Origin of the sequence: Bradyrhizobium sp. LTSPM299, from assembly GCF_000938235.1 — a bacterium.
In the GTDB taxonomy this organism is placed as follows: domain Bacteria; phylum Pseudomonadota; class Alphaproteobacteria; order Rhizobiales; family Xanthobacteraceae; genus Bradyrhizobium.
On the sequence record NZ_JYMU01000052.1, the window covers coordinates 55,161 to 147,061 of the forward strand.

81 protein-coding genes and 1 pseudogene (1 of these 82 only partly in view) are annotated in these 91,901 nt (G+C 64.0%); 36 read left to right on the top strand and 46 right to left on the bottom strand.

Translation table 11 applies throughout. The features are described 5' to 3' along the window. On the top strand, positions 1-403 hold the 3' portion of the coding sequence (locus tag UP10_RS27665; RefSeq protein ID WP_044590389.1) for an acyl-CoA synthetase. Its footprint begins 1,136 nt before the window's first position; only the last 403 of its 1,539 coding nucleotides appear in the window; its start codon lies off the left edge, out of view; its stop codon occupies positions 401-403. 14 nt (positions 404-417) lie between these two features. Here UP10_RS27665 and UP10_RS27670 read toward each other — a convergent pair whose 3' ends face one another. Beyond that, positions 418-924, bottom strand: a complete 507-nt coding sequence (locus UP10_RS27670; protein WP_044590390.1) for a hypothetical protein — start codon at positions 922-924, stop codon at positions 418-420. A gap of 138 nt (positions 925-1,062) precedes the next feature. Here UP10_RS27670 and UP10_RS27675 point away from each other — a divergent pair, with 138 nt between their 5' ends. Both UP10_RS27675 and UP10_RS27680 read left to right on the top strand, forming a co-directional pair. Continuing rightward, positions 1,063-2,211: an alpha/beta hydrolase gene (locus tag UP10_RS27675; RefSeq protein WP_044590391.1), complete on the top strand. Its 1,149-nt coding sequence runs from the start codon at positions 1,063-1,065 to the stop codon at positions 2,209-2,211. Between the two features lie 94 nt (positions 2,212-2,305). Next, positions 2,306-2,641 carry a hypothetical protein gene (locus UP10_RS27680; RefSeq protein ID WP_044590392.1) on the top strand — a complete coding sequence of 112 codons (336 nt, stop codon included), beginning with the start codon at positions 2,306-2,308 and terminating at the stop codon, positions 2,639-2,641. A gap of 80 nt (positions 2,642-2,721) precedes the next feature. On the opposite strand, the gene UP10_RS27685 is transcribed toward UP10_RS27680, so the two are convergent. Next, complete coding sequence (locus tag UP10_RS27685) at positions 2,722-3,444, bottom strand: hypothetical protein (RefSeq protein ID WP_044590393.1); 723 nt, start codon at positions 3,442-3,444, stop codon at positions 2,722-2,724. Positions 3,445-3,609: 165 nt separating this feature from the next. Between UP10_RS27685 and mbfA the strand changes: the two genes are divergently transcribed. From mbfA to UP10_RS27705, 4 genes are all read left to right on the top strand, one after another. Beyond that, positions 3,610-4,581, top strand: a complete 972-nt coding sequence (gene mbfA / locus UP10_RS27690; RefSeq protein ID WP_044590394.1) for an iron exporter MbfA — start codon at positions 3,610-3,612, stop codon at positions 4,579-4,581. A gap of 18 nt (positions 4,582-4,599) precedes the next feature. Then, a complete protein-coding gene (locus UP10_RS27695) occupies positions 4,600-5,466 on the top strand; it encodes a hypothetical protein (RefSeq protein ID WP_245321894.1) in 867 nt (288 codons plus the stop codon). Between the two features lie 37 nt (positions 5,467-5,503). Next, positions 5,504-6,034 (top strand): cytochrome b, encoded by a 531-nt coding sequence (locus tag UP10_RS27700; protein WP_044590395.1) that lies wholly within the window; start codon positions 5,504-5,506, stop codon positions 6,032-6,034. Positions 6,035-6,118: 84 nt separating this feature from the next. Further along, on the top strand, positions 6,119-7,591 hold the full coding sequence (locus tag UP10_RS27705; protein WP_044590465.1) for an amidase: 1,473 nt from the start codon (positions 6,119-6,121) through the stop codon (positions 7,589-7,591). A gap of 305 nt (positions 7,592-7,896) precedes the next feature. Here the strand turns inward: UP10_RS27705 and UP10_RS44605 are convergent, their stop codons facing one another. The 3 genes from UP10_RS44605 to UP10_RS27715 are packed head-to-tail and all read right to left on the bottom strand — an operon-like array spanning position 7,897 to position 11,008. Next, positions 7,897-8,052, bottom strand: coding sequence for a hypothetical protein (locus tag UP10_RS44605; RefSeq protein WP_156180292.1), 156 nt, complete (start codon positions 8,050-8,052; stop codon positions 7,897-7,899). A 33-nt stretch (positions 8,053-8,085) separates the two neighbouring features. Beyond that, a complete protein-coding gene (locus UP10_RS27710; RefSeq protein WP_044590396.1) occupies positions 8,086-9,174 on the bottom strand; it encodes a Zn-dependent alcohol dehydrogenase in 1,089 nt (362 codons plus the stop codon). A gap of 52 nt (positions 9,175-9,226) precedes the next feature. Continuing rightward, positions 9,227-11,008, bottom strand: coding sequence for an acyl-CoA dehydrogenase family protein (locus UP10_RS27715; protein WP_044590397.1), 1,782 nt, complete (start codon positions 11,006-11,008; stop codon positions 9,227-9,229). Positions 11,009-11,079: 71 nt separating this feature from the next. Between UP10_RS27715 and UP10_RS27720 the strand changes: the two genes are divergently transcribed. Next, positions 11,080-11,781 (top strand): SDR family NAD(P)-dependent oxidoreductase, encoded by a 702-nt coding sequence (locus tag UP10_RS27720; RefSeq protein WP_044590398.1) that lies wholly within the window; start codon positions 11,080-11,082, stop codon positions 11,779-11,781. Between the two features lie 137 nt (positions 11,782-11,918). Then, the gene (locus tag UP10_RS27725; RefSeq protein WP_044590399.1) at positions 11,919-12,749 is read left to right on the top strand and encodes an enoyl-CoA hydratase; all 831 of its coding nucleotides are present in this window, start codon (positions 11,919-11,921) and stop codon (positions 12,747-12,749) included. 211 nt (positions 12,750-12,960) lie between these two features. On the opposite strand, the gene UP10_RS27730 is transcribed toward UP10_RS27725, so the two are convergent. After that, on the bottom strand, positions 12,961-13,851 hold the full coding sequence (locus UP10_RS27730) for a LysR family transcriptional regulator (RefSeq protein WP_044590400.1): 891 nt from the start codon (positions 13,849-13,851) through the stop codon (positions 12,961-12,963). A 120-nt stretch (positions 13,852-13,971) separates the two neighbouring features. On the opposite strand from UP10_RS27730, the gene UP10_RS27735 reads away from it, so the two are divergent. Next, positions 13,972-14,802: an oxidoreductase gene (locus tag UP10_RS27735; RefSeq protein WP_044590401.1), complete on the top strand. Its 831-nt coding sequence runs from the start codon at positions 13,972-13,974 to the stop codon at positions 14,800-14,802. 51 nt (positions 14,803-14,853) lie between these two features. On the opposite strand, the gene UP10_RS27740 is transcribed toward UP10_RS27735, so the two are convergent. Both UP10_RS27740 and UP10_RS27745 read right to left on the bottom strand, forming a co-directional pair. Beyond that, positions 14,854-15,474, bottom strand: coding sequence for a GNAT family N-acetyltransferase (locus UP10_RS27740; protein ID WP_044590402.1), 621 nt, complete (start codon positions 15,472-15,474; stop codon positions 14,854-14,856). A gap of 69 nt (positions 15,475-15,543) precedes the next feature. Beyond that, entirely contained in the window at positions 15,544-15,747 is a 204-nt protein-coding gene (locus UP10_RS27745) for a DUF1127 domain-containing protein (RefSeq protein WP_044542797.1), read from the bottom strand. 118 nt (positions 15,748-15,865) lie between these two features. On the opposite strand from UP10_RS27745, the gene UP10_RS27750 reads away from it, so the two are divergent. The 5 genes from UP10_RS27750 (at position 15,866) to tcuB (ending at position 21,930) form a co-directional block, all read left to right on the top strand. Next, entirely contained in the window at positions 15,866-16,765 is a 900-nt protein-coding gene (locus tag UP10_RS27750; RefSeq protein ID WP_044590403.1) for a transcriptional regulator GcvA, read from the top strand. A 177-nt stretch (positions 16,766-16,942) separates the two neighbouring features. After that, positions 16,943-18,253, top strand: a complete 1,311-nt coding sequence (locus UP10_RS27755; RefSeq protein WP_044590404.1) for an MFS transporter — start codon at positions 16,943-16,945, stop codon at positions 18,251-18,253. A gap of 78 nt (positions 18,254-18,331) precedes the next feature. Next, a complete protein-coding gene (tcuA, locus tag UP10_RS27760; RefSeq protein ID WP_197086906.1) occupies positions 18,332-19,732 on the top strand; it encodes an FAD-dependent tricarballylate dehydrogenase TcuA in 1,401 nt (466 codons plus the stop codon). Positions 19,733-19,763: 31 nt separating this feature from the next. Continuing rightward, on the top strand, positions 19,764-20,798 hold the full coding sequence (locus tag UP10_RS27765; RefSeq protein WP_044590405.1) for an alpha/beta hydrolase: 1,035 nt from the start codon (positions 19,764-19,766) through the stop codon (positions 20,796-20,798). Between the two features lie 16 nt (positions 20,799-20,814). Next, entirely contained in the window at positions 20,815-21,930 is a 1,116-nt protein-coding gene (tcuB, locus tag UP10_RS27770) for a tricarballylate utilization 4Fe-4S protein TcuB (RefSeq protein WP_044590406.1), read from the top strand. A gap of 58 nt (positions 21,931-21,988) precedes the next feature. Here tcuB and UP10_RS27775 read toward each other — a convergent pair whose 3' ends face one another. The 3 genes from UP10_RS27775 to UP10_RS27785 are packed head-to-tail and all read right to left on the bottom strand — an operon-like array spanning position 21,989 to position 24,591. Further along, on the bottom strand, positions 21,989-22,402 hold the full coding sequence (locus tag UP10_RS27775; RefSeq protein WP_044590407.1) for a Rieske (2Fe-2S) protein: 414 nt from the start codon (positions 22,400-22,402) through the stop codon (positions 21,989-21,991). Continuing rightward, entirely contained in the window at positions 22,403-23,512 is a 1,110-nt protein-coding gene (locus UP10_RS27780) for an amidohydrolase family protein (RefSeq protein ID WP_044590408.1), read from the bottom strand. Next, complete coding sequence (locus tag UP10_RS27785; protein ID WP_044590409.1) at positions 23,509-24,591, bottom strand: amidohydrolase family protein; 1,083 nt, start codon at positions 24,589-24,591, stop codon at positions 23,509-23,511. The genes UP10_RS27780 and UP10_RS27785 overlap by 4 nt, the downstream gene beginning before the upstream one ends. Before the next feature lie 218 nt (positions 24,592-24,809). Here UP10_RS27785 and UP10_RS27790 point away from each other — a divergent pair, with 218 nt between their 5' ends. Beyond that, positions 24,810-25,292: a CinA family protein gene (locus tag UP10_RS27790; RefSeq protein WP_044590410.1), complete on the top strand. Its 483-nt coding sequence runs from the start codon at positions 24,810-24,812 to the stop codon at positions 25,290-25,292. A 117-nt stretch (positions 25,293-25,409) separates the two neighbouring features. Here UP10_RS27790 and UP10_RS27795 read toward each other — a convergent pair whose 3' ends face one another. From UP10_RS27795 to UP10_RS27805, 3 genes are all read right to left on the bottom strand, one after another. Further along, positions 25,410-26,717 (bottom strand): HlyD family type I secretion periplasmic adaptor subunit, encoded by a 1,308-nt coding sequence (locus UP10_RS27795; RefSeq protein WP_044590411.1) that lies wholly within the window; start codon positions 26,715-26,717, stop codon positions 25,410-25,412. After that, a complete protein-coding gene (locus UP10_RS27800; RefSeq protein ID WP_044590412.1) occupies positions 26,714-28,459 on the bottom strand; it encodes a type I secretion system permease/ATPase in 1,746 nt (581 codons plus the stop codon). The genes UP10_RS27795 and UP10_RS27800 overlap by 4 nt, the downstream gene beginning before the upstream one ends. A gap of 166 nt (positions 28,460-28,625) precedes the next feature. Next, positions 28,626-29,396, bottom strand: a complete 771-nt coding sequence (locus tag UP10_RS27805) for an acyl-CoA thioesterase domain-containing protein (RefSeq protein ID WP_044590413.1) — start codon at positions 29,394-29,396, stop codon at positions 28,626-28,628. 144 nt (positions 29,397-29,540) lie between these two features. Between UP10_RS27805 and UP10_RS27810 the strand changes: the two genes are divergently transcribed. Further along, the gene (locus UP10_RS27810) at positions 29,541-30,416 is read left to right on the top strand and encodes a LysR substrate-binding domain-containing protein (protein ID WP_245321896.1); all 876 of its coding nucleotides are present in this window, start codon (positions 29,541-29,543) and stop codon (positions 30,414-30,416) included. Position 30,417: 1 nt separating this feature from the next. Here UP10_RS27810 and UP10_RS27815 read toward each other — a convergent pair whose 3' ends face one another. The 8 genes from UP10_RS27815 to UP10_RS27850 all read right to left on the bottom strand — a co-directional run bounded on the left by UP10_RS27815 (position 30,418) and on the right by UP10_RS27850 (position 38,203). Continuing rightward, positions 30,418-30,675 (bottom strand): GlsB/YeaQ/YmgE family stress response membrane protein, encoded by a 258-nt coding sequence (locus UP10_RS27815; RefSeq protein ID WP_044542785.1) that lies wholly within the window; start codon positions 30,673-30,675, stop codon positions 30,418-30,420. A 93-nt stretch (positions 30,676-30,768) separates the two neighbouring features. Beyond that, positions 30,769-31,746, bottom strand: a complete 978-nt coding sequence (locus tag UP10_RS27820) for an ABC transporter ATP-binding protein (RefSeq protein ID WP_044590414.1) — start codon at positions 31,744-31,746, stop codon at positions 30,769-30,771. Beyond that, complete coding sequence (locus UP10_RS27825; protein ID WP_044590415.1) at positions 31,743-33,155, bottom strand: Asp-tRNA(Asn)/Glu-tRNA(Gln) amidotransferase GatCAB subunit A; 1,413 nt, start codon at positions 33,153-33,155, stop codon at positions 31,743-31,745. Before UP10_RS27825 ends, UP10_RS27820 begins: the two co-directional genes overlap by 4 nt. Beyond that, a complete protein-coding gene (locus tag UP10_RS27830; RefSeq protein ID WP_044590416.1) occupies positions 33,152-33,361 on the bottom strand; it encodes a hypothetical protein in 210 nt (69 codons plus the stop codon). Before UP10_RS27830 ends, UP10_RS27825 begins: the two co-directional genes overlap by 4 nt. Next, on the bottom strand, positions 33,358-34,431 hold the full coding sequence (locus tag UP10_RS27835) for an ABC transporter ATP-binding protein (RefSeq protein ID WP_044590417.1): 1,074 nt from the start codon (positions 34,429-34,431) through the stop codon (positions 33,358-33,360). Before UP10_RS27835 ends, UP10_RS27830 begins: the two co-directional genes overlap by 4 nt. 4 nt (positions 34,432-34,435) lie before the next feature. After that, the gene (locus UP10_RS27840) at positions 34,436-35,323 is read right to left on the bottom strand and encodes an ABC transporter permease (protein WP_156180294.1); all 888 of its coding nucleotides are present in this window, start codon (positions 35,321-35,323) and stop codon (positions 34,436-34,438) included. Between the two features lie 65 nt (positions 35,324-35,388). Beyond that, positions 35,389-36,342 (bottom strand): ABC transporter permease, encoded by a 954-nt coding sequence (locus tag UP10_RS27845; RefSeq protein WP_044590418.1) that lies wholly within the window; start codon positions 36,340-36,342, stop codon positions 35,389-35,391. Between the two features lie 202 nt (positions 36,343-36,544). Further along, positions 36,545-38,203 carry an ABC transporter substrate-binding protein gene (locus UP10_RS27850; RefSeq protein WP_044590419.1) on the bottom strand — a complete coding sequence of 553 codons (1,659 nt, stop codon included), beginning with the start codon at positions 38,201-38,203 and terminating at the stop codon, positions 36,545-36,547. A 215-nt stretch (positions 38,204-38,418) separates the two neighbouring features. Here UP10_RS27850 and UP10_RS27855 point away from each other — a divergent pair, with 215 nt between their 5' ends. Next, on the top strand, positions 38,419-40,026 hold the full coding sequence (locus UP10_RS27855; protein WP_044590420.1) for an ABC transporter substrate-binding protein: 1,608 nt from the start codon (positions 38,419-38,421) through the stop codon (positions 40,024-40,026). A 131-nt stretch (positions 40,027-40,157) separates the two neighbouring features. Here the strand turns inward: UP10_RS27855 and UP10_RS27860 are convergent, their stop codons facing one another. Together UP10_RS27860 and UP10_RS27865 are read right to left on the bottom strand one after the other, a co-directional pair. Next, on the bottom strand, positions 40,158-42,392 hold the full coding sequence (locus tag UP10_RS27860) for a CHASE2 domain-containing protein (RefSeq protein ID WP_044590421.1): 2,235 nt from the start codon (positions 42,390-42,392) through the stop codon (positions 40,158-40,160). Positions 42,393-42,476: 84 nt separating this feature from the next. After that, positions 42,477-49,511: a cadherin-like domain-containing protein gene (locus UP10_RS27865; protein WP_156180296.1), complete on the bottom strand. Its 7,035-nt coding sequence runs from the start codon at positions 49,509-49,511 to the stop codon at positions 42,477-42,479. Positions 49,512-50,167: 656 nt separating this feature from the next. Between UP10_RS27865 and UP10_RS27870 the strand changes: the two genes are divergently transcribed. After that, complete coding sequence (locus UP10_RS27870) at positions 50,168-50,908, top strand: transglutaminase-like cysteine peptidase (RefSeq protein ID WP_044590423.1); 741 nt, start codon at positions 50,168-50,170, stop codon at positions 50,906-50,908. Between the two features lie 150 nt (positions 50,909-51,058). On the opposite strand, the gene UP10_RS27875 is transcribed toward UP10_RS27870, so the two are convergent. From UP10_RS27875 to UP10_RS27900, 6 genes are all read right to left on the bottom strand, one after another. Beyond that, positions 51,059-52,258: an ABC transporter substrate-binding protein gene (locus UP10_RS27875; RefSeq protein WP_044590424.1), complete on the bottom strand. Its 1,200-nt coding sequence runs from the start codon at positions 52,256-52,258 to the stop codon at positions 51,059-51,061. A gap of 81 nt (positions 52,259-52,339) precedes the next feature. Next, positions 52,340-54,178: an AMP-dependent synthetase/ligase gene (locus UP10_RS27880; protein WP_044590425.1), complete on the bottom strand. Its 1,839-nt coding sequence runs from the start codon at positions 54,176-54,178 to the stop codon at positions 52,340-52,342. Positions 54,179-54,273: 95 nt separating this feature from the next. Next, the gene (locus UP10_RS27885; RefSeq protein WP_044590426.1) at positions 54,274-55,053 is read right to left on the bottom strand and encodes an ABC transporter ATP-binding protein; all 780 of its coding nucleotides are present in this window, start codon (positions 55,051-55,053) and stop codon (positions 54,274-54,276) included. Positions 55,054-55,063: 10 nt separating this feature from the next. Then, positions 55,064-55,822: an ABC transporter ATP-binding protein gene (locus tag UP10_RS27890; protein WP_044537809.1), complete on the bottom strand. Its 759-nt coding sequence runs from the start codon at positions 55,820-55,822 to the stop codon at positions 55,064-55,066. Continuing rightward, on the bottom strand, positions 55,819-56,970 hold the full coding sequence (locus UP10_RS27895; RefSeq protein WP_044590427.1) for a branched-chain amino acid ABC transporter permease: 1,152 nt from the start codon (positions 56,968-56,970) through the stop codon (positions 55,819-55,821). Before UP10_RS27895 ends, UP10_RS27890 begins: the two co-directional genes overlap by 4 nt. A gap of 9 nt (positions 56,971-56,979) precedes the next feature. After that, positions 56,980-57,855, bottom strand: a complete 876-nt coding sequence (locus tag UP10_RS27900; RefSeq protein WP_044590428.1) for a branched-chain amino acid ABC transporter permease — start codon at positions 57,853-57,855, stop codon at positions 56,980-56,982. 294 nt (positions 57,856-58,149) lie between these two features. On the opposite strand from UP10_RS27900, the gene UP10_RS27905 reads away from it, so the two are divergent. Then, a complete protein-coding gene (locus tag UP10_RS27905; protein ID WP_044590429.1) occupies positions 58,150-58,902 on the top strand; it encodes an ABC transporter ATP-binding protein in 753 nt (250 codons plus the stop codon). Further along, a complete protein-coding gene (locus UP10_RS27910; protein WP_044590430.1) occupies positions 58,899-60,419 on the top strand; it encodes a hypothetical protein in 1,521 nt (506 codons plus the stop codon). The genes UP10_RS27905 and UP10_RS27910 overlap by 4 nt, the downstream gene beginning before the upstream one ends. Before the next feature lie 7 nt (positions 60,420-60,426). Here the strand turns inward: UP10_RS27910 and UP10_RS27915 are convergent, their stop codons facing one another. Next, on the bottom strand, positions 60,427-61,443 hold the full coding sequence (locus UP10_RS27915; protein ID WP_082077282.1) for an alpha/beta fold hydrolase: 1,017 nt from the start codon (positions 61,441-61,443) through the stop codon (positions 60,427-60,429). 4 nt (positions 61,444-61,447) lie between these two features. Beyond that, entirely contained in the window at positions 61,448-62,386 is a 939-nt protein-coding gene (locus UP10_RS27920; protein ID WP_044590431.1) for an alpha/beta fold hydrolase, read from the bottom strand. A gap of 159 nt (positions 62,387-62,545) precedes the next feature. On the opposite strand from UP10_RS27920, the gene UP10_RS27925 reads away from it, so the two are divergent. The 6 genes from UP10_RS27925 to UP10_RS27950 all read left to right on the top strand — a co-directional run bounded on the left by UP10_RS27925 (position 62,546) and on the right by UP10_RS27950 (position 68,436). Further along, positions 62,546-63,358 carry an MBL fold metallo-hydrolase gene (locus tag UP10_RS27925; protein ID WP_044590432.1) on the top strand — a complete coding sequence of 271 codons (813 nt, stop codon included), beginning with the start codon at positions 62,546-62,548 and terminating at the stop codon, positions 63,356-63,358. Between the two features lie 121 nt (positions 63,359-63,479). Beyond that, a complete protein-coding gene (locus UP10_RS27930; protein ID WP_044590433.1) occupies positions 63,480-64,475 on the top strand; it encodes an aldo/keto reductase in 996 nt (331 codons plus the stop codon). Then, complete coding sequence (locus tag UP10_RS27935; protein WP_197086907.1) at positions 64,475-64,942, top strand: MerR family transcriptional regulator; 468 nt, start codon at positions 64,475-64,477, stop codon at positions 64,940-64,942. Before UP10_RS27930 ends, UP10_RS27935 begins: the two co-directional genes overlap by 1 nt. 25 nt (positions 64,943-64,967) lie before the next feature. Continuing rightward, complete coding sequence (locus UP10_RS27940) at positions 64,968-66,359, top strand: MFS transporter (RefSeq protein ID WP_044590435.1); 1,392 nt, start codon at positions 64,968-64,970, stop codon at positions 66,357-66,359. Between the two features lie 83 nt (positions 66,360-66,442). After that, complete coding sequence (locus tag UP10_RS27945) at positions 66,443-67,492, top strand: amidohydrolase family protein (protein WP_044590436.1); 1,050 nt, start codon at positions 66,443-66,445, stop codon at positions 67,490-67,492. A gap of 11 nt (positions 67,493-67,503) precedes the next feature. Further along, complete coding sequence (locus tag UP10_RS27950; protein ID WP_044590437.1) at positions 67,504-68,436, top strand: GNAT family N-acetyltransferase; 933 nt, start codon at positions 67,504-67,506, stop codon at positions 68,434-68,436. 3 nt (positions 68,437-68,439) lie between these two features. Here the strand turns inward: UP10_RS27950 and UP10_RS27955 are convergent, their stop codons facing one another. The 3 genes from UP10_RS27955 to UP10_RS27965 all read right to left on the bottom strand — a co-directional run bounded on the left by UP10_RS27955 (position 68,440) and on the right by UP10_RS27965 (position 71,622). Then, positions 68,440-69,696, bottom strand: a complete 1,257-nt coding sequence (locus UP10_RS27955; RefSeq protein WP_044590470.1) for an aminopeptidase — start codon at positions 69,694-69,696, stop codon at positions 68,440-68,442. Between the two features lie 113 nt (positions 69,697-69,809). Beyond that, positions 69,810-71,171 (bottom strand): 3-carboxy-cis,cis-muconate cycloisomerase, encoded by a 1,362-nt coding sequence (gene pcaB / locus UP10_RS27960; RefSeq protein ID WP_044590438.1) that lies wholly within the window; start codon positions 71,169-71,171, stop codon positions 69,810-69,812. Between the two features lie 61 nt (positions 71,172-71,232). Continuing rightward, positions 71,233-71,622, bottom strand: a complete 390-nt coding sequence (locus UP10_RS27965) for a carboxymuconolactone decarboxylase family protein (protein ID WP_050043827.1) — start codon at positions 71,620-71,622, stop codon at positions 71,233-71,235. 137 nt (positions 71,623-71,759) lie between these two features. Here UP10_RS27965 and UP10_RS27970 point away from each other — a divergent pair, with 137 nt between their 5' ends. From UP10_RS27970 to UP10_RS27985, 4 genes and pseudogenes are all read left to right on the top strand, one after another. Next, positions 71,760-72,719 (top strand): Bug family tripartite tricarboxylate transporter substrate binding protein, encoded by a 960-nt coding sequence (locus tag UP10_RS27970; protein WP_044590472.1) that lies wholly within the window; start codon positions 71,760-71,762, stop codon positions 72,717-72,719. A gap of 13 nt (positions 72,720-72,732) precedes the next feature. Further along, positions 72,733-73,629: pseudogene (locus tag UP10_RS27975) on the top strand (NAD(P)-dependent oxidoreductase); the annotation flags it as partial. Then, positions 73,626-74,594, top strand: a complete 969-nt coding sequence (locus UP10_RS27980) for a Gfo/Idh/MocA family protein (RefSeq protein ID WP_044590440.1) — start codon at positions 73,626-73,628, stop codon at positions 74,592-74,594. The pseudogene UP10_RS27975 and the gene UP10_RS27980, both read left to right, overlap by 4 nt. Positions 74,595-74,600: 6 nt before the next feature. Next, on the top strand, positions 74,601-75,356 hold the full coding sequence (locus tag UP10_RS27985; protein WP_044590441.1) for a GntR family transcriptional regulator: 756 nt from the start codon (positions 74,601-74,603) through the stop codon (positions 75,354-75,356). Between the two features lie 98 nt (positions 75,357-75,454). Here UP10_RS27985 and UP10_RS46390 read toward each other — a convergent pair whose 3' ends face one another. After that, on the bottom strand, positions 75,455-75,583 hold the full coding sequence (locus UP10_RS46390; protein WP_283806000.1) for a hypothetical protein: 129 nt from the start codon (positions 75,581-75,583) through the stop codon (positions 75,455-75,457). 887 nt (positions 75,584-76,470) lie between these two features. Between UP10_RS46390 and UP10_RS27990 the strand changes: the two genes are divergently transcribed. Further along, positions 76,471-78,150, top strand: coding sequence for a methyl-accepting chemotaxis protein (locus tag UP10_RS27990; RefSeq protein WP_044590442.1), 1,680 nt, complete (start codon positions 76,471-76,473; stop codon positions 78,148-78,150). A 107-nt stretch (positions 78,151-78,257) separates the two neighbouring features. Here the strand turns inward: UP10_RS27990 and UP10_RS27995 are convergent, their stop codons facing one another. The 8 genes from UP10_RS27995 to UP10_RS28030 all read right to left on the bottom strand — a co-directional run bounded on the left by UP10_RS27995 (position 78,258) and on the right by UP10_RS28030 (position 84,935). Next, positions 78,258-79,553 carry an RNA polymerase sigma factor gene (locus UP10_RS27995; protein ID WP_044590473.1) on the bottom strand — a complete coding sequence of 432 codons (1,296 nt, stop codon included), beginning with the start codon at positions 79,551-79,553 and terminating at the stop codon, positions 78,258-78,260. 16 nt (positions 79,554-79,569) lie between these two features. Continuing rightward, positions 79,570-79,914 (bottom strand): YciI family protein, encoded by a 345-nt coding sequence (locus UP10_RS28000; protein ID WP_044590443.1) that lies wholly within the window; start codon positions 79,912-79,914, stop codon positions 79,570-79,572. 16 nt (positions 79,915-79,930) lie between these two features. Beyond that, complete coding sequence (locus UP10_RS28005) at positions 79,931-80,302, bottom strand: YciI family protein (protein WP_044590444.1); 372 nt, start codon at positions 80,300-80,302, stop codon at positions 79,931-79,933. A 289-nt stretch (positions 80,303-80,591) separates the two neighbouring features. Continuing rightward, positions 80,592-81,287, bottom strand: coding sequence for an AprI/Inh family metalloprotease inhibitor (locus UP10_RS28010; protein ID WP_044590445.1), 696 nt, complete (start codon positions 81,285-81,287; stop codon positions 80,592-80,594). Then, a complete protein-coding gene (locus UP10_RS28015) occupies positions 81,287-82,270 on the bottom strand; it encodes a 2-hydroxyacid dehydrogenase (protein ID WP_044590446.1) in 984 nt (327 codons plus the stop codon). Before UP10_RS28015 ends, UP10_RS28010 begins: the two co-directional genes overlap by 1 nt. Further along, entirely contained in the window at positions 82,270-83,058 is a 789-nt protein-coding gene (locus UP10_RS28020) for an ABC transporter permease (protein WP_044590447.1), read from the bottom strand. The genes UP10_RS28015 and UP10_RS28020 overlap by 1 nt, the downstream gene beginning before the upstream one ends. Beyond that, positions 83,055-83,867, bottom strand: coding sequence for an ABC transporter ATP-binding protein (locus tag UP10_RS28025; RefSeq protein ID WP_044590448.1), 813 nt, complete (start codon positions 83,865-83,867; stop codon positions 83,055-83,057). Before UP10_RS28025 ends, UP10_RS28020 begins: the two co-directional genes overlap by 4 nt. 15 nt (positions 83,868-83,882) lie before the next feature. Beyond that, on the bottom strand, positions 83,883-84,935 hold the full coding sequence (locus tag UP10_RS28030; RefSeq protein ID WP_044590449.1) for an ABC transporter substrate-binding protein: 1,053 nt from the start codon (positions 84,933-84,935) through the stop codon (positions 83,883-83,885). Between the two features lie 127 nt (positions 84,936-85,062). Between UP10_RS28030 and UP10_RS28035 the strand changes: the two genes are divergently transcribed. Then, positions 85,063-85,884 carry a creatininase family protein gene (locus tag UP10_RS28035; RefSeq protein ID WP_044590450.1) on the top strand — a complete coding sequence of 274 codons (822 nt, stop codon included), beginning with the start codon at positions 85,063-85,065 and terminating at the stop codon, positions 85,882-85,884. 147 nt (positions 85,885-86,031) lie between these two features. Beyond that, positions 86,032-86,307 (top strand): hypothetical protein, encoded by a 276-nt coding sequence (locus UP10_RS28040; RefSeq protein WP_044590474.1) that lies wholly within the window; start codon positions 86,032-86,034, stop codon positions 86,305-86,307. A gap of 177 nt (positions 86,308-86,484) precedes the next feature. Here the strand turns inward: UP10_RS28040 and UP10_RS28045 are convergent, their stop codons facing one another. Beyond that, positions 86,485-86,754 carry a metal-sensing transcriptional repressor gene (locus UP10_RS28045; RefSeq protein WP_044590451.1) on the bottom strand — a complete coding sequence of 90 codons (270 nt, stop codon included), beginning with the start codon at positions 86,752-86,754 and terminating at the stop codon, positions 86,485-86,487. A gap of 1,012 nt (positions 86,755-87,766) precedes the next feature. On the opposite strand from UP10_RS28045, the gene UP10_RS28050 reads away from it, so the two are divergent. Further along, positions 87,767-89,755, top strand: coding sequence for a carbohydrate porin (locus tag UP10_RS28050; protein WP_044590452.1), 1,989 nt, complete (start codon positions 87,767-87,769; stop codon positions 89,753-89,755). Positions 89,756-90,070: 315 nt separating this feature from the next. Further along, on the top strand, positions 90,071-91,534 hold the full coding sequence (locus UP10_RS28055) for an FAD-dependent monooxygenase (RefSeq protein ID WP_044590453.1): 1,464 nt from the start codon (positions 90,071-90,073) through the stop codon (positions 91,532-91,534). A gap of 103 nt (positions 91,535-91,637) precedes the next feature. Here the strand turns inward: UP10_RS28055 and UP10_RS28060 are convergent. Next, positions 91,638-91,901 (bottom strand): transposase (locus UP10_RS28060; protein ID WP_197086908.1); only part of this gene is annotated, 264 nt, incomplete at its 5' end.

Sequence of the window (91,901 nt, forward strand, 5' to 3'; positions counted from 1 at the left end):
CAGGGGCTGGTCCACGCTCGGCGACGTCGGCTATCTCGACGACGAAGGCTTCCTCTACCTCACCGACCGCAAGAGCTACATGATCATCTCCGGCGGCGTGAACATCTATCCGCAGGAAACCGAGGACGTGCTGATCACGCACCCCTCCGTCGCCGACGTCGCGGTGTTCGGCGTACCGAACGAGGAGATGGGCGAAGAGGTCAAGGCCGTGGTGCAGCCGCACGACATGGCCAAGGCTGGCAAGGAGCTCGAGGCCGAGCTGATTTTATTTTGCCGCAAGCATTTGTCGCCGATCAAATGCCCGAAGAGCGTCGATTTCGAAGCTGAGTTGCCAAGGACGCCCACGGGCAAGCTGGTGAAGCGGCATCTGCGCGATCGCTATTGGCCGAAGGCGAAGGCGTAATCTGACCTGCGGACCTACAGCGAAGCTGCTGGCTCGCAGGCGGCGGATGACGTGGCGCGCAGATGCAATTGCCCGCGCTGCCCGGAGGCCGTGGTGGTCCATTGCGCATCGATCCGCTGCAGGTCGTCCGACAGCTTTCCGCGATGACTGCCATCGGTCTCGAACGAACCGCTACCTTCAGGCGACCGCTCAAAGATCTCGATCTGCAGGTCGGACAATCTGACGAACATCCGAACTCTTATCTTGGTCACCTTGCGGCCGGCCTCATATGAACCGCAGCCGAGCGCTTCGGCATTTTGCTCGTTCAAGGCACGCACCGAGTCGAAGGTGATGACGAGGTTTTGTACCGTCTTGTCGCCGTCCCACTGGAACTCGCCGATATAGGCGCGCGGCAGCTTGTCAGTTAGGTCCTTGATGTCAGCCGCACGGACGACCGAAGACAACAGCAGGCTTCCGGCCACGATCGTCGCACCAAGGCAGGAAACCCAGCCCGGCAGCTTTGCGATTCCTGCGCGACGCATGCGACATGCATCCTTTGAACAATGTTGCTATCGTTCGATCAAGCATAGGTAGCATCCGGCGGCCGCCTGCGTACAGTCAAGTGCGCGGCATCTGCGGCGACCTTGATTTAGGTAACTTGGATTCAGGTAACTTGCACGATGGAAGCCCTCCCCGACGTCCCGCTCCCCGCCACCATCCGCTCGCGCTATGTCGACGGTATCAACGGCCTGCGCATGCATGTGCTGGAGGCGGGCTTCGAAACGCCTGGCCGGCCCTGCGTGTTGCTGCTGCACGGGTTTCCCGAGCTGGCATTCTCCTGGCGCAAGGTGATGCCGGCGTTGGCCGCGGCGGGCTATCACGTGATCGCACCGGACCAGCGCGGCTATGGCCGCACCACCGGATGGAGCGCCGATTACGACTGCGATCTCGCGCCGTTCCGGCTGCCGAACATGGTCCGCGACGCGCTCGGGCTGGTGGCGGCGTTCGGCTACAAGCACGTCGATGCGGTGATCGGGCATGATGCCGGCTCGTCGGTCGCGACGTGGTGCGCGTTGATCCGGCCCGAAATGTTCCGTGCGGTCGTGATGATGAGCGCGCCGTTCGCGGGACCGCCATCGCTGCCGTTCAACATTGCGAATGCGCCGGCAAAGCCCGTGACCGAGGATCCCGTTCATCGCGAACTGGCGGCGCTGCCGCGGCCGCGCAAGCATTATCAATGGTACTATTCGACGCGCGAGGCCAATGGCGACATGCATCACGCGCCGCAGGGCGTGCACGATTTCCTGCGCGGCTACTACCACCACAAGAGCGCCGACTGGACGGACAACAAGCCGTATCCGCTGCAATCATGGTCGGCGGGAGAGCTGGCAAAGCTGCCGACCTACTACGTCATGGACTTTGCGAAAGACATGGCGGCAACCGTTGCCGAGGAGATGCCGTCGCGCGAGGCGATCGCCGCCAATACATGGCTGCCGGATCGCGATCTCGCCTATTACAGCGCAGAGTACCAACGCACCGGATTCCAGGGCGGGCTGCAATGGTATCGCTGCGGCACCTCGGGCGCGTTCGTGCCGGAGATGCAGACCTGGAGCGGCCGGACCATCGACCAGCCCTCCGCCTTCATCTCGGGCAAGCAGGACTGGGGCACCTATCAGCGGCCCGGCGTCTTCGAGGCGATGCAGACCAAGGCCTGCACCAACATGATCGGCTGCCATCTGGTCGACGGCGCCGGCCACTGGATACAGCAGGAGCAGCCGGAGCAAGTCAGCCGCCTGCTGCTTCAGTTCCTTACGCGCACGGCACAATAGGTTCCGACCCTGGCGGTTTCGGGAACCTTCGGCACGACCTTGCGTTGCGGTCAGCCGGTCCTTCGTCCGGCGAGCTGATCAAGGAGGAGTGACCATGGAAAAGAAGATTGCCGGATTGCTGGGGGCGGTGGCATCGCTCGGGGCGTTCAGCGCCGCGCAAGCTGCGCCGGCGCCAACCGATGTTCTGCAGGCGAATTCCTACGCCGAACTGCTGCAGCCGATCTCGGACGCCTCGGCAAAGTTGCAGGCCCTGGACGAGGCCCCGCCGCCGACCATGACCCGCGAGAATGTGCAGCTTGCACAATACCATCATCACCATCATCACCACCACCATCACGCCTACCAACGCCGCTATGTGCCCCGCGTCGTCGTGGTGCCGCGCTATCGGCGCCACCATCATCACCACCATCATCATCACAACATGTACTGAACGCCGGCCACGCGCTCACGGTTCGACAACGGGGCCCTCTTGGGCCCCGTTGCTTTGCCGGCAATGATGCGGTCGCGGGCTCAGTCCTGGCGCGCCTTCTCCTTTGCGGCGCGGTGCAGATGGCGGTAGGTGCCGTCGAACACGGTGTCGGTCGACGACGTCCACTCAGTTCCGGCGGCCAGTTTGGACCGGTTGCTGTAGATCCGCCGCGCCTGCAATTCGCGTTCGGCAGCCTCCTCCTCCCCCATCCGCTCGAGCTGAAAATTCGCCTCCTCCGGAATCACGATGATCTGAGCGAACGGTTCGTTCGGCCGGAAGATATGGGTGCGGCCTTCCGCCGGCGCCTTGAACACCGTGAAGAACAGCATCGGCCACCAGTTGCGCACCAGCGCCGGAACCGCGATCGGCACCGTGTCGGTGCGATCGGTGTAGAAGCGCGGATGCGGCTCGGTGCGGATCGCCATGCCGCGCTCGACCTTGAGATCCAGCAGGATCTGGTAGGTGTAGAACGTGTCGCCGAAATTCCGGAATGGCGGCCACTGCACCCCGCCGTCCGGCGGCTCGCCCCAATCGCCATCGAGCTGCAACTTTCCGTCTTTCGTGGTGACGTGCAGCTCGAAATCATAGGGATAGAACAGCTCGATCCCGTACTGCGCGCCTTCCGAGAACGGCACGCAATGCCAAACCTGCTCCCGCGAGCCGTCGACGCGCGGCGCGCGGTCGCCGGCCCAGCCTGGAATCTCGAGTTTCGTCCGCCGCGGCGCCAGTCGTGGGTCGTTCAGGCGGTATTTAATTGTGTCCATGGAAATCCCCCAGGCGTGAGCCACAGGAACTCGAACGAGCGGGAGGCCAGCCCGGTTCCATCGCCGATCACGTTCGGAAAGGCTGCGGCATATCCAGTTGACCGGGCCACCACCCAAGCATATTAGAATTATTCTAATTCTAAACTGGGTAAAGAAGGCGCCGCCGTGAAGAATTTCGCTGACCTGACCGAGCGCGAGGTGCTGGCCGTCGCGATCGCCTCCGAGGAGGAAGACAGCCGCATCTATATGAGCTTCGCGGAGGATTTGTCCGAACGCTATCCGGATACCGCAAAGATCTTCGAGGAAATGGCCGAGGAGGAGCGCGGCCATCGCCATCGGCTGCTCGAAACCTACGAACAGCGCTTCGGCGCGCATCTTCCGCCAATCCGGCGCGAGGACGTCAGAGGTTTTCTGCGCCGCCGCCCGGTCTGGCTGACCAAAAACCTGCCGCTCGACACCATCCGCAAGGAAGTCGAGACCATGGAGCTGGAGGCCGAGCGCTTCTACGTCAAGGCGGCCGAGAAGGCCGAGGATGTCGGCGTGCGCCGGCTGCTCGGCGATCTCGCCGAGGAAGAGAAGGGCCACGAGAAGCTCGCGGTCCGATTGACCGGCGACATCCTCAAGCCGGATGTGCGCGCCGAGGAAGACCGCACGCGCCGGCGAATGTTCGTGCTGCAATATGTCCAGCCGGGGCTCGCCGGATTGATGGACGGCTCGGTCTCGACATTGGCGCCACTGTTCGCGGCCGCCTTCGCCACACATCACAACTGGCAGACCTTCCTGGTCGGCCTCGCCGCATCGATCGGCGCCGGCATCAGCATGGGCTTCGCCGAAGCGCTGTCCGACGACGGCTCGCTGACCGGCCGCGGCTCGCCCTGGCTGCGCGGTGTGACCTGCGGACTGATGACGACGCTCGGCGGATTGGGCCACACCATTCCCTATCTGGTGCCCGATGCGTGGGCCAACGCCTTCTGGATCGCGACCGCAATCGCCGGGATCGTCGTGTTCTTCGAATTGTGGGCGATCGCCTTCATCCGCTCGCGCTACATGGACACGCCGTTCCTGCAGGCGGTGTTCCAGATCGTGCTCGGCGGCGCGATCGTGCTCGCCGTCGGGATCTTGATCGGCGCAGCATAGAGCGGATCGAGCACCGAGATGCGAAGCCACCGCCAACATCGATACCTGACCGGTGCAGCATTGATCGTGCTGGCTACGCTCGGACGCAGCGGTGGCGCGAAGGCCACCGATGAGATCCAGGTCTACAATGCCAGCATTGCCGAACCTGGCCAGTTCACCATCCAGCAGCACCTCAACTACGTCGGCATCGGGCAGAAGGATCCGCCGTTTCCCGGCGGCTTTCCCTCCAACCACAGCCTCAACGGCACGCCGGAATTTGCCTATGGCATGACCGATTGGTGGGAGCTCGGGCTCTATCTGCCGTTTGCCGTGCAGGACAACCAGTTCCTGTCTGACGCATTCAAGCTGCGCACGCTGTTCGTCTCGCCGAACGCCGACAAGCGCAATCTGTTCTACGGCATCAATTTCGAGCTCAGCTACGAGATGCCGAAATTCGCGCAGACCCGCTGGGGTCTCGAGATCCGGCCGATCATCGGCGTGCGTAATGCGGACTATGAATTCATCGTCAACCCGATCGTCGACGTCGGCTTCGGCAAATATGGCGAAGCGGATTTCGCACCAGCCGTGCGCGTGGCGCGCAGGCTGAAGGACAATCTGTTCGTCGGCCTCGAATATTACGCCGACTTCGGCAAGATCGGCGACTTCAGCCCGCTCGCGCAGCAGCAGCACACGCTGTTCGCGGTGACCGATTTCAAGCTCGGCGAATTCGACGTCAATTTCGGCGTCGGCTACGGCCTGACGCCGGCGTCCGACCGGCTGGTCGTCAAGACGATCATCGGCTATGCATTTCCGGTGCCGGGCAGCAAGGAGAGCACGGAGCGCGCCAGCGCGAACGGCGCCGTCAACCCGATGGCGCATCTGTCGGCACGAAGCACGCCTTACTAGACTAGCGCGAAAACCCTCAAAATCGGCCCGAGAGTCCATGCCCGGTCAGTTGCACTACGGCGCTACCGCAAAGCTGCTGCATTGGGTGATCGTCGCCCTGCTGGCGGTGCAATACCCGATCGGCTGGCTGATGCCGGATATTCACCCCGGCCAGGCGCCCGGTGCAGCGATGACGTTCCACATCTCGTTCGGCATCGTCATCCTTGTTCTCATCGTGGTGCGGTTGATCTGGCGGCTGACGCATCCGGTTGCGTCGGAGAGCTCGCTTCCGCCATGGCAGCGCCTCAGCTCGGAAGCCGTGCACTGGATGCTCTATGTCCTCGTGCTGGCGACGACCGTGAGCGGCTGGGTGTTCGCGTCGTTCCGTGGCTGGGCGGTGTCATTCTTCTACATGATGCCGCTTCCGATGCTGGCCTCGGACAACGCAGCGGCGGGCAAGGCGATCGACGGCCTGCACCAGGCTGCGGAATGGTCGCTCCTGGTGCTGATTTGCCTTCACGTTGCCGTGGCGCTGGCCCACCTTTTCATCTACCGCGACCACGTCATGCAGCGCATGCTTCCGAAATAGGGTCGCCCACGCAATCGCGATCAAGCCAGCCTTGCCCGCCCGCTCCATTCTGAGCATGATCAAGCCCAAACAATGGAGCAAGCCGTGGCCAAATCACAATGGAGTTTCAAGACCGCCGTCGAACTGTCGGCGGCGCTGAAGGCAAAGCAGGTCTCGGCGGTCGAACTGGCCGAGGACGTGATCGGCCGCATCGAACGTCACGACAGCAAGATCAACGCGGTTTGCGTGCGCGATTTCGAGCGCGGCCTGACTGCTGCACGCGCCGCTGATGCCGCGATCGCGCGCGGCGAGCACAAGCCGCTGCTCGGCATCCCGATGACCGTGAAGGAATCCTTCAATGTCGCGGGGCTGCCGACGACCTGGGGCAATCCGTCCCAAAGGGATTTCACGCCGGCAGAGGACGCGCTCTCGATCGCGCGGGTCAAGGACGCGGGCGGCATCATCCTCGGCAAGGCCAACGTGCCGCTCAACCTCGCCGACTGGCAGAGCTATAACGACGTCTACGGCACCACCAATAATCCCTACGATCTCGGCCGCACCCCGGGCGGCTCCTCCGGCGGATCGTCGGCAGCACTCGCGGCGGGTTTTGGCGCGCTGTCGCTCGGCTCCGACATCGGCGGTTCGCTGCGCGTGCCGGCGTTTCATTGCGGCGTCTACGCTCACAAGCCGACCTTCGCGCTGTTGCCGTCGCGCGGCCACACGCCGCCGCCATTGCCGCCATTGCCGCTCGACCGCGATCTCGCGGTGATCGGCCCGATGGCCCGCGGCGCCGCCGATCTCTCGCTGCTGCTCGACGTGATGGCTGGCCCCGATCCGCTGGAAGCCGGCAAGGCCTACAAGCTCGAGCTGCCGGCGGCGCGCCACACGAGCTTGAAGGATTTCAGGGTCCTCGTCATCGACACCGATCCGGTGCTGCCGACCGACAAGGCAGTCCGCGGCACCATCGACAAGCTCGCCAGCAATCTCGACAAGGCCGGCGCCAAGGTGTCGCGCGCGAGCCCGTTGCTGCCGGATTTTGCGGTGTCTTCGCGGCTCTATATGCGGCTGCTGCTATCGTTCCTCGGCGCGACCTTCCCGCCGGAGGTCTATGCCGGCGCATGCGCGGCGGCGGCGGCACTGCCGGCCAGCGACACCAGCCTGCACGCCGAGCGGCTGCGCGGCATCGCGCTCAGCCATCGTGACTGGGTGATCGCCGATGGCGGCCGCGCCCGGCTCCGCGCGCAATGGCGCGAGCTGTTCAAATCGTTCGACGCGGTGATCTGCCCAATCATGCCGACCCCGGCCTATCCGCAGGACCAGTCACCCGACCAGGAGCAGCGGCGGATCCTGATCGATGGCGAACCGCACGTCTACACCGACCAGCTCGTCTGGCCCGGCATCGCGACCTTGCCCGGCCTGCCCGCAACCGCGATCCCGACGGGCTTTGCGCCGGACGGATTGCCGGTCGGCGTGCAGATCGTCGGTCCCTGGCTGGAAGACCGCACGCCGCTGAAGCTCGCCGAGCTGATCGAGCGCGAATTCGGCGGGTTCGTGCCGCCGAAGATGTTTGATGATTGAGATTGGTGTTGATCGACCGTCGTAACGTCCTTTAGAGCCGATGAAAGGCTCCCCTGCCCGGCCTCAGGCCGGGCAGGCCGACAGCGACACGGCGCCAAATGGCCGCCGGACCCGTCCTCCCATGAGAAACTCGGCCGCCGGCCTGGAACTGGCCACGGCACGCACTGAGGTTGTGCCGCCGCCCTATTTGCACGCACTGCGTCATTCGGCTAGCATCAGGTTGTAGTTTATTTTATTTTCAATCTTTCAGCGACAGCGGCGCGAAAGGTTGCAATTGATAGGAGAGGCTGACGGCCGAAGCGGGGTCAATGATCGCGCAGGTTCTCAACCGTGACTTCGTGCTCCAGCAGCTGCAAGACATCGAAAAGAGTCTGCGCAGCGATGTCGACGCGAAGCGGGAAGGCGGCGGGGACGGCGCCGCAGACCTTACCAAAGCCGACTATGAGGCCGCCCACGATCATGTGGCGGTCGTGCTGGCGCCGGGACGACGTAGCCTAGCTATCGAACATGATCACGCTGCGCAGCGTCTTGCCGGCCTTCATGTTGGCAAAACCCTCGTTGATCTCCGACAGCTTCAGCTTGGCCGAGATCCAGTCCTCCAGGTGCAGCTTGCCGCGCATGTAGAAGTCGATGAGGCGGGGCATGTCGACGCGGAAATGATTCGAACCCATCGACGAGCCCTGAATGCGCTTCTCGCGCAGGAAGTCGAAACCGTGCAGTTCGATCTTCTGGCCGAACGGGATCATGCCGACGATGGTCGCGGTGCCGCCGGGTGCGAGCATGCCGAACGCCTGCTCGGCGGTTTCCTTGCGGCCGAGCACCTCGAAGGAATGCTGCACGCCGCCGCCGGTGAGCTCGCGCACCTGCTGGACGACATCACCGCGCGCGGGATCGACGATGTCGGTGGCGCCGAGTTTCGTGGCGAGCTGCAGCTTGGCTGGATTGGTGTCGATCGCGATGATGCGGCCGGCGCCGGCGATCTGCGCGCCGTTGATCGCGGCCATGCCGACGCCGCCGCAGCCGATCACGGCCACGGTTTCGCCGGCGGTCACTTTCGCCGTGTTCACCACGGCACCATAGCCGGTGATGACGCCGCAGCCGATCAGCGCGGCGAGATCGAGCGGCATCTCCTTCTTGATCTTCACGATGGCGTTCTCGTGCACCAGCATCTGTTCGGCGAACGACGAGAGGTTGAGGAACTGGTGGAGCTTCTCCGACCGATTCCAGGACAGCCGGTTGGAAGCGCCGGGCAACATCTTCACCGTGGTATCGGTGCACAGCACGGTGCGCCCGGTGGTGCAATTGTCGCAGGTGCCGCAGAACACCGAGAGACACGTGACGACGTGGTCGCCGGGCTTCACATAGTTGACGTCGGAGCCGACCTTCTCGACCACGCCGGCCGATTCATGGCCGAGCACAGCCGGCAGCGGGTGCGGATAGAGCCCCTCCATGAAGTGCAGGTCGGAATGGCAGAGACCCGCGACCGCAGTGCGGATCAGGACCTCGCGTGGCCCCGGATTGGGCACGCTGACATCTTCGATCACCAGCGGCTTGTTGACTTCATGCAGGACGGCGGCCTTCATCGGGATCTCCCTTGGTGTTTTTTGATTTTTGAGTACGTGCTCGGTCAGCAGCCTACGCTGCTGATAGCAATTCGCCAACCTCAGCCATGTCGACGGCGCGATCGCCGAGCAGATGCTCCGTCATCGTGCGCTGGACGGTATTTTCCGTCAGCCGGAACGGATCGCCCGGCATCACGCGATGGTCGATCACCATCCGTGACAGCAACAGCCGGCGCGCATCGCCGCGCATCTCATGGATGCGCCCGCCTTCCCATGCCAGCGCGACTGCGCTTGCGACATGATAGAGGAGGCTGGTGGCGCGGCGCGCATCGCCCTCATTGTCCGTGCGGCTTGCGACCTCGCGCGCAAATGCGATCGCACGGTCGCTGAGATCGCGCAGGCGGTTGCGCCAGGCCTGCGGCACATTGGCGCTGTCATCGAGCCGCGCATGCAGATCAGCCGCGAGCGCGATGTCCGCGCCATGGCGGCCAACCGCACGTTTCAGCGCATCGATCGCGACGATGTTGCCGGTGCCTTCCCAGATCGAGCCGAGATGCGCGTCGCGCAGCAGCCGCGGCGTGACGAATTCCTCGATGTAGCCGATGCCGCCCCGCATCTCCATCGCATCGCCGCAGACCTTTCGGGCATCGCGGGTGGCACGGAATTTCAGGGTCGGCGTCAGGATCCGCAGCAGCGCCGCGGCATCCTGGCTGCCGGCCTCGGCGCGATCGAGTGCGTCGGCCGTCAAAAAACTCATCGACAGCGCCTGCTCGGTCGGCAGCATGATCTTCATGAGCTGCCGCCGCGCCAATGGCAGATCGATGATGCGCTGGCCGAAAACCACGCGACCCTTCGCCACCGTGATGGCGTCGTGCCAGGCGCGGCGCATCAGCGCGGTCGACTTGACGCCGTTACTGAGCCGCGAGGAGTTCACCATCTCGGCCATCTGCACGAAGCCACGGTCGAGCTTGCCGACCGCATAGGCGATCGCGCCATCGAGCTTGATCTCGCCCGAGGCCATCGAGCGAGTGCCGAGCTTGTCCTTCAGACGAACGATCCGGTAGTGGTTCTGCGTGCCGTCATCGAGGAACCGCGGCATCAGGAACAGGCCGACGCCGCGCGTGCCTGGCCCCGCGCCCTCGGGGCGCGCCAGCAGCATCACCACCTTGGCGTCGGCATTAGAGCAGAACCATTTCTCGCCATGGAGCCGCCAGTGGTCGCCCTCCTGCACGGCCGTGGTCGTCAAGGTGCCGACGTCGGAGCCGCCCTCCTTCTCCGTCATGAACTGGCCGCCCTGGGTCAGCTCGCTCATGTCGGTCTGGGTCAGGCCGTCGAGATATTTTGCCTTCAACGCTTCGCTGCCGAAATTCGCGAGTAGTTTGGCGCAGCCGTCGGTGACGTTGATCGGGCAGCCCATGCCGAATTCGGTCTGGTTGAACAAAAATGTGAAGGCATGTTTTGCCACCACAGGATATTTGTCCGGCCAACCCATGATGCCCTTGCGGATCGACAGCGCGTGAATGCCGAACTCGCCGAACGCGACCTTCTCGATCTCGCGATAGGCCGGGTGGTATTCGATATGCTGCACGTCGCGGCCGAATCTGTCGCGCGGGTGCAGCACCGGCGTATGCTTGTCGGCAAGCCGCGCGTAGTCGTCGAGAGCGCCGCCGGCGAGGCCCCCGAGCCGGTCGAGATGCGGCTCGATATGGCGAAACAGCGCCTCAGGCAAATGCAGCTTCAAAAGGTCTGTGAGCGCCGGATCGGCCCGGTAGAAGTTCATTCCCGTGGTGTCGGGCGCCAAGAGGCCCGGCCGGGCGGCGGATGACGGTGTAGAATCTTGCTTGAGCGGCTGCATTGAATTCCCAGCTTCGTTCCTCATCTGTTTAGACGAGACTATCCTCCTCCGGCACTGCAAAGGAAAGCCCGATGGACATCCCGAAATACAAGATCGCCCTGATCGTCGGCGCCGGCGAGGGCATCAGCGCCTCGCTGACGCGGATATTTTCGCGGGAGGGAATTCGCGTGGCGCTGGGCGCCCGCAGCATCGAGAAACTCGGCGCGCTCTGCACCGAAACCGGCGCACGCGCCTATGCCTGCGATGCCACCAAGGCCGAGGATGTGGAACGGCTGTTCGGCCTCGTGGAACGCGAGATCGGGACGCCCGATGTCGTGGTCTACAACGCGAGCGGCCGCTCGCGCGGGCCGTTCGTCGAGCTGGTGACCTCCGAGGTCGAGCAGGCGATTGCGGTCTCGGCCTTCGGCGGCTTCCTGGTGGCGCAGGAAGCGGCCAAGCGCATGCTGCCCAACAAGAAGGGCGCGATCCTGTTCACCGGAGCCTCCGCCAGCGTGAAGGGCTATGCGCAATCGGCGCCGTTCGCGATGGGCAAATTCGCGCTGCGCGGCCTGGCACAGAGCATGGCGCGGGAATTGTCGCCGCAAGGCATCCATGTCGCGCATTTCGTAATCGACGGCGGCATCCGCAGCAAGGCCCGCACCGAACCTGCCGATCGGCCGGATTCGATGCTCGATCCCGACGCGATCGCGCTGAGCTACTGGAACGTGCTGCAGCAGCCGCGCAGCGCCTGGAGCTGGGAGCTCGAATTGCGGCCATGGGTGGAGAAGTTTTAGTAGTCGCCGTCATTCCGGGACACGCGTAGCGTGGACCACAGGTGCGCAATTGCGCACCGGGGAATCTCGAGATTCCGGGTTCGATGCTTCGCATCGCCCCGGAATGACGGAGCAAGACAACAAACACAGGGAGCACCATGACCACCGACATCAAGATCGACACCGGCACCGACGAACTGCTCTGCGTGATCCGCGACCGCGTCGCCATCATCACGCTGAACCGCCCCGAAGTGCGCAACGCGATGTCGGATACGCTGACGCCGGCGCTGCGCACGATGATCCGGACCTGTGGCGAGAATCCCGAGGTCGGCGTGCTTCTTATCACTGGCGCCGGCACGGCGTTCTGCGCCGGCGGCAACGTCAAGGGCATGGGCGCCAATCGCGACCAGAAGAAGCTCGACATGTCCTACGAGGAGAAGGTTGCCGATTTGCAGGAGCGCCAGCGCCTGCTCACCGGCGCGCTGACCTCGGTACGCAAGCCGACCATTGCCGCGCTGCCCGGCCCCGCGGTCGGTGCCGGGCTCGCGCTCGCGATGGCCTGCGACATCCGCATCGCCGCGCAGTCGGCCTTCGTCTCGACCGGTTATCTGCGCGTGGCGTTGAGCGGCGATTACGGTATCGCCTGGTTGCTGACGCGCCTGGTCGGCACCGCGCGCGCCCGCGAGCTGATGTTCACCGCCGAGAAGGTCGACGCCGCCAGATGCGAGCAGATTGGCCTCGTCAACCGCGTGGTGTCGGACGAGACGCTTCAGGAGCAAGCTTTTGCACTTGCCAAATCGATGGCCGAAGGCCCGACCTTGGCGCTTCGCTACATGAAGGACAATCTGGACGAGGCACTGCTGTTCGACTTCGGCACCGCGCGTGACCACGAAGCCGAGCGGCTGATCCGCCTGACCACGACGGCCGATCACAAGGAAGCGGTGCAGGCTTTCATCGAGAAGCGGAAACCGGTGTTTCGAGGAAATTGAGCGCGCAGCGCCTTTGAAGTCACCTCTCCCCTTGTGGGAGAGGCCGCAGCGCATGCAGCGAAGCGGAATGCGATGCGGGTGAGGGGTACAGGTCCCTCAAGGGACTTCAATTCGCCGACAGACCTAAACCCCTCACCCGGATTGCATCTTCGATGCAATCCGACCTCTCCCACAAGGGGAGAGGCGAAGAAAGAGTGTGGCTCCATCCGGGCTATAAGGGTGAAGCGCGCGCAAAATCCACGAATGCCCGCAGTGCGGCCGGCAATTGCCGACGGCTCGGGTAATAGAGAAAGAATCCGGGATAGGCCGGGCACCAATCGGCGAGCACGCACACCAGCTTACGCTTGGCGATCAGCGCTTCGACCTGAGCCTCGAACACGTAGGCCAGCCCTGCCCCGTCGAGCGCTGCGTCAACCATGAGGTCCTGGTCATTCAACGTCAGCGGTCCCGCGACGTCGATATCGACCTCGATGCCGCCACGCTCGAATTCCCAGCGATAGATCACTCCGCTGCTGAAGCGGTAGCGGATGCAGGCCAGGCCCTTCAGCTCATGCGGCGTGGCCGGAGGCTTGTGCGTCTTAAAATATGCTGACGAACCCACGACGGCAAATCGATGCCGCGGACCGATCGGGACTGCGATCATGTCGGCGGCGATGGTCTCACCGAAGCGCACGCCCGCGTCGAAGCCGGCCGCGACCATGTCGATCAGCGCATCGTTGATCATGACCTCCACGTTAACGTCGGGAAAGGCTTTCAGGAACCGGGTGACAATAGGCAGCAGCACGAGCTGCGCGGACTGGCGCGCCGCGGTGAAGCGCAGCGTGCCCGCCGGCTTACCGCGAAAGTTATTGAGGTCCTCCAGCGCATCGTCGATGTCGCGAAACGCCGGGCTGATGCGCGCGAACAGCCTTTGGCCGGCCTCCGTCAGCGCGACGCTGCGGGTGGTTCGGTTGATCAGCCGGAGATCGAGCCGCTCCTCGATGTTGCGCAAGGCATGCGACAGAGCCGATGCGGAGACGCCAAGCTCGGTCGCCGCCGCGCGAAAGCTCCGGTGGCGGGCGATGGCGAGAAAGGTTGCAAGGTCGGACGGGTCGATCCGCATTGGTGAGAATTTCTCAGTAGCTTGACGAAAATATAGCGGATTATCTCATCTATAGCGAGGCGCTATCCGTTTGCCATCAGGTTCGGCAACGCCGCCGGCCACTCGGGAAAGGGCAACACCATGCGCGTCTGGTTCATCACAGGAGCTTCCCGGGGCTTTGGCGCCCTGATCGCCGAAGCGGCACTCAAGGCGGGCGATAAGGTGGTTGCCACAGCCCGAGACCCCAAGACCGTCACCGCGCGGCTCGGCCAGCATAAGCGGTTGTTGGCCACGCGGCTCGACGTCACCAGCGAGGCCGAGGCCCATGCCGCGGCCGGCGAAGCGGTCAAGACGTTCGGCCGCATCGATATCCTGGTCAACAATGCCGGCTACGGCCTGCTCGGCGCGATCGAGGAGGCCTGCGCGGCCGAGACCCAGCGGCTGTTCGAAACCAATGTGTTCGGCCTGCTCGGCGTCACGCGCGCGGTGCTGCCGCACATGCGCCGGCAGCGCTCGGGCCACATCATCAACATCTCGTCCGTCGGCGGCTACACCGGCTATCCCGGCTGGGGCGTCTACGGCGCCACCAAGTTCGCCGTCGAAGGCATCAGCGAGGCACTGGCCGGCGAAGTGGCGCCGCTCGGCATCAAGGTGACGGTGGTCGAGCCCGGCTTCTTCCGCACCGACTTCCTCGATGAGAGCTCGCTGTCGCGCACTGCGCAGCAGATCGAGGATTATCATGCCAGCGTCGGCAAGACCCGCGCAGTTGCCACCGACTTCAACCACGGCCAGCGCGGCGACCCGCGCAAGCTCGCCGGCGCGTTCGTTCAGCTGGCGAATGCCGCAAACCCGCCGCTGCGGCTGCCGCTCGGCAGCGACACGGTCGAGCGGATCGAGGCGAAGAACGCGTTCGTCGCGAAGGAGCTTGCGGAATGGCGGACGGTAGCGACGTCGACGGATTTTACGGAGTGAGAAAAGAAAAGTGGCCCGGTTCTGGAGGGGCCAGAACCGGGCCTAGTCTCGTCAAACTGCAAGCGAGGACATCGCGGCCATGCGGGAGGCGGCGAGCCGCCAGCTGGCACAGGGAATGTCTTGCGGTTCGACGTGGATCTCTTTCTCGAAGCGCACCAGCTTCCAATCGCCGGGGCTGGCGATGAAGGCGTAACCGGTCTTGCGGGCGAGGCCGATCATCGATGCGTTGGATCGAAGCGTGTCGCCGAAAATGCGCTCTGCTCCAAAGGACGCCGCGCGGCATTCGAGGTTCTTCAGCAGCGCCTTGCCGATGCCGTGCCCCTGCCACCGGTCGTCGATCGACAGGCCAAATTCGACCCTCGACGTATCGGCATGGAAGGCGTAGCGGGCTTCGCCGACGATGGTTTCAAAGCCATCGACCACCATCGTCGCGACCACCGTGAACCGGTCGGCCTCGCCGATGTGGATGAAACGTTCGAGCTCCAGCTTCGGCAGCTCCCTCATGGCCCCCAGGAAACGGTTGTAGCGGGACCCCGTCGAGAGCGAACGGATGTAGTTCTGCAGCTCCTCACGGTCGCGCGGCTCGACGAAACGCACCTTGATCTCGCTGCCGTTCTTCGCCCGCAGCACATCGGAATATTGCTTGAGATCATCGAGACGCGGCGCAGTCATGACACGCTCCTCGGGGTGGAAAGTTGGCCGGCGCCCCTCTATGGAGGCGGCGCCGGCGATAGCGGCCGTTCAGGCCCGCCAGAACGGTTTGTCGATCTCGAATACGATGTCGCTGCGTGACATGCCGATGTCGTGCAGGTCGCGATCCGACCAGTGCGCCAGCTCGCGGCGGCGCTCGTAACGATCCCACCAGACATGCAGGGTCTCGCCGACTTGATTCAAAACGCCTGAGGCATGATGATTTGTCATCGATTCATGGGTAAAAATGGACATTTGCGGCTCCTATCGGTAACCTGTTGACCGTAATATCGGCGCCAGCAGGCCTCTTCACAAACGACACTTTGTACCGCTTCGCATGATATAACGTCATGTATTTGGGAGCAGCGAGACGATGACCAGCCGCCTGCCTTCGCTGAACGGCCTGCGCGCGTTCGAGGCCGCCGCACGGCACATGAGTTTCACGGTCGCGGCGTCCGAATTGAACGTCACGCAGACCGCGATCAGCCATCAGATCCGGCGGCTGGAGGAGGAACTCGGCGTGCGTCTGTTCGTCCGCCAGAACCGCTCGCTCAGCCTGACGCCGGAGGCCGCCGAATACCTCCCGGGCGTCCGTGCCGCCTTCAACGACCTGCGGATGGCAACGGATCGCCTGCTGCGCAAGGACGACGATCACGTGTTGACCGTCTCCACCCTGGCATCGTTCGCTGCCAAATGGCTGCTGCCGCGGCTCGCGGCCTTCCAGGAAGCGCATCCCGGTATCGATGTCCGCATCACCAGCTCGACCAGCCTGGTCGACTTCCAGCGCGACAAGGTCGACGCCGCGATCCGCTATGGCCGTGGCCAATGGAGCGGCCTGCGAGCCGACTGGCTCACAGCGGATGAATTGTTCCCGGTCTGCAGCCCGTCACTGATGCAGGGAAGCAAGCCGCTGAATTGCCCCGAAGACCTCCGGGATCATGTGCTGCTGCACACATCCAACACCAACAGCGACGACTGGCGCCTGTGGCTGACCGCGGCCGGCCTGCCCACCGACATTTCCAAGCAGCCGGGCGCTACCTTCGACCTGGTGTTCGTGACGATCCAGGCGGCGATCGACGGGATGGGCGTCGCGATGGGCCGAACCTCCTATGTGCAGGACGACATCACCAAGGGCCGCCTCGTGGTGCCTTTCAAGATCGCGTTGCCGGCGGATGCCGGCTTCTATCTCGTCTCGCCACAGGGGCGCGCGGATTCGCCGAAGCTGGCGGTATTCCGGAACTGGGTCACTGCATCGGCGCACGCGTCGTCTTGATGCAGCGCACGCTGCGTCAAGCCATTTTGTCTACGGCTATTTTCCCATGGCCTCCGGCGCGTTTTCGGGTTGGTCGCACCGAACAGGCGTGCCAAATTGCCGCATAAGGCAGGCTAACTGCCTTGGCTGGCGTGGTTCTTTTCGCCAGCCCTTATACCACGGGGAGGAGAGGGCGTTATGCCGCAGTCGAGTTCATCGCAAGTACCGCAAATCAAATCGCGCCTCGGCGCCATCCTGCGCGCGACCAGCGGCAATTTCCTCGAGCAATTCGACTTCTTCCTGTTCGGCTTCTATGCCCCGTACATCGCCAAGGCATTCTTCCCCTCGCAGAACGAGACCGCAGCACTGCTCAACACCTTCGGCGTGTTCTGGCTCGGCGCGCTGATGCGCCCGGTCGGTGCGATTGTGCTCGGCGCCTATATCGACCGGATCGGCCGTCGCAAGGGCCTGATCGTAACGCTGGCGATCATGGCGTTGGGCACCGTCATCATCACGATTTGCCCGAGCTACGCCAGTATCGGTGTTGCGGCCCCAATTCTGGTTCTGATTGGCCGATTGGTGCAGGGATTCTCCGCTGGAGTCGAACTGGGCGGCGTCTCGGTCTATCTCGCGGAGATTGCAACCCCTGGCAACAGGGGTTTCTACACCTCGTTCCAGTCCTCTAGCCAGCAGGTCGCCATCTTCGTCGCTTCACTGCTTGGTCTCACACTCAGTGCCGTGATGCCCGACACAGAGATCATGGCGTGGGGCTGGCGCATTCCGTTCTTCATCGGCTGCCTGATCATTCCTGTTATTTTCATCCTGCGCCGGACATTGGAGGAAACCCCGGAGTTCCTGGCGATGAAGAAGCATCCCACCGCAAACGAGGTGTTTGCGTCAGCGCTCGCGAACTGGCGCATCGTGCTTCTTGGAATGATGCTGGCGGTCATGACCACCGTGACGTTTTATTTCGTCACCGTCTATACGCCCTCGTTCGTTGAAAAGGTGCTGCTGCTTCCGAAGAAGGAGGCCCTGCAAGTCACCATGATGGTCGCGGTCACCAACTTCATCTGGAACCCGATCGGTGGCGCTCTGTCTGACCGCATCGGCCGCAAGCCGGTACTGTTGGCCATTACCGCGCTCTCCTTGGTCACAGCCTATCCTGCCTTGGCATGGCTTACGGCGGATCCGACTTTCGGCAAACTGATTGTCGTCGGGATGATGTTCTCGATGTACTTCGGCGTGTACAGCGGGACGATGCTGGGCGCGCTAGTCGAGATCGTGCCCAGTCATGTACGGACGACCTGCTTCTCGTTGGCATTTGCTCTGGCCGCCGGACTGTTTGGCACGTTCACGCCCTTCGCTGCGACGGGACTGGTCGCATTAACCGGCAACAAGGCCTCCCCCGGGCTCTGGCTGATGTGCGCCGCAGCCTGCAGCATGGCTGGTGCCCTCATGATCTATCGCGGCGGCCGCACCATCGAGACGCGCGAAGCCGTCGCCGCGTAAGTCCCGAAATTGCCGGCCGGGTATGCGCCTGGCCGGCTCCTGCTTTGCTTTCCATGCCAACAACGATAACAAGAGCGCATGGTCGATTTGACGCGCAGGTTCGACGTGCTGGTGATCGGCGGCGGCAACGCCGCGCTTTGTGCCGCGATCAGCGCAAGGCGTGCGGGCGCCTCCGTGCTGGTGCTGGAAGGCGCGCCAAAGTTCTACCGCGGCGGCAACACCCGCCACACGCGCAACATGCGCTGCGCCCATGACGAGGCGACCGAGATCCTCACAGGCCCCTACACCGAGGAGGAGTTCTGGAAGGATTTGCTGCTGGTGACCGGCGGCCAGACCGACGAGGAACTGGCCCGCTTCATGATCCGCGAGTCCAAGGACATCCTGAACTGGATCGTCGAACAGGGCGTGCGCTGGCAACCGTCGCTCGGGGGCACGTTGAGCCTCGGCCGCACCAACTCGTTCTTCCTCGGCGGCGGCCGCGCGATGCTGAATGCGCTCTATCGCACGGCCGAGGAGCTCGGTGTCGACGTCCTCTATGATGCCGAGGTGATCGATCTCAAGATCGAGGCCGGCATGTTCCTCTCGGCTCAGCTGAAGCAGCCAGTCAACGGCAAGACCGAGGTGCGCGCTTCCACGCTGGTCGCGGCCGCCGGCGGCTTCGAGGCCAATATCGAATGGCTGAAGGAATATTGGGGCGAGGCCGCCGACAATTTCCTGATCCGCGGCACACCCTATAACCGCGGCGCGATCCTGAAGATGCTGCTGGCCAGGGGCGTGCAGCAGATCGGCGATCCGACGCAATGCCACGCGGTGGCAATCGACGCCCGTGCGCCGAAATTCGATGGCGGCATCATCACCCGTCATGACTCTGTCGTGTTCGGCATCGTCGTCAACAAGCATGCCGAGCGCTTCTATGACGAGGGCGAGGACATCTGGCCGAAGCGCTACGCAATCTGGGGCCGGCTGGTCGCGGCGCAACCCGACCAGATCGCCTACATCATCTTCGACTCCACCGTCGTGACCAGCTTCATGCCGACGCTGTTTCCGCCGATCGCGGGCGCAACCATCGCCCAGCTCGCCGGCAAGCTCGAGCTCGATCCGGGCGCGCTGGAAAAAACCATCACCGAATTCAACGCCGCGGTGCAGCCGGGCACCTTCGATCACACCATCCTCGACGATTGCCGCACCGAAGGCATCGCGCCGCCGAAGACGCATTGGGCGCGCAAGATCGAGACACCGCCCTACCTCGCCTATCCGGTGCGGCCCGGCATCACCTTCACCTATCTCGGCACCCGCGTGAACAAGCAGTCGCGGATGCTGATGGCGGACGGCAAGCCGTCCGCCAACATGTTCGCCGCCGGCGAGATCATGGCCGGCAACGTGCTCGGCAAGGGCTATGCCGCCGGCATGGGCATGACCATCGGCAGCGTGTTCGGCCGCGTCGCCGGACGGGAAGCGGCGAAGAATGCGCGGAACTGATGCGCGGAACTGAGAACAACGAGAGGGAAGCATGCCCCGGATTGCACTTGCCGCCGCAGCCGCGGCTTTGATGGTTTCAACAGCAGCCCATGCCGCCGAGCCGCTTGCGCTGCGCGACATGGGCTCGTTCCATGTCGGCGGGCGCCTCGTCGAAATCTCAGGCAAACCGGTGAAGGACGTTACCTTCACGCCGGGCGGCGTCCCGGCCAAGGTCGATCCGAACGGCACCTATCAGGTCGAGCAGATGTACGTGCAGTACTTCCTGCCGCAGAACGAAAAAGGCGCCTATCCGTTGCTGCTGTGGCATGGCGGCGGATTGACCGGTGTGACCTACGAGACGACGCCTGACGGCCGTGAAGGCTGGCTGAACTATTTCCTGCGCAAGGGCTGGAGCGTCTACAATTCGGACGCAGTCGAGCGCGGCCGCGCCGGCTGGGCGCAATACCCTGACATCTTCAAGGGTGAGCCGGTGTTCCTCACCACCTCCAATCCGTTCGAGCGGTTTCGCATCGGCGACGGTCCCGGCTCCTACGATCCCGATCCGGCCAAGCGCAAGCTGATGCCGGGCAGCCAGTTCCCGAACGAGGGCTACGAGAACTTCGTCAAGCAGAACGTGCCGCGCTGGACCACGACCGATGATGCGACGGTCGCGGCCTATATCGCCGAGATCGACCGCGTCGGCCCCTGCATCATCCTGTTCCACAGCCAGGCCGGCACCTTCGGCTTCAAGGTCGCCCAGGCGCGACCCGACAAGGTGAAGGCGCTGATCGCGATCGAGCCGGCCGGCGTCGGCGATCTCGCCAAGGTCGACGCACTCAAGAACATCCCGACACTGATGGTCTATGGCGACTACATCGAGCGCGACTCGCGCTGGCCGAAGATCCGCGTCACCGGCGGCGCGTTCGCCGACGCGATCAGGGCTGCCGGCGGCAGCGTCGATGTCGTCGACCTGCCGAAAGCAGGCATATCAGGCAATTCGCACATGATGATGATGGACAAGAACAACGCCGAGGTCGCCGGCCTGATCCAGACTTGGCTGGAAGGCAAAGGGCTGGCGAAGCACTAACGGGATATACAACACAATGCACGGGACCAAGATTTTGCAGGAGGCCGACCGTTTGATGACGGTCTGCAACTCCTGCCGCTATTGCGAGGGCCTGTGCGCGGTGTTTCCCGCGATGGAGATGCGGCGCGCCTTCTCCGACGGCGATCTCAACTATCTCGCCAATCTCTGCCATTCCTGCGGCGCCTGCTACACCGACTGCCAGTTCTCGCCGCCGCACGAATTCAACGTCAACGTGCCGAAGACGCTTGCCGTCGCGCGCGCCGAATCCTACGCCGCCTATGCCTGGCCGCGCGCTTTCGCCGGAGCGTTCGCGCGCAACGGCCTCGTCATCAGCCTGATCGCCGCGCTCAGCGTCGCCGCCTTCATCTTCGGCTTTGCCGCAGTCAATGACCGTGGCGTGCTGTACGGCATCCACACCGGCCCTGGCGCATTCTATAAATTGATGCCGCACAATGCGATGGCGCTGCTGTTCGGCGTGGCCCTGCTCTACGCCATCCTCGCACTGGCGATGGGCGTCCGCGCGTTCTGGCGCGACATCGGTGAGCCCGTCGGTATGAAGACCGACGCCAAATCGCTGCTGCAGGCGATGCGCGATGCCGGCGAGCTGCGCTACCTCGACGGCGGCGGCGTCGGCTGCTTCAACGAGGACGACCAGCCGACCGACCGCCGCAAGCTGTATCACCACTTCACCTTCTACGGTTTTGGGCTGTGCTTCGCCGCGACCTGCGTCGGCACGCTGTATCACTATCTCTTGGCGCGCGAGGCGCCCTATGCGTGGTGGGACCTGCCCGTCGTATTGGGCACGCTCGGCGGCATTGGCCTCGTGATCGGCCCGATCGGCCTGCTCACTGAGAAATGGAAGCGCGACCGCGTGCTGGTCGATGAGCGGCAGATGGGCATGGACACCGCATTCATCGTGATGCTGTTCCTGACCAGCATCACCGGTCTGGCGCTCCTGCTCTGGCGCGACACCGGCGCAATGGGCCCGCTGCTGGCGTTGCATCTCGGCGTGGTGTTCGCGCTGTTCATCACGATGCCCTACGGCAAGTTCGTCCACGGCATCTACCGCTACGTCGCGCTGGTGCGCTACGCGCGCGAGCGGCAGATGATGGGACATGGCAAGGCGGAGTAGGCTTCAACCGCCGTCATTCCGGGTTCGATGCTACGCATCGCCCCGGAATGACCGCAAGCTACAACTCCACCACCACATAGTCGCTCTCGACCGCAACCCTGACGGTCTCGGCGATATACGGTCCCTTCACCAGATTGGTGCCCGGCTCGACGTTAACCGGATAGGCGCGCGCGCGGAAGCGGCGGGGATCGCAATAAGACTGGCCGGTGCGGATGTCGAACTCCCAGCCGTGCCACGGGCAGCGGATGATCTCGCCGAGCTTTGTATACTCGATCTCGCCGGGATCGGATGAGGAGGCCAGGCCAATCAGCGGACCCTCACACAGCGCCGCGCCCTGGTGCGGGCAGCGGTTCAACAGGCCGAAGAACTCGCCCTTGACGTTGAAGACCGCGATCGGTCGGCCCTCGATCTCGAGGAATTTTCGCGACCCCGGCGGCAGCTCGTCCACCGAGGCGATCACATGACGCGCCATCTATGAGATACCGTAGAGCTTCCGGGCATTGTCGAGATAGAACGCTTGGCGGTTGGCGTCGCTGACGCCGGCCGGCAGCACGCGTGACGGCTCGTCATAGTCCCAATGCGGATAGTCGGTCGCGAACAAGAGCTTGTCCCAGCCGATCCATTCGATGGTCTGGAACAGATGGTCGCGGCTCTCCGGGTCCTCCATCGGCTGCGTGGTCCACCAGATGTGGTCGCGGATATACTCCGACGGTTTGCGCTTCAGATGCGGCACCTCGGCATGCAGCCGCGCGAACACCTTGTCGAGGCGCCAGGCCAGCGACGGCGCCCAGCCGAAGCCGGCCTCGACCATCACCATCTTCAGTCTGGGAAAGCGTTCGAACACGCCTTCAAGCACGAGGCTCGCCAGCGCGGTCTGCTGGCATTGCGAATGGCCGACCATTTCCTCGATGTAATAGCTCGGCCAGCCCGATGCCGTGATCGGGTTGCCGCCGAAGCCGAACGCGTGCACGCCGACCGGCAAGCCAGCCTCCTGGGCGGCTTCATAGATCGGCCAGTAGCGGCGCTGTCCCAGCGGCTCGACGTTGCGGCTGAGCAGCAGCACCTGAACGAAATTCGGATCGCCCGCGCGCTTGCGGATTTCAGCCGCGGCCGACACGCCGTCTTCATTGGCGACGACGACCGAGCCCTTCAACCGCGAGTCCTTGCTGGTCCATTTCTCGATCTGCCAGTCATTGATCGCCGCGCAGATCGCCGCCGCGAGATCCTGGTTGCGGATGCCCTGCCCGGTGTTGAGCGGATTGAGCACGCCGAGCGCGACATTGTTGGGGTCGAGAAGCTGCTTCTGCATGAAGGACAGCGACGAGCCCTGCGGGCCGCCTTCCGGCGGATAGGCATCGCGGCGCGAGGCGTTCGGCTGCGCCTTCGGGTACGGCGGGCCTCCCATCATGCCCTGATACTGATGGACACCGAAGGTTTCGAGATGCGCGTGCCAGCGCTTTGCGAGGAACGGATGAAGTTCGTCGTTGGTCGCGCGCGCCGGATGAATATCGCAATCGGCGATCGCGGTCTTGATGCCGGTGGACGATGCGGTCTGCGGACGCTCGCGAATCTGAACGTTCATGGCGTCGTCTCCTTCACATTCTCTTTCAGACGGCCGTAGGTCGCGAGCGGGTTGTCGATCATGATCTTGCGGACCAGATCCTGCGACATTCCTTGCGGCAACACCTCGTCGCCGTCGAACTGCCAGTGCGGATAGTCTGACGAGAATAGGATCAATTCGTCCGACTGCATATGGTCGAAAAGCCGGTTCAGCGTGTCGCCGTCCGGCGGCGCGTCGACCGGCTGCAGCGAGAAACGGATGTTGCTGCGCACAATCTCCAGCGGCGCACGGTCGACCCACGGCGTTTCCATGCGTATCCCGCGCCAGAACTTGTGCAGCCGCCACAGGAACGGCGGCAGCCAGGTGAAGCCGCTCTCGAGCATGACCATCTTCAGGTTCGGATGGCGCACGAACACGCCCTCGACGATCAGGCTGGTGAGCTGGGTCTGGAACGCCTGCGCCTGTGCGACATAGTCCTCGATGTGATAGGAACCCCAGCCGACCGAGGTCGGCGGGTTGTGGTAGGCGCTGCCGGCATGGATGCCGATCGGCAGACTGAGACGCTCGGCCGCGGCGTAGATCGGCCAGTAGTGGCGCTTGCCGAGCGGCATGTCGCCCATCACAAGCATCAGCACCTGGACGAAGCGCTTGTCCTGCGCGCAGCGCTCGATCTCGGCGACCGCTTTCTCGATGCTCTGCACCGGGATCACGATCGAGCCGCGCAGGCGATCGTCCTTGTCGAGCCATTCCTTCACCAGCCAATCGTTCAGCGCGCGGCAAAACGCGTTGGCCATGTCCTCGGAAAACACCATCTGCACGCCGTAGAGCGGATTGCAGATGCCATAGGCCGTACCAAGCTTGTCGAGCGCCTGCCGCTGCATGTCGACAAGATCAGAACCCGGCTTACCCTGCGCGGGCCGCCAGTCCGGCCGCGACGAGATCGGCGAATTGATCGGGTAGGATTGCGAAATCAGGTCGGTCATGCCGCGCGTCGTCACCTGGTCGCGCCAGTAGTCGTTCATGTACGGCAGCAGGCTGGTCAGGTGAGGTACGGCGGGATGCAGATCGCAATCCACGCCGCCTGCGATCGGCGACGTCATGGGGTTTCCTCTGGAGCGCACGTGCTCACGGCATGTTGTAAGCCGCGCCGCTTGGTTCTTGCCTCACATTCAATCAGGCTAGCCGCGTACCCGCAACTTGCGCAAACAGCGTGGCCGTGTGCTAGGAAAACATGGGCCGCCAGGGAGAGACTCGCTAGCGGACAAGCCCGCCGACAAGAAGCCGCTGTTGAAGCGAATCCTGCACCGGAGCTAACGAGATGAAAGAGCTATTTGCCATCGCCGAGCAGATCGCGGCGAAGCTGATCGCCAACAAGCAGACGATTGCGGTCGCGGAATCCTCGACCGGCGGTTTGATCTCCGCATCACTGCTGTCAGTGGCCGGGGCCTCGGCCTATTTCCTCGGCGGCGGTGTGATCTACACGCGCGACGCCCGGCGCGTCTTGATGGACATCCCCGACGACGCCATGCGCGGCATCCGCTCGGCATCCGAACCCTACGCGCAGTTGCTCGCACGCCAGATCCGCGAGCGCGTTTCAACCGACTGGGGACTGTCCGAGACCGGCGCGACCGGACCGACTGGCAACCGCTACGGTGACGCCGCCGGCCATAGCTGCATGGCGGTGGCCGGCCCGCAGCAACAGGTGATCACGCTGGAGACCGCGAGCTCCGACCGGCAGGCCAATATGCAGGCGTTTGCGAAGGCGGCGCTGGAATTGCTGCTGCGGAATTTGTCGCAGTAACTTTAAAGCCGTAGCCCGGATGGAGCGAAGCGCAATCCGGGAGCGGTCGCGCGGTAGATGGAGCTGTCCCGGATTTCGCTTCGCTTCATCCGGGCTACGAGGACATCTGCGAAAAACTCACCTCTCGCGGAACGAGCGCATGAACTGGTCGCTGAGCGGCTTCATCAGGTAGGACAGCATGGTGCGGTCGCCGGTCTGGACGAAGGCTTCCACCGGCATGCCTGGAATGACCTTGACGTCGCCAAGGCGCTTGATCTCCTCGGGCGGCATCGAGACGCGGATGGTGTAGTAGCTCTGCCCGGTGCGCTGGTCGGTGGTGACGTCGGCAGAGACGCGGGTGACGACGCCGTTCAGTTCCGGCGTGGTGCGCTGGTTGAAGGCAGAGAGCCGCAGCAGCGTCTTCTGGCCGATCTGCAGCTTGTCGATGTCCTGCGGATTGACCTTGGCCTCGACCGAGAGCGCGTCGCCCTGCGGCACGATCATCATGATGGCGTCGCCGGCGGTGATGACGCCGCCGACGGTGTGCACCGTCGATTGCAGCACCATGCCGTCCTGCGGCGCGCGGATATCGACGCGGCGGAGCTGGTCTTCGGCGGTGACCTTGCGCTCGACGAATTCGCCGATCTTGTCGTTGGTCTCGCGCAGATCCTTGGAGACCTCGGCGAGCATGTCCTTGTCGACCTGGATGACCTGCAGCTCGGTCTCGGTGATCTTACCCTTGGCCTGGGCGCGGGAGGCGATGTATTGCGCGCGCTCGCCGGAGAGCCGCGCCGCGTCGCGCTCCAATGTGGTCAGGCGGGTGAGCTGCACCAGATGCTGCTCGTAAAGTTGGCGGACGCCGACCAGCTCCTGCTGCACCAGGGCGATCTCCTTGTCCTTGGACGCTTCCTGCGCCTCCAGCCCGGAGATCTCCTCGTTGAGCTGGGTGACGCGCTCGCGAAGCTGCGCCTTCTGGCCGACACGGCCGTTGACACGAACGTCAAACAGCTTGGTTTCGCTCGCCATGATGTCGCGGACATCGGTATCACTGGCCTGATCGGAAAGTTGCGGCGGATAGACGATCTTGTCGAGGCCTCGCTGTTCGGCCTCGAGCCGGGCAGCGCGCGCGTAAAGACCGTTCAAAGTCTTGACCACGATCGCAAGGCTTGCCTTCACGACCGTCTCGTCGAGGCGCACGACGATGTCGCCGGCCTTGACCAGGTCGCCGTCGTGCACCCGCACCTCGCCGACCACGCCGCCGGTCGGATGCTGCACCTTCTTGACGTTGGAATCGACCACCACCGAGCCCGGCGCGATCAACGCACCTGAGATCGGCACCGACGAGGCCCAGCCGCCGACCCCGCCGCCGAGAACCAGGACCACGACCAGGCCGACGATGAGATGCTTCCTGATCGAGCGATGCGCGTTGCGAGGTTGATCGGTCATGACTTGGCCGCTCCCGCATCGGCGACGATCTTGATCGGTGTCGGCGGCGCGACCCGCTGCAGCACCTGTCCGAGCACGGTCTCCTTCGGGCCAAAGGTCTGCATGCGGCCGTCCTTCAGCACCAGGAGCTGATCGACGCCCTCAATGCCGATCGGCCGGTGCGCGACCACGACGACAACGGCGCCGCGCTCGCGGGCGCCGCGCACCGCGCGGGTCAGCGCCTCGTCACCTTCGCTGTCGAGATTGGAGTTCGGCTCGTCCAGCACGATCAGGAACGGATTGCCGTAGAGCGCGCGCGCCAGCGCGACGCGCTGCGCCTGGCCGGCCGATAGCGCGGTACCCTGCTCGCCGACCTGGGTGTCATAGCCCTCGCGCATCTTGATGATCATCTCGTGCACGCCGGCCTCTTTCGCCGCGGCGATGATACCCTCCGACTTGGCCTCGGGATCGAAGCGGCAGATATTCTGCGCGACTGTCCCGCCGAACAGCTCGACGTCCTGCGGCAGGTAGCCGACATAGCGGCCGAGCACGTCCGACGACCATTGATCGAGCGCGGCGCCGTCGAGCCGCACCTTGCCGCGCGCCGGCGCCCAGACGCCGACCAGCGCACGGATCAGCGAGGATTTTCCGGAACCACTTGGGCCGATCACGCCGACGCCGGTGCCGGCCTCGACGGCAAAGGTGATGTCCTGCACGATGATCCGCTGGTCGCCCGGCGCGACCATGGTCACGCCTTCGACCGACAGCTTCTTCGTCGGCGCCTGAAGCAAGGTCTGCGCGGCAGGCGCGGGAACCTGCTGCAGCAGACGGTTGAGGCGCTGCCAGCTCTGGCGTGCGGCCATAAAGCCCTTCCAGTGTGCGATCGCAAGATCGACCGGTGCCAGCGCCCGCGCGCTCAGGATCGAACCGGCGATGATGATGCCACCGGTGGCCTCCTGGTGGATCACCAGATACGCACCGACCGCGAGCACGGAGGACTGCAGCATCATGCGCAGCACCTTGGCGATCGCGCCGAGGCCGCCAGTGACGTCACTGGCGCGCTGGTTGCCGACCAGATATTCGTCGTTGGCCGCGTTCCAGCGCCTGTTCATTCGCCCGGCCATGCCCATCGCGACGAGCACCTCGGCATTGCGACGGCTGGAGGCGGCGAGATCGTTGCGCCGCGCCGCGAGCGACATCGCTTCCTTGGCCGGCGTGCGCGACATGTATTCGGTGATCAGCGTCAGCGTCACCAGGATGACGGCGCCGAACAGCGCGGTGAGGCCAAGCAGCCAATGGAACGCAAAGCAGATCGCCAAGTAGAACGGCAGCCAGGGCAGATCGAAGAACGCACCCGGCCCCATGCTGCCGAGGAACGAGCGCACATTGTCGAGGTCGCGGAGCGGCTGCAGGCCCTCATTGCGATTGCCGACCATCAGCGGCAGACGCACGACAGTGTCGAACACCCGCGCGTTCAGCGCTTCGTCGAGCGAGGTTCCAACGCGGCCGAGGATCCGTCCGCGCAGCAGATCCAGGAAGCCCTGGGCCATGTAGAGACCGCCGGCGATGACCGCGAGGCCGACCAGGGTCGGAACACTGCGGCTCGGCAGCACCCGGTCGTAGACCTCCAGCATGAACATCGAACCTGTCAGGTATAGCAGGTTGATCATGCAACTCATGAGACCGACGCCGATAAAGGCACTGCGGCATGCGCGCAGCGCCTCACTCAATTCGGAACGCCGGACAGCGGGAGCAGCTGCCATAAAATCCGGTCTCTACAAAAGGGTTACGTGATGGCCACGTTGTACCCACGTTTGTGCCCATCGTCCATTTAAGTCGCGTTAAGCCCCGAAGTGGTTCGCGACCGTATTCGCGTGATGACACAGAGAGTTGAAGGAATGATGGCTGGTTTGCTGCCGAACCGAGCCGTTAGGCGGGCACGGTTCTCGAAAAGGGCACGAGAATGACCGACATCGAGACCCGGCCAATCTCGCCATAAACATCAAGCAACACACCGCTGCCGACGCCAAGGCCGGCCTCCGGGCGCCAGCTTGTCTCGGCCCGGACGCCCACCCACGCGCCGCGCGGCGACCTGAACAGCTGGACCGTCAGGTTCGGATTGGGGTCCGCCACCACGTTCTGGACGGGGCGTCCGATACCATGGGTCCAGTCTGCGGGACCGAGCACCCCTGCCAGCGGACCGGCCCCCGCGATCACGTTGTCACGCATCCGGAACCAGGCGGCATCGCCGCCGGCACGGGCTTCCATCGCATCCATGAACCAGCTGCGGCCATGGACGGCGTGCGGACTGCGCAGTGGAAACTGCGACGGATCGATGGCATCCGCCGCCTGTTCGCGAAAGCCCGGAACCTCCACCGCGCGTTCGCGCGCCAGGGTCACACGCACCGTGGCACAGGGCTCGTCCTCGCCGACCGGCCACAGCGTGTTGTCGACGACGCTGATGCGGCCACCCTCGGTCACAACAGCGAGTTGCGTGCGCAACTCCGCCATCGGCGTCGGCCGCAGGAACCAGGCCGCCGCTGATATCGCGGTCCCCCAATTGCGCCGGCTCGCCATCGCCTCGACCTCCGCGGCCAGGAGGCTTGCGACCGCACCGCCCTGCAGGCCGGGGAACGGCCCGGCCGCCAGCGCCGATGGCTTCCAGTGATTGGGCGCAGCAAGCGGTTCGAAGATGGCCAAAAGTGACGATCCGTGAGATGAGGAGGATTAAGCTCTCTCCTGTGATCTGAGCTGGAAATAACTGCGATGGCAAAAGGCAATTCATCACTTGAGATGAGTCAAATTCATCTATCAGACGGACCTGATTCACGGATCATTCCGCCATTGACGGCGCTGCTCGCCTTCGAGCGCGCGGCCACACAATTGAGCTTCCGCCGCGCCGCCCGCGACCTGTCGCTGAGCCCGTCGGCGATCAGCCACCAGATCCGTGGGCTGGAGGAGCAGTTCGGCACAAAGCTCTTCGTCCGCGGCGCGCGCTCGGTGCGATTGACGGCCGAGGGTGAGCGCTATCTTGCCAAGGTGTCGGCGGCGCTGGCGACGCTGCAGGAAGCCAGCCGCGACATGCTGCGGCAACGCCGTGAGACCAGCGGCGAACTCTGGATCAGCTCGCTGCCGTTCTTCACCAGCGCCGTGCTGCTGCCGGCGTTGCCCGAGTTCAAAAGGCGCCATCCGCAACTGACGCTGCGGATCGAGGCCACCCATCAATATGCCGACTTCAACGGCTCCCGTGTCGATGTCGCGATCCGCTACGGCCGGGAGCACTCAGCCGGGCTGAAGATCGAGCCGCTGGTCCAGGTCAGGGGACTGCCGGTCTGTGTGCCGGCGCTGGTCAAGGGCGGCTTGCGGACCCCTGCGGACCTGTCGCGCGAGGTGCTGATCCACGTCACGACGCAACCGCGGGCGTGGCCGGCCTGGCTGAAGGATGCCGGGCTGCCGCACCTCGTCCCGCGTGGGCATCTGTGGCTCGACAGCGTGCCGGCGGTGCTCGAGGCAGCCGAGCACGGGCTCGGTGTCGCGCTGGGGATGGCGCCGCTGATCAAGACCCGGCCGGGTTTCGGCAAGAGGCTGGTCGCCCCGTTTGCATTCGAGGCCACGCACACTGAGACGATCTACCTGATATCCCGCACCGAACAGGCACGGGACCGGCGAATTGCCGCGGTACGGCGCTGGATCGCGGACGCGGTCGCCCGCGCGAGCTAACTTATCTTCGGACCAACCGCACAATCAGCAGCAGGATGACCGCGCCGATCGCGGAATAGATAATCTCGGACACCAGGCCGCCGCCGAGATGGAAGCCGAGCCGCGGGAAAATCAGCGTGGAAATGAACGCGCCGGCGATACCGACGACGATGTCGCCGATGATGCCGAGACCGGCACCACGCACGACCTTGCTGGCCAGCCAGCCGGCCACGAGGCCGACAAACAGAATGACGATAATGCCTTCACCCGACAGATACATGGACGTCCCCCGATTCCCGCGCGCGATGTTTGCGCGCCCTCGTGGAACCTAGCGGTATTTGCGTGGGGTGACGACAGAAATCTCGCGCAAGCTCTAGATAGCAGCCACTGCCGGTTCAGCCAGGATGCACCGCGCAAAATGGCCGGGCGTAACCTGCGCATTGGGCGGCAAGCCTTCACTACAACGCGGCTCGGCCACGCTGCAGCGCGGTGCGAATGAGCAACTGACCGGCGCGTGATCGAGCGAGGGCGGCGTGCCCGGAATGGTCTCCAGCCGCTGGCCGCGCTTGGCGCCATGGATGGTCGAGGCCAAGAGCCCCTTCGCGTAGGGGTGGGCCGGCGCGCGCACGATGTCCCGCAAGGCGCCCTGCTCCACGATCTGGCCGGCATACATCACCGCGACGCGGTCGCAGATCTCGATGGCGACACCGATGTCGTGGGTCACGAAGATGACGGACATGCCGAATTCGCGCTGCAGCTCGCGCAGCAGCAACAGGATCTGGATTTGCACCGTGGCGTCGAGCGCAGTGGTCGGTTCATCCGCGAGCAGGATCTTCGGTTTACAGGCGAGCGCCAGCGCGATCATCGCGCGTTGCCGCATGCCGCCCGACATTTCGTGCGGATAGGAATCCAGCCGTCGCTTTGCGGAAGGGATCCGCACCACTTCGAGCATCTCCAGCGCGCGCGCGGTGGCTTCGCGCTCGCTCTTGCCCTCGTGGCGCATCACGGCCTCAGTGATCTGCCGGCCAATCGTGTAGACCGGATCGAGCGCGAGCGCCGGCTCCTGGAAGATCATCGAGACGGTCTGGCCGCGGAAGGCGGACAGCGCCTCGTCGTCCATCGCCAGCACGTCCCGTCCCAGCACCTTCACGCTGCCTGAGATCTGCGTCCGCTTCTTCGGCAATAGCCGCATCAATGCGCGCAACGTCACGCTCTTGCCGGAGCCGGATTCGCCGAGCAGCCCCAACACCTCGCCTTCGCCGAGCGACAGGCTGAGATCGTTCACGGCATGCACCGTGCGATCGCCGGTGAAGCGGATGTTGAGGTTGTCGATCGCGACGAGGTCGGTCATGCGAGTTTGGGCACCTGTGCGTGGAAGTCGGTCGCGCGCTGGAAGGCGGCGCCGATCCGCAGCAGCACGGCCTCCTCGAAGGAGCGCCCGATCAGCTGCATGCCGACCGGTAGTCCAGACTTGGTGAAGCCGCTCGGAATCGCGAGCGACGGCAGGCCGAGATAGTTGACCGGACGGGTGAACCGCGTCAGGCGCTGGATCACGGCCTCCGAACCCGGACCATTGCCGACATCGCTTTCCGCAATGGTCGGTGCCGGAATTGGCCCCACCGGGGCGATCATCGCATCGACGCCGCTGACGGCGGCATTGTGGGCGGCGAGCGCAGGCCCGCGCCAGCGCATTGCCTCGAGATAGCTGACCGCCGGAATCGTCAGGCCGTTCTGCAGCCGCATCAGCACCTGTGCGCCGTAATCCTGCGGGCGCTCGATCATCCAGCGCTTGTGGAAGGCCGCCGACTCGGCGGCGAGCACCAGCTGCGAGGCAGCACTGAGCTGGCGCTGATCCGGCAGCTCGACTTTGACGATCTCGGCGCCCTCCTTCTTGAGAGTCGTGATCGTCTCGTCGAGGATGCGCGCCACCTCGGGATCGAGATCGTCGACATAAAACGCCGTGGGCACGCCGATCTTGAGACCTTTCAGCGATTCCCTGGTTGCTGCCATGTAGTCCGGCACCGGCTGCGTCGAGGCCGTGAGATCCTCGGGATCGGCGCCGGCCATCAGGCCGAGCAGCAGCGCGCAATCCTCCGCCGTCTGCGCCAGCGGACCGACGGTGTCGAGCGATTGCGACAGCGGCATCGCGCCGGCACGGCTGACGCGCCCGACCGTGGTCTTCAGGCCGGTGACGCCGCAGAAATGCGCGGGCATCCGGATCGACCCGCCGGTGTCGGAGCCCAGCGCGGCAAAGGTCAGGCGCGCGGCGACCGCCGAGCCCGACCCCGACGACGAGCCACCGGTGATGTGATCGACATTCCAGGGATTATGCACCGCGCCGTAATGCACGTTGTGGCCGGTCGGACCAAAGGCGAACTCGACCATTTGCAGCGATCCGAGCCGGACCTGTCCGGCGTCCTTAAGCCGCTGCAACGCGGTCGCAGTCGTCTTCGGCACGAAATCGCGGCGGATCAGCGAGCCGCAGGTCACGACCTTGCCGGCGTCGTAATACATGTCCTTGTGCGCCATCGGCACGCCATGCAGCACGCCGCGGCTTTTGCCCTTGGCGAGGGCGGCATCGGCTTCGTCGCCAGCGGCCAGCGCCTGTTCGGATTCGATCGCCATATAGGCATTGAGGCGCGGCTGCCATTGCGCAATCCGGTGCAGCACGGCGCGCGTCACCTCGTGCGAGGACAGCTTCTTCTCGGCAATCGCCTTGGCGACCGCGGTCAACGTCATCAGGGCAGGCTCGGTGCTCATTTCGACACCTTCTCGATCTTCTGCGCGATCTGGGCCGTCAGGAAGCTCGCCGGCTCAAGATCGAACGGCAGCGTGCCACTGATCGGCGCGAAGCCATCAAATGCGGGCCCGATCGAATTGGCGATGCGGTTGGCGGCCTCGTCATCAGCGGGCACGTCGGCGACGTGCGCGATCGCCTTGACGTCCTTGGGGGTGGGTCTGGTCATGCCGCGTTGTCTCCTCTTGCTTTTGCCGGCGCGCGGCTGTGCCCCGAGCCAGCTATGGCCATGTAGCACGCCGCCTGATGGCCCATTGTATCGAGATCGCTGAGTTTTGGCGTGTCGTTTGCGCAGAGCGGCTCCGCAAACGGACAACGGGTGTGAAACCGGCAGCCGGATGGCGGATCGATCGGATTGGGCGGATCGCCCGAGATCGGCGGCACCTCGGTGCGCCTGTCTGGATCGGACGACGGCATCGCCGCCAGCAACGCGCGGGTATAGGGATGCGCCGGCGCGTCCCATACGGCGTCGACCGGGCCGAGCTCGACGACTTCGCCGAGATACATCACCAGCACGCGATCGGAGATGTAGCGAACGACATTGAGATCGTGGCTGATGAAGAGATAGGTCAGCCCGAATTCGCGCTTCAAATCGGCCAGCAGATTGAGCACCTGCGCCTCGACCGACTTGTCGAGCGCCGACACCGCTTCATCGAGGATCACAAGTCGCGGCGACAGCGCCAGCGCGCGTGCAATATTGACGCGCTGACGCTGACCGCCGGAAATCTCGTGCGGATAGCGGTTGGCGAAGTTTTCGGGGCGCAGGCCGACCTTGCCGATCAGCTCACGCGCCAACGCGCGCGCCTTGCCGTCGGCCATGCCGTGAACCTTGGGCCCGAACGCGATCGATTCCTCGATCGTGAGGCGCGGATTGAGCGAGGCGTAGCTGTCCTGGAACACCATCTGCATGCCGCGGCGGAGTTCGCGCAAGGAGAGCGATTGGCCGACCTGCATGCCGTCATAGACGATGTCACCGGCATCGCGCGCCATCAGATGCATCAACAGCCGCGCGGTGGTCGACTTGCCGCAGCCGGACTCGCCGACGATGCCGACCGTTTCGCCCTTCATCACCGCGAACGAGACGTTATCCACGGCGCGCACGGTCTTGCGCGCGCTGAACAGCCCGCCGCGTACCGGAAAATGCTTGGTCAGACCCGTGACCTGCAGCAGCGGCTGCGCGGCACCGCCGACATCTTCGATCGGCGCGAGCATATCGGCTGCCAGATTGGCGTCGGTCATCGCTCTAGTTCCTGATGTCCATGGCGCTGCGCATGCCGTCGCTCAAGAGATTGAAGCAGATCGAGATCGCAAAGATCATTGCACCCGGAAGTGCTGCGACCCACGGATTGACATAGATCGCGGTGCGCAGCGTGTTGAGCATCAGGCCCCACTCCGGCTCCGGCGGTTTTGTCCCGAGGCCAAGGAAGGACAGACCGGCGGCCAGGATCATCGAGACCGAGATCAGGCCGGTGGCGTAGACAAAGATCGGTCCGAGCACGTTGCCCAGCATGTGTACGCGCATGATCGTGAAGGGACCGGCGCCGGAAGCACGCGCCGCCTCGACGAAATCCATATTGCGCACGCCCGTGGTGACGCTTTCGGCAACGCGGGTGATCTGCGGCACGAACACGATGGTGAGCGACACGATCGAGTTGACGATGCCGGCCCCTAATGCGCCCGAGATCGCGATCGCCAGCAGCACCGAGGGGAAGGCGTAGAACACATCGACCGTGCGCATGATCGCAGTGTTGAGCTTGCCGCCGACATAGCCGGCGACGAGGCCGAGCGAGGTACCGATCACGAACGCAAGAATCACCGGCAGAATGCCGATGATCAGCGACAGTCGCCCGCCATAGATCAGCCGCGCCAGCATGTCACGGCCGAGTTCGTCGGTGCCGAGCGGATAGCCCGGCGTGCCGATGTGGCGAAGACGGCGGATCATCGAGCCCTGATAGGGATCGGCGAGCCCAAGCCAGGGTGCGAACAGCGCCGACGCAAAGATCAGTACCAGGATGATCGCGCAGGCCATGCTGACCTTGTCGCGCGAGATGCGGCGCGCGACGGTCGCCCAGTAGCCGCGCGCTTTCGTCGCGGGTGCGGCCTGCAATGCGGTGTCTGTCATCGTGCTCATGAGTTGGCTTCTTGTTTGAGCATGATCTTTCCGGAAAACCGGTCTCCACTTTTCCGAATCATGCTCTAGCTCCGCTTGATGCGCGGATCGATCGCGGCCTGCGCGATGTCGACCAGGAGATTGAGCAGGACGAAGAACAGCGCCAGCACCAGGATCGTGCCCTGCAACAGCGGCAGGTCGCGCTGGAAGATCGCCGAGTTCAGCAACAGGCCGGAGCCGGGCCAGGAGAACACGGTCTCGATCAGGATCGAGCCACCGAGCATATATCCCAGTTGAAGTCCCATCACCGCCAGCGCGGTCGGCGCGGCGTTCTTGACGACGTGGCGGAAAACGCCGGTCTCGCGCAGGCCCTTGGCGCGCAGCGCCTCGACGAAGTCCTGGCTCAGGATATCGCCGGTCAGCGCACGCACGGTACGGGTGATGATGCCCATCGGGATCACCGAGGTCGTGATCGCAGGCAGTACCAGATAGCGAAGATGTTCCCAGTCCCATGCCCAGGCGCCGGAGCCGCCGGACCCGGCGCCGACCGCGGGCAGCCAGTTGAGCTGTACCGAGAAGATGATCACCAGCACCATGCCGAGCCAGTAATGCGGCAGCGAGACGCCCGCGATGGCGAAAGAGGTTGCGACCTTGTCGACCCAGGTGTCGCGAAAATAGCCGGCGATCAGGCCTAACAGCAGGCCGAGCGTAAAGCCGATGATGGCGGCTGCGATCGCCAGCATCACGGTGTTGCTGACCGCGTGCATCACCTCCGACAGCACGGGACGGCCGGTTGCGATCGAATTGCCGAGATCGCCATGGATCGCGCGCCACAGCCACAGCCCGAATTGCACCGGCAGCGGGCGGTCGAAGCCATACGCCGAGCGCAATTGCGCGGCGAGCTCCTGCGAGGCATCCGCCGGCAGCACCGCGACCAAGGGATCGCCGGGCGTGATGTGCACCAGCAGGAAGCACACCAGCGCCACGCTGAGCACGATCGGGATGACGTAGACGATACGTCTGGCGATATAGGCGAACACGAGTTACTCGCTGCTTCCCTTCTCCCCCTGTGGGAGAAGGGGGCGCGCGCAGCGCGCCGGATGAGGGGTTCTGTCCGCGGGTTCAGTTCATCTCATACGCGCGAGGGGCATCCGCGGAGACAAACCCCTCACCCGACTTCGCTTTCGCGAAGCCACCCTCTCCCACAAGGGGAGAGGGTGCACTGAGTACGTCGCTAACACCTCACGGCGCGACCGTGACCGGCGAGAAATCGACGAACCAGCTCTTCGGCTGCACAAAACCCTTGATCTTCGGGCTCATCGCGCGCGGCCCGACATCGTGGGCGACATACAGGAAGGCCGCATCGTCGACCGATGCCGCGTGCAACTCGGCAAGCGCCGCGTCGCGTGCTGCCGGGTCGAAGGTCTGCCGCGCTTTCTTCACCAGCTCGTCGAACTTCGGGTTGTTGATGAAACCCCAATTGTTCGAGACCGGCGGCGCCATGCTTGACTGCAGGAAGCGCACCAGCGCGAAGAACGGATCCATCGCCGCATAGGTGACGTTGGTTGCGTTCGCGCCGTTGGCCGACGGATCCTTCGCTCCGCGCCGCCAATTGGTGAACAGCGTGTTCCACTCGATGACGTCGAGCTGCACGTCGAAGTAACACTCGGTCAGCGCCTGCTGCAGATATTCGTTCATCGGCAGCGGCAGCATCTGGCCCGACCCCGACGCGGAGGTCTGGATCTTGACCGTCAGCTTCTTGTTGGGACCATAGCCCGCCTCCTGCATCAACTTCTGCGCGGCCGGCTTGTCATACTTGATCTGGAAGGTCGGGTTGCCGCGCCACGGATGGCCGGGCTCGAAGGTGCCGGTCGCCGGCACCATCAGGCCCGCGAGCAGGCCGTCGCGCAGTCCTTCGCGATCGATGCATAGATTTGCAGCCTTGCGAACACGGATATCGTTCCACGGCGAGCCTTCGGCACGCGAAAACTGCCAAGGCCAGACATGCGGCTCCTCATTGCTGTAGAGCACGAAGCCGCGCTGCTTGATCTCGGGCACCGCGTCAGGCGCCGGCGCCTCGATCCAGTTGACCTGCCCCGACAGCAGCGCCGCAGTGCGGGCGTTGGCTTCCGGCATCGGCAGGAGCACCATCTTGTCGACCTTCGGCACCCGCGCCTTGTCCCAGTAATTGTCGTTCTTCACCAATTCGAGCCGCTCGCGCGGCGTGAAGCTCGACATTTTCCACGGACCGGTGCCCGAGGCGTCCTTGGCGAACGCCGCCCATGCGCCTTGCGATTTCGCCTTGGCGTCGGCGCCTTCGGCCTTGTCATAGAATTGCTGCCACTTCGCCGGGCTCGCCATGAACAGATTGGAAAGATTGATCGGCAGGAAGCTGTCCGGCTCCTTGGTGATCAACTCGGCCGTCATGTCGTCGATCTTGCGGGCGGACACCAGCGTCGGCATGCGCGAGGCGGTGACGCCGACCTGGCTCGGGTCGAATTGCGGCGCGTCCTGCTTCAAGACCTTGTCGACGTTCCAGACCACGGCATCGGCGTTGAAGGGCGAGCCGTCATGGAAGGTGACGCCGGAACGCAGCTTGAAGGTCCATTTCGTCTTGTCGGCGTCGTCGACCTTCCACTCGGTGGCAAGGCCCGGGATGATGACGCTGGCCTTGTCCGCCGACGACAGATCCCACATCGTGAGCGCATCGTACATCGTGAGGCCGGTGAAGCGGTTGCCTTCGAAACCCTGGTCGGGCTGGCCGAGCGTGCGCGGAATATCGGCAGCGGTCATGCCGATGCGCAGCACGGTCTCGGCGCTGGCGATCACCGGCAGGCCCGCGGCCAGCGCGAACGCCAGCAGCATGGCTGTCGCTGTCGCTTTGGTCTTCTTGTTACGCATCTGAGCAGCCTCTATCTCGACTTTAGGTGACTTGTTGGGGTGACTATTTCTTGGGCAAGCGTATGCAATGCCTGTGCCAAGGGGAATAGTTCGTCAACCAATAACCCCATGCCGCGTCATTTCTTCTCACCTTGCGGTATAATAGGGGTGAGATGCCTATTCTGGCATCATGCTTGCAAGTTTCGGCTCCAAGTTCAAATCAACGGAGCATCTCCATGCGCGGGCGTAACTCGATCCTGATGGCAGCGTTGGCGTTGGCCATCGCCGCGGGCTGGCCGGCCATGCCGGCGCATGCCGAGTCGATTGTGCGCTACGGCATTTCGATGGCCGATATTCCGCTCACGACAGGCCAGCCCGACCGCGGCGCCGGGGCTTACCAATTCACGGCCTACACGATCTACGATCCCCTCATCGCGTGGGAGATGGACGTTGCCGACCGGCCGGGCAAACTGGTGCCCGGGCTGGCCACCGAATGGAAGGTCGACGACAACGACAAGACCAAGTGGCGCTTCACCTTGCGCAAGGGCGTGAAATTCCACGACGGCAGCGACTTCAACGCCGACGCCGTGATCTGGAATCTCGACAAGGTGCTGAACGACAAGGCGCCGCAATTCGACAAGCGGCAGAGCGCGCAGATCAAGACCCGCCTGCCTTCGGTCGCTGGTTACGCCAAGATCGACGACTCGACCATCGAGATCACGACCAAGACGGTCGACTCCTTCTTCCCTTACCAGATGCTCTGGTTCCTGGTCTCCAGCCCCGCGCAATATGAAAAGCTGGGTAAGGACTGGGACAAGTTCGCCAGCCAGCCCTCCGGCACCGGCCCGTTCAAATTAACAAAACTGGTGCCGCGCGAGCTCGCCGAGCTGACAAAGAATCCAGACTATTGGGACAAGAAGCGGATTCCGAAAGTCGACAAGATGATCCTGATCCCGATGCCGGAAGCGTTGACGCGCACCAACGCATTGCTGGCGGGCCAGGTCGATTTGATCGAGACGCCGGCGCCCGACGCCGTGCCGCAGCTCAAGGCCGCCGGTATGAGGATCGTCGACAACGTCACGCCGCATGTCTGGAATTATCATTTGAGCGTGCTGCCGGGCTCGCCCTGGACCGACATCCGCCTGCGCAAGGCGCTCAATCTTGCGATCGACCGCGACGCCGTCGTTGGCCTGATGAATGGGCTGGCAAAACCCGCCAAAGGCCAGGTCGACCCGTCGAGCCCCTGGTTCGGCAAGCCGACCTTCGAGCTGAAATACGACGTCGCCGCCGCCAAGAAGCTGGTGGAGGAAGCCGGCTATTCGAAGGACAAGCCGCTGAAGGCGACCTTCATCATCGCACAGGGCGGCACCGGGCAGATGCTGTCGCTGCCGATGAACGAATTCCTGCAGCAGAGCTTCAAGGAGATCGGCATCGACATCGACTTCAAGGTGGTCGAGCTCGAGACATTGTATACGCACTGGCGCAAGGGCGCGGCCGACGAGATGAACGCCGGCATCACCGCCAACAATATCGCCTATGTGACGTCGGATCCGCTCTACGCCATCGTGCGGTTCTTTGCATCCGACCAGGTTGCGCCGGTCGGCGTCAACTGGGGCGGCTACAAGAATCCGAAAGTCGACGCGCTGATCAACGAGGCCAAGCTGACCTTCGATGCCGCAAAGCAGGATGATTTGATCGCACAGGCGCATGCGCTGATTGTCGACGACGCCGTATTGGTCTGGGTCGTACACGACACCAACCCGCATGCGCTGTCGCCGAAGGTGAAGTCATTCGTGCAGGCGCAGCACTGGTTCCAGGATTTGACACAGATCGGACTGGAGTAGGACTCGTCGTCCCGGCGAAGGCCGGGACCCATACGCCGCAGCGAGTGTAATGGGCAAGCGGTCAGACGACTTTCTAGCAACAAACGTTCGTGGTTATGGGTCCCGGCCTTCGCCGGGACGACAATGAACATCTACTTCGTCAGCAGCGCGAACGCGCCGTTCCAGTCCTCGGGCGGCGGATCCTTCTGGAAGGCGCGGATGCGCGCCTCGTAGAGGGCGTAGAGATATTGCAGCGAATGCGCCTCGTCGGTCTTGCGGCCACGCTCGATCGCGGCGAGTGCGCCGTACCAGTCGCGGCTGCGATAGCAGGCGAGCATCTCGATCGTCAGGTTGCGCAGCCGCTGGAAACGGCCAGACCTTGCGACATCCTCGCGGCCGGCGATCGCATAGACCACCTCCGGCTCCTTCTTGCCTTTCACCATGATGAAGTCGAGTTCGAGGATCGCGAACTTCTCCTTCACCGCGAGCGCGGTCTTCGACCCCACGATGATCGGGAAGCCGTACTCCTTGGACTGCCCCTCCAGGCGTGACGCCAGATTGACGCTGTCGCCGAACACCGAATAGTCGAAACGCACGTCGGATCCCATATTGCCGACCACGCAGGTGCCGGTGTTGAGTCCGACGCCGATATTGAGCGGCACATAGACGTGGCCGCCCTCCTCCGCTTCTTCTGCACGCTCCTGATTCAATTCGTCAACGCGCTCCAGCATGTCGAGCGCGGCCTCGCACGCATTAAGGTGGTGATCCCTGTCGTCGAGCGGCGCATTCCAGAACGCCATGATGGCGTCGCCCATATATTTATCGATGGTACCCTTGCGGGACAGGATCGCGTTGGAGAGCGGCGTCAGAAAACGATTCATCAGCGCCGTGAGGCCCTGCGGATCGCTTTTGTAGGTCTCCGAGATCGAGGTGAAGCCGCGCATGTCCGAGAACATGATGGTCATCTCGCGCTCCTCGCCGCCGAGCACGAGTCGTTCCGGCGAATGCGCGAGTTGCTCGACCAGCGCCGGAGACATGTATTGCACGAACTGCGACCGAATCTGCCGGCGCTGCTGCTGCTCGCGCACGAAGCTGGAGAAGATCAGCGTCAGATAGATCGCCGTGGTCGACATCAGCGGATAGGTAAAATCGATCAGCAGTCGGTGCTGGCTGTAGAAGTACCAGGAGATGCCGAGCAGCACCGACGCGAACAGGCCGCCGACCGCGACCAGCGTCACCGGCCCGAACTTCGGCGCGAAGGCGAGGACCAGCAGCCCCATGATCAGCGCGGAAAAGAATTCAATGCCGATGCCGTAGCCGGGCTGTGAAATCACATCGCCGGTCAACACGCTCTCCAGCACCTGGGCATGGACCTCGACCCCGGGCATCGCCGCCGCCACCGGCGTTGTCTTGATGTCGTTGAGCCCGACCGACGATGTCCCGATCAGCACAAGCTTGCCGGCGATCTTGTCCGGCGCAACGCGCCCTTGCAGCACGTCGATGGCCGAGACATAGATCGAGGGATCGAGACGCGCATAACGCACCCAGAGCTGGCCGTTGCGGTCGGTCGGGATCGCAAAGCCCTTGACGCCGATGCTCTGAATGCCGGCCTGGTCGCTCTTGATCAAAATGGTGTCCGAGCCGCTCGCGACCCTGAGGATTTCGAAGCTCAGCGACGGCATCATCACACCCTGCGCCAGCATGATCATCGGCACGCGCCGGACGATGCCGTCACGCTCCGGCCTGATCGTGAACAGGCCGCGTCCGGCCGCGGCTTCCTCCAGCACCGGCACATTGCGCAGCAGTCCGGGGAATTGGTACATGAAGGGCTGCGGGTCCTCACCGAGCGTTGCAAGGCCGGTGACCGGAAGTTTCTCGTTGAGATCGGCACGGACGTTGATGCCGCCGGATTCACCGAGCACCACGCGCGAGTTGCGGATGGCCTCGGCAAGGATGCTGTCGTTACTCGGTAGCTGTCGCAGCCGCGTGCGCATCTCCTCGTCGAGATTGCCGAACGTATCGGCCGCGATATCCGGGTTGAGGCGATCCGGCTCGGAGAACACCTCGTCGAATGCGATCACGACGGCGCCGAGCCTGGTGAGATTGGTGACGATGTCGGCGATCCGCGTCCGTGGCCACGGCCACTGTCCCAACCGGGGATCAGCGAGGCTCCTCTCGTCGATATCCACGATCGTGACAGGCCGCATGGTCTTCTTGCGGGGTTCGAGCACCTGGAAGGTGTCGAACGTCCTGATGCGCATCTCCTGAACCGGCGGCGGATCCCAGACGCGGAGCGCGGCAACGCCGATCAGCAGCCCCACGCACACCAATCGCGCGTAGCCGAACCGCCGCGCGAACCATCGTCGTATCGCCCTCAGCCGTCTCATGTCATTCAGGTATCATGGCGCGGCGGCTTGATCACGTTCGTGTTTCTGCGAGGCCCGCGAGCGCCGCATGCATCGGGCAGACGTTTAGGCGAAATGGAAGTCGGCGGCGTGTAACTGCGCCTTGGCAACCCCCGACAGGATAATCGCATCGCTGGCATCCAGGGTAATGACCGTGTTGCCGTGACCGTCATCCTGCGCCGCGTTCAAGGCTGCCTGCGCATTTGCAAATATTCCGCCACCGAACTGCAGCGTGTCGGCGGCCGGATGGAAGTTTGTCACCGTGTCGTGGCCGATACCGGTGAAATCGAACGCAAAATTATTGCTGGCGCCGGTGCCGGTCAGCGTCTGGTTCGGGGCATCGGCAACGATCGTCTGGCTGGTCGTCGGCCCGGGATTAGCCACGGCGGTGCCGCCTACCGCCGCGACTGCGCCGCCTGCCGGTGGGTCGACGATGTCGACGCCGCCGTGATGGTCGTCGGAAATCGTCCAGCTCGAGCCCGATAAATCTCCGGCCAGTTTGAACGTCTCGGTTTTGCCGTCGGACGAGTCCGCTACCGTCAACGTCGTCGTGTTGGATTCGCCGTCATAGCTGTTGCTACCCGTGAAGGCTGTCGTCGTGCCGGCCGAGAAACCGTTGATATCAAGCACATTGCCGCTTCCCGTGATCCCGGCGATCTTGCCGCTGAAGCTCTGGGGGTCATCGAGTTGCAGCGTGCCGCTGCTGCCGGCGAACGTGATGGTCTCGGAATTTTCGCCGGCGATTTCCAACGAAACCATCGCCGGGATGTCCGGGCTGGCGTTGCCCGGATCGCTGACATGCATCAGGAAGCTCGGCACGGTGGCGGCGCCGTCCTGAACGAATTCGACCTGGCCGGCTGCAATCTGCGCCGTGGTAAAGCCGCCTGTCGGCGCCGACACCCAGTTGTCGCCGTTGAAAACCTCGAATTGACCGCCGGCGACGTCGCTCACCGTATAGGTGAGGTTTGTGTAACCGGGATCGCTGACGTTGAAATCGCTATTGGACAGCACCGTCGTGCCGCCCTCGCCGACGGTCAGCGCAAAACTGTTGAGGACCGGACCGACTTCAACCGTCGTGGTCACGGTGGGGCTGTGGAGGACATTGTCGTACGCCGCCCATGTCACCGTGCGGGCGCCGTCGATGGCTCCGGGGGCGAACTGGATCAATTGCAGCGCGGCGTCGAAATCGCTGGACGACGGAGTGCCTGCGATCCCCGACAGGAAAATCGAAGTTTGATCGGAATGTACGGCGTCGTCGAAATGGTAGTGGATCGTGCCGTCCGAATAGACGAGATCGCCATCGAGGCTCCCGTTGATCGAAAGCGTATCGCCGTTTTGGACGCCGGACGAAATCCAGACATTGACGCTGCTGACCGTGCCGGTGTCATCCGTGACACTGACCGACGGATCCAGCAAGACCGGCGTTCCCGCGTAGGTGACGGTATTGCCGGCACCGGCAATCACAGGCCCGCCATTGCTATTGCCGCCACCGCCGTTACCGCCGCTCGCGAACTCCGAGCCGCTAAGATTTTGATATTGCGTCGGGCTGACGTTGAGCAACGTAATGACGTCGCCATTGCCAAAATCGAGAAGGGCATTGCCGTCGGCGTAGCTGACGCTCAGCGGCGCTGAAAGCCCGTTCAGCTGGATGTGATCGGCTTGGTTCGGATCAAATGTGCCGTTGGCCTGATCGAAATTCGTGATCGTCAGCGCGCCATTGCCCGCTCCGAACATGAATGTGCTGCCGGCTCCGCCGGTCAGCGTGTCGTGGCTGCCGGCGGGAGCGCCGCCGCCATCGAAGACATCCTGGCCGGTGCCAATCAACGTATCGGCTTGGCCCGAGGAGCCGAAATTGTCGTTGCCGGCGCCGCCGTTGAAAATGTAGGCGTAATTGCCGGTCAAGGCTTCCACGGCAGTCCTGTCGCCAGCAGCGGCCTGTTGGACAGCGCTCATCCAGGTCGGAGCGTCGACCGACAGGCCGGAAAAATCCGCCAGCGCCACCGGCGTATCGCCAGTCGCGAACTCGTGGAACGAGGTGATGATGCCGCCGGTCACCGCGCCATCGGCGTATGTGAAGCTGGTGCCGTCGACCACGAACTCGTGGTGACTGGCCGCATCGACCACTGTGAACGTCGTCGAACTGCCACCGGACTGGACGGTTCCCGCGCCCATCTCCTTCAGCGGACTGTCGTTCTGGAAATTCATGCCGTCGGGCGTCCGCACCGTGATCGTCAGCGTCGGATTGTCGGTTGGCTCCGCCAGCGTCACCGACACCGTCTGGGTGACGGTGCCGCCATGGCCGTCGCTGATCACGACGTCGAAGGTCTCGATCTTGCTATGCGACGCGATGCCGTCGAGCGCGCTGCGGACGGCCGCGGAACTGGCGTCGTAGGTCCAGGTGAATTCACCGCCGGTTCCGCTGCCGGTGGTGTCCGAGACCTGGGCAAGCGTCAGGGTTCCGAGCGCGGTGCCGCTGCCGGTATACGTCACGCTCTGGATCGTGTGCGTGTCCAGGAGATCGGGATCAGCGAAATCGATCGTCCCGTTCGTGGTCAATGTCGTCGGGTCGACCTCGCCGTTATGGACATTGAAAACATCGACGCCGTCGATCCCGGTGTTGCCGGCAGTCTGCGGCAGGGTCAGCAACGCATTCTGGTTTCCGGACTGCGGCACCTCGTAGTAATGCGAACCGTCGCCTGAGGTATAGCCGATCCGCGCCGGCGTTCCGCCAAGACCATCAGACCCGCCGCTGGCGCTGCCGGTGGTCCACTGGATCTGGCCGTAGCGGTACTCGATGTCGAAATTGCCACCGCCCTCGTTGATCAGCACGACCTGGAACGAATTCAGCTTGTCGGTGGCCTCCGAATAGTAACCGACGTCGTCCCAGGTGATGGTCATGATGCCGTCGGCCTGGTCGAGGTCGTAGAAGACCTGACCGTGGCCGCGCGTGTCGACGTCCGCCCAGAACGGCGCCATGATCGGGCTGTCGAAGCCTGCGCCGATCGCCTCCGGCGTGTACGCGCTCAGCGGCGAGGAGAAGGTGATGTTGCCGTTGTTGTTGATGTAGAGCGAGGTGTAGTGGTGGCCGAAGAAATCGATGCCGCCCGTACCGAACACAGAGGTGATGTCGACGGCGCCGCTGGAGCCGTCGTCGTTCGGGCCCATCGCCAGCGTGCCGAATCCGGTCCCGCTCGGAAGGTTGCTGGCGGCATCGTTCGAACCCGTCGCCAGCGTGCCCAATCCGGTCCCGTTCGGCAGGTTGCCGATCAGTCCGGACGTCGCGAGCTCCGACGCAACCCCTTGGCTCACCGTGCTGTGGCCGCCGTCCCCGGCGACGAGCGTGATTGAGCCCGTCGCGACCGTCCCCTCGGTGATGACGGGCGCGTCATTGCTGCCGGTCACGGTGACGTCAATGACCTGTTGCGCAGTGCCGTCCACGGAGGTGACGCTCAACTGCTCGTGGACCACTTGTCCGTCGGACAGCCCATTCGCGCGTGCGTGATCCAGCGTGTAGGTCCATGCGCCGTCCGCCGAATCGAAGGTGAAATTGCCGTAGGCGCCGGTGAGTGCCGCGTTCGCGACCGGCTTGAACGCGGCTTCGCCGGCGTCGATGTCGTGCACCGTCAGCGTCCCGCTCGTCGTGACCGAGGTATCCTCGACCACGCTGCCGGTCGCCTGACCGGTGATCGTCGCAGAATCGTTCTGAACACTGAGACTTGCCGTCGAGGTCGCCGTCAGCGTGCCATCGGAGGCCGTGTAGTTGAATACGACCTCGCCGTGGAAACCGGCCTCCGGCGTGTAGGTCCAGCTGCCGTCCGCATTGTGCACCAGCGCGCCGCCGCCGGTCTTGATCGAGACGTCCGTGATCGACAGCGACGGACTGTCGATATCGGCAACGGCCTTCAGCAGCGTGTCAGGCGTGATGGTATAGGAACCGTCTCCATGGGCATCCGCGAGCGTCACCGGGCTCGCGACGGGCGCGTCATCGGTGCCGGTCACGGTGACGTCGATGACCTGCTGCGCAGTGCCGTCCACGGAGGTGACGGTCAACTGCTCGTGGACCACCTGTCCGCTTGACAGGCCATCCGCGCGTGCGTGATCCAGCGTATAAGTCCAGGCGCCGGTCGTCGCATCGAAAGTGAAGTTGCCGTAGGCGCCGGTGAGCGCCGCGCTCGCGACCGGCATGAATGCGGCTTCGCCGGCATCGATGTCGTGCACCGTCAGCGTCCCGCTCGCCGTGACCGAGGTATCCTCGACCACGCTGCCTGACGCCTGCCCGGTGATCGTCGCAGGATCGTTCTGAACACTGAGACTTGCCGTCGAGGTCGCCGTCAGCGAGCCATCGGAAGCCGTGTAGTTGAACACGACCTCGCCGTGGAAGCCGGGCGCCGGCGTGTAGGTCCAGCTGCCGTCCGCATTGTGCACCAGCGTGCCGCCGCCGGTCTTGATCGAGACGTCGGTGATCGACAGCGACAGACTGTCGATATCGGCAACGGCCTTCAGCAGCGTGTCAGGCGTGATCGTATAGGAACCGTCTCCATGAGCATCGGCGAGCGTCACCGGGTCTGCGACCGGCGCCACGTCGACAGGCACGATGACGGGCTGCACGAGGTCTTGCACCGCCACCGTGACAGGAACGGTCGTGGTGCCGCCGTTGTAGCTCAGCACGATGTTGAAGACTTTGGCGAGGTCGTCGCCATAATGGAGCGCGGCGAAATCGGACTTCGCTTCGCTGAAGCTCCACTGCACGTTCCCGTTGCTGTCGAAGGCCGCAGTCAGGAGATTAGTCGGATTGCCGGACGCGTCGGTGACGCTGAGCGAAACCCCGTTGGTGCCGCCGGTGATCTGGATCTCACCTGACGCCGTCAGATGATCCGGCGAGCTTGCCGTTTCCTGAATAATCGCGCCGTGGCCCGACGTCGGATCGACGAAGTAGATATTATTGGCCCCCGACGAGCTGCCCGAGAACGACGAGTTGCTGGCGAAGGCAAAATAGAGACCGCCCGCGCTGATCGCAACGCCGCTGTCGGACGGCGCGTTGCTGCCGGCGCTGACCAGCTTGAAGACCGGATGCGCGGGATCGGTGACGTCGACAACATAGGTGTCGGCATAGCTATTGGTGTCGTCCGGCGTGAGCTGCGCCGTGCTGGTGAAGATAATGAAATGGCCGTCCGGGCTGATGACCGGATTGCGGCTGTCGCCAGCCAGCGTCTCGGAGGAAGTCGCGGTCGAGAAGACCACATGGCCGGTGGTGAGATCATACATGCTGATCTCGGTGTGACCGGACGCCCCCTGGGACTGATAAACCACATAATGGCCGTCTGCGCTGACGGAGGCCGCGGAGGTGCCGGCACCAGTCGACGTGCTTGCGATTTCGCTGATCGCGCCAGTCGACACATTGTAGGTAAAGAGATGGCCGGAGCCGCCAGGTACCGAGTCCGCGCTCCAGAACGCGATGATGTGGCCATCGGCGCTGATCGCCGGCTTCAGAAGCGCGCCGGTGGCGCCGACCACGGCCGGCGTGATCGTGCCCTTGGAATTGCCTTGCAGGTCGAGGATGCCGATTCCGCCGCCGGCCAGTTGCGCCAGGATCGTGCTGCCGTCGCCGCTGACGGCGGGCGAAGAACCGGCCGCGATCTCGATCTGCTTGTGAAAGTGCGTCGGATCGGATGGATCGGTACCCCAGACGAAGACATATGTGTGGGTGCCGTCGGTGCCCTGATAGACAACGTAGCGGCCATCCGAGCTGACCGTCTGGCCGGAATAGGTGAAGCCATCATTGGCCGGCGTCACCTGCGTCGTAGTGCCGGTCGTGCGGTCGTAGTAATAGATGACACCGTCAGGGTCGTAGACGACGTTGCCCGCGGCGCTCATCACCGGGCCGGTATGGTCGATCGCCCCCGTGGTAATCGGGGCCACCGGTGATGGTGTCACCGGGAAGGGGATCGACGGCAGCGGTGCTGCGGTCCCGGTCGGATTCACGACAGGGGTGACAACATACGTCTGGCCCGTCGTTGTCCCAGTCGGGATTCCGCCGGTGGTGAATAAGTGGGGGTCCGTCGGCGTCCCGGAGCCGCCGTTCTGGTTCGGACTGCCGCCATTGTCGGTCGACGGCTGCTGGGTCACCGCGTATGGCGAGCTGCTTCCGACACTCGCGTACCTGGTCTGCGGATTGGCATTGTCAGTATGCTGCGGCAGGTTCGGATCGATCGCCTTCTGCAGGTCGTAGGTATTCAGCGCCCCCTGGAAGGCGTTGAACTCGGCGGCGACCTGCGCGGGCGTCTTGTCGCTCGTCTGCGCGATCACGTTGAAGCTCGCGGTCGGCGTCAGCGTCAGCGAGCCGCCGCTGCTTGTGACCATGCCGACCAGATTGCCCTGGGAGTCGAACACCTCGACGGAGTGGAGCACGTTGTCGTGCTGATCGATGACCGAGATCGATACCTTGCCGTCGTTCGAATCGATATCCAGCGTCACCGCGGTGCCGCGAATGCCCATGGTCGCGACCGGTGTGCCGACCTTCATGTCGCCGGTCTTGGCGACCTGGCCGGCGACGAAGGTCGCTGCGCCCTGCACCAAAGTGAACAACGACGTGTTGTGCGTGCTGGTCGCGTCGTAGGTCAGGTCATTCAGCATCAGCCGCGCATTGGCGCTGAGGTTGAAGGTCGTGCCGTCGTTCAGCACGAGGCCGAGGGTCGAGTTGCTGCCGGTCTGCACCACGTCGGTCTGGTAGACCGCATCGCCGTTTTGCAGATCGACCGTGACACCGTTGCGGACGATGCTGGCGCTGCCTGACAGCTTGGCGACGTGTCCAATCAGCTTGGCGGGGGCAGCGCCGCCGGCTTGCGCGTATTCCGTGTGGCCGGTCAGCGCGTCGACCACCCGAGGGTCCATCGGCGCGCCATCAGGCGAGAACAGCCCCGGGCGCTTGTCGCCGTGGAAGTAATTCGGCACTAGAACGCGGTGCGTCTCATCGGAGATGACGAGGTCGTGACCGGATTTGTGGTAGTCGCCGGAAAACAGCAGATGAGCGTCGGGAATCGTGACGCCTTCCGCGTGGCCCTGATGGGCCAGTGAATCGAGATCGACGCGGCTATGACTCAAGGAGTCGAGCCCGCTCAATCCGAATTTACCGGCGTAATTCAATGCGCCACCATAAATAGTTAATCGAAATTAGGTATTCCTTACCGTCCCCTCATACCATCACGGTTCCTCAAGCGAAAGTACGCAAACGATGTGCTCAGCTGATAGGCACCGTATTCGCGAAGACTTCGTGTCGCTAGATCGATGCAATTATCAATGGATTCCATTGTTTTATTCGCGCCTCTCGCTGCCGTGACATGTTCTTTTGAAGTATTGTCAGGTAGAGCTGTCATTCTACCTGTACGCGGAAGGATTTTAGTCTTGATCGCACGCATTCATTCTCGCTCATTCCGAGTTCTTGGGACCATTTGACCCCAATTTCCCGTTCAAGACTATGATCTGGCTAACAGATCGCGCAAAAGCTGCTCACATCGACCGATTAACCAGCAATCAAGGATAAGGCTTCCCTTCCGGCAAAAGGTTCGGCCGGCCCCGGTCACAAAATCGATAAACTTTTCGGAGAATCGGCGAGATGGCCTTCAGCCTGCTGCGCGACTTTCGCTATCCTGCGGGGCGCCCTTAAGCAGTTCGGAAGCAATCCGGCCGATCCTGTCGCATCAAATGATCCGGTCGTGCGCTGGCGATTTCGCCTGCCGAAGCCCGGACAGGGGTGTCAGATGGGGATGTTCCGCTACACGCGCGCGCTCCTGCTTGCCTGCGGGCTGGCCTTGGTTGCGCCTGCCGACGTCTTCGCGGTGAACCTGCTCTCTCCGGCGGGCGCCGTACTCGTCAAGAAAATCGCCGAGCCGTTCGGCATCGCAACCGCCATTCTCGACAATGGCGAGGTGCACGACAAATGGCTTGGCCTGCAGAGCCGCCTCGACGACGACATGGTGCAGCTCGCGCTTTGTGATGGCGACCGCGAGCGCTGTGCCTCGCCCGCTGCCCTGCAGTTGCTTGCCATCGTAGATACCGCGCGGGCCCGCGACGGCCGCGCCCGGCTCGGCGAGATCAACCGCGCGGTCAATCTCGCCATCCACCCGGCCAGCGACATCGCACTGTATGGAGCAATCGACGTCTGGGCCTCACCGCTCGCGACCTTCAACCGCCGCGCCGGCGACTGTGAGGATTATGCGATTGCCAAGCTCGCAGCGCTGCGCCTGGCCGGCATGTCCGCCGACGACCTTCGCCTCGTGATCGTGCGCGACACGCGGCTCGGCGAGGACCACGCGGTCGCCACCGTCCGACTCGACGGTCACTGGCTTACCCTCGACAATCGCCGCATGGCAATGGTAGAGGATTCCGATGTGCGCAACTATCATCCGACCTTCGTGATGGGCCAGCAAGGCGCGATGAAATATGCATACGCGCCAGCGATATCAGCGACGGTCCGCCTGTCCGTCGCTCGGGCTGATTGACGCAACGGTCGCTGCAAGCAACGGCCGCGACGGGGCAATCTCTTTCTGTCGTTCGTTGCAACAAGAGATTGCTTCGCTTGGCTTGTCATTACTCATGCGCGCGACCCGCCGCTCGCAATGACGATCGGATTGGCGTCCCGAGCCATCCCCTCAGAACATCAGATTGTCCTTTACCAGCACCCAGCGGCCGTTCTTGATCTGCTGCACCTGGGTAATGGTGTTGGCGAGGTGGTCGGTCTTGGAAAACCTGGTCGGCGGCGAGTTGAAGATGTCGAGGAATTTTTCACCTGATTCCAGCGAGTCGAGCATCTTCTGGCCCGTGAGGTCCTTGCCCGCCTTCTGCGCGTAGAAGGCAAAGGTCGTCACGGCGTTGTAACCGATGATCGCTTGCGTGTTGGCGTCGGTGTTGAACATCTTCTTGTAGTTGGCGAGCCAGTCCTTCACCTTGCCCTTGGCGGTGTCCTCATAGGGAATCTCGAAGCCCGAGGCCGCATAGAGCCCCTCCACCGCCTCCTTGCCCAGCGCCGGGACCTCGAGCACGTTGGTCGGGGTGGCGCCGAGGAAGGTCACGTCCCAGCCAAGCTTCCTCGCCTCGTTCATCGCGCCGATGGTCTCGCGGATGACTGTACCCAGCACGACCAGATCGCAGCCGTCGGATTTCATCTTGGCGACCTGCGCCGAGAAATCTGAAGCGCCGCGCTTGTAGCTCGTGACCGAGGCCGGCTGCAGCTTCATCGCCACGAGCTGATGGGTGAAGCCGTCGAGCACGTTTTTGCCGTACTCATCGTCCTGATGCATGATGCAGGGCTTCTTGAAGCTCTTCCAATCGACCATGTATTTGAGCGCGGCCCGCGTGCTCTCGACATAGGGCAGGAGGTTGTTGAACTTCAGCCGCTCCTGCGGCTTGTTGGGGTCGAACTTGAAGGTGAATTCGGCTGCGGTCAGCGGGAAAAGCTGCAGCACGCCGGCATCGAACAGGATGTCCTGGGCGGCAAGCGTCGGCGCCGAGCCCATCGAGCCGATCATCACGAATATCTTGTCGCGCTCGACCATCTTCTGCGTTGCCAGCACGCCCTTCTTCGGGTCATAGCCATTGTCTTCGAGAATCATCCGGAGCTTGCGGCCGTTGACGCCGCCACTGGCATTGATCTCCTCCACCGCCATCTTCATGCCGTTGGAGACCGGAACACCCCAGACCTTGATCGGTCCTGACAGATCCTGATGCGTCCCGATCACGATCTCGGTCGGCGAGACGCCTTCGTTGGTGACCTTGGTTTGGGCCGCGGCCGGCAGACAGGTCAGCGCCAGCGCGCTCACCGCAAGGCCCAGCGCCTTCAGCGATTTCGACATTGCAGTCTCCTCCTCCAATGGGCCCTTGTTGAGCGAAGGGTCGGGCCTCCTCAGGCCTTCGCCGTATCCTTGATCGCTTGGCTAGGCGACCGCCCGCTCGCCGTACATGGCGTCGATCTCGGCCGCGTAGCGCTTGTTCACGAAATTCCGCTTCAGCTTCATGGTCGGCGTCAGTTCCTCATCTTCAGGCGTGAGCTGACGCTCGATCAGATAGAACCGCTTGATGGTCTCGACGCGCGCGAAGTTGACGTTGACCGTTTCGACCTCGCGCTGGATCAGATCCTGAATTTCCCTTGCGCGGCACAGGCTGGCGTAATTGGTGAAGGGGATGTCGTGATCCTGGGCGTATTTCTCGACATTCTCCTGGTCGATCATGATCAGGCAGGTGAGATAGGGCCGCTTGTCGCCGATCACGACCGCATCCGAGACGTAAGGTGAGAATTTGAGCTGGTTCTCGATCTCCGACGGCGTGATGTTCTTACCGCCCGAGGTGATGATGATGTCCTTCATTCGGTCGGTGACCTTGACATAGCCTTCGTTGTCGATCGCGCCGACGTCGCCGGTGTGCAGCCAGCCCTTCGCGTCGATCGTCTCGGCGGTCCGCTCCGGCTGGTTGAGATAACCCATGAACAGGAAGTCACCCCTGATCAGGATCTCGCCCTTCGGACAGATCATCACCTCGCCCCAGGGCGCGGCCTTGCCGACCGAGCCGAGCTTGATGCGGTCGGCCGGCATCACGGTGGCGACGCCGCAATTCTCGGTTTGGCCATAGACCTCGCGCATGTCGATGCCGAACGCGAGATACCAGCGGATCAGGTCCGGCGAGATCGGCGCGGCGCCGGTGAAGGCGATGCGGCAGCGATCGAGCCCGAGCATGCGACGGATGTTGCGGAACACCAGCCAGTAGGCGACGCGGTTGGCGATCCGCAACGACAGCGGCGGCGTCTCGCCTTCGAGCCGGCATTCGGTCATGCGATGGCCGATCGCGAGCGCGCGGGCGTACATCCAGTTCTGGAACGGGGTCGCGTCCTTCAGCGCGATGGTGATGCCCGAGTAGAATTTTTCCCAGATCCTGGGCACCGCAAGAAACGCGGTCGGCTGCACCTCGCGCAGATTGTCCGGCACCGTCTCCGGACTCTCGGCAAAGTTCATCACCGAGCCGAGCGCGAGCGAGGTGTAGTAACCGCCCACCCGCTCGGCGACATGGCAGAGCGGCAGGAACACCAGCCGCTCCTCGCTGTCGGTCGACGGATAGAGATCGTTGGCGTGGCGCATCTGATGCGTCACGCTGCGATTGGAGTGCATCGCGCCCTTGGGCGGGCCTGTGGTGCCTGAGGTATAGACCAGGATCGCGAGATCGGAGGCCGTGCGGCTGCCGGTCATCTCGTCCCACAGCGCCGCGTTGCCTTGCGTATGATTGCGGCCGAGCGACATGAATTCGGCAAGCGACAGCATCGTCGGATCCGAGAAGCCGCTCAGGCCCTCCATGTCGAACACGACGATCTTTTCCAGCGTCGGACAGCGCGCGCGGCAGGCGAGCAGCTTGTCGAGCTGCTCCTCGTCCTCGGCAAACACGATTTTCGTGCGGGAATCATTGATGAGGTATTCGACCTGCGCGGCCGAATCGGTCGGATAGATGCCGGAGGACACCCCGCCGGCGCACAGGATGCCCATGTCGGCATAGACCCACTCCGGCACCGCGTTGGCGATGATCGAGGCGACGTCACCGGGGCGGAAGCCGATCGCATGTAGGCCGTATGCGATGTCTTTCGAAATTTGCAGCCATTGGCGCCAGCTTGTCGGCTGCCAGATGCCGAACGTCTTCTCGCGGATCGCGGGCCGGTCGCCACGCGTTTCCACGGCGAGGAGAAAACTCTTCGCGATCGTGTCGGCGACCGTCAGCACCGCTGGTCGGGCCATGCGCGCTTCCCTCCTCTGCCGCCTGCCTCGCGTTGCCGGTTCTTGTTGCCGGTCTTGTTCGCGAAACAGGCCTGAAACCTAGCTCCAAGTCGCTCTTAACGCCAAGTTTTCTTCTTTTTCCAACGCCGCTCGCCCCGCGCGCCGGCTTCCTTGGCGCCGAGATAGAACTCCTGGATATCCGGTGAATTCAACAGACGCTCGCAGGTGTCGTTCATGACGACGCGACCGATCTCCAGCACATAACCGTAATATGCCGTTTCCAGCGCGATCTTGGCATTCTGCTCGACCAGCAGGATCGACATGCCCTGCTCCTCGTTAACGCGGCGGATGATGGTGAAAATCTCCTTCACCAGGATCGGCGACAGACCAAGCGACGGCTCGTCGAGCAATAGCAATGTCGGCCGGTTCATCAGGGCCCGCCCGATCGCCAGCATCTGCTGCTCGCCGCCGGAGAGCTGACCGGCTGGCTGATTGAGGCGCTCCCGCAGCCGCGGGAAATATCCGTAGACCAGTTCCAGATCATCGGCGACGGCGTCGCGGTCCTTGCGCGGATAGGCGCCCATCATCAGGTTTTCGCGCACCGACAGGAACGGAAACACCTCGCGTCCCTCCGGCACATGGCTCAGGCCGAGCCGCACGATCTTGTCGGCCTCCATGCGCTGGATCGGCTTACCCAGAAATTCGATCGTCCCCTTCTGCGGATCGAGGATGCCGGAGATCGTCTTCAGCACCGTGGTCTTGCCGGCACCGTTGGCGCCCAACAACGTCACGATCCGGCCGCGCGGCACCTCGAGGCTGATGCCGCGGATGGCCATGATCGGTCCGTAATAGCTCTCGATGTTGCTGAGCTTGAGGATGATGTCTGATGTGCTCATGCCATCATCCTCATGCGCCGAGATACGCTGCGACGACGTCGGGATGGTGCTGCACCTCGGACGGAGAGCCCATCGCCAGCACGCGGCCGTAATTCAGCGCGATCACGCGATCAGAGACGCGGTTGACCAGCGTCATGTCGTGCTCGACCATCAGCACGGTGATGCCGAGCTCGCTCTTCATGTCGCGAATCCAGAACGACATGTCGTCGGTCTCCTCAACATTGAGGCCCGACGACGGCTCGTCGAGCAGGATCAGCTTCGGCTCCGAGCACAGCGCACGCGCCAGCTCGATCACCTTGCGGACGCCGTAAGGAAGCCCCGAGATCAGCTTGTCGCGGTATGGCTCCAGATCGAGGAACTCGATCACTTGCTCGACCCGGCGGCGATGCAGCTTCTCGGTGGCGCGCACGCTCGGCAGGAACAGCAATTCTTGCCAGAGCTGCGTGGTGGAATGACGATGGCGGCCAACCAGGAGATTGCTCAGCACGGTCGCGTTCTCGAACAGCTCGATGTTCTGGAAGGTGCGGGCGATGCCGAGCCGCGCAATATCGTAGGCCGGCTCTCGCGTGATGTCCTGGTCCTCGAAAAAGATCCTGCCCGAGGTCGGCGAATAAATGCGCGAGATCAGGTTGAAGATCGAGCTTTTTCCCGCACCATTGGGCCCGATGATCGAGAGGATCTCGCCCTTCTCGACCGCGAAGCTGACGGCATCGACCGCTTTCAGGCCGCCGAAATGCAGCGACAAATTCTCGGCGCGGAAATAGCTCATCGGTTCCGCTCCGATTTCACATAGATCTTCTGCCGCTTGAAGGTCGCACGCTTGTAGAGCGGGAAGAGCTGGAAGAACAATTTGATCTTGAGCCAGCGGCCATAGAGTCCCAGTGGTTCGAACAGTACGAACGCCACGATGATGATGCCGTAGATCGCGCCCTTGAGACCGTTGGCGGAGGCAAAGGCTGCGACCGCATCCTGGATATGACCGGCGCGCTCCGGGCCGGCGCCGAGCGTCGCAGCCGCGCCTGATATCACACCGGGCATGTCGTCCTTCAGGTAGGTCAGGAATGGATCGATCATCACCAGGAAGATCGCCCCCAGCACCGCGCCATGCAGGCTGAAGGTGCCGCCGATCAGGATCACGATGATGAACTCGATCGAGAGCTGCAACGTGAACATCTCCGGCGAGATGAAGGACAGCTTGTGGGCGAACAGCACGCCGGCGAAGCCGGTAATGGCCGCCGAGATTGCGAACGACTTCACCTTGTACAGCGAGACGTTGATGCCCATGCTGCGCGCCGCGGTTTCGCTGTCGCGGATCGCGATAAAGGCGCGGCCGGTCGGCGAACGCAACAGATTGAGCGTGCCGACGATGGTCAGCACCAGCACCGCGAGGCAGATATAATAGAAGATCGGGCCGTCGCGCGACACGGTCGTACCGAGCAACTGAATGGTCTTGACCCGCATCCCCTCATTGCCATGGGTCACGCTTTCCCAGCGCGCCAGGATCTCCTCGACGATGAAGGCAAACGAGATCGTCGCGATCACAAGATAGATGCCCTGCAGCCGCAGCGCTGGGAATCCGACCAGCGCGCCGACCACGCCGGTCAGCAGCCCGGCCGCGAGGAAGTAGACCGGGAACGGCACGTTGAACTGCTGCAGATATGCCGCGGTGTAGGCTCCGATGGCGAGAAAGGCGGCGTGACCGAGCGAGGCCTGTCCCGTGAAGCCGGTCAGGATCATCAGCCCGACGCCGACGGTCGCATAGATGCAGACGAAGACGAGTTGGCTCATCAAATAGCTGGAGAGCAAATAGGGCGCGATCAGCAGCACCGCGAGCAGCACGCCGTAGGAGATGACGTAGCCCGAATGCGGGAACAGCCTGATATCGTCGTCATAGTCGGTCTTGAAGAGAAACCGCATGCGTCCTCCTCAAACCTTCTTGCGCGCATGAAGGCCGAACAGGCCTTCGGGTTTGAGCAGCAGCACCGCGAGCAGCACGATGTAGGGCGCGACGTCCTTCCATCCCTGCGGCAGATAGAACCCGGCCATGCTCTCGATCGCGCCGATCAGGACGCCGCCGACCACGGCGCCGGGGATCGAGCCGAAGCCACCGAGCACTGCGGCCGGAAACGCCTTCAGCCCCAGCACCAGCCCGACATTGGAATGGATGAAGGTGATCGGCGCCAGCAGGACGCCGGCGCAGGTCGCAACCGCCGCCGAGATCGCCCAGACGATCGACACCACGCGTTTGACCGGGATGCCCATGTAGTAGGCAGCGAGCATGTTCTCGGAACTCGCGCGCATCGCGGTGCCGAGCGTGGTGCGGTTGAAGAACAGATAGAGCAGCGCGCACAGGATGATGGTCGCCGCGATCACCGAGAGCTTGTCATAGGCCAGCACCAGGCTGCCGATCCGCAACACGCCCTGGCTGAACGGCGTATCGATCTTGAAGTCGTCAGTGCCCCAGATCATGCCGGCGACCGAGCGCAGGAAATAGCCGAGCCCGATGGTCGCCATGATGATGGAAAACTGCGGATAGCCAAGGATCGGCCGCACCACCAGCCGCTCGGCCAGCATCCCGAACAGCGCCATGCATATGACGGCGCCGGCAAAGCCGACCCAGTAATTCAGCCCGAGGATGCCGATGAAGGTGAAGGCGAAGAAGCCGCCCAGCATCATCAGGTCGCCCTGGGCGAAATTGACGACCTCGGTTGCCTTGTAGACCAGCACAAAACCAAGCGCGATCAGGCCGTAAACGCAGCCAAGCGCAACGCCGCTGACGAGCTGCTGAACAAAGTCCAGCATCGTTCCCTCCCGATGCACCGGCGGCTCGTGCCGACCGCCTTGGTGCATCCCGCCTTCGCGCCCTTGTGCCGGAAACGCTGAAAGCCGCCTATGTCCGGTTCCAATTGAGCCCAAAGGCCCAATCGCTGTCAACAAAGCGCTGGTTGCCGGGCGTTATCACAATTGCGAAGAAATGCCGCAGCACGGACTAATACGGATATCGCTTTCGATTTGCCTGACACGATTCACCGCACCGAAACGGTTTTGCCCCACTGTGCGCAACCGAAGAGTGAAATCTGGGATCGCCACGACATCATGACTTCAGAACGATCCGCACTCGAGGTGCGAGGGTTAACGAAGCGTTTTGACCGCCCGGCGGTCGACGCGCTCGATCTCACTGTCCATGTCGGCGAGTATTACGCGTTGCTCGGGCCGAACGGTGCCGGCAAGACCACGACGCTGCGCATGGTAGCAGGCCTGCTGCGGCCCGATGCCGGCTCGGTTTCGGTCTTCGGCATCGATGCGCTCCGCGATCCGGTTGCCGCCAAGCAGGTGGTGGCCTGGGTGTCGGACGAACCGATGATCTACGACAAGCTGACGCCGCTGGAGTATCTCGAATTCGTCGCCGGCCTGTGGGGCGTCGATCCCAAGGTCTCTGAGACGTCGGCGCACGACCTGCTGTTGTCGCTCGGGCTCGAGCCGCATCTCAACGAGCGCTGCGAGGGATTTTCCAAGGGCATGCGCCAGAAGGTGGCGCTCGCCGGCGCGCTGGTTCACGATCCCCGCCTGATCATTCTCGACGAACCCCTGACTGGCCTCGACGCGCTGTCGGCGCGCCACGTCAAGGGACTGCTGCAGGAGCGCGTGCGCGCGGGCTGCACCGTCATCATGACCACACATATTCTCGAAGTCGCCGAGCGCATGGCCGACCGAATCGGCGTGATCGCAGCTGGAAAACTGATCGCCGAAGGCACGCTGGCCGAACTGCGCCAGCAAAACGGCCGCAACGACACCAGCCTCGAGGACATGTTCATCGCGCTGGTCGACACCGAAGCGGCTGCCGCGTGAACTCGGTCGCGCATCTCTCCTGGTTCGCCCGCCACGAGTTCCGCCTGGCCTGGCGCGAATGGCTGGCGATGATGACCGGCGGCCGGCGCCGCCGCAACCGCGCCGTGATCGGGCTGCTGATCTTCGCCGCGATCATGCATCTGCCGGCCTATGCCGTGGTCGGCCGCTTCGCCGATCTCCGGTTCCCGCTCGATCCGTCATCGCTGATCGTGTTGACCGCGACGATCTTCCTGTCCTGGGCCCTGATCCTCTCACAGGCGATCGAATCCGTGACGCGCGTGTTCTATGCCCGCGCCGATCTCGACCTGATCATGTCGTCGCCGGTGCAACTCACCAATATCTTTTCGGTCCGCATTGCCGCGATTGCGCTGTCGGTGACCTCTATGGCGCTGTTGCTGTCGACGCCGTTCATCGACGTGCTGGTGATCCTCGGCGGGCCGCGCTGGCTCGCCGGTTTCGGTGTTGTGGTCGCGATCGGCCTGTCTGGCGCGGCGGCCGCGATCGCCATCACCGTGTTCCTGTTCAGCCTGATCGGGCCGAGCCGGACGCGTCTTGTCGCGCAGATCGTCTCCGCCATCATCGGCGCGGGCTTTGTGATCGCGCTGCAGATCGTTGCGATCCTGTCTTACGGTACCCTGTCGCGCTTCGCCGTGCTGACCTCGGACACCGCTGCGCGCCTGGCTCCCGCCATCGACAGCATCGTCTGGTGGCCCGCACGCGCCGCGCTGGGCGACATCGAAGTGATGATGCTGCTGGTCGCTGGTGGGCTCATGATGCTCGGCGTGGTCATGGCCGCATTCGCGCCGCGGTTCGCCGACACGGTCGTGAGCGTCGCGGCCAATCCGGCTGCGGCGACCCGCGGGCGCGCCCATGCTTTCCGATCAGGCTCGCGGCAACAGGCGCTGCGCTGGAAGGAATTCTTGCTGCTGCGCCGCGATCCCTGGCTGCTGTCGCAGAGCCTGATGCAGATGCTGTATCTGGTGCCGCCGGCGCTGATGCTGTGGCGGAGCTTTTCCGATAGTTCGACCGCGATCGTCCTGATCACGCCCGTGATCGTGATGGCCGCGGGCCAGTTGGCTGGCGGCCTCGCCTGGCTGACGATCTCGGGCGAGGATGCCGCCGATCTGGTGGCAACCGCGCCGCTGCCACCGTCGCGCGTCATCCGGACCAAGATCGAGGTGGTGTTGATCGCGATCGCCGCCGTTTTCACGCCGCTGGTGGTCGCGCTGGCGTTCGCCTCGCCATTGCAGGCCGCGGTGACCGCGATCGCGGTGCTCGTTGCGACCGCGTCCGCCGCCGCGATCCAGCTCTGGTTCCGTGCACAGGCGAAGCGCAGCCAGTTCCGCCGGCGCCAGACCTCGTCGCGCGTCGCGACGTTCGCGGAGGCCTTCTGCTCGATCGGCTGGGCCGCGACATCGGCGCTGGCGCTGACGATTCCCGTTGCCGCCATCGTCAGCGGCGTGTTGACGGCGGCGATCCTGTTCGCAGCATGGAAGATCAGCCCGAAACGGACGTAAATCCGCCCTACCCTTTCATCACCTCCATCACCGCCGCGACAAGAACCTCCGGTGCTTCCTGCGGCACGTTGTGTCCGACGCCCGGCACGATGTGATGGATGCGGCGGCCGGTGAATTTCGACGCGCTGGCGCGGCCGTCGCTGGCCGGAAGCACGCCGTCGGAATCGCCATCCAGCGTGACCGCCGGCACTGATATCGCAGGCATCGCGGCCAGCCGCCGCTGCAGGTCGGCATATTGCGGATCGCCTTGGGCAAGACCGAAGCGATGGCGGTAGCTGTGGATCACCACGGCGACATAGTCAGGATTGTCGTGCGCCGCGGCGCTGCGATCGAAGGTTTCGTCATCAAAATCCCAGTCGGGCGACCAGTCCTCCCACAGGATCCGCGCGATCTCGCGGCGGTTGGCGGCAAGGCCGGCACGGCCGCGCTCGATCTGAAAGTAGTATTCGTACCAGAGCGCGACCTCGTAGCTCGGCTCGATCGGCGTCATCGCCCGCGACAGGTCCTGGATCAGATAGCTGTTCACGGTCACGAGACCCACGCAACGCTCCGGCCATAACGCCGCCGCGACGCACGCCGCGCGGCCACCCCAATTGTGCCCCGCCAATACGGCCCGCCTGATCCCAAGCGCTTCCAGCAGCGCGATCACGTCGGCGCCGAGTGCCGCCTGCTCGCCTGAGCGCAACGTGGAGGCATCGCGAAAGCGCGTGTCGCCGAAGCCCCGCAGATAGGGAACAATGACGCGGCACCGCTGTGAGGCCAGTTGCGGCGCGACATCGACGAAGGAGTGGATGTCGTAGGGAAATCCATGCAGCAGGATCACGGGAGGTCCATCCGCGGGACCGGCTTCGTGAAAGGCGACATTCAGGACCCCGGCGTCGACACGACGGAGCGGCTCAAGCGGTGCCGACGACGCTGCGCGGGCGGACTTTTCGGGTGAGCCTTGCGCAAACGCCTTGCCGGCCAGGCCCGACAAGGCCGCGGCAACGATCAGGCGACGCTTGCGATCGACAGAGTCCGGCATCACCTCAAGCCTTGATCAGTTCCATCACCGCCGCAGCAAAAGCTTCCGGCTCTTCCTGCGGTAAATTGTGGCCGGCGTGCGGAACCACCCGATAAGCTTGGCGAGCGCTGTACTTCGCCGCGCTGGCGCTGCCGTCGGTGGCGGCCGTGACGCCGTCCTCGGCACCGTCGAGCGTGATGGTGGGGACCGCAATGACCGGCAGTGTGGCGAGCTTTCGCTGCACCTCTGCATATTGCGGATCACCGTTGGCGAGGCCGAAACGGTGGCGATAGCTGTGGATCACCACATCGACATAGTCGGGGTTGTCAAACGCGACCGCGGTACGTTCGAAGCAGGCGTCGTCGAATTGCCACCTCGGCGACCATTGCGACCACAATAATTTGGCGATGCCGTGCCGGTTGGCGGCGAGCCCGGCGCGCCCGCGCTCGATCTGAAAGTAATATTGATACCAGAGCGGCACCTCGCGCTCCGGCCGCGCCGGCGCCATCGCATGCCCGATATCCTGGATCATGTAACCGTTGGTGCAGACGAGCCCGATGCAGCGTTCCGGCCAGAGCGCTGCCCCGATCGAAGCGGCCCGGCCACCCCAATCGTAGCCCGCGAACACCGCGCGCCTAATGCCAAGGGCATCCATCAGCGCCATCATATCGGCACCGATGGCGGCCTGCTCGCCCGAGCGCGGCGTCGCCTGGTCGCGGAATGTCGTCGGCCCGTAGCCGCGCAGATAAGGCACGATAACACGGCACCCCTGCGCCGCCAGCAAGGGCACGACGTCCACATAGGAATGGATGTCATAGGGAAAGCCATGCATGAGCATCGCTACCGGGCCGTCGGCGGGACCGGCCTCGTAGTAGGCGATGTTGAGCACGCCGGCATCGACGTGACGCAGCGGCTCCAGCCGCCTCGTCGAAGGCGCGCGTGAGGCGGAGGCTTTGTTGGTCACGATGGTCTCCCGGATCTCGATGGCTTGCGCGGCATGGTAGCGCCTCCCGCCGGATTAATCGCCTGGATCGCATTGCGGTCCACGCCATGGAGCGATGCGTCGGCGTCATCATGACGGCAGGCCAATTCCGCGATAGTCTCGCTACGGACGGAACATACCATGATGAGATTGCTCGCCGCACTTGCCCTGTTCGGTGTCTTCGCCACGCACGCCGTAGCGCAGGACGCCCAGCGCAGCGAGTGTCTGGCAATGGCTAATGCGCCGCCGCGGGCGACGCCGGTCAGCCTCCGACGCGTGGCAGCAAAGGCCGACGAGGTCGCGCTCACCTATGCCGGCCATTCGACCTATTATATCGACACGCCGGGCGGCATCCGGATCGCGACCGATTACAACGGCGCCTACCAGATCGGACGGCTGCCCGACGTGGTCACCATGAACCGGGCGCACTCGACGCATTACACGCTGTTCCCCGATCCCGGGATTGCCCACGTGCTGCATGGCTGGGGCGAGAACGGGCAGGCCGCGCATTACGCGGAGCGCATTGGCGACGTCTATATCCGCAACGTCACCACCGATATCCGCCGCTATTGGGGCGAAGGTAACGGCGGCGAGATGATCAAGGACGGCAACTCGATCTTCATCTTCGAGGTCGCCGGCCTCTGCATCGGCCACCTCGGCCACCTCCACGTCAAGCTCGACGACAGCCAGTTCGCGGCGATCGGCCGGCTCGACATCGTGATGGTGCCGATCGACGGCACCTATACGATGTCGCTCGACGGCGTCTCCGAAATCACCAAGCGGCTGCGTGCGTCCGTGGTGCTGCCGATGCACCGCTTCGCCACCCCGCTCGACGAATTCATGCGCCTGATCGGCCAGCAGTTCGAGATCGACCGCCGCGGCGAGCGCACACTGAGGATCTCGCGGGATACGCTGCCGGCAACGCCGACCGTGATTATCCTCGACGGCGTCTGAGGCGCGCTGCGCCTGCCCTGACACGATTTCGTCAGCGGGCCGTTTTCGCGCTTGACCTAGAGTATGCTCTAGCATGTTCATTTGGGCTGTCCGGCGACCACCCGTAACGAGGACCAATCCCATGACGACCACCAGCAAGCTCCCACACCGCAAGCTCGGCAATGACGGCCCGCAGGTCTCCGCAATCGGACTCGGCTGCATGTCGCTATCAGGCGTCTATGGCGCCAGTGACGATACGGCGACGCCCGACTTCATCCGCTTTGCCATCGATCAAGGTATCGACTTCCTCGACAGCGCCGACCTGTATGGCTGGGGCCACAATGAGGAACTGCTGGGCCGCTCGCTGAAGGGCTTGCGCGATCACGTCGTGATCGCCACCAAGTTCGGCCAGGTGAAGACATCCACCGGACAGGGCGTGGACGGCAGGCCGGCCTATGTCCAACAGGCCTGCGAGGCGAGCCTGAAGCGGCTCGGCATCGACACTATCGACCTCTACTACCAGCACCGCATCGATCCGAACGTGCCGATCGAGGACACGGTCGGCGCAATGGCGCGCCTCGTCGAGCAAGGCAAGCTGCGCTATCTCGGCCTCTGCGAGGCCCGTCCCGAAACCATCCGCCGCGCGCACAAGGTGCATCCACTGGCCGCAGTGCAAACCGAATACTCCCTGCTCTACCGCAGCGAGGCCGAAGAGACGCTGCAGACGACACGTGCGCTCGGCATCGCCTTCGTCGCCTATTCGCCGCTCGGCCGCGGCTTCCTGACCGGGCAGATCCAGTCGCTGGCCGATGTCGCAGGCGATCGCCGCGGCGACCATCCGCGCTTTGCCGGAGACAATTTTGCCCGCAACCGCGATCTGGTCGGCCGCATCGAGGCGATCGCGCGCGAGAAAGGCTGCACGCCATCGCAGCTCGTGCTCGCCTGGCTGCTGGCGCAGGGAGAGGACATCGTGCCGATCCCCGGCACCAAGCAGCGCGGACGGCTGGACGAGAATATCGGCGCACTCAATGTGACGCTTTCGCCTGACGATCTCGCGCGGATGTCGGCGGCGATCCCGCCTGGCGCGGTGGCAGGTGAGCGCTATCCGGCCGGTGCGATGAAGGCGGTCTATCTGTGATGGACGCCCGAACACCCCCGCAGGCGATGCCGAGCGCGCTCCACATCGGCGACATCGCGCGCTGCTCCGGGCGGAGCGTGCACACCATCCGCTGGTACGAGGCGCAGGGCCTGATGCCCGGCGTTACCAGAGACCGCGGCCGCCGCAGGGTCTACAGCGACTATCATATCGGATGGCTCGACCTGATGGAACGGCTGCGCCTGACCGGCATGTCGATCAAGCAATTGCGGGAATACACCGCGCTGGTGAAACAGGGCAGCGCGACCTTGCGCAAGCGCCGCGCGCTGCTCGCCCAACACCAGCTGCGCGTCCAGGCCATGATCGCCAAATGGACCGAGGCGCTTACGCTGGTCGACGCCAAGATCGAATTCTACGACGAATGGGTCGCAGGAGGCACGCGGCCGACGGTCTCGCCGCAGCAGCGCGCCCGCGCCAAGCGGTCCGCGACCAAAGGCCTGAGCGCCTAGCTCAATACACATAATCGGATATGCCATGGACGATATGCTTCGGCGTAAACCCTTTGCCATGCGCGCATCGCATCGGCTCACGCTGCTGACGCTCTGCCTGACCGTCATGATCGCGCATCTCGATACATTCATCGTCAATCTCGGCGCGCGCGCGATCGGCGATCATTTCGACGCTGGTGTCGACGAATTGCAATGGATCGTGGACAGCTACAATCTGGTCTATGCGGTGTCGCTGCTGACGGGCGGGATGCTCGCCGACATCTATGGCAGACGCCGGATCCTGATGGCCGGCGCGCTGATCTTCACCTTCGCATCGTTGATATGCGCGGCTGCGCCGACCGCGCTGGTGTTGATCTGCGGGCGCGCGCTCACTGGCGTCGGTGGCGCGCTGATGATTCCGGCCTCGCTTGCGATCATTCGGGTGGTCTGGGATCAACCGAGCGAGCGCGCACGCGCACTCGGCGTCTGGGCCGCATGCAACGGCGTCGCCATGGCGCTGGGGCCGAGTCTCGGCGGGATGCTGATTCCGTGGTTCGGCTGGCGCAGCATCTTCCTGGTCGTCGTGCCGTTCGGCCTGCTGGCCCTGATCATGGCCGGATACGCGATCCCGGAATCATCGGATCCACGGCGGCGCCCGTTCGACAGCGCAGCGCAGGTCCTCGGCGCGCTGGCGCTTGGGAGCTTCACTTATGCCGCTATCAGCGCGCAATCGGCGCCTCGCGCAATGACCGCGGCCCTGATCGTTGCCGTGCTGTCGGCGGCGCTGTTCATCGTGGTTGAGCGGAAGAAGGGCTCCGAGGCGCTGGTGTCGCCTGACATCTTCATGGTCCGCCAGTTCCGTGGCGCCATGGTCGCCACCATGGGCATGACGTTTGGTGGATACGGGATGGTCTTCGTGCTGCCGCTGGCGTGGCAGACGAGCGGACGACTTGACGCTGCCGCAAGCGCCGCAGCCCTGCTGCCGATGTCGCTGGTGTTCGTTCTGGTCTCGCCACTGTCAGGCACGCTGTCGGAGAAGCTCGGTATCCGCGTGGTCACATCAGGCGGCGTGACGTTGATGGGTATTGGCCTCTTGTTGATCGGTCTCGGCGGCCTGCAACCGAACCTCACTCTCGCCGAACTCGGATTGGCCGTGACCGGCCTCGGTCTCGGCCTCGGGTCGGGACCGCTCTCGGCGATGGCCGTCGGCCACGTCAGCGCCGCGCGCGCCGGCACGGCAGCGGCGCTCATCAACGTGGCCCGCATCAGTGGTGCAACGATCGGGGTTGCGATCCTCGGCGCGTGTTACGCCGCAACCGGCGGTGGTCAGGACGGGCTGTTGGTGTCGATGACTGCAGGGAGCCTGGTTCAGTTCGCAGGCGCCGGCGTGGCCTGGATGGTGACACGAAAGGAGGCGCGAGGGCCGGCGCGCATTTGACGCATTGATGCGCGCCTCGCTATCCTCCGCCGAGCCGGCATCGGATCGGCGGCCGACAAGAGCAAGAACAGGGAGCATCATCCATGGCCAGCACTCTGCCCGCGTCCGCGAGCGGGCTTTTCGCCAATCCGCGTGAAGACTGGCTCGCTCAATATACCGAGGAGATCATCGATCCTATCAGGCCGATCGTCGACCCGCATCATCATCTCTGGGACCGCGGCGGATTGCGCTATCTGATCGAGGAAATGCGTGACGACATCGCCTCCGGCCACAACATCGTCGCGACCGTCTATGTCGATTGCCGGTCGATGTATCGCGCCGACGGCCCGGAGGCGTTTCGCCCGGTCGGCGAGGTCGAATTCGCCAACGGCGTCGCCGCGATGGCGGCGAGCGGGGGCTACGGCAAGACTGCGATCTGCGCCGGCATCGTCAGCCACGTCAATCTGCTGATCGGCGACCACGCCAAGGCCGTGCTGGAGGCGGAGATATCAGCCGGCAACGGCCGGTTCCGCGGGATTCGCCACTCCTCGGCCTGGGACGAGGACCCCAATGTGGCCCACATGTATGCGAACCGGCCGAAGGGGATCTTGCTGGATCCCACCTTCCGCAAGGGCTTTGCTTGCCTGGCGCCGCTCGGCCTGAGCTTCGACGCTTGGCTGTTCCACCCGCAGATCGGCGAGCTCACCGACCTCGCCCGTGCCTTCCCCGATACCCGGATCGTACTCGACCATTGTGGCGGCCCGGTCGGCACCGGCCGGTTCGCCGGCAAGCGCGACGAGACCTTCCCGGTCTGGAAGGCTTCGATCCAGGAGATAGCCAGATGTCCAAATGTTGTCGTCAAGCTCGGCGGTCTGGCGATGTGCCTGCTCGGCTACGATTTCCACCTCCGGCCGAAGCCGCCATCGTCGGAGGAACTTGCCGCCGCCTGGCGGCCTTATGTCGAAACCTGCATCGAGGCTTTCGGCCCCACCCGTTGCATGTTCGAAAGCAACTTCCCACCTGACAAGGGTCAATGCAGCTATCAAGTGATCTTCAACGCGTTCAAACGGCTAGCTTCACAATATAGCGAAGTCGAGAAGATCGCGTTATTTTCGAAGACGGCACAGGATGTTTATCGGCTCGATATCGGGTAATCTTGCGACTCATGGATGACGGCATCACCATCCGGCCGCTTCAAGAGGCTGATGCGGAAGCGGTTGTCGTACTTTACGCCAGGGCGGGCGCGGTCGAACCGCGGCTCGGTCCGGTCACGCTGCCGCAATGGAACCAGTTCCTGAAGCTGCCGCAGAACCGCGGCGGGCGCGACTTTCGCGTCGCCGAGCGGAGTGGCCGGATCATTGGCCTCGCCGAATCCTCGTTGCGCGATCAGGGCCCGCACCATTCCCGGTTCCTCAAGATCGTCGTGGCGCCCGAGGCGCGGCGCCGCCGGATCGGGCTTGCGCTGTTCAATGACGTGCTGGCGATCGACACCGATGCCGATCTGGCCGTGCAGACGAAGGTCAGCCCCGACTGGCCGGCCGGAATGGCCTTCGTGTCGGCGTTCGGCTTTGTACATATCGAATCCGAGATCGGAATGAAGTGCGTCGAGCCGCTGCAGCCGGCCCGCACACTTGCAGCCGCCCGTGCCACCATCGAGCGGGTCAGCGACGTAACGACCTGCGCGGCCGAGGTCGCGCGCATCCACAATGCGGCCTTTGCCTCCGACGCCGCGTTCCGCCTGTATTCGCCGGAGGAGATGGCGCAGGTGCTGACGGACAGCGAAGTCTGGATCGCCTCGGAGGAGGGACAGGCGTCGGGCTTCTGCCTGACCGAGCCGGAGCAGAATTCGATGTGGATCGAGTCGGCCGCCGTCGATCCCGAGCGGCAGGGGCGCGGGCTCGGCCAGGTGCTGATTTACCATGTGCTGACCGCCCACGACGTTTCCGTCGAGCATCCCTGCTGGCTGAACGTCTCGAGCCGCAATCCAGCCGGTCTGAAGATCTATCGCCGGCTCGGCTTCCGCCCGCAGCATGAAACCTGCCGCTTCAGCGCCACGCGGGGCGGATTGATCGCCTCGCGTAACCGGCGCTTTCACTAACGCTTACGCCCATTCGCCCTTCCGGAACACCGGCACGCTGCGGCCGTCGGCATGGATGCCGTCGATGTCGGTATGTGCGGAGCCGATCATCCAGTCGATATGGATCAGGCTCTTGTTGCCGCCTTGCTCGGCGATCTGCTGCGGGGTCAGCCTGTCGCCGTTGACGAAGCACTTTGAGTAGCACTGGCCGAGCGCAATGTGCGAGGCAGCGTTCTCGTCGAACAGCGTGTTGAAGAACAGCAGCCCGCTCTTGGAGATCGGCGAGGAGTGCGGCACCAGCGCGACCTCACCAAGCCGGCGCGCGCCCTCGTCGGTGTCGAGCACCTTGTTCAACACCTCCTCGCCGCGCGAGGCTTTTGCCTCGACGATCCGGCCGTCCTCGAATATGACGGAAATATTGTCGATCAAGGTCCCCTGGTACGACAGCGGCTTCGAGCTGACGACATGGCCGCTGACGCGCCGGCAATGCGGCGTGGTGAAGACCTCCTCGGTCGGGATATTTGCATTGCAGACGATTCCATTTTTGGCGGTCGACGCGCCGCCTTCCCATTCATGACCGTCGGCGAGCCCGATGGTCAGATCCATTCCGGGGCCGGAATATTTCAGCGCGTGGAAGCGCTGGCCGTTCAGCCATTCGGTGCGCTCGCGCAGTTTGGCATTGTGCTTGTCCCAGGCGGCGACGGCGCCGTCCTGGTCGACCCGCGAGGCGGCGAAGATCGCGTCCGCGAGCTTGGCAACCGCGACATCCTCGCCATCGTCTGGAAACACCTGCTTCGCCCATGACGCGCTCGGATAGGCGATGATGTTCCAATTGGTTTCGAACGTGACGATCTTCTCCAGCGCCGGCTGGTAAGCGATCGAATTGGCCTTGCTGGCGCGCGCGACCTTGGTCGGGTCTTCACCCGACAGCAGCATCGGATTGTCGCCGACGATCGCAAGCCGCGCCGTGTTGGCGCCGAAAGCCTTCGCCATCCCCTCGTAGAGCCAGTTCGCCGCGCGATCGAAGCTCGCATCATTGGCGTAACGATAACGTGCCAGCGTGACCTCTTCATCCGAATAGAACGGGGTCACCAGACCGGCGCCGGCCTTGTAGGCATGCTCGGCAATCCGCCGCACCAGCGGCATCGCCACCGCGGGCGCGGTCAGCAGCAGATCCTGCCCCGGCTGCAGCCCCAATCCGACCTTCACCGCGACTTCGGCGAGCCGATCGAGTTTCACGGGATCGATCGAGGCGGAAAGATTGCGTTGATGTGCGGTCATGAAGCATCCAGCGATGTCGGTTGAGGTTGACGATTCGTAGTCCAATTCGATCCTTATTCGCAAGGTTCCCGCTGTCACCGCCGATCACGCCAAGGCGAGCGGACGGCCCGAATTTACCGCTTTACTGACGCCAGCACCCGATCGACCATTTGAGGCGCGAGCCCGAGATAATTCTTCGGCGCGGTGAGCCGGTCGATCGTCGCACGATCGATTCGATCAGCCACGCGCGCATCCGCCGCCAGCGCCTCGGCCAGCGTCAGGCCCTTATCATTGGCGACGCGGCAGGCGTCGTAGACGACGTCATGCGCCTCCTGCCGGCCGATCGCCGGAGCAAGGCCCATCATCACGGCTTCGGCGACGATCAGCCCGCGGCTGATGTCGAGATTGACGGCCATTCTCTTCTCATCGACGATGAGGCCGCCCAGCGCGAATTTCGCCTGATGCAGCGCGCCCGCGCTCAGCACAAAACTCTCCGGGATCGCCATCCATTCGGCATGCCACGGGCCGGTGGCGCGTTCGAAATCCTGCACCATTGCGTCGAGCATCAGGCCGGCATGCTGGCGCACCGCCTTGGAGGCAGCCAACATCAATTCCGCCGAGATCGGGTTGCGCTTCTGCGGCATGGTCGACGACGCCCCGCGGCCCTTCACGAACGGCTCATAGACTTCGGCAAATTCGGTCGACGCCATGATCATGATGTCGAGCGCGATCTTGCCGAGCGATCCCGTGACCAGCGCGAGGAAGTTCACTGCTTCCGCGAACCCGTCACGCGCGACATGCCAGGTCGAGACGGGAACGCCGAGGCCAAGCTCCTCGCACAGCGCCTGCTGCACCTCGAATCCCTTGTCGCCGAGCGAGGCCAGCGTGCCGGCGGCACCGGCGAACTGGCCGACCAGCACCCGCGGCTTGAGCTCGGCCAGCCGTTCGGCGTGGCGGTCGAACATCGCAAGCCAGATCGCAACCTTGTAGCCGAAGGTCACCGGCAGCGCCTGCTGCAGATGGGTGCGCCCCGCCATCGGTGTGTCGCGATGACGCTTGGCGAGATCGGCAAGGATGCCGCGTAACGCCGCGATGTCGTCTTCGATGATCTTGAGGCCGTCGCGCAGCTGCAGCACCACGGCGGTGTCCATGATGTCCTGCGTGGTGGCGCCCCAGTGGACGTAGCGGCCGGCGTCGCCGCATTGCTTCACCATCTGATGCACCAGCGGCAGGATCGGATAGCCGACATTGTCGGTTTCCTGCCGCAGCAGATCGAAATCGAGCGCGGCGACGTCGGTGCGTTTTGCGATTTCCTCGGCGGCCTCGGCCGGAATGACGCCACAGCGGGCTTCGGCCTTTGCCAGCGCGACCTCAACTTCGGCATAGCGCGATATCAGCCGCAGGTCGGAGAATACTTCGCGCATCTCGCGCGTGCCGAAGGCGTCGCGGAACAGCACGGAATCGAGAACGGTGGTCGAGGTCGGGAAGGCGGACATGAGCGTATCCTGTTGCCGGTCACAACTCGGCAACGTCCCTATCACGCCCAACGCGGATGCCCTACCCCTCCGCTGGCACCTCGCCGAACACTTCCGCCGCGATCTTGCTGGTTTCAATCGCGGCCGGAACGCCGCAATACATCGCAACCAGCAGCAGCACGTCCTGCACCTGCGCGGCGGTGCAGCCATTGGCCATCGCGCCCTTGGCATGCACCTTGAACTCGGCTGGCTTGCTGCTCGCCGCAGTGATGCCGAGCATGACGAGGCTGCGGATCTGGTCGGAGAGGCCGCTGCGCTCCCAGACATCGCCATAGACATAGGCGTTGATGATGTTCTGCAATGGCGCACCGAAATCGCCCGTGGCCGCCATCCGCTTGGCAACATCGGCCTCGCCGAACATCTTCTGGCGCCGGCGCAGGCCGCGCGCGTGGAGATCGCTGACATCCACCATCTGGTATCTGGCTCCTTGTTTCGAACATTTATACGGACAAATTCCACCGACCTCAATGTGCATGACGATAGCCGACTTGCGTCGTCGATCCATTTGTCCGTATAAACTTGGCCGAAATGACCAAGGGAGGGATCGGGATGAGGTTGCGCCTGGGCTTGCTTGTCGCCCTGTTGCTTTGCGGCCTCGCCACGCTGCCCGCCGCAGCCGACGATTTCCCGCAGCGGCCGATCAAGATCATCGTGCCCTTCCCGCCCGGCGCCGGTCCCGACAACGTCGCGCGGCTGGTCGCCCAGCATCTGCAGGACGCGTTCGGCCAGACCGTGGTGGTCGAGAACCGCGCCGGCGCACTCGGCAGCATCGGCGCCCTGGAAGTCGCGCGCAGCGCGCCCGACGGCTACACGCTGCTGATGGGCACCAACACCACCCAGGCCAGCAACGTCGCGACGTTCAAGAAGCTGCCCTATGACCCGGTGAAGGATTTCGCACCGGTCATCCGCACCACCACAACGGCGATGGTGCTGCTGGTCAACCCGGCATCTACCGCCAAGGACCTGCCGCAGTTCCTCGATTACGCCAAGGCGCATCCCAACCTGACCGCGGGTTACGGTTCGGGCGCGTCGCAGATCTCGGTCGCGCAATTGCAGTCGCGCGGCGGGGTATCGTTGGTCGCCGCATCCTATCGCGGCGTGCCGCAGGCGATGACCGACGTGATGGCCGGCGTGATCGACCTGACCTTCGGCGACTTCTCGGTCGCGATCCCGCAGATTCAGGGTGGCACGCTGCGCGGCATCGGCGTGACCTCGGCGACCCGCAACGAGCTGCTCCCCAACCTGCCGGCGCTGTCGGAAGCGCTGCCCGGCTTCGAGGCCACGATCTGGTACGGGCTGTTTGCGCCGGCCGGCACGCCGGAACCGATCGTCAACAAGATCTATGCCGAGTGCGCGAAATACCTCTCGATGCCGAAGACCCGCGCGACGTTTGCCGACGTCGGGGTGATCGTGGCGCCGCTGGCACCGGCCGAGTTCGGCGCCTTCGTCAAGAGCGAGGTCGTGCGCTGGTCGGCGGAGGTGAAGGCGGCCGGCATCGAGCCGCAGTAAACGGGACTGGCGAGGCCGCGCCATGGACCACAAGACACCGATCGGAATGATTGGCCTGGGGTTGATGGGATCAGCGCTGTCCGCGCGCCTGGTTGACGCCGGAGTGGCGGTGATCGGCTTCGATATCGATGCGGCCAAGAACGACGCGTTGAAAGCCAGCGGCGCCGAATTCGCGGCTTTCGCGGCTGACGTCGCGGCGCGATGCCGCATCATCGTCATCGCGGTGTATGACAGCGCCGAGGTCAAGGCCTTGCTGCCCGATATTGCGAACGCGAAGCCGCCGCCGCTGGTGATCTGCACCACGACCTGCGCGCCCGGCGAGATCGCGGACATCGCCGAATTCGCCGCCCGGTCGCACCTCGCCTTTGTCGAGGCACCGATCTCGGGCACCAGTGCGGAAGTGCGCGCCGGAACCGCAACGGCACTGGTCGCCGGCGACGCCTACATCATCGCAACAGCCGCGGGGACGCTCGACATCCTGTGTCCGCAGCGGATCGATGTCGGCGCGATCGGCAACGCCAGCCGCACCAAGCTTGCGATCAATTTGATCCTGCAGAACAACCGCGCCGCGTTGGCCGAAGGCATCGTCTTTGCCGAAAGCCTCGGCCTCGACGGCGCAACCTTTCTTGCGACTGCACGACAATCGGCGGCATATTCCGCCGTGATGGACAGCAAGGGCGAGAGGATGCTGGCGCGGGATTTTTCGCCGCAATCGCACATCACGCAGACCCTGAAGGATGCCGAATTGATCCTGCGCGAGGCCGATCTGCACGGCTTGTCTTTACCGATGACGGCGACACAGACTGACTTGCTGCGCGCGGCGATCGCGCTGGAAGGCCCAGACAGCGACAGCGCCGCCGTGATCGAGGCCATCCGTGCCAAGCGCGGCCAAAGCGGGGGACGTGGATGATCAACTGTGCGATCGCAGGCCTCGGACGCTGGGGCCGTGCGCTGGTCGAGGCGGCGCACCACGAGCCGCGGCTGAGGATTACGAGCGCGGTGGAACCCGACATCGCGCACGCCGAGGATTTTTGCGCGGCGCATGGCCTCAGCCCCGCGACGTCCCTGGACGCCGTCCTCGCCGACCGCGATATCGACGCCGTGCTGCTGGCAACGCCGCATTCGCTGCACAAGGCTCAGGTGATCGCGGCGGCCGCTTCCGGCAAGCAGGTATTCTGCGAGAAGCCGCTCGCGCTCAGGCGCGACGATGCTGCCGAGATGTTCGCGGCCTGCCGCAAGGCCGGCGTGGTGCTTGCGGTCGGGCACAACAGGCGATTCTGGCCTGCGATGCGGGCGCTGCGCGCGATCGTCGCAAGCGGCGAACTCGGCACCATCCTGCATGTCGAGGGCCACAACAGCAACGAGAACTCCCAAGGCATTACCCAGGGATGGCGGCTGTCGCCCGAGGAATCGCCGGGCGGCGGGCTGACCGGCGCCGGCCTGCATGTACTCGACGGCTTCGTCAGCCTGCTCGGTCCGGCGCGCCAGGTCTATGCCCGGTTGAATGCACGCGAGGCCGGCCCGCCGCCACTCGATACCGCAATACTCGCAATTGAATTTGTGAATGGCGTCAGTGCAACCCTTGCGACGGTGCGCGCAACACCGTTCTATTGGCGGGTGCATGTGTTCGGGACGAAGGGATCGGCTGAGGTGCTCGACGAGGTGACCATGGTGCTGCGCAAGTCCGGCGCGCTGCCCGCGATGACGCGCTATCCGGCATGCGACGCGCTCGCGGCGGAACTGTCGGCCTTTGCCGACGCGGTCGAGGGCAGACAGCCATTCCCGGTGCCGGAAGCGGACGTGCTGGCAACCTTGGCCGCCTTCGAGGCGGCGCTGCAGTCGATGCAAACGGGACATCCGGTGGCATGCCAGTGAATTCTCATGGCTGATACTCCGGGCAAGGCCAGATCGTCCCGCTACCGCGACATCGCCGCCAGGCTGCAGAAGGACATCCGGCTCGAGACCTACGCGGTCGGTAATCTGCTGCCGACCGAAACCGAGCTGATGGCGAGCTACAAGGCGAGCCGCCAGACCGTGCGCGAGGCGCTGCGCATCCTGATCGAGCAGGGCCTGATCGTGCGCCGTGCCGGCCTCGGCTCGGTGGTGATCGCCGCCGAGCCGCCGGTGCTGTTCACCCACAGCGTCAAATCGCTCGGCGAGTGGCTGCGCTATTCCAACGAAACCTATCGCGACGTTGTAAGCAGCGGCGACATCGTCGCCGACCGCAAGCTCGCAGCGCACTTGAAATGCGAACCCGGCAAGAGCTGGTTCCTGATCGAGGCGGTCCGCCGCTCCGACCAGTTCGCCGCGCCGCTCGGCTGGACCGAGATCTACGTGCTGCGCAAATTCGCCGATGTCGTGAAGCGAACCGACCACGGCCGCACCCCGGTGCACGAGCAGATCACCAAGATGTACGGCCAGGTCACCGAGCACGCGCAGATGGAGATCTTCGTGCGGGGCATGCCGGCGCCGATCGCGAAGGCGCTCGGTGTCAAGACCGGCTCGCCGGCGTTGACCGTGGTGCGCCGCTACTACGGCCAGCGCGAGGAGCTGTTCGAGGTCACCATCACCACGCACCCCGAAGGGCGCTACACCTATACGATGGACATGCAGCGCTCGCAGCGCCCGCGGCTCTAAAGCGTTTTCAAGCGAAGTGGATACCGGTTCGCGTGAAGAAAACGCGTCAAAACAAGAATCTAGAGCCCCGTTCCGATGCAATCGGAACGGAAACGGCTCTAATGCGCGCGAGCCAGATGCGTGTTGGCGGATGTATGCGCCATCTGCGGGGTGCCGGACACGCCCCAAATCGCGACCGCGATCAGCGCAGCCGCCCAGACGTAAGGCACAGCATTCGGCTTCTTCATTTCCAGCATCACCCCAAGATGTGGCTGACCGGACGCCCCTCGCGACCGGCATGGTCAGGGTGTCATCAGCCACGTGTCCTTCGCAAGATCGACTAAGGTTAGACCTTGTCGGTTTCAGGACGCCTTCGTGCGAATCCGGAAATGATTTCGTCGGAACCGGCTCTCTTAGCCAAATTGATGAGATCGCGACGCCTGCGAATTTTTTGATCCATTTGAGGCAACACCGGGAGAATTTTCTGCCTAAATCTGAATCAGATGCACATCGATCATTCCCTGGAGCCGTTTCCCGTTCCGATGAAATCGGAGCGGGGCTCTGGATTCCTGGTATGGCGCGTTTCCCGAGCGCGAACCGGTATCCACTTCGCTCGAAAACGTTCCGGCGCGCCCACTGAATTCTTTTTGATTGTCGCCTCGAGTCCGGCCGTGCCAAGACACGGCGTGACAGTTCGATGACAAGGTTTCCCCTGTGACTGCCTCCCCTGCCAAACAGCGCGGCGCCCAGCGCCGCAGTTCCACGGAAGCGCAAGAGGAGGTTGCAAGGTCACTCGAACGGGAATTGAGCCTGTTGGCGGAAGAACGCCGGGAACGCGCGCTCCGGCTTGGCCTTGATCTCGGGACCGAGACGAAGGCGCCCAACTAGCGCCGCGGCCGTGACTCGGCCAGCGAATCAGATACGCGGTTTCTAAGTCTTTGGTCGCAGACCGCGACTTCAACCTCCGTAGTTCTGCTGAATGACGCGACGGTTCGCATTGGCCGCCGCGCCCCTTGGCGTGCACCGATCGCGGCCTCGGGCTATCAGCATTAGGGTGGCTTTTATCAATTGCGGTTAAGCCTTTCGGAATCATCGGCGCCCGCTGCGGCTGCCGTGTTCCGGAAGAAGGCATCCCATGCTCGGCAATCTGCGAATCTCGTCCAAGCTCATGATCATGGTCGGCGTGGCGGTGCTCGGCATCGTCGCGGTCGCTTGCGTCGGTTTGGCCACGCTGCGCAACAGCCTGCTCGAGGACCGCAAGGCCAAGCTGCAGGACGTCGTGCAGCTCGCCAGACAAGCCATCGACCTCAACTCCCAGGCCTCGAAGGCCGCCGGGCTGTCAGACGCGGAAGCCTTCGAGCGAAGCCGGACGCTGCTGCGCACGCTGCGCTTCGGCCAGGGCAACTATTTCTACGCATTCAGTTCGCAGGGCCTCGTGCAGTCGCATCCCAATCCCAAGGTCGAGGGCCAGAACCTCTACAATTCGCCTGACCCGGACGGCGTGTTGTTCACCAAGCGGCAGATCGAGCTCGCCGGCCAGGGCGGCGGCTTCGTGAATTACCGTTTCCAGAAGCCCGGCGGCACCGAGCCGATGCCGAAGATCTCCTACGCGGTCGAGTTCAAGCCCTATGGCTGGACTATCGGCGGCGGCATCTATCTCGACGACATCGACGCGATCTTCTGGACCCAGGCCGAGTGGATCGGCGCGCTGGTCGCCGGCGCCCTGCTGCTGGTGGTCGCGATGTGCCTCTTGCTCGGACGCAGCATCGTCCGACCGATCACCGGCATGACCGCGGCGATGCGCAAGATCGCCGCCGGCGATACCGCGACCGTGATCCCGGCGCAGGACCGCCGCGACGAAGTCGGCGCCATGGCGCAATCGGTCCAGGTGTTCAAGGACAGCATGATCGAGGCGGTGCGGCTGCGCGGCGAGCAGGATGCGATGAAGAAGCGCACCGAAGCCGACAAGCACGGCCTGCTCGGCCGGATGGCCGACGATTTCGAGAACGGCGTGCGTGCCTCGCTCGATGCGCTGGCGGGTGCAGCCGTCGAACTGCGCACGACCTCCAGCAGCATGTCCGATGCGGCCGACACCGCGAGCCGGCAGGCCACCTCGGTGGCCGCGGTGGCGCAGCAAGCCTCCGCCAATGTGCAGACGGTGGCGGCAGCGACCGAGGAGCTGTCGTCGTCGGTCTCCGAGATCGGCCGCCAGGTCGCGCAATCGACCGCGATCGCCCACAAGGCCGTCGAGGAGGCCAACCGCACCAACACCACGGTGCAGGGCCTGTCTGCCGCCGCGCAGAAGATCGGCGATGTGATCAATTTGATCAGCGACATCGCAAGCCAGACCAATTTGCTGGCGCTGAACGCCACGATCGAGGCCGCGCGCGCCGGCGAGGCCGGACGCGGCTTTGCCGTGGTGGCGAGCGAGGTGAAGTCGCTGGCGAGCCAGACCGCCAAGGCGACCGAGGAAATCTCGGCCCAGGTCGCGGCGATGCAGGAAGCCACCACCGAGGCGGTGCAGGCGATCGAGCATATCGGCGGCACGATCGGCGGCATCAACGAGATCACGGTCGCCATCGCATCCGCGGTCGAGGAGCAGGGTTCGGCGACGCGGGAGATCGCGCGTAACGTCCAGGAAGCCGCGCGCGGCACCAGCGAAGTGTCGGGCAATATCGGCATCGTCACCCGCGCCGCCGGCGAGACCGGCACCGCAGCCGGCCAGGTGCGGACCTCGGCGGAAGGGCTCAACGCGCAGGCCGCGATGCTGCGTGACAAGGTCGACAGCTTCCTCGCCAAGATTCGCGCGGCGTGAGGGATTAGCTCGGGGTGTACCCACTGGCGTCGTCCTGGCGCAAGCCAGGACCCATTGCCACCGAGATTTGTTGTGAGAGGGATGACAGCCCCAGCGTCATCAAAACATCAATCTAGCGTGGTGCGCGCGGCGCGGGCCGCCGTCGCCGCGCGACGCAGCAGCAGATCGCGCTCGCGCGTGTTGCCGGCAAGCGCGGCGGCGTCCTCGAATGCGGCGCGCGCTTCGTCGAAACGACTGAGTTTCTGCAGCAGGTCGCCGCGCACGCTTGGCAGCAGATGATAGGATCTCAGCGCCGGCTCATCCGCGAGGCCGTCGACGATCGCGAGCGCGGCGAGTGGGCCTTCCGCCATGCCGATTGCGACCGCGCGGTTGAGCTCGATCACTGGCGAACGCACCAGCGCGGCAAGATCGGCATAGAGCGCGGCGATGCGCGGCCAGTCGGTCGCCTCAGCCGTCTCAGCACCGGCATGGCAGGCGACGATCGCGGCCTGCAACGCGTAGAATCCGCCGGCGCCGCCGAGTTCACAGGCGCGCGCCAGCGCCAGTTGCCCGCGGCGGATCTGCAGGAGGTCCCACAGCGCGCGGTTCTGGTCCATCAGCAGGATCGGCTCGCCATCGGCATCGGTGCGCGCCGCGATCCGCGAGGCGTTGAGCTCCATCAGCGCGAGCAGCCCGTGCGCCTCCGGCTCCTGCGATGCGATCGAGGTCAGCACCCGGCCCATGCGCAGCGCGTCGTTGCAGAGCTGCGGCCGCAGCCATTCGTCGCCGCGCGCCGCGGTATAGCCCTCGTTGAAGATGAGATAGACGACCTCGAGCACCGAGGCGAGCCGCTCCGACAGCTCCTCGCCGCGCGGCGTCTCGTAGGCGAGGCCGGAGTCCGACAGCGTGCGCTTGGCGCGCACGATGCGCTGGGCGATGGTCGCCTCGGCGACCAGGAATGCGCGGGCAATCTCCTCGGTGGTGAGGCCGCAGATCATCCGGAGCGCCAGCGCCGCGCGGGCCTCGCGCGACAGGCGCGGATGGCAGGCGGTGAAGATCAGCCGCAGCAATTCGTCGCCAATGTCGTCGTCGAGCGCGGAATCGAAATCGGGCATGGTCTGCTGCTCCTGCGCCAGATCGTGCGCCAGCATGCCGTGCTTCTGGCTGAGCATGCGGACGCGGCGCAGATGGTCGAGCGCGCGCCGCTTGGCGGTCGCCATCAACCAGGCGCCCGGCTTGTCCGGCACGCCGGCGACCGGCCAGTGCTCCAGCGCCGCGATCAGGGCTTCCTGGGTCAGATCCTCGGCGAGCGGCACGTCGCGCAGCATCCGCGACAGGCTGGTGATCAGCCGCGGCTGCTCGATGCGCCACACACCCAGAATCTGTTTGTGAAGCGCGGTGCGATGGATGTCGGCGTCCGTCACGGCGGCCACCTCAGGATTAGATGAAGGGGCGAACCTCGCATGACAGGTCCCAATCCGGCTGGTGGTCGATATGGAGCTGCATGAACTCGACCGCGCGCGCCACCGCCTCCTCCTTGTCCTTCAGCTCGAAGACGGCGTAGCCGCCGACGACCTCCTTGGTTTCCAGGAAGGGACCGTCGATGACGCTGAGCTTGCCATCCTTGATCCGCACCTCGGCACCGGCGGTGCGCGGCAGCAGCGCACCGGTGTCGAGCATGCGGCCGGCCTGGACCTCGCGCTCGGCCATTTTCTGGATCGCCTCCCGCAATGCAGGATTCGGCATCATCGGTTTCTCGGCCACCAGGACATACATGAAGCGCATTATCTGTCCTCCCTTGCTATTCCGGAAACTGACCGGCGAAGCCGGCGAACGCGCGAACCTCGCAGGTGCCTGCCCAGCCGGGCATGTGGTCCTTGTGGAGCTGCATGAACTCGACCGCGAGCGCCACCGCCTCTTCCTTGCTGCGCAGCTCGAAGATCGCGTAGCCGCCAATCACTTCCTTGGCCTCGACAAAGGGGCCGTCGACGACGCTGAGATTGCCGTCGGCAACGCGCACCTGCGCGCCGGTCGCGAGCGGCATCAGGCCTCCGGTATCAACCATGCGGCCGGCCTTGATCTCGCGCTCGGCGAGCTTGTGCATGGCCTCCAGCAGCGCCGGGGTCGGCTGTGCGGGCGGCTGCGGCGAGGTAACGATCGACATAAAACGCATGAAAAGCTCCTGTTTGGGGCGAGCGTAGTCAAAATCGGCTCGCTATGGGAGACGACGATCCGGAGGCTGGCGGATCGACAGGCGCGAGGGGATTATTTTAGGCGTCCCCTCCCGATCGTCGTCCCTGCCTAGTGCGCAATTGCGCACGGGAGCAGGGACCCAACCACAGGGTCGAATCGTTGAAGCGGGCTGTGGCCACAGCGGTGCAAGACCAATTGGCATTCGTGGTTATGGGTCCCTGCGAAAGCAGGGACGACACCGGTTTTTTGGCGGGGGCTACGGGACCCCCCTACTGATCCCGCAGCATCATCAACGGATCGGCGCTATCCGGCACCCGGCGCCACTGGGCGTTGTCGTCGGCCTCGAACTGCCAGGTCTCGCCCTTGGCTGACATCAGCAGCATCTGGCCGTGCTCGAGCCGCCACAGCGCCGGGTTGAAGGCGGCGATCGCGGGGTCGCATTTCGGCTTCAGGAAGACCTGGAAATTGTCGTTGCCGGCATCGGTGTTGGTCAGCGTCAGGCCGCAGATCACCTGGCCGTTGCCGCGGACCATCGACCAGTCGCCGATCATCTGGTCCATCGACTTGGCAAGCGAGCGGGCGGCGGCGAGGTTTTGCAGGATGTAGACGCCCTCATTGGTACGCAGCCCCTCGAAGATGCCGCTCTCGACCTCGGTGAAGTCGATCACCGCGTCGCCTCCGGCGTTCTGCAGCCGCACGATGTCGCCGAGGCCCTTGATGCTCCAGGCCGCGATGTCCTTGGTATAGGGCAAGGCTGTGGCGCAAGACGGCTCCAGCTCGAGCTTGAAACCCTGCGGCGTCGCATCGCCCTTCAACGTCACGACGCAGGTCTTGCTGCGGTCGGTGGTGGCGAGCTCCCACTGCCCGATCATGTCCTTCTGCAACGTCTTGACGTCCTGCGCCGCCGCCGGCAGACCGCCGGCGAGCAGCAGCGCAAGCGCGACGATGCAGCGGGACAACTGCATCAGCGGGCCTTCACCGGGGTCTCGGCGACCGGCGTCAACGGCGGCTTGCCGGCGAACCAGGTTCTGATGTTGTCGACCACGAGCTGATCCATCGCGTTGCGCGTCACCACGGAGGCCGAACCGATATGCGGCAGCAGCACGACATTCTGCATCGCCTTCAATTCGTCCGGCACGGTCGGCTCGGCCGCGAACACATCCAAGCCGGCAGCGAGGATCGTGCCCGATTTCAGCGCCGCGACCAGCGCCGGCTCATCGACCACGGAGCCGCGCGCGACATTGATCAGCACGCCGCGTGGGCCGAGCGCCTTGAACACCTCGGCATTGATCATCTTCGCCGTCGCGGCGCCGCCCGGCACAATGACGATCAAGGTGTCGACCGCCTTCGCCATCTCGATCAAATCGGGATAATGCTTGTAGGAGACGTCCTTGGATGGATTGCGCGAGTGGTACGACACCGGCACGCGCGAGGCTTCCAGCCGCCGGCCGATTGCCTGGCCGATCCGGCCCATGCCGACGATGCCGACCTTGCGGTCGCGCAGCGAGCCGACGCTGAGCGGATAGTTCTGGGTCTGCCACAGGCCGGAGCGCACATAGCGGTCGGCCTTGACGAATTCGCGCAAGGTCGCGATCAGAAGCCCCATCGCGACGTCGGCGACCTCTTCGGTCAACACGTCGGGCGTGTTGGTCACCACGATATTGTGATCGCGCGCGTAAGCGGAATCGACGTGGTCGTATCCGACGCCGAAGCTTGCGACGATCTCGAGCTTGGGAAATTGCGCCAGCGCGGTCTTGTCGGTCGCCATGGTGTGGTAGGTGACGGCGATGCCGCGGATCTTGCCGAGGATTTCAGGCGTCAGGCGTTCGAGGTCGCCACGGCTTTCCGCCCGGTGCAGCACGTATTGGTCGGGAAAGCCGTTCTCGAGAATTGGCCGGATCGGTCCGTAAACCAGCAGATCGATCTTTTCGGAAGAAATCGGGGCCATCAGCTTTCCTTTCCAAGCGCACTTTCGTGCCAGCGTCGTAACATGAGGTGCGAAATTAGCGCCAGCACCCCATAGATGACAATCCCGGCCAGCGACAGCAGCAGCAGTGCTGCGAACATGCGGGGAATATTCAGCCGATAGCCGGATTCCGCGATCCGGAAGGCAAGGCCCGAGCCGGCGCCGGCGCTGCCGGCCGCGATCTCGGCGACCACGGCGCCGATCAGCGACAGCCCGCCGGCAATGCGCAATCCGCCGAGAATATAGGGCAGCGCCGCGGGCAGCTTCAGGAACAACAACGACTGCAGCCGCGATGCGCCATAGAGCTGGAACAGGCCGGCCAAATTGCGATCGACCGAGTTGAGGCCGAGCGTTGTGTTCGAGAGCACCGGGAAGAACGCGACGATCCAGGCGCAGACGATGACGGCGGTCTGCTGCTGCAGATAAATCAAAAGCAGCGGCGCAATCGCGATCACAGGCGTGACCTGCAGGATGACCGCGTAGGGGAACAGTGAGTATTCCAGCCATTTCGACTGGTTGAACAGCAGCGCCAGCGCGACGCCGCCGATCGCGGCCGCCACAAAGCCTTCGAGCGTGGTCAGGAGCGTGACGCCGAGCGATTGCGCGAGGATCGGCCAATCCGCGACCAGGGTCTTCAGCACCAATAGCGGGCTCGGCAGCACATAGGGCTGGATGCCATAGGCCCGAACGATCAGCTCCCAGACCAGGAGCCCGGCAGCGAACACCACGACAGGGAGCAGGATGCGGATGATGTCTTGCGGAGACTTCATGCGCCCGCCTGCCCTGCATAGGACGGCGCCAGCGCGGTCGAGACCTCGCGGCAGTAGGCTGCATATTGCGCCGAGGTACGGAATTCCTCACCGCGCGGCTCCGCTGCGGTGATGCGAAATTCGGCGCCGATTCGGCCCGGGCGCGCGGTCATCACGATCACGCGCTGTGAGAGATAGACCGACTCGAACACCGAATGGGTCACGAAGATCGCGGTCTTGTTCAGATTGCGCCACAGCGACAACAGATCGTTGTTGAGGCGGAAGCGCGTGATCTCGTCCAGCGCGGCGAACGGTTCGTCCATCAGCAGGATGTCCGGGTCAGTGACCAGCGCGCGCGCCAGCGACACCCGCATCTTCATGCCGCCGGACAATTCGCGCGGATAGGCCTTGGCGAATTCCGTGAGCCCGACCTGATCGAGCGCACCGTCGATGCGCGCGTCCGCGTCGCGCGTCGGCGCATGCGCGAGCTTCAGCGGCAGGCGGACATTGTCGCGCACGCTGGCCCACGGCATCAGCGTCGGCTCCTGGAACACGAAGCCGATTCCGTGACTGCCGCGCTGCCGTGCACCATGGTGGGACACATCGACCGAGCCGGTGCTCGGCGCTGATAGACCCGCGATCAGCCGCAGCGCGGTCGATTTCCCGCAGCCGGACGGTCCGAGCAGCGAGACGAACTCGCCCCTGACAACCTCGAGGTCGAGCGGCCCGAGCGCCGTCACGCCGTTGTCATAGATCTTGGTGACGCCGCGCAGCCGGACGGCGAGGCCGGCGGCATCCGCCTCAGCTCCCGGCAACGCGGGCTCCGCCATCACGCGCGTCCCGACTCAGTTCTTCGGCCTGAGTTCGACGCCGACCGCCTTGTTGACGAAGCGCAGCGTATATCCTTGCCGATAATCGATGGTGCTCTTGACCACGCCGGCGCTCACCATCTTGTCGAAGAAGTTCGCCATCCGTTCATCGGTCATGGCGCCGATGCCGTTCTTGGCGGTGTCGCCGGAATCGACGATGCCGTATTCCTTCATCTTGGTGACCGAATAGGCCAGCAGCTCGTCGGTCATTTCAGGATTGAGCTTCTTGATCATCGCATTGCCGGCCGAGTTGTCGCCGTAGAGATAATGATACCAGCCGACAACGGAGGCATCGACGAAGCGCTGTACGAGGTCCGGCTTCTTGTCGACGAGATCGCGGCGGGTTTCGATCAGGGTCGAATAGGCGTTGAAGCCGTAATCGGCGATCAGGACGACATTCGGCTTGAAGCCGGCCGCCTTCTCCACCGCGTAAGGCTCCGAAGTGACGTAGCCTTCCATCGCGATATCCTTGTTCACGATGAAGGGCTGCGCGTTGAAGGTGTAGGGTTTCACCTTGCTTTCGCTGAAGCCGTATTTGGATTTCATCCATTGGAAATAGGTGACGATGCCCTCTTTCGAGACCAGCAGCGTCAGCGGCTTGAGATCCTCGATCTTGGTGACCTTGACCTCGGGGTGGGTCAGGAAGACCTGCGGGTCCTTCTGGAACATGGCGGCGACCGCGACCAGCGGCACGTTGTTGGTGACGGCGTCGAAGGTCTGCAGCGAGTTCGCGCTCATGAAGAAGTCGAGCTTGCCCGCGATCAGCAGTATGCGGTTGTTCTCGTTGGGGCCGCCGGGCACGATTGACACGTCGAGGCCATATTGCTTGTAGGTGCCGTCGGCGACCGCCTGGAAGAACCCGCCATGCTCGGCTTCGGCGACCCAATTGGTCCCGAACGAGACCTTGTCCAGGGTCTGCGCGTGCGCGGGCGCCAAGGCAGCCAGGGCTGCCAAGGCGGATATCAAGGCGGACATGGCGACGGCCAGCAGGCCTGTGGTTAACGCTCGCGGCAAAAAGGCCCGGTTCATGGTTGGACTCCGTCGATCATTCTGGCCCATGATGGAAGCTGGAGGACGGGAAACGCCCTCGAAATGGACCAACAAACTACCCTGCAAATTCATCCAATGAAACGCCTGTATTGAAACGTCTGGCTTGATGACTTCTCAACTTCCACCCCGTGACTGGACCGCCATCCACTGGCCCGACATCGCCCAAGATGCGGACCTGGGCGCGGCTGCGCGCTGGATCGCGGTGCTGCCGCTGGCCGCGACCGAACAGCACGGGCCGCATCTGCCACTCGGAACCGACGTCATGATCGGTGAGGCGTACCTCACACGGGTGCGCGAGCTGTTGCCGGCGGGCATCCCGGCGACGTTCCTGCCGCTGCAGCCGGTCGGCATCTCCACTGAGCATATCGACTTTCCCGGCACGCTGACCTTGCCGACGGAGATCGCGCTGCGGAGCTGGATGGCGCTCGGCGAGAGTGTCGCGCTCGCCGGCGTGAAGAAGCTCGTGATCGTGACCAGCCATGGCGGCAACTCGGCCGTGATGTCGCTGGTGGCGCAGGATTTGCGCGCACAGCAGGGGATGCTTGTCGTCACCACGAGCTGGTCGCGATTTGGCGTTCCGGACGGATTGTTCGACGCCGAGGAGCTGCGCCACGGCATCCATGGCGGCGCCGTCGAAACCTCGATCATGCTGGCGAAATATCCGCAGCATGTCCGGCGGGATGCGATCGCGGACTTTCGACCGGCGAGCATCGCGATCGAGAAAAAACACCGCTGGCTGTCGACGCAGCGGCCGGCGCCGTTCGCCTGGCAGGCGCAGGACCTGCATCCGAGCGGCGCGATCGGCGATGCGACCAAGGCCTCGGCCGACAAGGGCGAGGCGCTGCTCGAGCACGGCGCGCGCGCCTTCTGCGAGCTGCTCGACGAGCTCGACCGCATCGATCCCGAGACATTTCTGGGCCATCGATAGACCCGGAATTGTTGCATTCCGCGGCCACGACGAAACAATTCACGAAACCGTATTTCCTGGACCCGGTTCGAACCGGAATCGAGAAGCCCCCGTCCAATCGGCATGCGGACCACACCGGTGCCGCGCCCACACAGGATGGAGTTTCTCATGTCGATCAAGTCCAGGATTGCCGCCATCGCCCTCACCGCGCTCGCCGTGACCGGCACCATCGCGTCCACCACCTCGCAGGCTGACGCCAAGCCGTTCGGCCTGGGTTGGGGCGTCGGTGCGGGCATCGTCGGCGCCGCCGTCGTCGGCAGCGCGATCGCCGCCGAGAACAGCTACAATGACGGCTACTACAATGACGGCTATCGCCGCTGCGGCTGGGTTCGCCAGTTCGACGCCTACGGTAACTACATCGGCCGCGTGCGCTCCTGCTATTGATCACGTGACATCTTAAGGCTGCGGATCCTGCGTACGGCGCGGGGCCTCATCCACCCCGTGTCGCACACCGACCCGCCCGGTCGTCCCCCCGGGCGGGTCAACCTTTTCCGAGACTCTTGTTTTGACGCGTTTTCTTCACGCGAACCGGTATCCACTTCGCTCGAAAACGCTCTGCGATCACAGATATTTTGCGACCAGCCTGAAGTCCTTCAGCACCGCTCGGCCCTTCGAGCCCGCGGCCTTCAGCGTATCTTCCAGGCTATGGCCGAGGTGGTCGTGGATCAGCGCCTTCTTGGCGCTCTCGATCGCGCTCTCCACGGCCTGCAATTGCTGGGCGATCTGGGCGCACGGACGCCCCTGCTCGATCATCTCGACGATGGTCTCGAGATGGCCGTTGGCGCGCTTCAGGCGACGGGCGATCGCAGCATGCGAGTGGTCGTCGGACATACGGTTCTCCTATCCTCCCGGGAGGATAATCGCGATCCTCCCGGGAGGATAGCGGAATCAACTTGACAGCATTCTGCACCGGGCGTAGTGCCCGATCGTCGGAACATTCCGTTCCACACCGGGGCTTTCGCCCCGGCCGCGCGCCAGAAGAAGACAAATGGGCAGTAGCAACTCAGGCGACAGTACCCCGACGATGACGGGACTCCTGTCGCCGCAGGATATCAGCACTGATCGCGCAGGCTCTTGCCGCGTGGATGGGTGGCAGCACTTCGGCTGACCGCCTGATCCTCACCGGCCTGCCGCGACCAGCGGACGTGGAGGTGAGCGATGTCACGAAAACTCGCAAAATTCCGGCCGTTCAAGCCGTGGTGTATGACGCCGTCGACTGTCGCGGCCACGCATTGCAATGACAACCTCCCGGGCTTTCGCCGCCCGGAGGGCCGCCGCCGGCGTCTAACCCCGGCCTGTCATTGGGTCCTGATCGACGGCCGCCCGGAATGCCGGTGGGCCGTCGAGCACAACAGCCCGATCAACCGCGACGCGCGGGCCGGCTTGTCGGCCTGCGGTCGATAACGATGCGTCGGGCCGCGATGATCGCGTCGCGCGCTTAGGAGGCCATCATGGACGAAGGACCTAGTTGTCCCGTTGCGGCCGGCCTCGGCGGCCGGTGCTGTTGCACGGTTGTCATAGTTGCGTGCAAATCGAGGAGGTAAGGGGCGGCCTTCAATTGCTATTGCGAACTATTTGCAATACGAAATTGGAAGCGATGATTACTGATCTGACGTTGCGTGGGACGACCCAGATCAGACCGGGGACGGCGGGCGATGACTTCAAATCTCGGGTGGCAAGCGGCCGCCAAATCTGCAGTGATAGCAGCGCGTTTTCGAGCGAAGTGGGTACCGGTTCGCGTAAAGAAAACGCGTCAGACCAGAAGTCTGGAGTTCCGTTCCGATTCCATCGGAACGGAAAAGGCTCCAGGCGGTATCGCCACCTCGCCGGACAACGCCGCGTCATGACCTGCGTCCGCCTTTTCCGGGTCCAGATCGCCGCCGGCGCCGCGCTCGGCGCGGCCGCATTGGGCACGCCGGCAGCAGCGGCCGACATGGCCGTGAAGTCTCCCGCCATTAGCGCGGTCTACAGCTGGACCGGCTTTTACGTCGGCGGACATATCGGCTATGGCGACGGCAGCCTCGGCCCTGGCACCAATCCGCTTCCCGAGCAGAGCGTCTTCCTTCCGTCGACCATCACGGGCGGGGTCGGCGGCTTCCAGGCCGGCTATAACAGGCAGTTCGCCAACCGCTTCGTGCTCGGTGTCGAGGCCGACGCGACATTCACGGCTCCCGTCGACCTGCCGCGGCGTGCGCTGGCGCCGTTCAACTCATCAATCGACTATGTCGGCACGGTACGCGGCCGCATCGGCTATGCCTTTGGCACCTGGATGCCCTATCTCACCGGCGGCTTCGCCTGGGGACACAGCGAGGTCAGGGTGAACGACGCGACCGGCAACGTCCTGTCGGAGCCCGGCCAGTATCAAACCGGGTGGACGGCCGGCGCCGGCGCCGAGTTCGCGGTGGGCGGCCATTGGACCGCCAAGCTCGAATACGACTACATCGACCTGTCGCGCCGGACGATGGGCCTGGCCGACTTCGGCATGCCCAGCGTCACCATCGACCCGCGCATCCATCTGCTGAAATTCGGCTTGAACTATCAGTTGGGCGACGCGCCGTGGTCGGCGACGCCGACGCAGAGCGTCCTGCCCGAGTCCAACGACTGGAATCTGCACGGACAGACCACGTTCATCGGACAAGGCTACCCAGCCTTCCGTTCGCCCTATGCCGGCACCGACAGCCTTCCGGGCGGGGGCCAAGTGCAGCAGACCTGGACCACGACGGCGTTCCTCGGCGTGCGGTTCTGGGAGGGCGGCGAGTTCTACTTCAATGCCGAGACCGCGCAGGGCTTTGGCCTCAACGGCACGCTCGGCATCGCCGGCTTCCCGAACGGCGAAGCCCAGAAGGCCGGCGCGGAGTATCCGAAGATCCGTCCGCAGCGCTACTACTTCAAGCAGACCTTCGGCTTCGGCGGCGAACAGGAGGATGTGGCTGACGGCCCCAACCAGTTGGCGGGCAAGCGCGACATCGATCGCCTCACCGTCATCGTCGGCCGTTTCGCGGTCGGTGATTTCTTCGACGGCAATTCCTACGCCAAGGACCCGCGTGCCGACTTCATGAACTGGGCGATGTGGTCGTCGGCGGCCTACGACTTCCCGGCCGACCTGCCCGGCTATACGCGCGGTGCGGTGGTCGAGTTCAACCGCAAGGACTGGGCGGTGCGTGCCGGCCTGTTCCAGGTGCCGAATGCGCCGAACAGCGACACGCTGGTGTTCAGCACCGGTGGCGCCGTGGTGGAGTTCGAGGGCCGCTACGCGATCTTCGACCAGCCCGGCAAATTGCGCGTCGGCGTATTCGGCAATCGCGGCAACACCGGCAATTACAATCAGGCGCTGGCGATTGAAGGCGCGGATCCGGCTCTCGACATCAACGCCGTGATGGCCGGTATCCGCAAGGACAATCTGAAATACGGCTTCTACATCAATGCCGAGCAGCAGATCGCAACCGACGTCGGATTGTTCGGTCGCCTGAGCTGGAACGACGGACAGACTGAAATCCTGTCATTCACCGACATCGACCGCAGCGTCTCCGGCGGCGTGTCCGTCAAGGGCAGCTACTGGGGACGGCCGAACGACACGATCGGCATCGGCGGCGCGATCAACGGGTTGTCAGCCGCGCATCGCGATTTCCTCGCCGCCGGCGGCCTTGGTCTCTTGATCGGCGACGGCGCGCTCAACTACCGCAACGAAGGCATCTTCGAGACCTATTACGCCTATCAGGTGAACAAGAACCTGACGATGACGGCGGACTATCAGTTCATCGCCAATCCCGCCTACAACGCCGACCGCGGCCCGGCGCACATCTTCTCCGGCCGGGTACACGGGGAGTTCTAAGGCTCGCTCCCTCCGCATCGTCGTCCCGGCGCAGGCCGGGACCCATTACCACTGCCGTGCGTGGTTGAGGCGGGCTGCGGCCACAGCGAGTATAAGCCACAAAACCCTGTGGTTATGGATCCCGGCTTTCGCCGGGACGACAGCGTCTTTGCGGCACGGCTTTTGCCGCGATGCTGATCAATGATGTCTGGAGATGGTTCGGAGCCACAGCCCCTCTCCCCACTCAGATATATGTGGCCACCCCCGGCTTGCCGCAAGCCCCGGGTCATCCCGTAGAACGCGCGCCCAATCGACGCAAACCTATGGGAATGCAGGATGCGTGGACATGCAGTGGTGATCGCTGGCGGAGGTCCCACGGGACTGATGCTGGCAGGCGAGTTGGCATTGGCGGGCGTCGACGTTGCGATTGTCGAGCAGCGCACCAGCCAGGACGTCATCGGCTCGCGCGCGCTCGGCCTGCATGCGCGCAGCCTCGAGGTGCTCGATCAGCGCGGGATCGCCGATCGATTCATCTCGCAGGGACAGCGACATCCCGCCGTACACTTCCAAATCCCGCTGGATATCAGCGACTTTCCGACCCGGCACAACTACACGCTCGGGCTTAGGCAGAACCATATCGAACGCATTCTGGCCGAGCGGGTCGGCGAATTCGGAGTGACGATCTATCGTGGGCGTGAGGTGACCGGCTTCGCGCAGGACGAGCGCGGCGTCGACGTCGCGCTCTCCGACGGCGAGTGGATCCACGCGGAGTATCTCGTCGGGTGCGATGGCGGCCGCAGCCTGGTTCGCAAATTGGCCGGCATCGCATTCCCCGGCTGGGATCCGACGACGAGCTGGTTGATCGCGGAAGTCGAGATGGCGGAAGAGCCGAAATGGGGGTTTCACGAGAATAAACTCGGCACCTACGCGATCGGTAAAGCTGAGGACGGCAAGTCGGCCCGGGTCGTGCTGGTCGAGCCGCAGCTGCGGGTCGACGACGAACCCACACTGCGCGATGTCAGCGAGGTGCTCGTCGCCGCTTACGGCACCGACTACGGAATCCACAACTCCCACTGGGTCTCGCGGTTCACCGATATGGCGCGTCAGGCCGCCGCCTATCGCGACCGACGGGTGCTGCTGGCCGGCGACGCCGCCCATGTGCATCCGCCGATGGGTGGACAGGGCCTCAACATCGGCGTGCAGGATGCGGTGAACCTGGGATGGAAGCTCGCCCAAGTGGTCAAGCGGACATCACCCGAAAGCCTGCTCGATACCTATCACGCCGAGCGCCACCCGATCGGGGCCCGCGTCTTGCGCAATACGATCGCACAGACAGCGCTTCGTCGCAGGGATGACCGCAGCAAGGCCTTGGCTGACATCTTGTCCGAGCTCCTCGCCATCGACGAGCCGCGCAGGCGAATAGCCGCGGAGCTGTCCGGCCTCGGCGTTCATTACGACCTCGGCGATGGGCACGATCTGCTCGGGCGCCGCATGCCCGATCTCGACCTGGTCACTGCCGACGGGCCGTTGCGGGTCTTCAGCCTGCTGCACGGTGCCCGGCCGGTGCTGATCAACCTCGGAGAGCCCGGTGGCTTCGACATCACGCCATGGGCAGATCGGGTTCAGCTTGTCGACGCCACATACGCTGGTCGGTGGGAACTTCCGGCACTCGGAGTGATCACTGCACCCTCAGCCGTGTTGATCCGGCCCGATGGATATGTCGCCTGGGTGGGAGAGCAGAGTCAGTCGGGACTCGCTGAGGCGCTGACCACTTGGTTCGGCGCGCCGGCTGCGGGGTAGAGCATGATGTTAGGTCTCCCATCGTCGTCCCGGCGAAACAGGCTGTGCGAGAAGTCGCGCTGCTTGCGACGGGATGGCTGCATCGGCCAGCAAAAATGCTCAGTCAGGCGGGCGTGAGTGCCAGCGCTTCCAGTAGGGCGGGCACTCCAAGGATGTTGGTCACCCGCTTGAGGTTGTAGCAGAGGACGCCCAAGGCGAGTTCGGTCTTCGCCTTTTTCAGCCCCTTCACCAGGAAGCGGGGACCAGCCATCAGCCACTTCATGGTTCCAAACGGGTGCTCTATCGTCTCCCGCCGGCGCCTCATCCAGATCGGGTCGGCGACCGCCCGCCGGTGCATCGCTTGGCGTCCATCCTCGTAAAAATGACG

Excerpts from the sequence above, each read along its gene's own strand:
- UP10_RS27800 (WP_044590412.1), bottom strand. The coding sequence starts at position 28,459 with ATGGCAGCTGCTCCCGCTGTCCGGCGTTCCGAATTGAGTGAGGCGCTG.
- UP10_RS27930 (WP_044590433.1), top strand. The coding sequence starts at position 63,480 with ATGACGACCACCAGCAAGCTCCCACACCGCAAGCTCGGCAATGACGGC.
- UP10_RS28015 (WP_044590446.1), bottom strand. The coding sequence starts at position 82,270 with ATGGCCCCGATTTCTTCCGAAAAGATCGATCTGCTGGTTTACGGACCG.
- UP10_RS27685 (WP_044590393.1), bottom strand. The coding sequence starts at position 3,444 with ATGGACACAATTAAATACCGCCTGAACGACCCACGACTGGCGCCGCGG.
- UP10_RS27935 (WP_197086907.1), top strand. The coding sequence starts at position 64,475 with ATGGACGCCCGAACACCCCCGCAGGCGATGCCGAGCGCGCTCCACATC.
- UP10_RS27780 (WP_044590408.1), bottom strand. The coding sequence starts at position 23,512 with ATGAACGTTCAGATTCGCGAGCGTCCGCAGACCGCATCGTCCACCGGC.
- UP10_RS27835 (WP_044590417.1), bottom strand. The coding sequence starts at position 34,431 with ATGACCGACGCCAATCTGGCAGCCGATATGCTCGCGCCGATCGAAGAT.
- UP10_RS28030 (WP_044590449.1), bottom strand. The coding sequence starts at position 84,935 with ATGAACCGGGCCTTTTTGCCGCGAGCGTTAACCACAGGCCTGCTGGCC.
- UP10_RS28045 (WP_044590451.1), bottom strand. The coding sequence starts at position 86,754 with ATGTCCGACGACCACTCGCATGCTGCGATCGCCCGTCGCCTGAAGCGC.
- UP10_RS27945 (WP_044590436.1), top strand. The coding sequence starts at position 66,443 with ATGGCCAGCACTCTGCCCGCGTCCGCGAGCGGGCTTTTCGCCAATCCG.
- UP10_RS44605 (WP_156180292.1), bottom strand. The coding sequence starts at position 8,052 with ATGATCGTGGGCGGCCTCATAGTCGGCTTTGGTAAGGTCTGCGGCGCC.
- UP10_RS27885 (WP_044590426.1), bottom strand. The coding sequence starts at position 55,053 with ATGAGCACATCAGACATCATCCTCAAGCTCAGCAACATCGAGAGCTAT.
- UP10_RS28050 (WP_044590452.1), top strand. The coding sequence starts at position 87,767 with ATGACCTGCGTCCGCCTTTTCCGGGTCCAGATCGCCGCCGGCGCCGCG.
- UP10_RS28010 (WP_044590445.1), bottom strand. The coding sequence starts at position 81,287 with ATGCAGTTGTCCCGCTGCATCGTCGCGCTTGCGCTGCTGCTCGCCGGC.
- UP10_RS27950 (WP_044590437.1), top strand. The coding sequence starts at position 67,504 with ATGGATGACGGCATCACCATCCGGCCGCTTCAAGAGGCTGATGCGGAA.
- UP10_RS27870 (WP_044590423.1), top strand. The coding sequence starts at position 50,168 with ATGGGGATGTTCCGCTACACGCGCGCGCTCCTGCTTGCCTGCGGGCTG.
- UP10_RS27695 (WP_245321894.1), top strand. The coding sequence starts at position 4,600 with ATGCGAAGCCACCGCCAACATCGATACCTGACCGGTGCAGCATTGATC.
- UP10_RS27775 (WP_044590407.1), bottom strand. The coding sequence starts at position 22,402 with ATGGCGCGTCATGTGATCGCCTCGGTGGACGAGCTGCCGCCGGGGTCG.
- UP10_RS27710 (WP_044590396.1), bottom strand. The coding sequence starts at position 9,174 with ATGAAGGCCGCCGTCCTGCATGAAGTCAACAAGCCGCTGGTGATCGAA.
- UP10_RS27700 (WP_044590395.1), top strand. The coding sequence starts at position 5,504 with ATGCCCGGTCAGTTGCACTACGGCGCTACCGCAAAGCTGCTGCATTGG.
- UP10_RS27670 (WP_044590390.1), bottom strand. The coding sequence starts at position 924 with ATGCGTCGCGCAGGAATCGCAAAGCTGCCGGGCTGGGTTTCCTGCCTT.
- UP10_RS46390 (WP_283806000.1), bottom strand. The coding sequence starts at position 75,583 with ATGAAGAAGCCGAATGCTGTGCCTTACGTCTGGGCGGCTGCGCTGATC.
- UP10_RS27715 (WP_044590397.1), bottom strand. The coding sequence starts at position 11,008 with ATGCAGCCGCTCAAGCAAGATTCTACACCGTCATCCGCCGCCCGGCCG.
- UP10_RS27750 (WP_044590403.1), top strand. The coding sequence starts at position 15,866 with ATGACCAGCCGCCTGCCTTCGCTGAACGGCCTGCGCGCGTTCGAGGCC.
- UP10_RS27990 (WP_044590442.1), top strand. The coding sequence starts at position 76,471 with ATGCTCGGCAATCTGCGAATCTCGTCCAAGCTCATGATCATGGTCGGC.
- UP10_RS27825 (WP_044590415.1), bottom strand. The coding sequence starts at position 33,155 with ATGAGCACCGAGCCTGCCCTGATGACGTTGACCGCGGTCGCCAAGGCG.
- UP10_RS27905 (WP_044590429.1), top strand. The coding sequence starts at position 58,150 with ATGACTTCAGAACGATCCGCACTCGAGGTGCGAGGGTTAACGAAGCGT.
- UP10_RS27850 (WP_044590419.1), bottom strand. The coding sequence starts at position 38,203 with ATGCGTAACAAGAAGACCAAAGCGACAGCGACAGCCATGCTGCTGGCG.
- UP10_RS27795 (WP_044590411.1), bottom strand. The coding sequence starts at position 26,717 with ATGACCGATCAACCTCGCAACGCGCATCGCTCGATCAGGAAGCATCTC.
- UP10_RS27965 (WP_050043827.1), bottom strand. The coding sequence starts at position 71,622 with ATGGTGGATGTCAGCGATCTCCACGCGCGCGGCCTGCGCCGGCGCCAG.
- UP10_RS27725 (WP_044590399.1), top strand. The coding sequence starts at position 11,919 with ATGACCACCGACATCAAGATCGACACCGGCACCGACGAACTGCTCTGC.
- UP10_RS27955 (WP_044590470.1), bottom strand. The coding sequence starts at position 69,696 with ATGACCGCACATCAACGCAATCTTTCCGCCTCGATCGATCCCGTGAAA.
- UP10_RS27740 (WP_044590402.1), bottom strand. The coding sequence starts at position 15,474 with ATGACTGCGCCGCGTCTCGATGATCTCAAGCAATATTCCGATGTGCTG.
- UP10_RS27915 (WP_082077282.1), bottom strand. The coding sequence starts at position 61,443 with ATGCCGGACTCTGTCGATCGCAAGCGTCGCCTGATCGTTGCCGCGGCC.
- UP10_RS28035 (WP_044590450.1), top strand. The coding sequence starts at position 85,063 with ATGACTTCTCAACTTCCACCCCGTGACTGGACCGCCATCCACTGGCCC.
- UP10_RS27755 (WP_044590404.1), top strand. The coding sequence starts at position 16,943 with ATGCCGCAGTCGAGTTCATCGCAAGTACCGCAAATCAAATCGCGCCTC.
- UP10_RS27730 (WP_044590400.1), bottom strand. The coding sequence starts at position 13,851 with ATGCGGATCGACCCGTCCGACCTTGCAACCTTTCTCGCCATCGCCCGC.
- UP10_RS27675 (WP_044590391.1), top strand. The coding sequence starts at position 1,063 with ATGGAAGCCCTCCCCGACGTCCCGCTCCCCGCCACCATCCGCTCGCGC.
- UP10_RS27815 (WP_044542785.1), bottom strand. The coding sequence starts at position 30,675 with ATGTATCTGTCGGGTGAAGGCATTATCGTCATTCTGTTTGTCGGCCTC.
- UP10_RS27840 (WP_156180294.1), bottom strand. The coding sequence starts at position 35,323 with ATGAGCACGATGACAGACACCGCATTGCAGGCCGCACCCGCGACGAAA.
- pcaB (WP_044590438.1), bottom strand. The coding sequence starts at position 71,171 with ATGTCCGCCTTCCCGACCTCGACCACCGTTCTCGATTCCGTGCTGTTC.
- UP10_RS27970 (WP_044590472.1), top strand. The coding sequence starts at position 71,760 with ATGAGGTTGCGCCTGGGCTTGCTTGTCGCCCTGTTGCTTTGCGGCCTC.
- UP10_RS27925 (WP_044590432.1), top strand. The coding sequence starts at position 62,546 with ATGATGAGATTGCTCGCCGCACTTGCCCTGTTCGGTGTCTTCGCCACG.
- UP10_RS27895 (WP_044590427.1), bottom strand. The coding sequence starts at position 56,970 with ATGCGGTTTCTCTTCAAGACCGACTATGACGACGATATCAGGCTGTTC.
- UP10_RS28000 (WP_044590443.1), bottom strand. The coding sequence starts at position 79,914 with ATGCGCTTCATGTATGTCCTGGTGGCCGAGAAACCGATGATGCCGAAT.
- UP10_RS27765 (WP_044590405.1), top strand. The coding sequence starts at position 19,764 with ATGCCCCGGATTGCACTTGCCGCCGCAGCCGCGGCTTTGATGGTTTCA.
- UP10_RS28020 (WP_044590447.1), bottom strand. The coding sequence starts at position 83,058 with ATGAAGTCTCCGCAAGACATCATCCGCATCCTGCTCCCTGTCGTGGTG.
- UP10_RS28055 (WP_044590453.1), top strand. The coding sequence starts at position 90,071 with ATGCGTGGACATGCAGTGGTGATCGCTGGCGGAGGTCCCACGGGACTG.
- UP10_RS27875 (WP_044590424.1), bottom strand. The coding sequence starts at position 52,258 with ATGTCGAAATCGCTGAAGGCGCTGGGCCTTGCGGTGAGCGCGCTGGCG.
- UP10_RS27735 (WP_044590401.1), top strand. The coding sequence starts at position 13,972 with ATGCGCGTCTGGTTCATCACAGGAGCTTCCCGGGGCTTTGGCGCCCTG.
- UP10_RS27880 (WP_044590425.1), bottom strand. The coding sequence starts at position 54,178 with ATGGCCCGACCAGCGGTGCTGACGGTCGCCGACACGATCGCGAAGAGT.
- tcuB (WP_044590406.1), top strand. The coding sequence starts at position 20,815 with ATGCACGGGACCAAGATTTTGCAGGAGGCCGACCGTTTGATGACGGTC.
- UP10_RS27860 (WP_044590421.1), bottom strand. The coding sequence starts at position 42,392 with ATGAGACGGCTGAGGGCGATACGACGATGGTTCGCGCGGCGGTTCGGC.
- UP10_RS27745 (WP_044542797.1), bottom strand. The coding sequence starts at position 15,747 with ATGTCCATTTTTACCCATGAATCGATGACAAATCATCATGCCTCAGGC.
- UP10_RS28005 (WP_044590444.1), bottom strand. The coding sequence starts at position 80,302 with ATGCGTTTTATGTCGATCGTTACCTCGCCGCAGCCGCCCGCACAGCCG.
- UP10_RS27830 (WP_044590416.1), bottom strand. The coding sequence starts at position 33,361 with ATGACCAGACCCACCCCCAAGGACGTCAAGGCGATCGCGCACGTCGCC.
- UP10_RS27790 (WP_044590410.1), top strand. The coding sequence starts at position 24,810 with ATGAAAGAGCTATTTGCCATCGCCGAGCAGATCGCGGCGAAGCTGATC.
- UP10_RS27940 (WP_044590435.1), top strand. The coding sequence starts at position 64,968 with ATGGACGATATGCTTCGGCGTAAACCCTTTGCCATGCGCGCATCGCAT.
- UP10_RS27855 (WP_044590420.1), top strand. The coding sequence starts at position 38,419 with ATGCGCGGGCGTAACTCGATCCTGATGGCAGCGTTGGCGTTGGCCATC.
- UP10_RS28025 (WP_044590448.1), bottom strand. The coding sequence starts at position 83,867 with ATGGCGGAGCCCGCGTTGCCGGGAGCTGAGGCGGATGCCGCCGGCCTC.
- UP10_RS27680 (WP_044590392.1), top strand. The coding sequence starts at position 2,306 with ATGGAAAAGAAGATTGCCGGATTGCTGGGGGCGGTGGCATCGCTCGGG.
- UP10_RS27785 (WP_044590409.1), bottom strand. The coding sequence starts at position 24,591 with ATGACGTCGCCGATCGCAGGCGGCGTGGATTGCGATCTGCATCCCGCC.
- tcuA (WP_197086906.1), top strand. The coding sequence starts at position 18,332 with ATGGTCGATTTGACGCGCAGGTTCGACGTGCTGGTGATCGGCGGCGGC.
- UP10_RS27820 (WP_044590414.1), bottom strand. The coding sequence starts at position 31,746 with ATGACCGACCTCGTCGCGATCGACAACCTCAACATCCGCTTCACCGGC.
- UP10_RS27985 (WP_044590441.1), top strand. The coding sequence starts at position 74,601 with ATGGCTGATACTCCGGGCAAGGCCAGATCGTCCCGCTACCGCGACATC.
- UP10_RS27980 (WP_044590440.1), top strand. The coding sequence starts at position 73,626 with ATGATCAACTGTGCGATCGCAGGCCTCGGACGCTGGGGCCGTGCGCTG.
- UP10_RS27900 (WP_044590428.1), bottom strand. The coding sequence starts at position 57,855 with ATGCTGGACTTTGTTCAGCAGCTCGTCAGCGGCGTTGCGCTTGGCTGC.
- UP10_RS27890 (WP_044537809.1), bottom strand. The coding sequence starts at position 55,822 with ATGAGCTATTTCCGCGCCGAGAATTTGTCGCTGCATTTCGGCGGCCTG.
- UP10_RS28040 (WP_044590474.1), top strand. The coding sequence starts at position 86,032 with ATGTCGATCAAGTCCAGGATTGCCGCCATCGCCCTCACCGCGCTCGCC.
- UP10_RS27720 (WP_044590398.1), top strand. The coding sequence starts at position 11,080 with ATGGACATCCCGAAATACAAGATCGCCCTGATCGTCGGCGCCGGCGAG.